Raw genomic sequence first — 115,343 nt, 5'->3', positions numbered from 1 at the left:
CGAGGCCTCCCACGACGAACATGGCGGCGAGCATGGGACGGGCAACGCGACGCACGAGCGACATGCGTCCTCCTCGGGGTCGGGACGGATCGTGGACCTGCTCCTACCGTAGTTGGTGCGCACCCATCCGTGGCTTCGAGGGTCGCCCCTCGTGCGGCTGTCCCCGCCCATGTCGTTGCCCCTGCGTAGATTGGCCGCATGTGCGGGCGGTATGCGGCCACGGCCAACCCTGATGAGCTGACCCTCGAGTTCGAGGTCGACGACGACCGTGTGGCCGAGCCCTCCCGCAGCGTGCTCGTCAACCCGCAGTCACCCCCTCCGGGCACCCCGGACCACAACATGGCCCCGACCAAGCAGGCCCCGGTGGTGCTCACGAGGTCACCACGGGGCGAGTCCGACGCCCCTGCGACCCGGCAGCTCCGACTGCTCACGTGGGGCCTGGTCCCGAGCTGGTCCAAGGACCCCAGGTCTGGGGTCCGGATGATCAACGCGCGCGCAGAGTCCGTGCTGGAGAAGCCGGCCTACGCCAAGGCGGCCGCGCGCCGACGCTGCCTCGTGCCCGCCCGCGGCTGGTACGAGTGGCAGGCCTCACCGACCGCGACCGACGCCAAGGGCAAACCACTCAAGCAGCCCTTCTTCACCTGTCGAGGCGACGGCGCAAGCTGCGCGTTCGCCGGGCTCTACGAGTTCTGGCGCGACCCCGCGGTCAGCGACGGGGACGACCCCTCCGCGTGGTTGACGACGTTCACGATCATCACGACCGAGGCCGAGCCCGGACTCGACCGCATCCACGACCGTCAGCCACTGGTCCTCGAGCCGGCGCAGTTCGATGACTGGCTCGACCCGGACCTCAGCGACCTCGGGCACGTGGCCGACCTGCTCCAGACCCACGCCGCCGGACGCTTCACGGCATACCCCGTCTCCCGGGCCGTGAGCAGCAACCGCTCCAACGGACCGCAGCTGCTGGACCCGGTCCCCGAGTCCGAGCTGCACGGGGTCGTCGATCCGACGACCGGTGAGATCATCGGGTCGCCGACATGACCACGCGACTCGTGGAGGTGCAGACCCCGCTGGGCCCTGCCCACGCCCACGTCTCGAGGCCACCCCGGGCGTGCGGAACCGTCGTCCTCACCCACGGTGCGAGCGGTCGGCTGGGTGGTGCCGAGCTCGTCGCGGTCCGGGACGGACTCGTCGAGCGGGGCTGGGCGGTCGCGTTCGTGCAGCAGGCATGGGGCGTGGCCGGACGCCGTATGCCGCCGCGTCCCGTCCCGCAGGACGAGGCCTGGCTCCCCGTGGTGCAGACCCTGCGTAGTGGCCGGGCGCGCCTGCCCGGACCGCTCGTCCTCTCGGGCAAGAGCAACGGCGCCCGCGTCGCCTGCCGCACCGCAGCAGACCTCGAGGCCGACGCCGTGCTGTGCCTGTCGTTCCCGCTGCATCCGCCGGGCCGGCCAGAGGTCTCGCGCGCCGACGAGCTGAGGCTGCCGCTGGCGGCCGGGATCCCGCTGCACGTCGTACAGGGGGAGCGGGACCCGTTCGGCACCCCGGGTGAAGTGCGTGCGGAGCTCGACGACCCGGCATACGTCACTGCGGTCAGGGGCGAGCACACGATCAGGGCGACGGGGCCGCTGGTCGCCGCCGCGCTGGCCTTCCTCGAGCAGGTCGCCTAGCGGCGGCGCCTCAGAGCAGGCCGCCGGCGACGTCCGGTGCCGAGGAGTCGTCGGGCTCGACCTGCGGCTCGCGCGCGAGGTGCTCCTCGACCTGGAACCAGTCGTCGTCGGCACGCTCGGTGATCGTGAGCAGGGTCTTCATCGACGACACCTCCTCGACCTGTTCCTTGAGGAACCACAGCATGAACTGCTCGCTGAGGACATCACCCTCGGCGCGGGCCGCCCGGAAGAGGGCCTCGCACTGCTCGGTCACGGTCTTCTCCTGCTCGAAGGCCAGGGCGATGGGCTCCGCCGGCCGGTCGAAGGAGTTGCGCACGGGGTCGACCCCGGGGATCTCGACGTCCCAGTCCCGGTCGAGCATGTAGCGGACCATCATCATCGCGTGGTTGCGCTCCTCCACGCTCTGCGCATAGAAGCGCTCGGCGAGCCGGGGGAGGTCCAGGTCGTCGAACCACACCGCGATTGCGATGTACTGCTGGCTCGCGGTGAACTCGTGGCGAACCTGCTCGCGAAGGAGAGTGACGAACGAGGTCGTGGGCGAGGTGAACATGCGCAAACGCTACACGCGGGGAATGGCGCCTCCTTCCCACCTGTTGAACCCCCTGTTCCCGCACCGAGAAGTCGTCGGCGCACCGCGTCACCGAGAGGTCTGCCCGTGCTCGTACTGCACACGACGTCACCCGCCGAGACGGGTCTAGGCTGGACCGCGATGACCACACCACAGACGACCAGCGACGAGACCGGCGTGGATCTCGCGACCGAGACCCCGGCGCAGAAGCAGGCGCGGTTTGAGGCGGAGGCGCTGCCCCTCCTCGACCAGCTGTATGCCGCGGCGATGCGCACGACGCGCAACCCGGCCGATGCCGAGGACCTGCTGCAGGAGACCTACGCCAAGGCGTTCGCGGCCTTCCACCAGTACAAGCCGGGGACCAACCTGCGCGCGTGGATGTACCGCATCCTCACCAACACCTACATCAACACCTATCGCAAGAAGCAGCGCGAACCGCTCCAGTCCGATGCGTCCGACGTCGAGGACTACCAGCTGGCGCGAGCCGAGTCGCACACGAGCTCGGGTCTGAAGTCGGCCGAGGCGCAGGCACTCGACCACCTTCCCGACTCCGAGATCAAGCGGGCCCTCCAGGACCTGCCCGAGGACTTCCGGATGGCGGTCTACCTCGCCGACGTCGAGGGGTTCGCCTACAAGGAGATCGCCGAGATCATGGGAACCCCCATCGGCACCGTGATGTCCCGTCTCCACCGCGGTCGTCGTCAGCTCCGCGAGATGCTGACGGAGTATGCCGCTGAGCGCGGCTTCGGCAAGGAGGTCTCGTCGTGAACGAGAACGTGAACAGCGCCCGAGGTACCCACAACCATGGCGTCCGCGACGGCCACGTCGACCACGAGGGCCATGTCGACCCAGGTGGTGGGTCCGCGGGGTCCCACGTCGAGTCCCATGCAGAGTGCTCCGAGGTCCTGCACCGGATCTATGAGTACCTCGACGGCGAGATGCAGCCGGCCGACGTCGCGCGGGTCGCGGAGCATCTCGAGGCCTGCGGACCATGCCTGCACGAACACGACCTGGACCGTGCCGTGAAGGCTGCCGTGCGTCGCTCCGGTGGTGGCGAGCCCTGCCCCGACCAGCTACGCGTCCAGGTCCTCCAACGGATCACCATGGTGCGCATGGAGCTCGATCGCTGACTCGCCTTCGGGTGTGACGAAGGGGCGACCACCGCATGGTGGTGGCCCCTTCGTCGGCTGGTGCACTGTGCTCAGGCGTTGGGCTTGCGGCCGTGGTTGGCCTTGTTGCCCTTGCGCGAGCGGCGCTTGCGGGCGCGCTTGCTCATGGGAACTCCTCGAGGTTCGGGGGTGAGCGGGCGGCAGAGCCCTGACGGTGCCAAGGGCTCCCCAGATCGCTCGTGCGTCATTTTCATTGTCGCACACCTGGGAAGCGTGGGATAATGGGCAACTCAGTCCTGGCTTCCCTGGTCGGGACCAACGAAAGGTCTTATCATGCGCTCCCTCCGTATCGCTGCCGTCGCCGTCGTCCTCGCCGCTCTCTCCACGATCGGTGCGACCTCCGCCCAGGCCGGAGACTCCTCCCCCGCCAAGAACACCTCGGTGAAGGCTGCCGGCTGGCAGTGGTGAACACCTGTCCGATGTGGTGACGCCGGAGACCCCGGCCTCACTCCCCGCGCGATACACGACGCCGACCTACATCGGCGTCGTGGTGCTTGTGGCGCTCGGTCTCGGGTGCTACTCGTACCTACGGTACGGCTGGCCGGCTGACTGGGTCGCCCTGGTGGTCCTGGCGTTCCTTGGCGCGCTGACGTGGTGGCTTCCGTCCACATCGAGTGACGGACGCATCCACTTCACCGCCGACAACGTCGTCGTCCTGGCAGCGATCCCCATCGTCGGGCCGCTGGGGGCCGGAGTGGTGGGTCTGGCCATGGCGGTCCTCACCCGGCGTCGCATCGCCCTTCATCGACGGCTCTTCAACGTGGCCATGGCGTCGGCGTCCGCGATGGTCGGGGGGATCGCCTACGACCTGGCCGGGGGGTCGCTCGCGGTCGACGAGCTCCACGGGGCGCTCCAGCTCGTGCTGCACGTCGGCCTGCCCATCGTCGTCGCCGACGCCGTCAACCTTCTGGCCAACGCCGTCCTCGTGGCCGGCGTGATCCGGCTCACGGCAGGCGTGCCTCTCCAGCTGCAGCTCGTCGACATGCTGACGAGCTCGGGTCTGACCCAGTTCGCCTACGGGATCATCGCCTTCCTGGTCGTGATCATGTGGCTCCCGGGTGAGCTCGGTCCGGTCGCGGTGCTTGTCGCACTGGCACCGCTGGCGGGGGCGCGCTGGGCCCTCCTCCAGTACGGCGAGGAGCGGGACGCCAGGGAACGAGCGCTGGGGGCCCTGGTGACAGCGATCGAGACCCGGGCGCCTGTCCTGGAGGGGCACAGCGGACGCGTCTCCACCATGGCCGCGCTCATGGCCCAGGAGCTCGGTCTGGGCCCCAAGGAGGTCGCCGACGTCCGGACGGCCGGCCTCCTGCACGACCTCGGCCGGGTGGTCGTCGCTCCGGGGCAGGAGGGCGTCGACCAGGCAGGCGGCGCAGCTCTCAGAGGTGCGGCCATGCTGCAGAGCCTTCCGTTCCTCGCGGGGGCCTCGTCCGTGATGGAGGAGGTCGCGAGGGCGGAGGCCTCCGGGGCCGAGCTCTCGCTCGCGGCCGACATCGTGCGAGCGGCGGACGAGTTCGACCTCATCCTCCACGGCGAGGACCGGGTCAGTCCCTCCGCTGCCATCGCCCGGGTGCGCGAGCGCAGACCGGCGACCGCTGAGGCGGACCGGATGCTCGCAGCCCTGGCCAGGGTCGCCCGCCTCCATGATGGTTCCGGTGAGGGCATGGTGACGACGTCATGACTCCTCCGCCGCGGGTCGGGGCGCTCATCGCCACGAGGGCCCGGCCCTCTCGCCGGGTGGAGCCGATCGTGCTCTTGCTCGGCGCCATCACGGTCCTGTCCTCCCTGATCACCGAGTCCGCACGCCTCGACCTGGCGGTGCGCGACCACAGCTCTGTCCTGGCTGCGTTCGCCGTGGCCATCGTCGTGGGCGAGCAGTTCCGCGTGCAGATGCCCTCGGGGCGCGTGGCGGCGCCGGTCTCGACGGCGTCGGCGATCGCCCTGGCGGTGCTGGGCTCGGTCGAGGGGCATCCCGTCTTCGACGTCCCGGCCGGCATCGTCGCCATCGTCGTGGCCGGGTCCTTGTGCGTGGGGACCCTGGTCGGGCGGGTCCTTCATCGCCGGACCCACTGGTACGTCGTCGCCGCCCGGACCGTCGGCGTGGGGGTCACGGCGAGCCTGATGCGTGCAGTCCCCCTGGACGGCGGGGCGGGGGAATGGGCCTGGCAGCTGGACGACGGCCGACCGCCGTGGCTCGTGGCTGTCGTGATGATGGGCGCTGCTGCGGCAGGTCTCTATGTCGAGATCATCCTCACCGGTCTCGTGCGCGCACAGCGGCGCTCCCTGCCGGTCGCGAGCGCACTCTCCGAGGAGCTCGGGGAGGCTCAGGCGCTGACCCTCGGCCTCCTGGCGGCGGGCCCCCTCGTGGCCTTCCTCGCTCCCGTCGTCGGCCTTGCGGCGCTGCCGCTCGGCCTCCTCCCGATGGTGCTGACCTACGTCGCCGTGCGCCGGTACACGACGAACCGCGCGACCTACCGTCAGACGATCGCCACCCTGTCGCAGCTCACCGAGGTGGCTGGCTACACACCGACCGGCCACGCCTCGCGGGTCGCGTCCCGCTCGGTGAGCATCGCGCGCTCCATGGGCATGCATGCCGAGCAGGTCCAGGACCTCGAGTACGCCGCCCTCCTGCATGACCTGGGCCAGGTCGGGCTCAGGTCCCCGATCCCTGACGGCGCCACGGTGCTGGCCGCTCCCGACGACCAGCGGCGGATCGCCTCCGAGGGGGCGCGCATCGTCCGTCGCACCGAGGTCCTGGACCGCGTGGCCGACCTCATGGAGGGGCAGACGACTCCGTTCCGACACGTCCGCGAGTGGAACGAGAAGGTCCCGATCGAGAGTCGGATCATCAAGGTCGCCAACGCGTTCGACGACTTCTCGCACGGCCGCACCGACGCGTCCTCGATCGAGGCCGCCCTGGAGCGGATCCACCTGGGGCTCGGCTACGAGTATGACCCCGAGGTGGTCGAGGCCCTCATCCGCACGGTCCACCAGCCGAGCCACACCTGACCCGACCCTGCAGAGGTCCTCGGACGGCCGCGAGCCCCGACGCGTCGTGCGTCGGGGCTCGCGGTGCGTGACTCGCTGTCGCGGTCAGGCCTTCTTGGTCTCCTTGAAGATCGCGTCGATCTCGTCGATCTTGGCGAGGAGCTCGTCGGCCTTGGCCGCGTCGAGCTCACCCTTGGTGCCGGAGGCGCCGGCGAGCTTGGTCGCCTCGTTGACCAGAGTGTGCAGGTTGGGGAACTTCTCGAAGTGCGGCGGCTTGAAGTAGTCGGTCCAGAGCACCCACAGGTGGTGCTTGACGAGCTCCGAGCGCTGCTCCTTGATGAGGATCGCGCGGGTGCGGAAGTCGGGGTCGTCGTTGTCGGCAACCTTGGCGATGATCGCCTTGATCGACTCCGCCTCGATGCGGGCCTGGGCGGGGTCGTAGACGCCGCAGGGCAGGTCGCAGTGGGCGCTGACATCGGTGATGCTGAACAGAGCGGGGAGGCGCATGAACGTCCCTTTCGTTGGGCTGAGTTGTGGCCGCTTCCCAACCTACAACGACCGCACGCGGAGGGATCAGGGCGTATGCCGCGTGGGCAGCCTTCCGGGTCGCGGCCAGATCCGGGCGACCACGGTCGCGAGAGCGTCCTCAGGGGTGATCGAGCCGACCTCGAACGACGTCAGGCCCTCCCGAGGGTTGTCGGAGTCGAGCCACCAACGGCTTGGGTCACCTGGGTCGGCGCCCGCGATGCGCTTGACCGAGACCGGTCGGGCGGTGCCCCTGCTGTCGGCCGGGAGCCGGACGACAGCGACGCTGCCGGGTCGTGACCGAGCCCCCCAGAGCACCAGCAGGAGGTCGCCCTCGTGCAACGTCGGCTCCATCGACCGGCCGCGCACACGGACGACGCGGGGGCGGGGGAGTGGTCGCGGTAGCACCAGGCGATTGTGGCATTGCGCACGTCACGACCCACGGACGCGCCGACCCGACGCGTGCGAGGATGACAACGCGCGGCACACCTCCCGCCCATCGCCGCCCCGCACCAGGGGCACGGCACGTCGCACCGAATCCTTCGGTCGCGCCACCTGTCTGCACGTTGGGAGCCCCCGTCATGTCTGCGTCACCGGTGTACTCGAGCTTCGACTTCGACGGGCCGGTCTTCCGGGCCCACGAGGGCGGAAAGCTCGGCGTACACGCCACGCAGCCGCTGCGCGACCGCGATGACCTGTCGTTGCTCTACACGCCGGGTGTGGCAGACGTCTGCCGCGCAATAGCCGAGGACCCCAGCCTCTCGGCGCGCTACACCACCCGTCGCAACACCGTTGCCGTCATCACCGACGGGACAGCCGTCCTCGGGCTCGGTGACATCGGACCGCTCGCGGCCATGCCGGTCATGGAGGGCAAGGCCATCCTCTTCAAGCACTTCGGCGGGATCGACGCCGTGCCTGTGTGCATGGAGACCGGCACGGTGGACGAGCTCGTCGAGGCCATCGCCCGGATCGCCCCGTCCTACGGTGGGATCAACCTCGAGGACATCTCGGCCCCGCGCTGCTTCGAGATCGAGAGCCAGCTCAAGGAACGCCTCGACATACCGGTCTTCCACGACGACCAGCACGGCACCGCGATCGTCGTCCTGGCAGGCCTCACCAACGCCGCCAAGGTCGTGGGTCGCCCCCTGCACGGGCTCCGAGTCGTCGTCGCCGGCGCCGGTGCGGCGGGGGTCGCGGTCACCGGGCTGCTCCAGCGGGCCGGGGTCCGGGACGTCGTCGTCTGCGACTCGCGTGGCATCATCTCGCCCTCACGCACGGATCTCACCGGGCACAAGCCCCGCATCGCCGCCTCCACCAACCCCCGCGGGTTGACCGGCCTGATCGGCGCCGCGCTCGTCGACGCCGACGTCTACATCGGAGTCTCCGGCGGCACCGTGCCCGAGGCGGAGATCTCGAGGATGGCGCCGGACGCCATCATCTTCGCGCTCGCGAACCCCGACCCCGAGGTGCACCCGGACGTGGCCCACCGCCACGCAGCCGTCGTCGCCACGGGTCGCTCGGACTTCCCGAACCAGATCAACAACGTCCTGGCATTCCCCGGGATCTTCCGGGGAGCGCTGGACTCCGGCGCGAGCCAGGTCACGGAGGCGATGAAGCTCGCTGCTGCCGAGGCCATCGCCACCATGGTGGCTGAACCGAGCGCCGCGGAGATCGTGCCGAGTGTCTTCGCGCCGGGGGTCGCCGACGCCGTGGCGGCCGCCGTGGCCCAGCTCGCCTGAACGCCGGACCCGACAGACGCGGCGCCCTGCCGGGTCAGGCGCGCACGGCCTCCGCGACCTCGCGGATGCCGTCCGCGCCGATCCCGCAGCACCCACCGATGAAGCGGGCTCCGAGGTGGGCCCAGTGCTGCACCGAGGTCGGCGCGAAGTGGGTTGAGCCGTCCTGGGTCCAGGTCTTGCTGTCAGGGTCGTAGGTCGCGCCCGCATTGGGATAGATGACGTAGGGCACGCTGGGACGGCCGGCGGCGAGGAGCTCGTCGAGGTGCCGGGGTGCGGTGCAGTTCACGCCGACGGCGATGCCCGCTCCGCCCACGACGTCGACGGCCTCCCCGAACGGTGCGCCCCCGGTGAGCCGCGCGCCCTCCCTCGCGGAGAAGGAGACCCAGTAGGGCAGGTCGGGGGCGATCTCGGCCAGCAGTGAGACGACCACCTCGGCCTCCGTGACCTCGGGAATGGTCTCGACCGCCACGAGGTCGGGGTTCGCCGCGACGAGGCGCTCCAGCCTGCGGGCGTGGAACTCCCGCAACGTCGCTCGGCTCACCTGTGGGTAGCCGGTGTACTCGGAGCCATCGGCCAGGTGAGCGCCGTAGGGGCCGACCGAGGCAGCGACCAGGGCACGGCCATCGGCGGCCTGACGCGCCAGGCCGATGGAGGCGTCGAGGTCGGCGTCACACTCCTCCTCGGTCAGACCGGCAGCGACGTATCCCAGATAGCTCGCCTGGTAGGACGCGCTGATGACGATCTCGGCGCCCGCGTCGACGAAGGTCCGGTGCGCCGCCACGACCTCCGACGGGGCCTGGCGCAGGAGTCGGGCCGACCAGAGGCTTCCGGACAGGTCGTGGCCACGTGCCTCCAACGCCGTCGAGAAGCCGCCGTCCAGGACGACCGGACCGGGCCGGAGGAGCACGTCGAGGGTCATCGCCACATCGTCGCACTGCCGGCCCGGAGCCATGGGTAGGGTCGAAGCCATGCTCGCCGCCTCCGCCGTCTCCCAGTCCGCTGCCGACCCGCTGTCGGGTCTCGAGGTGGGGGAGCGCCCCGACCCACAGGCGCGTGAGGGCTGGGTCGTCGTGGACCTCAGGACGTGTGCCCTCAACCACCACGACGTGTGGTCCCTGCGCGGCGTCGGGCTGGCTCCCGACCGGTTGCCGATGGTTCTCGGCTGCGATGCGGCCGGAGTCGACCCCGAGGGCAACGAGGTGATCGTCCACGCTGTCGTGCCGTCCGATGGATGGCAGGGTGACGAGACCCTTGATCCTCGCCGCACCCTGCTCTCCGAGCTGCACGACGGCACCCTGGCCACCAAGGTCGCCGTCCCCCGCGCCAACCTCGTCCCCAAGCCGGCGGAGCTCAGCTGGGAGCAGGCGGCATGTCTCCCGACGGCCTGGCTCACGGCATACCGGATGCTCTTCACGAACTCGCAGGTGCAGCCCGGAGGCACTGTCCTCGTGCAGGGGGCGGCCGGCGGCGTTGCCACCGCGCTCGTCCAGCTCGGCGCGTCGGCCGGGATCAGGGTGTGGGTGACGAGCCGCGACGAGGCCAAGGGTGAGCAGGCCGTGGCGCTCGGGGCGGATCGCGCCTTCGCATCGGGGGAGCGGCTGCCCGAGCGGGTGGACGCGGTCATGGAGACCGTCGGTGCCGCGACGTGGTCGCACTCGGTCAACGCCCTGCGGCCCGGTGGGACGATCGTCATCTCCGGTGCGACTTCGGGCGATGCACCGGCCAAGGCCGAGCTCACCAAGATCTTCTTCAAGCAGCTCCGGGTCATCGGTTCGACGATGGGCACCCGTGAAGAGCTGGAGAGGCTCGCGAACTTCGTTGTCGCACAGGGCATCGAGCCACTCATCGACTCCGTCATCCCACTCGCCGACGCTCGCGACGGCTTCGCCAGGATGGTCGATGGTCAGGTCACCGGCAAGGTCGTGTTCACAACCTGACCGAGCGCGTCAGATCTGGAGCCACTCGTTCCAGCCGTTGTGCAGGACGAGCCAGGCGATGAGGCCGTAGCCGGCCTGGCCGGGGTGTTGCCCGTCGCGGCTGGCTCTCAGCTCGGAGCGCCACTGGTCGTGCCCGACCAGCGGGCGGTAGCAGTCGACGAACGGCACCGACCGGCGCGAGCAGACGTCGGCCTGGGCCTCGACGAGCACGGCCAGCTTGTCGTTGAACGCGTCGTCGCTCGTCGGCGGACTGCTCACCACGAACGCCGAGACGCCGTTGCTCGCGGCCTCGTCGAGGATGTTGGCGAGGTTGAGGCGGTGCCGTGCCAGCGTCACGCCCGCGGCGATGTCGTTGGCGCCGAAGGAGATGACGAGCCGCCGTTCGCTGCGCGACTTCCACCGGGGCGGGCACTCCTGGTGCCACTGGGCGAGGACGTCACCGCTCGTCTGACCACGGATGCCGAGGTTGTATGCCGTGAACTCGACCTCCGGATGGGAGGTGCGCCCTATGACCCGGGTCACCCATCCCTGCCCCTTGGGGTCGCCGACGCCGGTCACCAGGGAGTCGCCCATGAAGACGATGGCCACGTCTCGCGGACCGTCTCCGGGCACGCTGAAGTCGGCGCTCGGCCGGAACTCGATGTCGCCGGAGGGTTCGCCGCCGGACTGCTCGGGGCGGTGGATCTGGTCGGTCATGGTTCAGTCGTCCTCGTCGTCGAGCCGAGCCAGCCAGGTGGCGAGCCGCTCGACGGGTGTCTCGAAATCGGGGTTGAGGTCCACGAAGGTGCGCAGCTGCTCGGCGAGCCAGGCGAAGGTGATGTCCTCGTCGCCCCTGCGGGCCTCGAGCTCCTCGATCCCTCGGTCGGTGAAGTACACGATCGAACCCTAACGTGCACAGCCTGCGGGGCTGAGGACCCACGCCTTGGGGGCCTCACTCCCTTCAGGTGTGGGTCAGCGGGTGAAGGCGGCCGCGATGAGCTCGGCCTGCTCCTCCTGGTGCTTCTTGTTCGACCCGGTGGCCGGTGAGGCCGACGCCTTGCGCGACAGGACCCGCAGGGGGCGCTGGACGTCGTGCTCGGCGAGGGCGGCCGGCAGGTTGAGCGCGAGGAAGGGCCACGCACCCTGGTTCTGCGGCTCGTCCTGGACGACGACGACCTCGGCCTCGGGGTACTTCGCCAGCTCCTCGGCGAGCTCCCTGCCCGGGAGCGGGTAGTACTGCTCCATGTGCAGGATCGCGGTGCTCGTGTCACCACGCTTGGCCCGCTCGGCCTCGAGCTCGTGCACTGCCTTGCCCGCTGCGAGGAGCACCCGGTCGACGGTGCCGCTCGTCGCACCCTGCCGGTCCGGGAGGATCGGCCGGAACGTGCCCGTCGTGAAGTCGTCGGGCATGCTCGATGCTGCCTTGAGGCGGAGCATCGACTTGGGGGTGAAGACGATGAGCGGCCGACGCGGTCGGGCATAGGCCTGACGGCGCAGCAGGTGGAAGTAGCTGGCCGGGGTCGACGGGTAGGCCACCGTCATGTTGTCCTCGGCGCACATCTGGAGGAACCGCTCGATGCGTGCGGAGGAGTGGTCCGGACCCTGGCCCTCGTAGCCGTGCGGCAGCAGGAGCACGACGGAGGAGCGCTGGCCCCACTTCTGCTCCGAGCTGCTGATGAACTCGTCGATGATGGTCTGCGCCCCGTTGAGGAAGTCACCGAACTGGGCCTCCCACAGGACGAGCGCGTCGGGGCGCTCGACCGAGTAGCCGTACTCGAACCCCAGAGCGGCGAACTCGGAGAGCAGGGAGTCATAGACCCAGAACCGGCCCTGGCCCTCACCGAGATAGAGCAGCGGCGTCCACTCGAGTGCCGTCTCCTTGTCGATGAGGACGGCGTGCCGCTGCACGAAGGTGCCACGGCGGCTGTCCTGCCCGGCGAGGCGGACGGGCGTGCCCTCCTTGAGCAGCGAGCCGAAGGCGAGGAGCTCGCCGGTGGCCCAGTCGATGCCACCCTGGCTGACGCTGCCGACACGCTTGTCGAGCATCTGCTGGAGCTTGGGGTGGACGCTGAAGCCGTGCGGCGGGTTCGCGAAGACCTCGCCGATCGCCTTGAGCTCCTCCTGCGAGATCGCCGTCTCGGTCGCGGACCGGGTCGTCGCGTCGGCCGTCTGGGCCATGGGCGGCTCGAGACCGGTGTGGCCCTCGACGTCGGTGCCCGTGTAGCTGTCGTCGGCGGCCCTGGCGGCAGCAGCCTCGTTCTCCTTGAGTGCCGCCTTGGTCTCGACGAACACCCGCTCCAGCTGCTGCTGGTAGTCGCGAAGCGCGGCCTCGGCGTCCTCGACGGTGATGTCACCGCGACCGATGAGCGACTCGGTGTAGAGCTTGCGGACACTGCGCTTGGCCTCGATGAGGCTGTACATGAGCGGTTGCGTCATCGACGGGTCGTCGCCCTCGTTGTGGCCGCGACGTCGGTAGCAGACCATGTCCACGACGACGTCCTTGGAGAACTCCTTGCGGAACTCGTAGGCGAGCTCGGCGACTCGCACGCACGCCTCCGGGTCGTCACCGTTGACGTGGAAGATCGGCGCCTGGATCATCCGGGCGACGTCGGTGGAGTAGGTCGAGGAACGAGACGAGCTCGGTGACGTCGTGAAGCCGACCTGGTTGTTGACGACGACGTGGACCGTGCCACCGGTGCGGTAGCCGCGCAGCTGCGACAGGTTGAGCGTCTCCGCGACGACACCCTGCCCGGCGAAGGCCGCGTCACCGTGCATGAGGACCGGCAGGACGGTGAAGTCCTCGCCGGCGAGGTCGAGGCGGTCCTGCTTGGCGCGGACGATGCCTTCGAGGACCGGGTTGACGGCCTCGAGGTGGGACGGGTTGGCCGCGAGGTAGACCTTGGTCGTCGCGCCCCCCTCGGCGGTGAAGGTCCCCTCGGTGCCGAGGTGGTACTTGACGTCGCCCGAGCCCTGGACCGACTTGGGGTCCTGCTTGCCCTCGAACTCGCGGAAGATCTGGCTGTAGGACTTGCCCGCGATGTTGGCGAGGACGTTGAGGCGGCCGCGGTGCGGCATACCGATGCAGACCTCCTCGAGCTCGTCCTCGGCCGCGAGGGACAGGACGCGGTCGAGGAGGGCGATGACGGACTCGCCACCCTCGAGGGAGAAGCGCTTCTGGCCGACGAACTTGGTCTGCAGGAATGTCTCGAAGGCCTCGGCGGCGTTGAGCTTGCGCAGGATCCGCAGCTGCTCCTCGCGGGTCGTCTTGGCGTAGCCGACCTCGATCTTGGACTGGATCCACTCGCGCTGCTCGGGGTCCTGGATGTGCATGTACTCGACGCCGATGCTGCGGCAGTAGCTGTCTCGCAGGATGCCGAGGATCTTGCGGAGCTTGAGGAACGGCTGGCCGCCGAAGCCGCCGGTCGCGAAGAAGCGGTCGAGGTCCCAGAGGGAGAGGCCGTGGCTCGTGACGTCGAGGTCCTGGTGGCGCCGCTGCTTGTACTCGAGCGGGTCGGTGTCGGCCATGAGGTGGCCCCGCACTCGGTAGGCGTGGATCAGCTCCTGGACCCTCGAGACCTTGTTGATGTCGTCGTCGTGGGACGCCGAGATGTCCTGGACCCAGCGCACCGGCTCGTAGGGGATGCGCAGGCTCTCGAAGATCTCGTCGTAGAAGCCGTTCTCACCGAGGAGCAGCTGGTGGATCACGCGCAGGAACTCACCGGACTGGGCACCTTGGATGATGCGGTGGTCGTAGGTGCTCGTGAGCGTGAGGATCTTGGAGACGGCGTTGCGGTTGAGCGTCTCGTCGCTCGCACCCTGCCACTCGGCGGGGTAGTCCATGGCGCCGACGCCGACGATCGCCCCCTGGCCGGCCATGAGGCGCGGGACGGAGTGCACCGTGCCGATGCCGCCCGGGTTGGTGAGCGAGATGGAGGTGCCCTGGAAGTCCTCGACGGTGAGCTTGCCACCGCGCGCCTTCCTGACCATCTCCTCGTATGCCGTCCAGAAGTGGGCGAAGTCCATCGTCTCGGCGGCCTTGATCGAGGGCACGAGGAGCTGACGCGTGCCGTCGGGCTTCTCAAGGTCGATGGCGAGACCGAAGTTGACGTGGGCCGGGGTCACGAGGACCGGCTTGCCCTTGTCGTCGGTGGCGTAGCCGTTGTTCATGGCCGGCATCGCGCCGAGCGCCTTGACGACGGCGAAGCCGATGAGGTGGGTGAAGCTCACCTTGCCGCCGCGGGAGCGGGCGAGGTGGTTGTTGATGACGATGCGGTTGTCGACGAGCAGCTTGGCGGGGACGGCGCGCACGCTCGTCGCGGTGGGGACGGCCAGGGACGCCTCCATGTTGGTGACCACACGGGCGCTGGCCCCGCGGATCGGCGCCAGCTCCGGGGCGTTGACCGCGCCATCGGTCTTCGGCGCACCCGCTTCGCGGGGCTTCGGCGCGTCCGCGGGGGAGTCGCTCCTGGTGGCCTCCGGCTTGGGCGCCTCCGTCTTCGGTTCAGCCTTGGGCGTTGCGACCTTGGCCGCCTCTGCCTTGGGTTCGGCCCTGGGCGCCTCCGTCTTGGGTTCGGCCTTGGGCGTTGCCGCCTTGGCCGTCTGTGCCTTGGGTTCGGCCTTGGGCGCCTCGGTCTTCGGTGCCGCGACCTCGGGCTGCTTCGGGGAGGGAGCAGGGCGAGCCGCCGCTGCGTCAGCAGCCTGGGCTGCCGGCGCGGCGCTCTGGGGCCCGCCGTTGCCGGCACCACCGTTGGGGCTCGTGGGGTCGTAGTCGGCGAAGAAGTCCCACCACGCCTTGTCGACCGAGTTCTTGTCCTTCTGGTACTGCTCGTAGAGCTCGTCCACCAGCCACTCGTTGGGTCCGAATGCGGTCAGGGGGTCGTGCGGAGCGGACTGGTCGGGCACGGCAGTTACGCCTCTTTCTGCGTGTTGACGTCAGATTCACGTGTCTGACCAGCCTATCCCTCCGGACGTGGGTGCCGAGGGTGGGTCCGACACGTCCGCACGCACGCTTTCCGAACGAAACGGGCCGGTATGCCGGGTGGCTCGCACCCGGCATACCGGCTCGTTCCTTCCCCACCCACCGCGCGAGCAGGCCGGCCCCCGAGCCCGGCCCGCAACGTGCGCGGTGCGGGAGTTCTAGGAGATGTCCTGGCGCACGGTCCGCCAGGTGCCGACGGCACTGAGGACGGCGGCGTAGGTGGCGAGCACGAGAGCGGCCGCCCACCAGGTGAGGGGCTGCACCGCGTTGTCCCCGCCCTGCGTGACCCCGCTGACCATCGCGCTCGTCGCCTGGCCCGGCATGAACTTGGCCACGTGCTCCTGACCGAAGTCCCAGAACGTCAGCGCGAAGCTGGCGAGGGGTTCGACGATCTGGGCGACGCCGATCGCGATGAGCAGGGCCGCGACCTGGTTGGGGATGAGGATGCCGACCCCCAGGCCGATGAGCGCCCAGAGACCAAGCACCAGGAGGCTGAGGGCCAGGGCCCGGAGGACCTGCGTGCCCGGGAAGGGGTCGAACCCCCGCGACTGCAGGACGATGGCACCGGCGACGACGGACCCCACGAGCGAGATCAAGCCGTAGATGGCGCCGATGCCGAGCAGCGCGACGACCTTGGCCAGCATGACCCGGATGCGTCGGGGGGTGCTGAGGAACGTGCTGGTCACGGTCTTGTGGCGGTACTCCGAGCCGATCTGCATGATGCCGATGACCAGGGTGAGGGTGTAGCCGATGGTCAGGCCGGAGGTGTAGACGCTGTTGGCGATCTGGAGCGGGCTGCCGGTGGGCTGGCCCGACGCGATCGACTCCGGAGTCGGTGGGATGGTGAGCAGGAAGCCGAAGAGCACGGCGAAGAGCGCGGCCGCGACGAACATGGCGATCGCCAGTCCCCACCACATGCGGGTGGTGAAGAACTTCAGGAACTCGGACTTGATGACGGCGCCCATCATTCGTTCGCCCCTTCCCGGCCGGTGACGGCATCTCGTTCGGTCGGTGGGCCGGGGATGCCGTCGCCCAGGTTGCGGTTGGTGCCCTCGGTGAGCTCGAAGAAGAGTGCCTCGAGGTCGGCCCGGCGGTCGCGGAGCTCCCAGATCGGTAGTCCGGCTCGCAGGGCCACGTCACCGACGAGGCGCTTGTCGGTGGTCTCGACGATGAGCTCGCCGTCGGTTCCGGGGGTGGCCAGGACGTCTGCGACCCGCAGCGCGCCGGCGAGCTGGTCGACGTCGGACGTGCGCACCACCGTCGACGGGGCGCCACGCAGCTCGGACATGGCGCCTTCGCGCACGAGTCGCCCGTTGGCGATGATGACGACGTCGTCGACCGTGGCCTCGACCTCCTGCAGGAGGTGGCTCGAGACGAGGATGGTCTTGCCCTCGCTGCTGAGGTGCCGCAGGAAGCCGCGCAGCCAGCGGATGCCCTCGGGGTCGAGGCCGTTCGACGGCTCGTCGAGGATGAGGACTCGCGGGTCGCCGAGGAGCGCCGCGGCCAGGCCGAGGCGCTGGCGCATGCCCATGGAGTACTCACCGGCGCGCTTGCGGGCAGCAGCCGGTATGCCGGTCAGCTCGAGCAGCTCGTCGACGCGGCTGTCGGGAAGGCCGCCTGCGGCGGCGAGGACGCGCAGGTGGTCGCGCCCCGAGCGACCAGGGTGGAAGTTCGTCGCCTCGAGGGCCGAGCCCACGACCGACTGCGGGTGGTCGAGGTCGTGGTAGTTCTGACCGTCGATGGTCGCCGTGCCCGACGTCGGGTGGATGAGCCCGAGGAGCATCCGGAGGCTGGTCGTCTTGCCTGCGCCGTTGGGGCCGAGGAAGCCGGTGATCCGACCGGGCTCGACCTCGAAGGAGAGCTGGTCGACGGCGGTGAAGGAACCGAAGGTCTTGGTGAGGTCGCGTACCTCGATGCGTGCGCCGGTGGTCGTCGAAGCGGCGGTCATCAGGCGTCCCCCCTTGCGTGCTGAAGTCTCTGCATGGCGGCAATTCTGGCAGGGTCACGCCGCGTCAGGGTCAACCGCACGGTGGAGTGGGGGTCCGTCCGAGGTATGACGTCGACCGCTCGCCGAGCGGCCCCATGCCGGGTCGCCCGGCCTCGTCCCTAGGATGGTCGCACTATGACCGAGTGGTTACTCGTCCTCGCCGGCGTCGCGCTGACGCTGGGGACCGCCCTGTTCGTCGCCGCCGAGTTCGCCCTGGTCGCACTCGACCGGCCCAGTGTCGAGAAGGCCGTCGAGCGCGGGGACGTCCGCGCCCGGTCGGTCCTCACGTCCCTGCGCGCGCTGTCGACGCAGCTCTCCGCGTCGCAGGTCGGGATCACCCTGACGACCCTCGTGCTCGGCTTCCTCGCCAACCCGTCCATCGGCAAGCTCCTGCTCGGACCGCTGCAGTCGCTCGGGCTCGGCGAGTCGCTCGCGGAGCGCGTCGCATCCGTGCTCGCGATGGTCCTCGCCACGATCTTCTCGATGATCATCGGCGAGATGGTCCCCAAGACCCTCGCCATCTCGACGCCCTTGGCCACGGCGAAGTGGGTCGCCGCACCGGTGCGATGGTTCGCGTTGGCGTTCAAACCCTTCATCCACGTCCTCAACGGCACGGCGAACTCGGCGCTGCGCGCCATGGGGGTCGAGCCCCAGGAGGAGCTCTCGGCCGCGCGAAGTCCCGCCGAGCTCGCGTCACTCGTGCGCACGTCGGCCGAGGCCGGCACGCTCGACCTCGGGACCGCCCGCCTCGTGACCGCGTCCCTCACCTTCGGCGCCCAGACGGCCGCCGACGTCATGACCCCCCGCTCGCGGGCCACGGCCATCGACCGGTCCGCCTCGGCTCGCGAGTGCGTCGAGCTCGCGCGCCAGACGGGCCACTCGCGCTTCCCGGTCATCGACGACGACTGGGACGACGTCGACGGGGTGGTCCACGTCAAGAAGGCCATCGCCGTCCCGCACGAGCGACGCGACGACGTCCCGGTCTCCGCCCTGATGACCCCGCCCCTCGTCGTGCCGGAGACGATCCGCCTCGACCCGCTCCTCATCCACCTGCGTGACAGCGGTCAGCAGTTCGCCATCGTCGTGGACGAGTACGGCGGCACGTCGGGTGTCGTCACGCTCGAGGACCTCGTCGAGGAGATCGTGGGCGAGGTGTCCGACGAGCACGACCGCAGCCAGACCACCGGTCGCCAGATGACCGACGGGTCATGGACCGTGCCCGGCCTGTGGCGGCCGGACGAGGTGCTGCGCCGCACAGGTATCGAGATCCCCGAAGGACCGGCATACGAGACGGTCGCCGGCTTCGTCATGTCGGAGCTGGGCCGGGTGCCTGTCGTCGGTGAGGTCGTCGAGCTGCCGGGATGGCGGATCACGGTCATCGACATGGAGGCGCGTCGTGTCGACCGACTGCGCTTCACGCCCGTGGCGGCCGAGGGTGAGACCCCGACGGGTCCTGACTCCGACGAGTCAGAGGGGGCGCCGGCATGAGTCTCGGAACCATCCTCATCACTGTCGTCCTCCTGCTCGCCAACGCGTTCTTCGTCGGCGCCGAGTTCGCTGCCATGTCCGCCCGCCGCAGCCAGCTCGAACCCCTGGCCCAGGAGGGAAGCCGTCGGGCGCAGACCGCGCTCGAAGCGATGTCCCGCACCGGGATCCTGCTCGCGACCGCGCAGCTCGGCATCACCGTCTGCTCCGTGCTGCTCGGCGCCGTGTCGGAGTCCGCGCTGCACCACGCGCTCGTCGGACCGGTCGAGGCGCTCGGTGCACCCGAGGCCGTCGCCGACGTCCTGGCTCTCGTCCTCGCGCTGCTCGTCGTCGTCTTCCTGCACGTCGTCGTGGGCGAGATGATCCCCAAGAACCTCTCGATCGCGACGCCGGAGCGGGCGGCCATCGCGCTCGTCCCGGCCCTCGTCATGGTCTCCAAGGTCGTCAAGCCGGTGATCAGCGTCATGGACTGGGTCTCCAAGGTGCTGGTCCGGGCGCTGGGGGTGGACCCCAAGGACGAGCTCGCCTCCGCCTTCACCGCCGAGGAGGTCGCACAGATCCTCTCCGAGTCGCACAAGGAGGGCCTCGTCGAGGCGGAGCAGTACGGCCTCCTCGGCGCGGCCCTCGAGTTCAGTGACAAGGACGCTCGCGACGTCGGTGTCCCGAACGACCGACTCGTCACCGTGGGCGTCGACGCCACGCCTGACGCCATCGAGCGGCTCGTCGCGCGGCACGGGTTCTCACGCTTCCCGGTCGTCGACTCGGGAGGGACGCTCTCGGGCTACCTCCACCTCAAGGACGTGCTCTTCGCCGACGAGCAGGAGCGCCTCGAGCCGGTTCCGGCCAAGCGCATCCGCCGGATGGCGAACGTCCGCCCGGGCGACGAGGTGGAGTCCGTGCTCGCCACGATGCAGCGCACCGGCTCGCACCTGGCCCGGGTCGTCGCCGACGACGGCGACGTGATCGGCGTCGTCTTCCTCGAGGACGTGATCGAGGAGCTCGTCGGCGAGGTCACGGACGCGAGCCAGCGCTAATTTGCTGCGGGTGAGTTCCTCCGCTGCCGCCGCTTCTCGTCGCCGCTGAACCTCTTCAGGCGGCGGGCCTTCGGCCCTGAACCCGCCCCCTCCTTCGTCGGGGCTTTCTTGTGGTGCCCCCGCCGGCGCTCTCACTCCGTTCGAGGGCCTGTTGCTTCTGCCGGGGGCACGCGAAAGGCCGGTGAATCGACACTCCGTGTCATTCACCGGCCTTCTTCGCGTGCCCCCGGCAGGATTCGAACCTGCGCTCCCGCCTCCGGAGGGCGGTGCTCTATCCCCTGAGCTACGGGGGCTCGAATAATCCGTATAGTGGCCATTCGCGCCATTCTGGGATGCCCACGGAGGGTATCAGCCTAGAGTTCGGACCATGGAATCCGGTCCAGAGGTCGTGGCAGTCACGCCTCGGCCGCTGGTCATGGTCTGCGACGACATCGACTCCATCCGGGCCATCATCCGCATCAATCTCGAGCTCGAGGGCTTCGACGTCCTCGAGGCGGCAGACGGGCACGAGGCCATGAGCCATCTCATCGACCCCTCGGCCCCCGTCCCGGACGTGATCATCCTCGATGCCCAGACCCCGCGTCGTGACGGATGGTGGGCCATCGCCGCCATTCGCAGCCATCCTCGCCTCGTGGCAGTCCCCACGGTCCTGGTCACCGCGTCCACCACCGCCCACGACCGCAGCGAAGCGGCACTCGCGGGCTTCGACGCCTTCATCGCCAAGCCCTTCGACCCGGCCGACCTCGTCGAGGTCATCTCACGCCTCGCCGCCCACGGACGACCCGAGAATCCGGCCCAATAGACTTCGCGGGTGACTCCCGAAGAACTTTCCTCCGCGATCCGGGCTGCCCTGCTCGAAGCCACTGCCGCCGGCGACTTCACCGCCGAGGTCCCCGGCGAGGTGCGCGTGGAGCGACCCAGGAACCGCGACCACGGCGACTGGTCCACCAACATCGCCCTGCAGCTTGCCAAGCCGGCCGGTATGCCGCCGCGGGACCTCGCCACCGCGCTCGCCTCCCGTCTGAGCGCGATCGAGGGCATCTCGCAGGTCGACGTCGCCGGCCCGGGCTTCCTCAACATCAGCCTCGACGCGTCGAGCGCAGGAGAGCTCGCGCGAAGCATCGTCGAGAGCGGCGCGGCATACGGCAAGAACGACTCCGAAGCCGGTCACACCATCAACCTCGAGTTCATCTCGGCCAACCCGACGGGTCCGCTGCACATCGGGCACACCCGGTGGGCAGCCCTCGGGGACTCGATGCGCCGCCTCCTCTCCGCCTCGGGAGCGGACGTGACGGCGGAGTACTACATCAACGACGCCGGTGCGCAGATGGACAAGTTCGCCCAGAGCGTCCTGGCCAGTGCCAAGGGCAAGCCCACTCCCGAGGGCGGCTACCCGGGCGCCTACATCGGTGACCTCGCCAAGATCGTCGTCGAGCAGCGACCCGACGTCCTCGACCTGCCCGACGACGAGGCCATCGCGGTCGCCCGGCCGCTCGCCTACAGGGCGCAGCTCGCCGAGATCCGCCAGACGCTGGAGCGTTTCGGGGTGTTCTTCGACGTGTGGTTCTCCGAGCAGGAGCTGCACGACGGGGGAGCCGTCGAGCAGGCCGTCGAGCGGCTGCGCGAGCAGGGTCACGTCGACGACCGGGACGGCGCGGTCTGGCTGCGCACGACCGACTTCACCGACGACAAGGACCGCGTCCTCATCCGGGCCGACGGCGTGCCGACCTACTTCGCCGCCGATGCCGCCTACTACCTGAGCAAGAAGGACCGCGGCTTCACCGAGAAGATCTACCTGCTCGGAGCCGACCACCACGGCTACATCGGTCGGCTCAAGGCCATCGCGGCGTGCGCCGGTGACGACGCCGACGTCAACATCGACGTGCGCATCGGGCAGCTCGTCAACCTCAACGGCGCCAAGCTGTCCAAGCGGGCCGGCAACATCATCGAGCTGAACGACCTCATCGACTGGATCGGCTCGGACGCGGTCCGCTACAACCTCGCCCGCTACCCCGCGGACAGCCCGCTGAGCCTCGACGGCGAGGAGCTGCGCAAGCAGACCAACGACAACCCCGTCTACTACGTCCAGTACGCCCACGCCCGCACCGCCAACGTGTCACGGCTCGCCGGGGAGGACGGAGTGCGTCGTGAGGACGGCTTCGACCCGGCGCTGCTCACCGATGCCACGGAGGCCACCCTCCTCGCCACCCTGGGCGACTTCCCGCGGGTCGTCGCCCAGGCGGCTCACCTGCGCGAGCCGCACCGGGTGGCGCGCTACCTCGAGGACCTCGCCGGTCGCTACCACAAGTGGTACGACACCTGCCGGGTGCGGCCCATGAACGCCGACGAGGAGGTCACCGACCTTCATCGCACCCGGCTGTGGCTCAACGACGCCACCCGCCAGGTGCTCGCCAACGGCCTCGACCTGCTCGGCGTCAGCGCGCCCGAGCGCATGTGAGGGACTGACCGATGCGTGTCCACGAGGCCGGTGCTCTCCACGCCGAAGGTTATGGCGGACCGCCGCTCTACCTGCCCTTCCCCACCGACGTCAACGCGCTGCTGCCGCAGCTCTGGGCGGACTCGGTATGCCGTGATGCCGACGGCCGTCTGACCGTCGCCGGTCTCGACGTGGAGGCCATCGCGCGTGAGTTCGGCACGCCGGCATACGTCATCGACGAAGGTGACTTCCGCGCGCGGGCACGGGCGTTCCGCGACGACTTCGCGGCGCCGTTCGACACGGTCTGCGGCGGCGCCGACGTCTACTACGCGGGCAAGGCCTTCCTGTGCACCGCCGTGGCGAAATGGGTTGCGGAGGAGGGCCTGTCGCTCGACGTGTGCAGCGGGGGAGAGCTCGCCGTGGCACGCCGTGCAGGCTTCCCCGCAGAACGGATCGGCTTCCACGGCAACAACAAGTCGCTGAGCGAGATCCGCGACGCCCTGGACTACGGCGTGGGGCGGATCGTCGTCGACTCCTTCGTCGAGATCGACCGTGTCGCGGCGATCGCGGCCGAGCTGGGTCTGGTTGCTCCCGTGATGATCCGCGTGACCGTCGGCGTCGAGGCGCACACCCACGAGTTCATCGCCACCGGGCACGAGGACCAGAAGTTCGGGTTCAGCCTCTCCGGCGGTCAGGCGCTCGACGCGGCCAGGGCCGTGCTGGCGCACGAGACCCTGGACCTGCGTGGGCTGCACTCGCACATCGGCAGCCAGATCTTCGACACGGGCGGCTTCGAGATGAGCGCGCGCCGCCTCGTCGGCCTGCACGCGCAGATCGCGAACGAGCTCGGCCACCACAGCCCCGAGATCGACCTCGGAGGTGGCTTCGGCATGGCCTACACGTCCCAGCACACGCCGCTCCAGCCCGGCGAGATCGGTGAGCAGCTGGCCGACATCGTCGGTCGTGAGTTCAAGGCCATCGGCGACGGCGACCTCGAGAAGGTGCCCGTCCCAAGGGTGTCGATCGAACCAGGCCGCGCCATCGTCGGTCCCTCGACCTTCACCCTCTACGAGGTGGGCACGGTCAAGCCGGTCGAGCTCGGCGACCACCACTCGCGCGTCTACGTCTCGGTCGACGGGGGCATGAGCGACAACGTGCGGCCCGCTCTCTACGAGGCCGACTACTCGTGCACCCTCGCCAACCGCACCTCCGATGCCGAGCCGGTGCTCGCCCGGGTCGTCGGCAAGCACTGCGAGAGTGGTGACATCGTCGTCCAGGACGAGTGGCTGCCCGCGGACACCCAGCCTGGTGATCTCATCGCCGTCCCCGGCACCGGCGCCTACTGCCGGGCGCTCTCGAGCCAGTACAACCACACCCCCCGGCCGCCGGTGCTCGCGGTCCGAGACGGCAGGGCACAGGTCATCGTGCGTCGTGAGACGATCGACGACCTGCTCGCTCTGGACGTCGGGAGCAGCTGATGTCGCAGCCCTGGGATGTCGAGCCCGTGACTGAGGAGAGCCCAGCCGAGATGGCATCCACCACCACTGACCTGCCCACGCTCAAGGTCGCCCTGCTCGGGTGCGGGGTGGTCGGTTCCTCCGTCGCGACGATGCTCATCCGCAACGCCGATGACCTGGCTGCCCGCGTCGGTGCGCGCCTCGACCTCATCGGCATCGCCGTGCGCAGGCCCGACCGGGCTCGTCCGGACGTCCCCGTCGACCCCTCGCTCTTCACCGCCGACGCCGACACCCTCGTGCGCGGTGCCGACATCGTCATCGAGGTCATCGGAGGCATCGACCCGGCACGCGAGCTGATCCTCACCGCCATGAAGCACGGCGCCTCCGTCGTCACCGCCAACAAGGCGTTGCTCGCCGAGGACGGACCGACCCTGTATGCCGCGGCCGGCGAGCACGGTGTCGACCTCTACTACGAGGCGGCCGTCGCCGGCGCGATCCCGATCGTCCGCCCCATGCGAGAGTCCCTCGTGGGTGACGACGTGCAGCGGGTCCTCGGCATCGTCAACGGCACCACCAACTTCGTCCTCGACAAGATGGACACCACCGGCGCCGGCTTCGCCGAGACCGTCGAGCAGGCCCAGGCCCTGGGCTACGCCGAGGCCGACCCGACCGCTGACGTCGAGGGCTTCGACGCCGCGGCGAAGGCAGCCATCCTCGCGTCCCTGGCGTTCCACACCCGGGTCTCGAGCGACGACGTGCACCGCGAGGGCATCACCGAGGTCACTGCGGCCGACATCCAGGCGGCACGTGACATGGATGCCGTCGTCAAGCTCCTCGCGATCTGCGAGCTCGTCCGCGACGAGTCCGGCGCCCCGAGCGGGGTGAGCGTCCGCGTGCACCCGGCGATGATCGCGCGGACCCACCCCCTGGCCTCGGTGCGAGACGCCTACAACGCAGTCTTCGTCGAGGCCTCGGCCGCGGGTGAGCTCATGTTCTACGGCAAGGGTGCCGGCGGCGACCCGACCTCCTCGGCCGTCCTCGGTGACGTCGTCGCGGTGGCCCGCCACCGCCTCGCCGGCGGACACGGCCCGACCGAGTCCGCCTACGCCGACCTGCCCGTCGTCGAGATGGGTCAGGCGACGACGAGGTACCACATCAGCCTTGCCGTGGCCGACCGCCCCGGCGTGCTCGCGCAGGTGGCGTCGGCGTTCGCCGCTCACGACGTCTCGATCGAGACGGTGCGGCAGCGCGTGCTCGGCGAGGGCGAGGAGTCGCGCGCGTCCCTCGTCATCGTCACCCACCGTGCCACCGACTCGGCTCTGGCCGCGACGGTCGATGCACTGACCGGCCTCGACACCGTCGATGCGGTCGTCTCCTGGATGCGTGTGGAAGGAACCTGAGTGGCACACCAGTGGCGCGGAGTGATCCGTGAGTATGCCGACCGCCTGCCGATGCTCGCCGGCTCACCTGTCGTGACCCTGCACGAGGGCGGCACGCCACTCATCCCGGCCGAGCACCTGTCCGAGCTGGTCGGGGCCAACGTCCTCGTCAAGTACGAAGGCCTCAACCCCACCGGGTCGTTCAAGGACCGGGGGATGACGACGGCGATCTCCCACGCCAAGGGTCGCGGAGCCAAGGCCGTCATCTGCGCGAGCACCGGCAACACGAGCGCCTCGGCAGCCGCCTATGCGACCAAGGCGGGGATGACCTGCGCCGTGCTCGTCCCCGAGGGCAAGATCGCCATGGGCAAGCTCAGCCAGGCCATCGCCCACGGCGCCACGCTCATCCAGGTCGACGGCAACTTCGACGTCTGCCTCACGGTCGCCCGCAAGCTCGCCGAGGTGCACCCCGTCGAGCTCGTGAACTCGGTCAACCCGGCGCGGATCGAGGGCCAGAAGACGGCGGCCTTCGAGATCGTCGACGCGCTCGGAGACGCCCCGGACATCCACGTCCTGCCCGTCGGCAATGCCGGCAACATCACGGCCTACTGGCGTGGCTACACGGAGTACGCCACGGACAGCGAGGGTCTGCCGGCCGTGGCGACGCGGACACCCCAGATGTGGGGCTTCCAGGCCGCTGGCGCCGCGCCGATCGTGCTCGGTCACCCGGTCGATCATCCGGAGACGATCGCGACCGCCATCCGGATCGGCAACCCTGCCTCGTGGCGACAGGCCGAGGAGGCCCGCGACCAGTCGGGTGGTCGGATCGAGTCGGTGACCGACGAGCAGATCCTCGCCGCGCACCGGCTCCTCTCCTCGACGGAGGGCATCTTCGTCGAGCCGGGCTCAGCGGCGAGCATCGCCGGCCTGGTGCAGGCGAGCGAGCGCGGCGAGGTTCCCCCGGACGCGACGATCGTGTGCACCGTGACCGGACACGGGCTCAAGGATCCGCAGTGGGCGTTGCGCACGGCCGACGGCTCGGAGATAGAGCCGGTCAAGGTCTCGGCCGAGGCGCAGGCCGTCGCCGAGGTCCTGGGCTTCGAGAGCTGATCGTGGGGGAGTGGCGGCCGGGGCTGGTCACGGCCGTGCGCGTGCCGGCCAGCAGCGCCAACCTCGGCCCGGGTTTCGACTCGGTCGGGATGGCTCTCGGCGTCTGGGACGGTTGTCGCGCAACGGTTCTCGCCCGTTCCGGGCTGGAGATCGACGTCTCGGGCGAGGGCGCCGGAACCGTCCCGACGGATTCCTCCCACTTGGTCCTCCGGAGCCTCGTCCATGCGTTCGAGACGTGGGGCGAGACGGCACCTGAGGGCTTGCGACTCGAGTGCCGCAACGCCGTGCCACACGGTCGCGGCATGGGCTCGTCGGCCACCGCGATCGTCACCGGCGTCGCCCTCGCCCACGCTCTGCGCGCCGCCCGCGACGGGAGCCCCGCCGACGATCTCGACCTGGGCGCCGTCAACGACCTCGCCGCGCGGCTCGAAGGGCACCCGGACAACTCCTCCGCCAGTGTCTTCGGTGGGGTCACCCTGTCGTGGTCCGACGACACCGAACGAGGGACGACGACGCTGCGACTCGCCGCGCATCGCGACGTCGTGCCGGTCGTCTTCAGCCCCGACACCCAGCTCTCCACTGCCACCGCACGCGCGGTGCTGCCCGCCCAGGTGCGGCTCGCTGACGCCGCCGCGAACTCCGCGCGGGCCGCCCTTCTCGTGCACGCCCTGACCGAGGCGCCGGAGCACCTTCTCGACGGCACCCGGGAGTGGCTGCACCAGGAGCCGCGCCGACCGTCGTACCCGGCGTCGATGGCCCTGGTCGACCTGCTCCGCGCCGAGGGTCACGCGGCGGTCATCTCCGGGGCAGGGCCATCGGTCCTCGTCCTCGCCACCTCGCGCACGGCGGCGACGGTGAGTGACACGGCAGGTGAGGGATGGCACGTGCTGCTCCCCGGCATACCCCGTCATGGTGTGGAAGTGCTCGCGGACTGATGGCTTGACGGGCCCACGTCCGGAGACCGTCGCGTCGGTCCAGGGTGTTAGTGTGGCAGCGCGCTCGTGGTTGATGCCGGGGAAGCGTCCTGCTCTTCCGATGACTACCGCGAGTCGCACCCTCCACTGTCGGACTGGTCGTGCTGAGTCACGCGCCGTTTGTCGGCAAGTCCCGTGGATCAATCCGCCAGATCTCTGGCACCCACTTTCGGCCCCGCCCTCTGCGGGCTAGGGGCCCACTGACGAGGGGAAGGATCCTTCGTGACAGACACCACCACCCTCGAGGCATCCGCGGCGTCCGGGCAGAGCCCGCGCCGATCGGGCTCGCTGACGGCCATGCGCCTTGCCGAGCTCCAGGGCCTTGCTTCGAGCATGGGCATCTCCGGCACCGCCAAGATGCGCAAGGGCGACCTCGTCGCCGCCATCAAGTCACGGCAGAACGGCGAGAGCGGCCCCGCCGCCGCGCCGGCCGCCGGGGATGAGACCTCCACGCCGGCCCCGGCACGGGGTCGAGCACGTCGGGCCTCCTCGTCCGGCCAGGGGGCTCCGAAGTCCGACGCCGGCGCTCCGACCGAGACGTCCGCACCGCGCGACGACCGCGCCGAGCGCGAGACGCGCGCCGACGGTGCGGACAGTGCCGACCGCACCGGGCACGAGGCCCGCACGGACCGCGCGGACCAGGCCGACCGGGCGGAGCGTTCAGAGCGCAGGGACCGTGCCGAGCGCACCGAGACGGCTGACGCTTCGAGCGAGGACCGCAACGGCCAGAGCCGTGAGGGTCGGGAGCAGCGCGAGGGCAACCGCGAGCCGCGCGAGGCCAACCGGGAGCGCGGGCGCCACCAGGAGCGCCCGGACCGCAGCAACGGCGAGCGCCCCGACCGCAACAACGGCGAGCGCCCCGAGCGCAACGGCAGCGAAGGGGGTGGCTCCGACCGCGATGCCGAGCAGCGCAACAACGAGCGCTCCGACCGCTCTGACCGCAATCAGGGACAGGGCAACAGGCAGCAGTCCCAGGGCGGCCAGGAGCAGGGTGGGCAGAACCAGGACGGGGATGACGACGAGACCGGCCGCAGCGGCCGCCGTCGGCGCAACCGCAACCGCAGCCGCGATCGCGATCGCGACCGCGATCGCGACCGCGACAAGCGTCGCCCCACGTCGGGTGGCGGCGAGGTCCAGGCCGAGAACGAGCTGCAGATCACCGAGGACGACGTCCTCGTCCCCGTGGCCGGCATCCTCGACATCCTCGACAACTACGCCTTCGTGCGGACCTCGGGCTACCTCCCGGGCAACAACGACGTCTACGTCCCGCTCGGGATGGTCAAGCGCCACAACCTGCGCAAGGGTGACGCCGTCGTCGGCGCGACCAAGGCGCCGCGTGACGGCGAGGACCCGCAGCAGCAGACCGTGGGCACTCGCAACAACCGTGCCAAGTACACGCCTCTCGCGCGGCTCGACACCGTCAACGGCCAGAACCCGGACGACGCGCGCACCCGCGCCGAGTTCGGCAAGCTCACGCCGCTCTATCCGCAGGACCGCCTGCGTCTCGAGACCGAGCCGGGCATCCTGACGACGCGCATCATCGACCTCGTCGCGCCCATCGGCAAGGGTCAGCGTGGCCTCATCGTCGCACCGGCCAAGGCCGGGAAGACCATGGTCATGCAGGCCATCGCCAACGCGATCACGACGAACAACCCCGAGGTCCACCTCATGGTCGTCCTCGTGGACGAGCGGCCCGAAGAGGTCACGGACATGCAGCGTGCGGTCAAGGGTGAGGTCATCGCCTCGACCTTCGACCGTCCGGCCGAGGACCACACCACGGTCGCCGAGCTGGCGATCGAGCGCGCCAAGCGCCTCGTCGAGATGGGCCACGACGTCGTCGTGCTCCTCGACTCGATCACCAAGCTGGGTCGCGCCTACAACCTCTCCGCCCCGGCCAGCGGTCGCATCCTCTCCGGTGGTGTCGACTCCGCAGCGCTCTACCCGCCGAAGAAGTTCTTCGGTGCGGCGCGCAACATCGAGGACGGTGGCTCGCTCACCATCCTCGCGACGGCGCTCGTCGAGACCGGGTCGCGCATGGACGAGGTGATCTTCGAGGAGTTCAAGGGCACCGGCAACATGGAGCTCAAGCTCGACCGCGGCCTGTCGAACCGCCGCATCTTCCCGGCGGTCGACATCAACAGCTCGGGCACGCGTCGTGAAGAGATCCTGCTCGCGCCCGAAGAGCTCAAGATCATGTGGAAGCTGCGTCGCGTGCTTGCCGCACTCGACAGCCAGCAGGCGATCGAGCTCCTGCTCGACCGGCTTCGCAAGAGCAAGACGAACTACGAGTTCCTCAAGCAAGTCCAGCAGAACAGCTCGATCAGGCTCGAGGACGAGAACGACGACGCCTGACAGACGTCGTCACCAGCGAAGCGGTCTCCCGGTGGGAGGCCGCTTCGCGGCGTTCTCGGGTATGCCGTCCGCTCACGGAGCGTCGGCCGGTGCCAGACGGCGCATGGTCGGGAAGGCGGCCTCGGTGAAGCCCAAGGAGGCATAGAGTGGCGCGCCCTCGCTCGTCGCCGCGAGGTCGATCCGGTCGGCATCGCCCTCCTCCTCGAGCCAGCGCACCAGCTCGGTCATCACGGCGCGAGCCAAGCCGCGGCCCCGGGCGTGCGGCAGGGTCGCGACGTTGGAGACGAAGCCGAGGCGACCGCGCGGCATACCCGGCGCCGGGATGGCGGGCAGCACCTCGGCCAGTCCGCCGGCAACGACCTGGTCGCCGTCGAGCACGACGAGGATGTGGGTGTTCCCGGCAGCGATCTTCGCCGTGAACCAGTCTCGGGCCGCGGCACGCCATTCAGCTGCCTCGAGCTGGTGCGCCGGTGTGCCCATGGCCTCGAACATGAGGATGCGCAGGCGCATCAGGTCGTCGACGTCGTGGATGCGGGCGGGTCGCAGCTGCTCCATGCGCGCCGACGCTATCGGAGCGGGCGCCCAGCCTTCCTGTCGTTCTGCCATGCGATGCGGGCCACCGGTGTCCCTGGACATTGGTCAGCTGGACCTCGGTCGATTTGGGTCGGGACCGTGGACTGCTCAAACCTCACGTCAGATCGTTCGACAGGGTCGACGAGGGCGCGTTCACCTTGATGAGCGCTGCTAGGACGTCGGGCTCCTCGTGGAGATCGACGGGGGCCCATCACCAGTGGGCTCGCAACCCGGTCGACGACACCCTCCGCCAGAACGAGGCGGTGCTCGACGGCGACATGGTGCAACCAGAGGGCAGGGAATGCGGGGGAGTGGGGCGTCGTTTAGGTCTCTGTGTGCCTGCTCTGGCACACTTGTTCGCTGGACCGGTTCACGGCACCAACGCGTTTCCTGAGCATCACCCTCACGAGTGGATGCAGGCGGGGCGCTACCGGGCTTGCATCTGCCGACGATGGGCCCGCCGACCCGGAGACATCCAGAGCTCTCAAGGAGATCATCGTGAAGAAGGACATCCACCCGAACTACGCCGAGACCACGGTCACCTGCACCTGTGGCGCGTCGTTCACCACCCGCAGCACGGCCGAGAGTGGCGCGATCCTTGCCGAGGTCTGCAGCCAGTGCCACCCGTTCTACACGGGCAAGCAGAAGATCCTCGACACCGGTGGCCGCGTCGCGCGCTTCCAGGCGCGCTACGGCAAGAAGGCCGACGCGTAGCACCCCCGATGCGCCGACCCGTTGATCCTGACAAGGGATCCGGGTCGGCGCATTCGTGTTCACACCCGTTGTCGCGCCCCCTCCGCCCCTGAGCCGTCTTCGTCCCTGAGAGGACACCCTGATGTTCGAGTCCGCCGAGGCCCTCGCCCGGGAGCACGCCACGCTCGAACGCCAGATGGGCGACCCCGTCATCGCCTCCGATCCCGACCAGCTCCGCGAGATCAACAAGAGGTATGCCGCGCTGGGACCCACGGTGGCGGCATACGCCGCCTGGAAGCTGGCCACGGACGACCTCGAGACCGCCCGGGAGCTGGCGACCGAGGATGCCGGCTTCGCGGCCGAGGTCCCCGCACTGGAGGCGCACGCGGACGACGCTGCCGACCGGCTCCGCCGACTGCTCATCCCGCGCGACCCGGACGACGACCGCGACGTCATCGTCGAGGTCAAGGCGGGGGAGGGGGGCGAGGAGTCGGCACTCTTTGCGGGCGACCTGCTGCGGATGTATCTGCGCTACGCCGACCAGCGCGGCTGGCGCACCGAGGTCCTCGGCTCGACCGAGACCGACCTCGGGGGGTTCAAGGACGTCCAGGTGAGCGTCAAGTCGAAGAAGGCGCCGCAGCCGGGCGAGGGACCGTGGGCCCGGCTCAAGTACGAAGGCGGCGTCCACCGCGTCCAGCGCGTCCCGGTGACGGAGACGCAGGGCCGCATCCACACGAGTGCCGCCGGTGTCTGGGTCATGCCGGAAGTTGAGGAGGTCGAGGTCGAGATCCACGCCAACGACCTGCGCATCGACGTCTTCCGCTCGTCCGGGCCGGGCGGGCAGAGCGTCAACACCACCGACTCGGCCGTGCGGCTCACCCACCTGCCCACCGGCACCGTCGTCATCTGCCAGAACGAGAAGTCGCAGCTGCAGAACCGTGAAGCCGCGATGCGCGTGCTGCGGGCGCGGCTGCACCAGATGGCGATGGACGAGGCGAACGCTGCGAGTGCCGACATCCGCGCGAGCCAGGTGCGCACGGTCGACCGCAGCGAGCGCATCCGCACCTACAACTTCGCCGAGAACCGGATCAGCGACCACCGCACCGGCTTCAAGGCCTACAACCTCGACACCGTGCTCGGCGGCGAGCTCGACCCCGTCGTCGAGTCGGCGATGGCGGCGGATGAGGCGGCGAGACTCGCGGCCCTGGGCGAGGGCAGCGCGTGACCGCCCTGCGTGAGGCGGTGCGGGCGGCCATGCAGCAGCTGGCCGATGCGGGAGTCGGATCTCCGGAGCACGACGCCCTCGCGCTCGCGGCCCACGCGCTGCGCGTGGACATCGGAGAGGTGCGCCGGCGGATGATCCTCGGTGGTCCCGAACCGCAGGGGTATGCCGCCCTCGTCGCCGAGCGCGCCAGTCGCGTCCCGCTCCAACACCTCACCGGCCGGGCCTGGTTCCGCGGGCTCGAGCTCGAGGTCGGGCCCGGGGTGTTCGTGCCGCGGCCCGAGACCGAGGTCGTGGCGGGGTGGGCCATCGGCGCGGTCATCGCCTGCGTCGAGGGCGGCGTCGACGAGCCCGTCGTAGTGGACCTGTGCACGGGCTCGGGGGCCATCGCCCTGTCGGTCAAGTCGGAGGTGCCGCAGGCACGAGTCCACGCCGTCGAGGTCAGCGACCTCGCGGTCGCGTGGGCGCAGCGCAACCGCGAGCGCCTGGGACTCGACGTCGAGATCGTCCACGGTGATGCGGTGACGGCGTTCGAGGAGCTCGCGGAGGTCGACGTCGTCGTGTCGAACCCTCCCTACATCCCCACGACGGCGGAGCCGGTCGACCCCGAGGTGCGTGACCACGACCCCCATGTCGCTCTCTACGGCGGCAGCGCCGATGGGCTCGCGATCCCTCGTCTGGTCGCTGCGCGAGCGGCCGGACTGCTGCGCAGCGGAGGAGTCCTCGTGATGGAGCACGCCGACAGCCAGGGGGAGTCGCTCCCTGCGGCGCTGCGCGCGACCGGTTCGTGGTCGCAGGTCGAGGACCGCCTCGACCTCACTGGCAGGCCGCGAGCGACCGTCGCCGTGCGCGCCTGAGGAGGCACGACCGGCAACGCCGACGCCCCACGCACTGCGGCCTCCACCCGGTGTCGGGTGGAGGCCGCAGCGTCGTCGGTCGTGTCAGAGGATGTAGATGAGCAGAGCGATGATCAGCAGAACACCGACGATCGTCCAGATGAGACCGGAACCACGCATTGCCTTGCACCTCCGTTCGGAACAGACAGGGTCGAACGTGACGACACTATGCACTCGGAGCCCCAAATGGTGCGATGGTGCCGAGGTCAGTTCGCAGAGGAGTTTCGTGACGCCGACCGGTCCCCGGGGACAGCCGCGCCGGGCCCGGTCCTAGGCTGGGCCCATGAGCCCCGTCTTCGACTGCACGACCCCCGAGGGGCGCCAGGACGGCATCGCCAAGGCGACCGCCGGAGTGCGCCAGGGCGAGCTCGTCGTCCTCCCCACCGACACCCTCTACGGCATCGGCGCGGACGCCTTCTCGCCCGATGCGGTCCAGCGGCTGCTCGACGCCAAGGGCCGAGGTCGCGAGATGCCACCGCCGGTCCTCGTCCCGGAGATCCGCACGGTCGACGGTCTCGCCACCGACGTGCCGGCCTATGCTCGCGCTCTCATCGAGCGCTACTGGCCCGGTCCGCTGACGCTCGTCTTCAAGGCGCAGCCCTCGCTCATGTGGGACCTCGGTGACACCGGTGGGACGGTCGCCGTGCGCATGCCCGACAACGAGGTCGCCCTCGAGCTCCTCAAGGAGGTCGGACCGATGGCCGTCAGCAGCGCCAACCGCACCGGCCAGCCGGCGTCTCGCAGCATCATCGACGCCGCGACGCAGCTCGGGGCGTCGGTGGAGTTCTACCTCGACGGCGGCCCGGTCACGGGTGGACTGGCGTCGACGATCGTCGACTGCACCCACGCCGAGCCCACGGTCCTGCGTCGTGGTGCCATCGACGCGGACGAGATCCTGGCCCTCGCGGCGCAGCACCTAGAGTTGCCGGCGGACGAGCAGCCGACCGACGAGCAGCAGGCCGACGTGCAGCCGACGGACGAGCAGCCGTCCGACGGGACGACCCCAGACCCTTCACCGACGGACGAGCCGCCGGCGGACGAGCAACCGTCCGACGCGACGACCCCAGACCCTTCACCGACGGACGAGCCGGCACCCGAATCCAAGGAGAGCAGCAACCATGAGTGAGACGTTCTACGGTTCCGACTTCGAGGCGCTGGAGACCTTCGACCCCGAGATCGCAGGAGTGCTGGTGTCCGAGCTGGACCGCCTCCGCGGCGGGCTCCAGCTCATCGCGAGCGAGAACATGTCCTCGCCGGCGGTGCTCACCTCACTCGGCTCGACCCTGTCCAACAAGTACGCCGAGGGCTACCCGGGCCGGCGCTACTACGGAGGCTGCTCCGAGGTCGACAAGGCCGAGTCACTCGCCATCGAGCGGGCCAAGGCTCTCTTCGAGGCCGACCACGCCAATGTCCAGCCGCACTCCGGCGCCAGTGCCAACCAGGCGGTCTACGGCGCGTTCATGAAGCCCGGCGAGACGATCCTCGCGATGAGCCTGCCGCACGGCGGCCACCTCACCCACGGCACCAAGATGTCGTTCTCGGGCAAGTGGTTCAACGCCGTCCACTACGGCGTCGACAAGGACACCGAGGACATCGACTACGCCGAGGTCGAGAGGCTCGCGAAGGAGCACAAGCCCAAGGTCATCCTCGCGGGTGGGTCGGCGATCCCGCGGCTCATCGACTTCGAGTTCTTCCGCCGCATCGCCGACGAGGTCGGAGCGATCTTCTGGGTCGACGCCGCACACTTCATCGGTCTCGTGGCCGGGAAGGCGATCCCGAGCCCCGTGCCGCACGCCGACGTCGTGAGCTTCACGACGCACAAGGTGCTGCGTGGTCCGCGCAGCGGTGCGATCGTCTGCAAGGAGGAGCACAAGGCCGCGATCGACAAGGCGGTCTTCCCGATGATGCAGGGCGGACCGCAGATGCACACCATCGCGGCCAAGGCGACGAACTTCAAGGAGTGCGCCACGCCCGAGTACCAGGCCTACGCGAAGCAGGTCATCGCCAACGCCAGGGTGCTCGCGCAGACCCTCGGCGAGAAGGGCATCCGCCCGACCACGGGTGGGACCGACACCCACCTCTCGCTCCACGACCTCCAGCCGGTGCTCGTCACCGGCGTCGACGCCGAGGCGCGCTGTGACGCGGCAGGCATCACCCTCAACAAGAACGCCATCCCCTTCGACCCGCAGAAGCCCAACATCGCCAGCGGCATCCGCGTGGGCACGCCGTGCGTGACGACGCAGGGCATGGGCGAGGAGGAGATGCGCACCATCGGCGACCTCATCGCGCGCGCGGTCGTGGACGGGGACGCGGACCCGGAGCACGAGGTGTCCAGGCAGGTGCGCGCCGAGGTGACCGATCTCGTGACGCGCTTCCCGGCATACGCACGCTGAGATCCCGCACGCGCGGCGGAGGAAGTCGGTCCGGCGGCCCAGTGGTCAGTCGGAGGAGCGATCCTGGCGCTGGTGCTGGTCCTCGACGGCCTGCTCACGTGCCTCGGCCTCGAGGGCAGCGGCCTCCTCGAGCGATGGGCGGGCGGCCTTGGGCTTGGTGCCCGAGGCCGACACGACCGTCCAGACGCTGCGCGCGAGGACCTCGAGGTCGAGCAGCGGCGACATGTGCTTGAGGTAGTAGAAGTCGTAGGAGAGCTTCTCGATCGTCTCCTCCTCCGACGCGGCGTAGCCGTGCCGCACCTGGGCCCACCCCGTGATGCCCGGGCGGACGAGGTGCCGCTGGTCGTAGAAGGGGATGGCCTCGCGGTACTTCTCGACGAAGGTCACCTGCTCGGGGCGCGGTCCGATGAGGGAGAGCTCACCGCGCAGGATGTTGAAGAACTGGGGCAGCTCGTCGAGCCTGACGCTGCGCAGGACGTGGCCGAGGGGCGTGATGCGGGGGTCGTCGCCGGTGGCCTGGCGGGCACCGTGGTCCTCGGCGTCGGCTCGCATGGTGCGGAACTTGAAGAGCTCGACCATCTCACCTCGCCTGCCGACCCGCACCTGACGGAAGATCACCGGGCTGCCGTCGACGACGCGGACGAGCAGGGCGACGAGGGCGACGACCGGGAGCCAGAGGGGAAGGGTCAGCACGACGAGGACGAGGTCGACGGCGTGCTTGACGGGGAGGAAGGGGAGCTTGCGCAGGAGGGAGGTCTCGATCTCCCAGCCCTCCGAGAGGTGACCCAGGGGGACGCGTCCGGTGTGCCGCTCGTAGACCTCGTTGAGCGGGCGGACCTCGCGTCCGGCGACCGAGGTCGCGGAGACGTAGCGGGTGACCTCACGCGACCACGGGGCGCTGAGGTCGACGGTGAGGATGGTGTCGGGCGGGGGAGCGGACAGTGGACCGGTGGCACTGGGGTCGATGACGCCGACGACGGTGATGTGCGGGGTGTCGTCCAGGGCCTGCACGATGGCGTTCGAGCTGGTCACCACGACGAGCCGCTCGGTCCACGGGCGCAGCCGCAGGAGCGCTCGCAGGAGGACGACGAGGCACAGCCAGATCGCGAGCGAGATGAAGAGGTGGTTGCGGGAGTAGTAGGGGCGGAACAGGACGATCTGCGCCGTGATCACGAAGAAGGCGAACAGCGCTCCGAGCGCTCCTCGGCTGTAGGTGGGTCGAGGAGGGCCCTGCGGCGTGACCGCGGCGACGAGCGCACTGCCGACTGCCGAGCTGATCACGGCAATGGTCATGATGCGCAGCAGCCCCCGGCCCTGCGTCTGGGCGATGACGGCATCGCTGAAGGGCTGGGCGTCGAACACGACGACGGAAGCGGCCACGAGGGCGATGAAGAGGAGTGCGGCGTCTGCGCAGGCCGTGCCGACCAGGAGCCGCTGTCTCATGGCGGGAAGTGTATTGGTCGGGCTCGCCCGGCTCGGGGACGCCCGCGCGAGCCGGACAGTTGGCCCCCCATGGACGCTTGTGATAGTTTTCACAAGCACCCGGAACCACCTCGAGGGAGAGACGCCCAGTGACTGCACACCCCGCGCCACGGACCCCGGTCCGGATGATGCTGCGGGGTGCTCTCGTTCCCGGGATGATCGCCCTTCCGGTGCTGGCGGGTGCCTTCTGGACGTATGCCGGTGAGCGAGGTGCGCTCTCCGCCCTTGCGGGTGCCGCGACCGTCTTCGTCGTCCTCGTCGTCGGGCTCCTCGGCATCACCGCGGTCGTCATGGGTCCGGCCGCCACGTCCATGGCCGGTGCCGGCGTCGTCTACCTCGGCCAGCTCGTCGTCATCATGGCGATCGTGGCGCTCCTGACCCGGGTGGACTGGCTCGATGGCCGTTCCTTCGCCCTGTCGGCCGTGGCCCAGACCATCGTCATGCAGGTCGGGCAGATCTGGGGATACGTGCGAGCGCGCCACGAGATCCACCCGGGCTCGCTGGACCGTGGAGCGACGTCATGACCGACGACCGCACCCCCAGCCGCAAGATCCCCAAGGGGGTCGAGGGCCACGAACCCTTCTCGACGTGGCACGACGACCCCGAGCTCCCCAGCGCCACGGCGCGTGCCGATGCACTCGGCGCGACCGTCATCGCCTACCTGCTCACCGGCCCCGCCGTCTTCGGCGCGATCGGCTGGGGACTCGACCAGCTCCTGGGCACGGGCTTCATCCTCGTGATCGGGATCCTGGCCGGGATGGCTCTGTCGTTGTACGTCATCTGGCTCCGGTACGGTACGTCGTGACGCCCCTGACCATCGGCCGCAAGCGACGCGCGCTCGAGCCGCGACTGCAGGGTGCCGCCACCACCATGAACGAGGAGAACCACCTGTGATCCTGACTGCGCTGGCTGCAGGGACCACGACCGCCGTCCCCACCGCCGAGGGCGGTGACGGGTTCGAGACCCCCACCCCCGACATCTTCTGGCTCCCCACCTTCGGCACGAGCGGCGACTGGGCCATCACCGAGCAGATGGTCTGGGGCGGCGTCTCCGTCCTCCTCCTCAGCGTGGTGATGGTCGCACTCTCCAAGAAGGCGGCGATCGTCCCCTCCAAGGGCCAGTTCTACATGGAGGGCTTCTACAACCTCGCGCGCAACGGCATCGCCCGCGACATGATCGGGACCAAGCACTTCCTCAAGTTCGTGCCACTGCTCTTCAGCCTCTTCTCGCTGATCCTCATCAACAACTGGTTCGGCATCCTCCCCCCGGTCATGAACCCGACCTTCGGTCGCATCGGCTTCCCGATCGCGCTGACCCTCGTCGTCTACGTGGTCTACCACTGGATCGGCATCAAGAAGATGGGCCTCGGTGGCTACTTCCAGCACCTGGTGCCGCCGGGTCTGCCGGGCTGGATCAAGCCCGCGATCTTCGTGCTCGAGTTCATCACCTACTTCATCACCCGCCCACTCACGCTGGCGCTGCGACTCTTCGGCAACATGTTCGCCGGGCACATGCTCATCGTGCTGTTCGTGAGCGCAGGCGCCTACTTCCTCACCCAGGGCGTCGCCTTCAAGCTGCTCTCGGTCCCGACGTTCATCATGGCGGCTGCCATGTTCGTCTTCGAGGCGCTGGTCCAGTTCCTGCAGGCCTATGTCTTCACCCTGCTCGCGGCCAGCTACATCGCCGGAGCGCTCGCCGACGACCACTGAGGCCCTCGGGCACTCGCGAAGTCACGGCTTCTTGATCGCACGACCCACAACTCCATAGCTCGACCACCATCGAAAAATTCTTCCGTCCCGGCACTCGGCCGAGATGGAACCCCCAGAAACACGAAAGAGGAATCATCGTGGAAGGCAACCTCTCGCTCGTCGGTTACGGCCTTGCGACCATCGGCCCGGCCATCGCCGTCGGCCTGATCTTCGCTGCCTACATCAACGGCGTCGCCCGTCAGCCCGAGGCCCGCAACCTCCTCCAGCCGATCGCCATCCTTGGCTTCGCGCTCGCCGAGGCACTTGCGATCTTCGGCCTGGTGCTCTTCTTCATCTGATGCCAGCGGCCCCCCGGGCCACGACTCATCCCCGAACTGGTTCGAAGCACTAGGAGTACCCGTGCAGTTCACCGCCACACCGTCGACGGTTGTCTCTCTGGCGACCGCCGAGGGCGCCAAGATGCCCCTCATCCCGCACATCCCCGAGCTGATCTTCGGTCTCGTGATGATCGGGGTCCTCTACTGGGTGGTGTCGACCAAGGTCGTCCCCAACCTGGAGAAGGCCTACGAGGAGCGTCGTGCTGCCATCGAAGGCGGCATGGAGCAGGCCGAGGAGGCCCAGGCCCAGGCCCAGGCCGCCCTCCAGCAGTACGAAGCCCAGCTGCACGAGGCCCGCACCGAGGCCAACGCCATCCGTGAGGAGGCGCGGGCCGAGGGTGCCTCCATCGTCACCGAGCTGCGTGAGAAGGCGCAGGCGGAGGCGAGCCGGATCACCGAGTCGGCCAAGCGACAGATCGAGGCCGAGCGTCAGCAGGCCGTGGTCTCGCTGCGCTCCGAGGTCGGCACGCTCTCGACGACTCTCGCCAGCCGCATCGTCGGCGAGTCGCTCGAGGACGAGGTGCGCCAGAAGGGCATGATCGACCGCTTCCTTGCCGAGCTCGAGAGCGGCGCCGTCCGCCCCGAGAAGGTGTCCGCAGCCTCAGTTGCGGCTCCGACCGAGGAGCCCGGTCAGGGTGAGCTCGACCTCGGCAACGGCGGCACGGCAGGGCGGGACGCCTGATGCGTGGCTCGTCGCGTGGTGCCGGGCTGGCGGCCGAGAAGGCCCTCGACCTGGCTCTCGACGGCGTCGACCGGGCCGCTCTCGCCGAGGAGCTCTTCTCGATCGCGGGAACGATCGAGGGCGACGCGCCACTGCGACGCGCCTTCGCCGACCCGGCGCGGGACGGTGAGGCCAAGCGTGGCCTGGCCGACCGGATCTTCGGCGGCAAGGTGAGCGAGACGGCCACGTCCCTGACGGGCGAGGTCGTCGCGCAGCGTTGGGCCAGCGAGGGCGACCTCAGCGACACCTTCGAGGCACTCGCCGTTCGCGCGCTGCTCGCCAGCGCCGAGAAGGCAGGTCGCATCGACGCCGTCGAGGACGAGCTCTTCCGCTTCGAGCGGGTCGTCGCCGGCAACACCGCGCTTCGCGACACGCTCTCGAGCCGCAACACCGACGCCAAGGGCAAGGCCGGCATCGTGCGCGGCCTGCTCGAGGGCAAGGCGACGCAGGAGACCGTTCGACTCGCCGAGCAGGCGGTCCTCGTGGCACGTGGTCGCAGACTCGACCGAGTGCTTGAGACCTACCTCAGGCTCGCCGCGACCCGTCGCGACGAGCTCACCGCCGTCGTCTCGGTCGCCATTCCGCTCGACGAGCGGCAGCAGACGCGCCTCGCTTCAGCGTTGCGTGACATCTACGGCAAGAAGGTCACCCTGCAGACGGTGCTCGACCGCGGCGTCGTCGGTGGGATCCGGGTCCAGATCGGCGACGAGGTCGTCGACGGGACGGTCCTGCGGCGCCTCGAAAAGGTGCGACACGACCTCGCAGGCTGACCCCGAGGGACCTTGCAAGGACCGGACGGCATACCGAGCCTTTCGCCTCGACCACATCTGAAGAAGCACCACACCCCACACACTTCGGCTCAATCGGAGCCGGCAGCTGTTACACCAAAGGGAGAAGAGATCACATGACGGAGCTCTCGATCCGTCCGGAGGAGATCCGGGACGCACTGGACACCTACGTCCAGTCCTACGAGCCCGGCGCGGCTTCGCGTGAAGAGGTCGGCCGCGTCACTGACGCCGGTGACGGCATCGCCCACGTCGAGGGCCTGCCCTCGGCCATGACCAACGAGCTCCTCGAGTTCGAGGACGGCACGCTGGGCCTCGCGCTCAACCTCGACGTCCACCAGATCGGTGTGGTCATCCTTGGTGACTTCTCCAAGATCGAGGAGGGCCAGGAGGTCAAGCGCACCGGAGAGGTCCTCTCCGTTCCCGTCGGCGACAGCTTCCTCGGTCGCGTCGTCGACCCGCTGGGCAACCCGATCGACGGCCTGGGCGACATCCAGAGTGACGAGCGCCGTGCGCTCGAGCTCCAGGCGCCCAACGTCGTCCAGCGCAAGTCGGTCCACGAGCCTCTGCAGACCGGCCTCAAGGCCGTCGACGCCATGACGCCGATCGGCCGTGGCCAGCGCCAGCTCATCATCGGTGACCGTCAGACCGGCAAGACCACGGTCGCGGTCGACACGATCATCAACCAGAAGGAGTTCTGGGAGACGGGCGACCCGAACAAGCAGGTCCGTTGCATCTATGTCGGGATCGGCCAGAAGGGCTCGACCATCGCGTCGGTCCGCGGCACCCTCGAGGACGCCGGGGCGATGGAGTACACCACCATCGTCGCGGCCCCCGCTTCTGACAGCGCCGGCTTCAAGTACCTCGCCCCCTACACCGGCTCGGCCATCGGCCAGCACTGGATGTACCAGGGCAAGCACGTCCTCATCGTCTTCGACGACCTGTCCAAGCAGGCCGAGGCCTACCGCGCGGTGTCCCTGCTGCTGCGTCGCCCGCCGGGTCGCGAGGCCTACCCGGGTGACGTCTTCTACCTGCACTCCCGTCTGCTCGAGCGTTGCGCGAAGCTCAGCGACGAGCTCGGTGCGGGCTCCATGACCGGTCTGCCGATCATCGAGACCAAGGCGGGTGACGTCTCGGCCTACATCCCGACCAACGTCATCTCCATCACCGACGGTCAGATCTACCTGCAGGCCGACCTCTTCAACTCCAACGTCCGCCCCGCGGTCGACGTGGGTGTCTCGGTGTCGCGGGTCGGTGGCGCCGCGCAGACCAAGGCCATGAAGGGCGTCTCCGGTCGTCTCAAGCTCGACCTCGCCCAGTTCCGTGCCCTCGAGGCCTTTGCGATGTTCGCCTCCGACCTCGACCCTGCCTCCAAGGCCCAGCTGGCCAAGGGCGCACGTCTCGTCGAGCTGCTCAAGCAGGCGCAGTCGGCGCCGTTCCCGGTCGAGGAGCAGGTCGTCTCCGTGTGGGCCGGCACCACCGGTCAGCTCGACTCCGTCGCGGTCGAGGACATCCGCCGCTTCGAGTCCGAGTTCCTCGGTCACCTCCGCCGCAGCAAGAAGGACCTGCTCGACGCGATTCGTGAGACGGGCAAGTTCGAGAGCTCGACCGAAGAGGCGCTCAAGGCCGAGATCGACTCCTTCAAGAAGGGCTTCGAGCCCTCCAACAAGGAGAACCTCCCGATCGGCGACGAGTCCGAGAGCGGCGACGACGCCCTCGACTCCGAGCAGGAGAAGATCGTCAAGCAGAAGCGCTGACGCTCTCCGGTATGCCGGGTGGTCACCTCGGTGACCACCCGGCACCGGAAGCCAGGCGGAGCTCGGGTGACCCGGTCATCCCGACACACGGCATACCGGCTCGGTTCCACCAGGCTCAGCACCACCTCAGACACAGCACCACCACAGACTTCAGACCAGGAAGGGCGGCAAACTATGGGAGCGCAGATCCGGGTTTACCGGCAGCGCATCCGGTCCGTCAGCGCGACGAAGAAGATCACGCGGGCCATGGAGCTCATGGCCGCGGCTCGCGTCGTCAAGGCCCAGCAGGCCGTGCGTGAGTCGACCCCGTACGCGCGAGCGATCACGCGTGCCGTCTCGGCCGTCGCGACCTTCTCCAACGAGGACCACGTCCTCACGACCGAGAAGGAGAAGGTGACCCGCGCTGCGGTCGTCATCATCACCTCGGACCGCGGCCTGGCCGGCGCCTACAGCTCGTCCGTGCTCAAGGAGTCCGAGCGCCTCATCGCGCGACTGCGTGAAGAGGGCAAGGAAGCCATCCCCTACCTCCTCGGTCGCAAGGCCGTCGGCTACTACAAGTTCCGTGGGCGCGAGTCCGCGGCCGAGTGGACCGGCAACTCCGAGAAGCCGACCTTCGAGACCGCCCGCGAGATCGGTGAGCGGCTCGTCGGCGACTTCCTCCTGGACACCGAGTCCGAGGGTGGTGTCGACGAGGTCCACATCGTCTACTCGCGCTTCGTGTCGATGGTGACGCAGGAGCCCGAGGTCATCCGCCTTCTCCCGCTCGAGATCGTCGAAGGGACCGAGCCGCCCGCAGAGGGCGAGCTGTTCCCGCTCTACGAGTTCGAGCCGAGCGTCGAGGAGGTGCTCGACGCGCTGCTGCCCAAGTACGTCACGTCGCGACTGTTCAACTGCATGCTGCAGGCCGCCGCCTCCGAGCTGGCCGCGCGTCAGCGTGCGATGAAGTCGGCGACGGACAACGCCGAGGAGCTCGTCAAGAAGTACACCCGACTGGCCAACCAGGCCCGTCAGGCCGAGATCACCCAAGAGATCAGCGAAATCGTCGGTGGCGCCAGCGCCCTGGCCGAGAGCAAGTGAGAGAGAACATGACTGCCACTGTCACAGGCACTGACAACCACTCCAGCGACTCCGCGCCCGGCGGCATCGGCCGTGTCTCGCGCATCATCGGCCCGGTCGTCGACATCGAGTTCCCGGCCGACGCCATGCCCGAGCAGTACAACCTGCTCACCACCACGGTCGAGCTCTCGGGTGAGACGAAGAACCTCAACCTCGAGGTCGCCCAGCACATCGGCGACAACATGGTTCGCGCCATCTCGCTGCAGCCGACCGACGGTCTCGTCCGGGGCACCCAGGTGCAGGACACCGGCGGTCCCATCACGGTTCCCGTCGGCGACCAGACCCTCGGCAAGGTCTTCAACACCACCGGTGAGGTCATGAACCTCGCCGAGGGCGAGACCTTTGAGGTCAAGGAGCGCTGGGGCATCCACCGCAAGGCTCCGGCCTTCGACCAGCTCGAGTCCAAGACCGAGATGTTCGAGACCGGCATCAAGATCATCGACCTGATGACCCCCTACGTGCAGGGTGGCAAGATCGGCCTGTTCGGTGGCGCCGGGGTCGGCAAGACCGTCCTCATCCAGGAGATGATCGCCCGAGTCGCGCGCAACCATGGTGGTGTCTCGGTGTTCGCCGGTGTCGGCGAGCGCACCCGTGAGGGCAACGACCTCATGGTCGAGATGGAGGAGGCCGGCGTCCTCGGACAGACGGCGCTCGTCTTCGGCCAGATGGACGAGCCGCCGGGCACGCGACTGCGCGTCGCCCTCTCGGCCCTGACCATGGCCGAGTACTTCCGCGACGTGCAGAACCAGGACGTGCTGCTCTTCATCGACAACATCTTCCGCTTCACCCAGGCCGGTTCGGAGGTGTCGACCCTCCTTGGTCGTATGCCGTCCGCCGTGGGCTACCAGCCGACCCTCGCCGACGAGATGGGCGTCCTCCAGGAGCGCATCACCTCGACCCGAGGCAACTCGATCACCTCGATGCAGGCCATCTACGTGCCCGCCGACGACTACACCGACCCGGCCCCTGCCACGACGTTCGCGCACCTCGACGCGACGACCGAGCTGTCCCGTGAGATCGCCTCGCTGGGCATCTACCCGGCCGTCGACCCCCTCACGTCGACCTCGCGGATCCTCGACCGGCGCTACATCGCGGACGACCACTACGACACCGCGGTGCGCATCCGGTCGATCCTCCAGCGCAACAAGGAGCTGCAGGACATCATCGCGATCCTCGGCATCGACGAGCTCTCCGAGGAGGACAAGATCCTCGTCAACCGGGCCCGTCGCATCCAGCGCTTCCTCGGCCAGAACACCTACGTCGCCAAGCAGTTCACCGGCATCGAGGGTTCGACGGTGCCGCTCGTCGACACCATCGAGGCGTTCACGAAGATCGCCGACGGCGACTTCGACCACTTCCCCGAGCAGGCCTTCTTCATGTGTGGTGGCCTCGACGACGTCGAGCGCCAGGCCGCAGAGATCCAGAAGAACCTCTGAGTCGTTCCGTTGGTCGCAGGGCCGATGCCGCGAGCGGTGTCGGCCCTGCGCCGTACGGCCCCGGGGCTCTCAGGCAGCGCCGGTAGACTTCACTTCCACACCACTTCCCGGAGGAACACGTGAGCCAGCTGCAGGTTGAACTCGTCGCCGCGGACCGCAAGGTCTGGGAGGGCGAGGCGAGCCAGGTGAGCGCCCGCTCCATCGAGGGCGAGCTGGGCATCATGCCCGGCCACACCCCCATCCTCGGCGTCCTCGTCGAGGGCGAGATCAAGATCCACGGCGAGGGCGGTGTGCGCACCGCCACGATCGACGGTGGCTTCCTGTCCGTCGACCACGATCGCGTGACCATCCTCGCCGAGGCCGTCGACGCCTCGGGTCTGACGAACTGACGCAGGGGCAGGTCGCGCCATGACGCCGATCGTCGCCGTCGAGCTGGTGCTCGCGGTGACGGTCGCCCTGCTCGTGGCCGGCGTCGGCTACGTCCTGCTCCGCCGTCGCTACATCTCCGGCGGCAAGCCGCTCATGCTCTGTGCGGTCAGCACCGGTGACCGCCGTTGGCGTCTGGGCCTGGCGCGCATCGCGGGGGATCGACTCGACTGGTTCTCGGTCGTCGGTCCCTCCTTGCGTCCCGGTCACTCCTGGGTCCGTCACGACCTCGACCTCGGAGCACCCCATCGGCTCGCCGAGTCGGTTCCGGGGCTTCCGTCGGACGCGGTGTGCGTGGCCGGAAGGTCGCGGTCGGACGACTACGAGCTCGCCCTCAGCCCAGCGGCATACACGTCCCTGCGTGCCTGGCTCGAGAGCTCCCCGCCCGGTTTCAACGTCAACGTCGCCTGAGCAGGCGGGGCTCAGTCGTCGTCGGTCGTCGCATCGTCCGCCTGCAGGGCCGAGGCACCTTGGGACGGTGCCTCCGCCCGACCGCCACCGGGCTGCCACAGGACGTCGCCGCCGACACCGAGGTTGGCGACCCGGGCGAGGATGAAGAGCAGGTCCGACAAGCGGTTGAGGTATGCCGCGGTCGTCGGGTTCACGCCGCCCTCACCCTTGGCGGTGCCCACCTCCGTGCCGTGGGCCTCGATGGCGGCCCAGGTCGAGCGCTCGGCCCGCCGGACCACGGTCGTCGCCTGGTGCAGGTGCGCCGCGCCGACCGTGCCACCGGGGAGGATGAACGACCGGAGCTTGTCGAGCTTGGCGTTCTGGGTGTCGCAGTCCGCCTCGAGCTCGTCGATCCACTCCGACTGGACCCGCAGGGGCGGATACTCCGGGTTCTCGAGCAGGGGAGTGCACAGGTCGGCGCCGACGTCGAAGAGGTCGTTCTGCACCCGGGTGAGGATGGCTCGCACGTCCTCGGTCAGCTCGCCGGTGGCGAGGACGACTCCGATGACGGCGTTGGCCTCGTTGACGTCGGCGTAGGCCGCGAGCCGCGGGTCGGTCTTGCGCGTGCGGCTGAAGTCCCCAAGCCCGGTCGTGCCGTCGTCGCCGGTACGGGTGTAGATGCGGGTGAGATTGACCATGAGCCGAGCCTGCCAGACGCCTTTGCCCAGTCTTTACCCGGCGCATGCTCAGCCCGTGGGAACCGTCGCGTTCAATGGGATCCGGATGAAGAAGGCGACCGTGGATCAGCGTGGACACACGATCGTGACCCTGAGCGAGCGTCGCGACCCGTCTGGACACCATGTCTCGCTGCGCGGACGCCTCGACTTCCACACCGTGCCGGACCTGCGGATAGTGCTCCATCGCATCGTCGACGACGGCCACGACGACCTCCTCCTGGATCTCGCCGAGTGCGAGATCGGCGACGCCACCGGTTTCGGCCTCATCGTCGAGTGCCTGCGTCGAGCGCGCCGGGGTTCGCGGGCCTTCCGCATCGTCGAGGCCGACGACCGCACGCGTCGCCTGCTGCGTCGCGCCCGGCTGAACCACCTCATCGGCACCGGTTCGGCGGACCTCACCACCGCTGTCGGCTGACCTCTGCCATCCTGTCCGTGTGTCGAACCGCGTGACAGATCGTGTGGGAGAGCCGGTGGGTGACACCTCGTCCGTCCCACGGCGTGTCCTCGGCCTGGATGCCGCGCGCGGCCTCGCCGTGGTGGCCATGGTGATCGCCCACGGTGTCCCGTTTGTCAGCGGTCGCGTGTCCGAGTCCGGCGCTTTCGTGCTGCAACAGGTCAACGACCTGGCCTCACCGCTCTTCGTCCTCGTGATGGGGGTGGCCGCAGGGCTCGCCTTCGGGCGCGGAGTCGCTTCTCGGGGCATCACGCGCGCGGTGGTCAAAGGAGTGGCGTTGATCCTGTTGGGGGTCGGGCTCGAGCAGCTGGACCACTGGGTGGCCGTGATCCTCCACGTCCTCGGACTCCTGCTCATCGTCGGGACGCCCCTGCTCGTCCTGGGTTCGCGATGGTTGGTGGGGATCGCGGCCGTCCTGTTCGTGGTCGGGCCCTGGGTCATCGAGGCAGTGACGCGTGCAGCCGGCGGGGTCGCCGGCGGCGCGGCGACCACTGCGGGCTGGGCGGCCAACCCCCTCGTGCAGTGGCTCGTGACCAACACGCACTACCGCGTGCTCACGCTCCTCCCGCTCTTCCTCGTCGGCGCGGTCCTGGCTCGGCGCGGCCTGACTGACGAGCGCGCGTCGTGGTGGTGCGTCATGGGCGGGCTGGCCCTGCTCTGGGCGAGCTTTGCCGCAGAGCTGTTGGGGCACCCGGTGGTCTTCTCCGGTGACCACCCCGACCAGGTGCAGGAGAACGGACTGGCGCTCGCGGCATACGGGCTCGTCATGGCGACCGAGCTCGCGGGAGAACGACGACCATCGGTGTATGCCGTGCTTCGCCCCCTGGCGCTCGTCGGCCAGGTGGCGCTGTCGCTCTATGTGTTCCACGTGGTCCTGCTCGTTCCCCTGATCCCGGGCTTCGCCGAGGGCGGCTGGCTGCCCTTCGGTTTGCTGCTCGTGGTGGCGCTCGTCGTGGCCTGGGGCTGGGCACGGTTCGTCGGGAGCGGGCCGCTCGAGTGGCTCATCGAGCGACTTGCACCGCCCCGCCGCCCCTCGGCGGCCGCTGCGGCGTGAGGACTCTCACGACCTGAGACCCTGTCTCGGCTCGTGGGCCGCGCGTAGCGTTGCACCATGCCCGAACACCCCTCTGCCGACGCGGTTCCCGCTGCTTCCCCCGCGCGCCCCGACCGTGACCGACCGTGGGTCATGCGCACGTATGCCGGCCACTCCAGCGCCGCTGCGAGCAACGCGCTCTACCGCCGCAACCTCGAGAAGGGCCAGACCGGGCTGTCCGTGGCCTTCGACCTGCCGACCCAGACCGGCTACGACCCGGACCACGTGCTCGCCCGCGGTGAGGTCGGCAAGGTCGGCGTCCCGATCTCGCACATCGGCGACATGCGCGCCCTCTTCGACCAGATCCCCCTGGCTCAGATGAACACGTCCATGACGATCAACGCGACCGCGATGTGGCTGCTCGCGATGTACCAGGTGGCGGCCGAGGAGCAGGCCGCGGCGGCGGGCGCGGACCCGGCCGAGCTGGTCAGGGCGCTGGGTGGCACGACGCAGAACGACATCATCAAGGAGTACCTGTCGCGCGGGACCTACGTCTTCGCGCCCGCGCCATCGCTGCGGCTCATCACCGACATGGTGTCCTACACGGTCTCCGACATCCCCAGGTGGAACCCGATCAACATCTGCAGCTACCACCTGCAGGAGGCGGGCGCGACGCCGGTGCAGGAGATCGCCTACGCGATGTCGACGGCGATCGCCGTGCTCGATGCGGTGCGGGACGCGGGGCAGGTGCCGCCGGAGCGCTTCGGCGAGGTCGTCGCCCGCATCTCGTTCTTCGTCAACGCCGGTGTCCGGTTCGTCGAGGAGATGTGCAAGATGCGCGCCTTCGTCGAGCTCTGGGACGAGCTGACCCGTGACCGCTACGGCGTCACCGACGCCAAGCAGCGCCGCTTCCGCTACGGCGTCCAGGTCAACTCGCTCGGCCTCACCGAGGCCCAGCCCGAGAACAACGTGCAGCGCATCGTCCTCGAGATGCTCGCCGTCACGCTGTCCAAGGGCGCGCGCGCCCGCGCCGTGCAGCTGCCCGCCTGGAACGAGGCGCTCGGCCTGCCCCGGCCGTGGGACCAGCAGTGGTCGCTGCGGATGCAGCAGGTCCTGGCCTACGAGTCCGACCTCCTCGAGTACGACGACCTCTTCGAGGGGTCGGGCGTCGTCGAGGCCAAGGTGGCCGAGCTCGTCGCCGGAGCCAGGGCCGAGATCGACCGCGTCGCCGAGCTCGGTGGAGCCGTGGCTGCCGTCGAGAGCGGCTACATGAAGTCCGCCCTCGTCGCCTCGCACGCGCTGCGGCGCCAGCGGATCGAGGCCGGCGAGGACGTCATCGTCGGCGTCAACAAGTTCGAGACGACCGAGCCGAACCCCCTGACGGCTGATCTCGACACCGCCATCCAGACCGTCGATGCCGGGGTCGAGGCGGCCGCGGCGGCCGCCGTGCGGGAGTGGCGAGAGGCGCGCGATGCGGACCCTGCCAAGCGCGAACGAGCGGCTGCGTCGCTGGCGCGACTCAAGGCAGCCGCGCAGACGGACGAGAACCTCATGGAGGCGTCCATCGAGTGCGCCCGTGCCGAGGTGACGACGGGGGAGTGGGCCCAGGCCCTGCGTGAGGTGTTCGGCGAGTTCCGTGCGCCGACCGGTGTCACCGGCTCGGTCGGGCTGACCGGGGGTGCTGCGGGCGTCGAGCTGTCGGCCGTGCGCCAGCGGGTGGCAGGGCTGCGCGACGAGCTCGGCGAGACCCTGCGCGTCCTCGTGGGCAAGCCCGGGCTCGACGGGCACTCCAACGGTGCCGAGCAGATTGCCGTGCGTGCTCGCGATGCCGGGTTCGAGGTCGTCTACCAGGGCATCCGGCTCACGCCCGAGCAGATCGTCGCCGCTGCCGTCTCGGAGGACGTCCACCTCGTGGGCATCTCGATCCTGTCGGGCTCGCACATGGAGCTCGTCCCCGACATCCTCGAGGGACTGCGTGAGGCGGGGTCCGGTGACATCCCGGTCATCGTCGGCGGCATCATCCCGGAGTCCGACGCGGCCAGGCTGAAGGCGCTCGGCGTCGCCGAGGTGTTCACGCCCAAGGACTTCGGCCTCAACGACATCATGGGTCGCTTCGTCGACGTCATCCGCGACTCCCGCCTCCAGGCCGAGGCACCCACCGGCTGACGCCACGGCGTGTCTGTCCCCACCCGTCCGATGGGGTGAGCTCAGTGCAGACGTGGCCGTCGGGGAGCCCTCGGGTCAGAAGTGGGTGCTGCAGTGGGGTGAGGGGCTCCCGTCGGCGAGGGCGGCGAACCGGCGCAGGGCCTCGTCGCTGCCGCTGATCCGGCCGGCCTGGGCCAGTGGGTCCACGGACACGTCGCCGAGGTAGAGCGTGCCCAGAGTCTCGACGTCGAGGGTGACGTCGGGTTCGTCGGAGGTCGAGGCGATCGTCGCGCGCCCACCGGTGGCGTCGATCCGGACCGTGCCGTCGGCGTGGCCCAGCGAGTCCTCGACCCGGAGGACGAGGGAGTCGTCGGAGAACCACGGTCGCGCCTCCAGGGATACGACGAGGTCGAGGATGCGGACCCACAGGTGGTCCTGGATCGCCGTGACCCGTCGGACGCGGTGGTTGACGAGGGCATGGGTCAGGTGGTCGACGACCGGTGCAGCGGCGGTGACCACCTCGGCGAGGTCGATGTCGGCGAGGAACTGCCAGAGCGCGAGGTGTGCTGCCGGAGTGGCCGAGACCAGGTCGCGGACCGCGACCTCGGTCACATCGCCGGGTCGCTTCATGGCGTAGACCACGAAACCGTCCGGAGCGCCGTCGGCGTCGAGCCGCACCGCGATGCGCTGCTTGCGGTCCTCGCTCATCTCCTCCCAGTCGTAGCCCTTGACCCAGGACTCGTAGTAGCCGGGGCGGCCCACGCTGCCGCGCGTGAGCTCGTGGTGGCGGGCGAACACCTTCTCGACGAAGGGCCATGCCTCGCCGGAAGGGACGATGGCCACCTGCCCGCCGTCGTCCGCCCGCTCGCGCAGGCGGAACCGGGACGAGGTCTCGACGCGCACGCGCGACTCGCGAGTCGCCGGACCGAAGCCGAACCGCTGATAGATCGCACCCTCGGAGGCGGTGAGCACGGCGGCGGGGACGTCCGCGGCGACGGCGGCCTCGAGGTTTTCCGTCATGAGACGGCGCATGAGACCACGCCGCCGATGCGTCGGAGCCACGGTGACGTCGGTGATCATCCACGCAGGCATGGTCTCGGCTCCCGCGTTCATCGTCTTGACGAGGTGGCCGAACGTCGCCACCGGCACCTCGTTGGAGAGCCCGGCGACCGGCGTCGCCCATGCGCCCCGGATGACCGCCCTGTCGGCGCGGGCGGCCGCCAGCCACTCCTCACGGAAGCCCTCGTTGGGCTGGCTCTGGTGAAAGCCGCGCAGGATGGCGTCGAGCCAGCCGTTCACCCGGGCGGTGCGGTCGGGGCTCTCGTCGTCGAGGTCGAGGGTGGCGAAGGTCAGCTCGTCGGTCACCTCGACAGCCAACCAGCCATGACGGGCACTGTCGAACGGATTCGGGGCGGACGGCATACCGGCAAAGGTGTCCGGACCACGTGGGAGGGTGGAGGTGTGAGTGATCTGCAGTGCCCCGCAACCCTGCTCGTGTCGCGTCATGGTGACGCCGACTACCCGCACGCCAAGGTGCTCTCGGACGACGGGGGCTGGCTCACGGACAAGGGGAAGGCGCAGGTCCGCGATCTCGCCGAGTCGCTGCGGTCGCGCAACGTGGCGGCCGTCTGGACGAGCCGGTTGCAGCGCGCTGTCGAGTCGGGAGTCGTCGCTGCAGAGATCCTCGGCGTGCGGGCGACCGCGATCGACGGCCTCGAGGAGTTCTCGGTCGGCGCGCTCGCGGGGCGGGAGCACGACGACGCGGAGCTGAACGGCGTCTTCGAGGCCTGGAAGGCCGGTCACCTCGGGACGTTCATCCCAGGAGGGGAGAGCGGGCGGGCCGTCCTCGACCGCTACCGGGCGGCGCTCGAGGAGATCTCGGACCAGCACCGTGGCGAGACCGTGCTCGTCTTCACGCACGGCGGCGTCATGTCGTTCTGCCTGCCGCGGATGGGGCACAACGTGCGCGATGACCTTGCGGCACAACGCTTCCTGCCCAACTGCGCCGTGGCCGAGATCAGCCTCGACTCCGATGGCGTCACGGTGCACTCCTGGCCGGGCAGGGCCGACCGTTCGGTCGTCTGACGCGGGCGCAGGTCAGAAGAGGCGGTGCTCGCTGTTGTCGATGCCCTTGAGGTCGTCGTAGTCCAGGACGACGCAGCGTATGCCGCGGTCCTCGGCGAGCGTGCGTGCCTGCGGCTTGATCTGTTGTGCGGCGAAGACCCCGGTCACCGGGGCGAGGTGCGTGTCGCGGTTCATGAGCTCGAGGTAGCGGGTGAGCTGCTCGACCCCGTCGATGTCACCCCGGCGCTTGATCTCGACGGCCACGGTCGCTCCGGCAGCGTCCTTGCAGAGGATGTCGACCGGGCCGATGGGGGTCATGAACTCGCGCCGGGTCAGGGTGTAGCCGTCGCCGAGGGTGGTGATGTGCTCGGCGAGCAGGCGCTGGAGGTGCGCCTCGACGCCGTCCTTGACCAGGCCGGGGTCGACCCCGAGGTCGTGGCTGGTGTCGCTGTGGACCTCGTGGAGCCGCACCCGCAGCCGGTCCTCGGACTTGGCGTGCTGCACGACCCACACGGCGGTGACACCGTCCGCCACCTCGCTCTCGTCCGGCTCGACCTCGGCCATGGCGCAGGGCGGTGACATCCAGTTGAGCGGCTTGTAGGAGCCGCCGTCGGAGTGGATGAGCACCGAGCCGTCGGCCTTGACCATGAGCAGCCGGGTCGCGAGGGGGAGGTGGGCCGTCAGCCGACCGTCGTAGTCGACGCTGCACTTCGCAATCACCACTCGCACCGGGCCACCCTAGTCGGCGCCGCCAGCGGGACACGTGCGGGCGCGAACCACCACAGCCGCGAACCCGGCACACGAAATGGGAATGCACCTGCCCGGCGATGTCTTGGACACTGGTGATGCGGGCTCACCGGTGCGCGCCGCGACCATGATCGACCACCCACGTTCCAGGAGTCAGCAGTGCGCGCCCGCCCCGTCCCCCATTCCTCCGAGATCCTCGCCGAGCCGCTCGGTGGCACCTCAGCGCCGGCTGCCACCACCCCCGTCGGGCGCGCCTACCTGCGCATGGTGCTCGTCCTGGGTGCCCTGGTCGCGCTCGGCCCCCTGACCATCGACACCTACCTGCCCGCGCTGCCGACGCTCGCGGAGGACCTCGGCGCCACCGAGCCGCAGGTGCAGTTCACACTGACCGGCATCATGCTCGGCCTCGGTCTCGGCCAGCTCGTGCTGGGCCCGGTCTCGGATGCCGTCGGCCGTCGCCGCGTCATGCTCGGCGGCATCGCCGCCCATGCGGTGATGTCCGTGCTGGCCGGGCTCGCGCCCTCGATCGAGGTGCTCACCGCGGTGCGCATCGGCCAGGGCATCTCCGGTGCAGCGGTCGCGGTCACCGCGATGGCGGTCGTGCGCGACCTCTTCACGGGGCGGCGGGCGGCCGGCCTGCTCAGCCACCTGACCCTGGTCATCGGCGTTGCTCCCATTCTCGCTCCGTCGCTCGGTGGCCTCCTGCTGCAGCTCACGGGCTGGCGCGGGATCTTCGGGGCGCTGGCCGGCATCGCGGTCGTGCTCTTCGTCGTCGCGCTCCGCGGGATGGACGAGACCCTGCCGGTGCACCGCCGTCGGCCGGCGCGCGTGGGCGCCACCCTGCACACGTATGCCGGTCTGTTGCGTGACCGTGCCTTCGTCGGCCTGGTCCTGCTCGCGGGACTGATGTTCAGCGCCCTCTTCGCCTATGTCGCCGGCTCGTCCTTCGTCCTCCAGGAGTTCTATGGCCTGGACGAGCAGCAGTTCGGCATCCTCTTCGGGGTCAACGCCGCTGGGCTCATCGTGGCGACCCAGGTCAACCCGTTCCTGCTCCGCCGGTGGGAGCCGCAGCACATCCTGACCGGCGGAGTGGTCCTGGGCATGGTCGCGACGAGCTCCATGCTCGTGGCCGCAATGGTCGATGCACCACTGGTGCTGGTGCTCGTGCCGCTCTGGTTCGTCATGTTCGCGGTGGGACTGTCCTTCCCCAACACTCCGGCGCTCGCCCTGTCACGTCACGGTGAGGCTGCCGGCTCGGCCGCCGCGCTGCTGGGTGCCATCCAGTTCGGCATGGCGAGCATCATCACCCCGCTGACGGGGCTCCTCAGCACGGGCGATGCGGTCGGCATGGCCGTGGTGATGACCGGGGCCATCTGGCTGGGTGCCGTCGTCCTGGTGGTCCTCGTGCAGCCGTGGAAGATCGCCTCGGAGTCGGAGGCCGACGACACCCTCGACGCCAGCGAGGTCACGAACACTGCAGACGTCTCCGACGTCGCGCTCGCCGCGTCGCGCTGACCCCGCACCGCCCGGCCGGGGTGGGCAGGCTCACGTCGGATCGATGACGACACGGCATACCCACTCTGGGAGACTCGCGGACATGTCACGCGAGTTCACCAGGGTAGGCGTCATCGGGCTGGGCACCATGGGTGCCGGAATCGTGGAGGTGTTCGCGCGCAACGGGATCGACGTCGTCGCCGTCGACGTCACCGAGGAGGCGGTCGAGCGGGGGCGCTCCTTCCTCGCGAAGTCGACCGGGCGCGCGCTCGACCGCGGCAAGATCGACCAGGCCGCCCATGACACCCTCCACGGCCACGTCACCTACGCCACCGACTTCGAGTCGCTCGTGGACTGCCAGCTCGTCGTCGAGGCCGTGCCCGAGCACCTCGACCTCAAGAAGGAGATCTTCGCCAAGCTCGACGCGATCGTCTCCCCGGACGCCATCCTCGCGACGAACACCTCGTCGCTGCCCGTCACCGAGATCGCCGCGTCGACGAGCACGCCCAAGCGCGTCGTCGGCATGCACTTCTTCAACCCGGCGCCGGTCCAGCAGTTCGTCGAGGTCATCCGCACCGTCATCACCGCCGACGACGTCTTCGAGGACGTCAAGGCCCTCGCCGAGCGGATCGACAAGAAGCCGGTCATCGTCGGTGACAAGGCGGGCTTCATCGCCAACGCCCTGCTCTTCGGTTACCTCAACCACGCGGTGTCGATGTTCGAGAGCCGCTACGCCACCCGCGAGGACATCGACGCGGCGATGAAGCTCGGCTGCGGCTACCCGATGGGCCCGCTCGCGCTGCTCGACCTCATCGGTCTCGACACGGCATACGAGATCCTCGACACGATGTACAAGCAGGGGCGCGACCGACTCCACGCACCCAGCCCGATCATCAAGCAGATGGTGTCCGCGGGTCTCAAGGGACGCAAGACCGGGCGCGGTTTCTACACGTATGCCGCAGCCGGCTCCCCGGAGGTCGTCGCCGACGTGCACACGCCTCCCGAAGGCACCGCCGAGGGCGTGCAGCTGCGCGAGATCTCGTCGGTCGGCGTCGTCGGCTCCGGCACGATGGCCATCGGCATCATCGAGGTCTTCGCCAAGGCGGGCAAGAGCGTGACCTTCGTCGCCCGCAGCCAGGACAAGCTCGCCGGTGTCCGGACCGCGATCGAGAGGTCCCAGGCGCGGGCGGTCGAGAAGGGCCGTGCGACGCAGGAGGAGGCCGACGCGCTGCTGGCGCTCCTGCACCCGACGACGGAGCGCGCCGACCTCGCCGCGGTCGACCTCGTCGTCGAGGCGATCGCCGAGGACCTCACGGTCAAGCAGGAGCTCTTCACCGAGCTCGACGCCATCTGCAAGCCCGGCGCCATCCTCGCGACGACGACCTCGTCGCTGCCGATCATCGACTGCGCCCGCGTGACCTCGCGCCCGCAGGACGTCGTCGGCATGCACTTCTTCAACCCCGCGCAGGTCATGAAGCTCGTCGAGGTCGTCCACACCGTCTCGACGGCCGACGACGTCGTCGCGACCGTCCAGGAGCTGTGTCGCGAGATCGGCAAGCACCCGGTGACCTGTGGGGACCGGTCGGGCTTCATCGTCAACGCCCTGCTCTTCCCTTACCTCAACGACGCGATCAAGATGCTGTCGGCCAACTACGCCAGCGTCGACGACATCGACACCGCGATGAAGACCGGCTGTGGCCTGCCGATGGGGCCGTTCGAGCTCCTCGACGTCGTCGGGCTCGACGTGTCCCTGGCGATCGAGCGCGAGCTCTACATCGAGTTCCGCGAGCCGGGCTATGCGCCGGCGCCGTTGCTCGAGCACCTCGTGACGGCGGGCTACCTCGGCCGCAAGACGGGACGCGGTTTCCGCACCTACGCCTGACGGGGCTCGGCGCGGGAGGGGCGCCCGTCGTGAACCCATTCGTCGAGATCGGGTGACACGCGCGGGATCAGGGCGACGTGCCTGCGTGTCCCCCGATCTCGTCCGCGCCTGTGGATGACTCTGCGACCGGATCCAGGATCTCGGCGACAGTGCTGACATGTCTGCCGCCGATCCACTCCTCCCGCCCTCACCGTTCACCCTGGACGACGCCCGGTCCATCGGCCTCACTCCCACGCAGTGGCGCAACCCGGACCTGATCAGAGTCACTCGTGGTGTCAAGGCGACCGCGGAGATCGCCGAGTTCGAGGGTCAGTGCCGTGCCTTCGCGCTTGCCCTGCCCGACGACGTCGCGTTCAGCCACCTCACTGCCGCGCGCCTCTGGGGTCTTCCGCTTCCCTCGTGGGCTGAGGCCGCCCCCGGCTTCGACGTGATGCGCAACTCGGGTAGGGCCGTGATCGAGCGCCACGAATGCCGCGGGCACAGGGGCTTGGAACGCCGTCACTGCCGCACCGTGCGGGGTCTCGACCTGACGAGCATCGCCGACACCTTGGTGGACCTCGCTGAGGTCCGCCGACCGCAGGCCTTGAGCGCGGACGACCTCGTCGTGCTGGCCGATGCCGTGCTCATGCGGCTGGCCGAGCAGATCGAGGTGCGACCCGGCGAGGAGGAGTGGGAGGCGGTCGCCCGGTTCGACATGGAGCGGGGTGACGGTGCCCCGCGGCTCGACCGGCACGATGTGCTCCACCGAGCCCTGGATCGGCGGGTGCGTCCTCGCGGCGCCAAGCGCCTCCGGCTGGCGCTGGGGTTGGCGCGCGTCGGGTCGCGCTCCCCGATGGAGACACGATCGAGGCTCCTGTTCGTGCGGCGAGGGTTCCCCGAGCCGGAGCTGAACGCCACCTTGACCGGTCCCGGTGGCCGTCTGCTCGAGGGCGACTTCGTCTGGCGAGACCAGAAGGTCATCGGCGAGTACCAAGGAGCGCACCACGGGGGACGTCGTCAACGCAGCGTGGATGTCGCCCGTCGCGACCTGGCCGAGGACGACGGGTGGCGCATGGTCGAGTTCTGGGCCAAGGACGTCCACCAGGCGACGCGACGCCGGACCTTCCTCCGAAGACTCGCCGGCAGACTGGGCCTGGACCTCGAATCCCTTGACCTCAGCTGATCGACGCGGATCGAGATCGGGTGACGCGCGGGGGCTCGGATCGACTTGCCTGCGTCTCATCCGATCTCGACCGTCCATCGATCAGCATGCCATTGCCACCACGGGTGGGTAGCCTCCGCGTGTGAGCCCTGCCCCGAACCTTCCCGCCCGTGCCCGGGTCGTCATCATCGGCGGCGGGGTCATCGGGACCTCGATCGCCTACCACCTCGCCCACGAGGGCGTCACCGACGTGGTGCTCGTCGAGCGCGACCGCCTGACGAGTGGCACGACGTGGCACGCGGCCGGGCTGATGACCTGCTTCGGGTCCACGAGCGAGACGCTCACCGGCATACGCCTCTACTCGCGTGACCTCTTCGCGCGGCTCGAGGCCGAGACCGGGCTGTCGACGGGCTTCCGACCGGTGGGTGTCATCGAGGCGGTGGGTGAGACCGACCGGCTCGAGGAGTACCGGCGGGTCGCGGCCTTCCAGCGCCGGCTCGGGCTCGAGGTCGACGAGATCGGCCCGCGCGAGATGGCCGATCTCTTCCCGCTCGCTGACATGGACGGCCTCACGGCGGGCTTCCACGTCCCCGGCGACGGTCGGGTCAACCCGGTCGACCTCACCATGTCGCTCGCCCGCGGCGCCAAGAACCTCGGCGTCCGCATCGTCGAGGGCGTGACTGCGGGCGACGTCATCACCCGTGTCGACGGCGCGCTGCCGCGCATCACCGGACTGCGCACCGATGCCGGGGACATCGAGTGCGAGATCGTCGTCAACTGCACCGGCATGTGGGCGCGCCAGCTGGGGGAGCGGCACGGCGTCGTCATCCCCAACCAGGCGGCCGAGCACTACTACCTCATCACCGACACGATCCCCGGGCTCGACCCCGACGGGCCGGTCTTCGAGGACCCGGCTCGCCACGGCTACTACCGCGAGGAGGGCGGCGGCATGATGGTCGGCCTCTTCGAGCCGGTCGCCGCCGCGTGGAAGCTCGACGGCATTCCCGACGACTTCTCCTTCGGCACCCTGCCGGCCGACTGGGAGCGCATGGCCCCGACCCTCGAGACCGCCATGTCGCGCGTGCCGGTGACCCTGGACGTCGGCGTCCGCACCTTCTTCTGCGGGCCCGAGTCCTTCACCCCCGACCGGCTTCCTGCCGTCGGTGAGGCGCCCGACCTCCAGGGCTACTTCGTCGCGGCGGGCCTCAACTCGGTCGGCATCCTCAGCAGTGGGGGTCTGGGTCGGGTCGTTGCCCACTGGATCGCACAGGGGCGTCCGGACGTCGATGTCACCGCGATCGACGTGGCCCGCTTCCGGCCGCACCAGCTCCACCGCGACTACCGCCGCGACCGGGTCATGGAGGTGCTCGGCAAGACCTACGCCGCACACACGCCCGGCGTCGAGCTCCTCACCGGACGCGGCACCTTCGTCTCACCTGTCCACGACGAGATGGTCGCCGCCGGCGCGAAGCTCAAGGACGTCTCGGGCTGGGAGAGCGCGGACTGGTATGCCGGTGACGGACAGAGCGCGCGCGTCACCCCCTCGTGGGGCCGGCAGCCGTGGTTCGACAGGTGGGAGGCCGAGCACCGGGCCGTGCGCGAGGCCGTGGGCCTCATCGACATGTCCTTCATGGCGACGTTCGAGGTGACCGGGCGCGACGCCGGCGCCATCCTGCAGCGGGTCAGCGCCGGCCACGTCGACGGCGACGTGGACCGGATCACCTACACCCAGTGGCTCGGACCCGACGGCGGCATCGAGGCCGACCTCACCGTGACCAAGCGCGGCGAGAACGACTTCCTCGTCGTCGCCTCCGACACGGCTCATGGCCACACCCTGGCGTGGCTGCGCCGGCAGGTCGGCGACTGGGACGTCACGATCGAGGACGTCACCGAGGCGACCGGCCAGCTCAACGTCCAGGGCCCGGCGTCGCGAGAGCTCCTCACCAGGCTCACCGACGTTGACCTCTCGGACGACGCCTTCCCGTTCCGGACGGCTCGCAGCATCATGGTCGCCGGGGTGGAGGTCCTGTGCGTGCGCATCACCTACGTCGGCGAGCTCGGCTACGAGCTGTACGTTCCACGCGACCGGACCGCAGCGGTCTGGACGGCCCTGCGCACGGAGGGCACGGCATACGGGCTTCTGCCTGTGGGTCTGCGAGCGCTCGGTTCGCTCCGTCTCGAGAAGGCCTACCGCGACTACGGCCACGACATCGACAACACCGACACCGTGGGCATGGCCGGTCTCGGCTTCGCCGTCGACCCGGGGCACGACTTCATCGGGCGCGACGCCGTGCAGACCGAGCGCGAGCAACCTCGCCACGACCGGCTCGTCCAGGTGCTGCTCACCGACCCGGAGCCGTTGATGTTCGGCGCCGAGGTGCTGTTGCGTGACGGGGTGCCGGTGGGTGACGTGCGGTCAGCGTCCTACGGGTGGACGCTCGGTGGCGCAGTGGGCATCGGCTCGGTCGCAGCCGACGGACCCGTGACCAAGGCCTGGCTCGACGAGGGGACCTGGGAGGTCGACGTCGCGGGCACGCTGGTCCCGGCCGTGGTGTCCCTGCGCCCGCTCTACGACCCCACCAGCGCGCGGGTGCGGGCCTGAGTCGGCCGGTATCAGGTGAGGGCGGGCAGCCCCGGACCGTCGAGGTCGGCCAGTGCGGCGTCACGGCCGGACACGGCGAGCAGCAACGACAGGGCCGGTCCGCTCACCTCGGGGCCGTCACCGATGACGACGTCGCTGTCCGTGGCTCGTAGGCGCACCCGGGCAATGCGCTACTTGCCGCCGCCCATGCCGACCGATGTCCTCGCCTGGTAGCGCAGGGCCCGTTCGACGCCCTCCTTGGCATAAGCCCGAGTGATCCCCAGCGGACGCCGGATGTCCTCGCCGTGGACGACCTCCTCGACCAGCCGGCTGTCCAGGCGGGCCGGCGGCCCTGTGCGGCGGTCGACGACGGCCCGCAGGTTCGCAAGGGTGTCGGCCGGGGAGTCGCCCAGGGCGCGGGCCACGCCCGTCGCGTTCTGCCGGTCGAAGTCGAACCGTGCCCTCGACATGGCGACGACGATGCCCAGTCGCGTCGTGAGCGCGTTGTTGACGAGATGGGCCGCCACCTCGCGCACGGTCCAGTCGCCGCACAGTGACTGCTCGTCCCATTGGCTCGCCTCGAGGCCCGAAAGGTCCTCGACCAGCGCCAGCCGCTCCGCTCGCACCATGTCCCACGTGTCAGTCATGGCTGCACCCTCCCAGCCCCCGGTGACAGCGACTCTGCGAGTCTTGACCCATGCCCCGTGCCAACCGCCGACGACCCGAGGACGTGCCCCTCGCGATGGGGCGCCTCGGCCGTGGGGCGACGACCACGGAGACGTATGCCGGCCAGCGCTGGACCGTGCGTCGCCTCACCGGGGAGTCCTCGGAGCGGGCCTACCTCTGCCCCGGATGCGAGCAGGACATCGTGCCCGGAACGCCCCATGTGGTCGCCTGGCCCGAGGAGGGTGTCGGTGGTGTCGGCGACCGTCGACACTGGCACACGCCGTGCTGGTCGGCGCGCGAAAGACGACAACCGCGAGGCGCGTTCCGCTGACCTGCGATGATGCCCGCGAAGCCTTCCGACGAGGAGATCGACGTGAACGTGAGCTGGGGCAGGAACTCGGTGCGCAGCTGGCGCGACTATCGCCAGCGTCAGCGTGCCGCACTGCGGGAGAGCAACCGCATCCGCTACGAGGACGAGCACCTCGAGCGCAGCCTCATGAACGACGTCCTCGGCGCAGAGGCGGACCCCCCCGAGGCAGGGCCGGAGTCCGGCGCCGAGAGCATCCCGGGGGCAGAGGGTGCGGACCAGGCCGCCGGACGCCGCTCGCCTGACACGGCCGGGACGACCCAGTTCGGTGAGATGGGCCGTCCCATGAACCGGCACTCGCCGTTCTACCTCGGCTTCGTCGGAGCCCTCGGAGCCCTGATCGCCATCGGTCTGTGGCACTCGCTCGGGCGGCTGGCCACGACTCTCACGATCCTCGTCGTCGCGCTCTTCCTCACCCTCGCCCTCAACCCGATGGTCGAGTGGCTGGGCCGGCGCGGTCTCAAGCGCTCGCTCTCGGTGGCGATCGTCTTCGTGGGCCTCATCGTCGTCTTCGTCCTGCTCGGTCTGCTCGTCTTCCCCCCTGTGGTGACCCAGGGCAGCGAGCTCGTCCAACAGGCACCGACCTATCTCGACCGGATCCTCGGAACCTCCTGGGTCCAGGAGCTCGACAAGAACTACGACGTGGTCGACAAGATCAACGAGGAGTTCAACAAGCGCCTCACCGACGAGACCTTCATCAGCTCGCTCCTCGGCGGCGTGCTCGGGGCCGGTCGAGCCGTCCTCAACGGCGTCTTCCAGACCTTCACCATCCTCATCCTCACGCTCTACTTCCTGGCGTCCCTGCCCAGGATGAAGAAGATCGCGTACTCGATGGTGCCCGCCAGCCGCCGCAACCGCTTCGCGCAGCTGAGTGAGGAGATCATGCGGCGTACCGGGTCCTACGCCGTCGGACAGGTGGCCATCGCCACGATCAACGCCATCCTCAGCTACGTGATGATGCTGCTCCTCGGGATCCCGTATGCCGCGGTGCTGGCCGTGGTGGTCGGCTTCCTAGGTCTCATCCCGATGGTCGGCGCGACCCTGGGCGCTGCCGTCGTCTGCCTCGTGGCGTTCTTCGACGAGCCCAGGGTCGCGCTCTTCGCCGCGATCTACTACCTCGTTTACCAGCAGATCGAGAACTACGTCATCGCGCCCAAGATCATGCAGCGCACGGTCTCGGTGCCCGGAGCCCTCACGGTGGTCGCCGCCCTCGCCGGAGGCACCCTGCTCGGAGTGCTCGGTGCGCTGCTCGCCATCCCGGTGGCCGCCGCGCTCCTGCTCCTCGTCGACGAGGTCCTCATCCCGCGCCAGCGCCACCAGTAGGTCGTTGGGCGCGGGCGGTCAGGCGTCGCGGAAGCGGTTGATCTCGGCCTCGTAGCGCGCGCGCTTCACGGGGTCGGAGATGCCGAGGCCGGCCTCCGGGGCGAGGGTGAGGACGCCGACCTTGCCCTGGTGCGCGTTCTGGTGGACGTCGAGCGCGGCCTGTCCGACCTCCTCGAGGGGGTAGGTCTTGCTCAGCGTCGGGTGGATGAGGCCGCGGTTGATGAGCTCGTTGGCCTCCCACGCCTCGCGGTAGTTGGCGAAGTGCGAGGAGAGGATCCGCTTGAGGTTCATCCAGAGGTAGCGGTTGTCGTACTCGTGCATGAAGCCCGAGGTCGACGCGCAGGTGATGATCGTGCCGCCCTTGCGCGCCACATAGACGCTGGCGCCGAAGGTCTCGCGGCCAGGGTGCTCGAAGACGATGTCGACGTCGTGCCCGCCCGTGAGCTCACGGATCTTCTTGCCGAGTCGCTGCCACTCCTTGGAGTCCTGAGCGGTGTTCTCGTCGTTCCAGAACCGGTAGCCCTCGGCGCTCCGGTCGATGATCAGCTCGGCGCCCATCGCCCGGCAGATCTCGGCCTTCTCGGGGGAGGACACCACGCAGACCGGAGTCGCACCCGCAGCCAGCGCCATCTGCGTCGCGTAGGACCCGAGCCCACCCGAGGCACCCCAGATGAGCACCCGGTCACCGAGCTTGAGGGCGGCACCGTTCTTGGAGATGAGCTGCCGGTATGCCGTGCTGTTCACCAGTCCGGGTGAGGCCGCCTCCTCCCAGCTGAGGTGGGTGGGCTTGGGCATGAGCTGGTTGGTCTTGACGATCGCCAGCTCGGCCAGGCCGCCGAAGTTGGTCTCGAAGCCCCAGATGCGCTGCTGCGGGTCGAGCATCGTGTCGTTGTGCCCGTCCGCGTCCTCGAGCTCGACGGAGAGGCAGTGCGCGACGACCTCGGTCCCGACCTTCCACTTGCCGACGCCGGGCCCGGTGCGCAGCACGACGCCGGCGAGGTCGGAGCCGACGACGTGGTAGGGCAGGTCGTGGCGCTTCGCGTACTCGGACGTGCGGCCGTAGCGCTCGAGGAAGCCGAAGGTCGAGACCGGCTCGAAGATCGAGGTCCACACGGTGTTGTAGTTGATGGCGCTGGCCATGACGGCGACGAGGGCCTCTCCCGGGGCGAGCTCGGGGACCGGGACGTCGTCGATGTGGAGGGACTTGCGCGGGTCCTTCTCCCTGGCGGTCAGTCCCTGGAACATGTCCACCTCGTCCTTGTGGACGGTCGCGGCCCGGTAGGTCGCAGGGATGGAGAGGTTCGCGTAGGTCTCCTCGGTGCGGTCACCGCTGAGGATGGCGTCGCGGATCTGGTCCATGAGAGGTGGTGCTCCTTGGTCGATGGGCGAGTCGGTGAGGCGGGAGGGTCTCGCAGCGGCGATCACCTGGGGTGCTGCGGCAAGGGTCAGTCAGTGTGGGGAGGCGGGCTCGACGAGCTCGACGAGGATGCCGCCCGCGTCCTTGGGGTGGATGAAGTTCACCCGTGAGTTCGACGTGCCGCGCTTCGGCTCCTCATAGAGCAGGCGCAGTCCGCGGTCGCGCAGGGTCGCGCTTACCCCCTCGATGTCGGTCACGCGGTAGGCCACCTGCTGGACGCCGGGCCCGGACCGGTCGAGGAACTTCGCGATGGTCGACTCGGGGGACAGGGGAGCGAGCAGCTGGATGTGCGAGCCGGAGTCGCCGACCGCCATCATCGCCTCGCGGACCCCCTGCTCCTCGTTGACCTCCTCGTGCGCGAGCGTCATCCCGTAGGTGTCGCGATAGAAGGCGATCGCGAGGTCGAGATCGGCGACGGCGACTCCGACGTGGTCGATCGCCGTGAACAGCGAGGACAGGGGAGAAGGCTCCGGCGGGGACTGGCTCATGGGACCGAAGCCTAGGGAGGTGAGCCAGCGGCATACAGGTTTTCCGGGTGTGGTGATCGACACCTACGGGACGTCCGTCACAACGCCGTTCGGCTCCGGACGAGCGAGTGGCTAGCATCGGGGGGAGCCCCTTGGGCGCCCAGCCCGACCCCGACGTTGGAGGACCGCAGTGAGCACCGCCCCGACCCAGAACACCGACCCCACAGTTCTCGTCGCGGGGGCGAGGACCCCGATGGGCCGCATGAGCGGCAGCCTCAAGGGCTTCAGCGGCTCCGACCTCGGCGGGTTCGCCATCAAGGGCGCCCTGGAGAAGTCGGGCGTCAGCCCCGAGGACGTCGACTACGTGATCATGGGCCAGGTCCTCACCGCCGGCGAGGGCCAGATCCCGGCGCGCCAGGCCGCGGTCAAGGCGGGCATCCCGATGAACATCCCGGCGCTCACCATCAACAAGGTCTGCCTGTCGGGCATCGACGCCATCGCGCTCGCGGACCAGCTCATCCGTGCCGGCGAGTTCGAGGTCGTGGTCGCCGGTGGCCAGGAGTCGATGACCAACGCCCCACACCTGCTGCCCAAGAGCCGCGACGGCTTCAAGTACGGCGACGTGATCCTCAAGGACCACATGGCCCAGGACGGCCTCTGGGACGTCTTCACCGACCAGGCGATGGGGCTGCTCACTGAGGCGGCCAACACCGACGAGGTCGAGTTCAGCCGCGAGGAGCAGGACGCCTTCGCCGCCCGCAGCCACCAGCTCGCGGCCAAGGCGTGGAAGGACGGCCTCTTCGACGACGAGGTCGTCACCGTCTCCATCCCGCAGCGCAAGGGCGACGCACTCGACTTCCGTGACGACGAGGGGATCCGCCCCGACACCACGCCCGAGTCGCTTGCTCGCCTGCGCCCGGCCTTCTCCAAGGACGGCACCATCACGGCCGGGTCCGCGTCGCAGATCTCCGACGGTGCGTGCGCCGTCGTCGTTATGAAGAGGTCCAAGGCACAGGAGCTGGGCCTCACGTGGCTCGCCGAGATCGGTGCCCATGGCGTCGTCGCAGGGCCGGACTCCACGCTGCAGAGCCAGCCGGCCCGCGCCATCGTCAAGGCGTGCGAGCGTCAGGGCATCACCGCGGCCGACCTCGACCTCGTCGAGATCAACGAGGCCTTCGCTGCCGTCGGGCTCGCCTCGACCAAGGAGCTGGGCATCGACGAGGACAAGGTCAACGTCAACGGCGGCGCCATCGCCCTCGGCCACCCCGTGGGCATGTCGGGTGCGCGCATCGCACTCCACCTCGCGCTCGAGCTCAAGCGTCGCGGTGGCGGCACCGGTGCGGCCGCGCTCTGCGGTGGCGGTGGGCAGGGCGACGCCCTCATCCTCACCGTTCCGTCGCAGCAGTGACCGGCTGACCCGCCGACCTCGACCGAGCCGACCGCCATCGCGCAGGCACGCCGCACCGTCGACGTCCCCTCTCTCGTCGCTGGAGCGAGAGAGGGGCGTTCGCGTGCGGTGGCCCGGCTCATCTCGCTCGTCGAGGACGGGCACGCTGCCCTGCCCGAGGTGATGGCCGCCCTGGCTCCCCACGGCGGCAACACCCACGTCATCGGCCTCACCGGGTCACCCGGGGTCGGCAAGTCGACCACGACCGCGGCCCTCATCGCCGCCTTCCGTGCGCAGGACAAGCGCGTCGCCGTCCTGGCGGTCGACCCGTCGTCGCCGTTCTCCGGCGGCGCCCTGCTGGGTGACCGCATCCGGATGGAGCAGCACGCCACGGACCCGGGCGTCTTCATCCGCTCCGTCGCGTCGCGAGGTCACCTCGGTGGTCTGTCCTTCGCGACTCCCCAGGCACTGCGCGTCCTCGACGCCGCCGGGTTCGACGTCGTCCTCCTCGAGACGGTCGGGGTCGGACAGTCCGAGGTCGAGGTGGCGGCCCGCGCGGAAACGACCGTCGTCATCGTCGCCCCGGGCATGGGCGACGGGGTCCAGGCCGCCAAGGCGGGCATCCTCGAGATCGGTGACGTCTTCGTCGTCAACAAGGCCGACCGGGACGGCGCCGACGACACGGTCCGCGACCTGCGGCACATGATCCAGCTCGGCAACCCCGAGCGCTCCGTCGACTGGCGGACCCCGGTGGTGAGGACCGTCGCGAGCCGAGGGGACGGCATACCCGATCTCGTCGAGTCGCTTGTGGCACACCGGGGCTGGCTCACGTCGTCAGGGGCGCTCGCCGATCGCAGGCGACGTCGTGCCCGGGCCGAGATCGAGGCCATCGCCCTGGCAACCCTGCGCCGGCGGCTCGGTGACGGGGGAGGCCTGGTGACCGACGCGGTCGCGAGTGCCGTCGCCTCCGGCGACACGGACGTGTATGCCGCAGCGCGCGAGGTCGTGGACCGGCTCACCGGGGAGCCCGGACGCCAGTAGCGTGAGTCGCGTGACACCTGAAGACACGCGCCCGACCCCTGTCATCCTCGTCCTCGGCGCCGACTACCGCGACGCCATGGTGGACGTCCTCACCCAGCGCTACTCGGTGGACTACGAGATCATCGCGCCGTCGACCATGGAGGAGACCATCGAGGTCCTCACGGACCTCAGGACCGGCAGCCGACCGGTCGCCCTGGCCGCCTGCGAGTTCTTCGCGGAGGGTGAGAAGGCCACCCACCTGCTGGCCAAGTTCCAGAAGTTCATGCCGAGCGCCCGCCGGCTCGTGTACGTCCCGGTGGATCGCTTCCGCGGGTCGGTGGCCCAGCTGCGCGAGAGCCTCGCCGAGGGCAGGCTCGACCTCTATCTCATGCTGCCGCAGGGGGCGCGGGACGAGGAGTTCCACACGGCGATCTCCGAGACGCTGTCGGACTGGGCGCAGTCGGCGAGCTACTCCGAGATCGACGGGACCCGGATCATCGCGGACGGGCCATCACCCGACCTGGCCCGGATCCGTGACTTCCTCGACCGGATGGGCCTGCCCAACACGGTGCACGCCCCCGACAGCCCCGCCGGTGTCGCTGCGCTCGCCGCTGCGGGCCCGGACGCGACCCTGCCCCTGCTCCAGGCACCGCACGACGACTACCTGCTGTCCAACCCGTCGAACGCGGACCTCGGAGCCGTCCTCTACGGGCGGCCGGCAGACATCGGTGAGGAGGCCATCTGCGACCTTGTCATCGTCGGCGCCGGACCCGCCGGGCTCGGAGCCGCTGTCTATGCGGCGTCCGAAGGGCTCGACACGCTCATCATCGACCAGGGCCCGATCGGCGGGCAGGCCGGGACGAGCTCGATGATCCGCAACTACCTCGGCTTCCCGCGAGGCATCTCGGGGATGCGGTTGGCGCAACGGGCGCGGTCGCAGGCCGTGCGGTTCGGCGCCCGGTTCCTCGCCGGGCAGGAAGTGACTGCCCTGAGGGTCGGCGACGGTCCGGACGGGTGCCACGTCGTGGAGCTCGGCGGGTCGAGCGTGCGTGGCCGGACGGTGCTCATCGCGACCGGGGTCGACTACCGACGCCTCGGAGTCGAGCCCCTCGAGGACCTCGTCGGTCGAGGGGTCAACTACGGCGCCGCGGCCAGCACGTCACGAGAGGTCAAGAACAAGGACGTGTTCGTCGTGGGCGGAGGCAACAGCGCCGGTCAGGCCGCCGTGCACCTGTCCCGGTTCGCGCGGCACGTGACGATCCTCGTCCGTCGCGAAGGGCTCGGCGCCACGATGTCGAGCTACCTCATCCGTGAGATCGAGGGCAACCCGCGCATCACCGTCCGACCGCGGACGGTCGTGACCGACGGAGGCGGCGAGGGCCATCTCGAGTGGCTCACCCTGCGCGACGTCGACTCCGGCGCCGAGGAGCGGGTCGACGCTGCGGGGCTCTACCTCCTCATCGGCGCGGAGCCGACCTGCCAGTGGCTCCCGCCGGTGGTGGCGAGGGACGACCTCGGCTTCGTCCTCGCCGGTGCCGACACTCCGTGGCAGTCATGGCAGGGCGGCCGGCCACCGGAGCCCTATGCGACGACCGTGCCCGGGATCTATGTCGCCGGAGACATCCGGTGCGGCTCGATGAAGCGGGTCGCCTCGGCCAGCGGAGAGGGCGCCGGCGTGGTGCCCCTCGTCCACGCGTTCCTCGCGCCGGACGCCGGCTGAGCCGGGACGGAGTGCGCCGAGCGGGAGGTGCGCCGGGCGCGGACCGGGGCGGACGGCATACGGTGTCGTCATGCTCGTTGCCTTCTCCGTGTCCCCGTCCGTCGCCGATGACCAGGGGGGAGTGACCGGTGCCGTCGCCGACGCCGTGCGCATCGTCCGTGAGAGCGGTCTGCCACATCGCACCGACTCGATGTTCACGACGATCGAGGGTGAGTGGGACGAGTGCATGGCCGTCGTCAAGGCCTGTGTCGATGCCCTGGCCGCTCACGGGCCGCGCGTCGGGCTCGTCCTCAAGGCCGACATCAGACCGGGCCGCACCGGGGAGCTCGAGGGCAAGCTCGAACGGCTCGAGGCCGCCCTCCAGGACGACTGAGCGGCTTGCGCGTCAGGAGTCGCTGAAGAGCGCTGCCAGCTCGGGGTGGGCCCGGCGATAGCCCTCGAAGAGGGCCCGGGCCGTCGACACCGAGTCGACGAGCGGATGCAGCGCGAACGCCGTGACCGCCGCCCGCGCGGAGCCGGTCGTGGCCGCCTCGATGACGAGGCGCTCCACGGCCTTGACCTGCTGCATGAGGCCGAGCATGTGGCCCTCCACCGGCGCGAGGGGGCCGGCATGCGGACCCTCGCGGTCGACGACGCACGGGATCTCGACGACGGCGTCGCCCGGCATACCCGGCACGGCTCCGCCTCCGCGGATGTTGAGGATCATCGACGACGACTCGCCACGGCTGATCGCCGCCATGATCGCGAGGGCAACTCCCTCGTAGCCGCCGCCGGCGACGTCGGACTCGTCCCGCTCCTCGTCCGCAGCGCGGGCCTCACGCATGTAGGTCGCGTCGCGCTCCTCCCGGACCCGCGTCCACTCCGCTGCAGCCTCGTCGGGGTCGTCCGCGACGGCGGCGTAGAAGGCGGCCTGCTGGTCACGGAGGAACTCGCCGCGGGTCTGCGGTGCTGCCAGGATCGCGGCCCGGGCCTCGCGGTCGAAGTAGTAGTAGTAGAGGTACTCGTTGGGGATGGCGCCCAGCGCCTGGATCCACTCCGCGCCGAAGAGCCGCCCCTCCTCGAGGGTCTGGAGGGCGGTCGGATCGCCGAGCAGCCGGGGGAGCTGGTCGACGCCGTCGACGCGCAGGCCGCGCAGCCAGCCGAGGTGGTTGAGGCCGACGTAGTCGATGTCCGTGGTCGACGCATCGAGGCCCAGGGCGCCGATGGCCCTGCGCGCCAACGCGATCGGTGAGTCGCAGATGCCGATCACCCGGTCGCCGAGGACGGACTGCATCGCCTCGGTCACGATGCCCGCGGGATTGGTGAAGTTGATGAACCACGCGTCGGGCGCCACCTCCTGCGTGCGGCGTGCGATGTCGACGGCGACCGGGACGGTGCGCAGGGCGTAGGCGAGCCCACCGGGACCGGTGGTCTCCTGTCCGAGGACCCCCAGGTCGAGGGCGACCCGCTCGTCGAGTGTCCGTCCGGCAAGGCCCCCGACGCGGATCGCCGAGAAGACGAAGTCGGCACCCCGCAGGGCGTCGTCGAGGTCGGTCGTGGCGCTCACCCGTGGCGCGTGCGCGCTCGCGGAACCGGCCTGCTCCAGCACTCGCGTCATGGCGGTCAGGCGCCCGGCGTCGAGGTCGTGCAGGACGACCTCGGTGACCCGGCCGGGAGAGTCGTCACGCAACAGGGCGCCGTGGACGAGGGGGACCCGGAACCCGCCACCGCCGAGAATGGTCAGCTTCACGAGAGCACCACCTCCACGCCACGACTGCGGCATTCGTCGAGAATCAGGGGGTCGGCCCCGGCAGTGGTGACGAGGACGTCGACCTGGTCCACCCGGCAGACGCGCAGGCTTCCGGAGCCCGGGATCTTGTGGCCGTCGGCGACGAGCACCACCTCGCGAGCCGCGGCGATGAAGGCCCGCTTCACCGGCACCTCCACGAAGGTCGAGTCCATCACCTGACCGCCGTCGGAGATCCCGCTCGTCCCGATGAAGGCCCGGTCGACACCGATCTGGTGGACGGCGTCCTCGGTGAGGACTCCGACGAGCGAGTGGTAGGACCGGCGCACCATGCCGCCCAGCAGGATCAGCTCGACCGACTCGTCGAAGCGCAGCACGTCGAGGACGGCCAGGCTGTTGGTCACCACGGTGATGTTGCGCCCCCGCAGCTCAGCGGCCAGGAGAGCCGTGGTCGTGCCGATGTCGAGTGCCACGACCTCCCCGTCCCGCACCCGCGCCGCCGCGGCCGCCGCCACGCGCGACTTGTCCCGGGTGTCCGACCGGGCCACGGCCGCGAAGGGGCGCGACCTGTCGGGGTCGGCGGCGGTGACGGCCGCCCCGCCGTGGACGCGGGTCAGCACTCCGGCCCGGTCGAGCTGGAAGAGGTCGCGGCGGATCGTCGAGGCGCTGACGTCGAGGGCGCTCGACAGCTCGCTGACCGACACGGTCCCGCCCTCACGCACCCGGGCCACGATCTCGCTGTGCCGCTGAACCTTCACGACACGCAACGTACCAAGACCGCGCAGTTTCAGCCATGGTCGCGCCCGAACACGGCCGGCCACGCACACATGAGCACGACAAGCGCGCAAAAACACGCAGATTCCCCTTGCGGTCGCGGCGATGTCGGGCAACGATGACGAGGTGCCGGTGGACCACCTCTTCGACCCCCTCGCGTCGCTGCGTCGCGACGACGACCCCGTCGTCGACGTCTTCGTGCAGGGCATGGTCTTCCTCGACATCATCTTCACGGGCCTGGCCGCGATGCCCAAGAGCGGCACCGAGGTCTGGGCCGACGGCATGGGCTCGTGCCCCGGCGGCATCGCCAACCTCGCCGTGGCCGCATCGCGCCTCGGGCTCAACACCTCGCTCGGTGCGGCCTTCGGTGACGACGACTACGGCGAGTTCTGCTGGCGCTCCCTCGAGCAGGAGCAGGTCGACCTGTCCCGCTCGGAGCGCTACCCGCACTGGCACACCCCCGTCACCGTGTCCGTGTCCGTCGGCGGGGACCGTCGGATGATCACGCACGGCCACGACGCCCCCCAGTCGGCCACCGAGATGATCGGGACGGTGCCACGGGCGCGGTCGGTGCTGCTCGACCTCGACGCCGACCGACCGCTCGGGCACGGCCACCCCGAACGCCAGTGGGCCGAGCAGGCGGCTGCCGAGGGCGCACTGCTCTTCGCCGACGTGGGCTGGGACCCCACCGGCAAGTGGTCGCCGGCCGTCCTCGCGCAGCTGCAGCACTGCCACGCCTTCATGCCCAACGCCGTGGAGGCCATGGCCTACACCCGCACCGACTCGGCGCACGACGCGCTCTATGCCCTCGCCGACCTCGTGCCCCTCGCTGTGGTCACCAACGGCCGGGACGGTGCGCTCGCCATCGACTCGGCGAGCGGCGAGGAGGCCTCCGTGCCCGCGCTGCGGGTCAACGCCATCGACCCCACGGGTGCCGGTGACGTGTTCGATGCGGGGATGCTCGTCGGCAGCCTCGCGCAGTGGCCCCTCCTGGACCGGATGAACTTCGCCACCCTCTGCTCGAGCCTGGCCGTGCAGGAGTTCGGTGGCTCGCTCGCCGCCCCGGGCTGGGGAGACCTCACCGACTGGTGGCAGCGGGTCCGTCGGCAACCCACCTCCAACGCCGCGGCCCGCTCGGTGCAGCGGCGGTTCGCCTTCCTCGACGATCTCGTCGCCGAGGTGCCGCCGGGCGCTGTGCGCCGTGCCGCCGCCACGATCGCCAAGCTGTCCGACGCCCAGGCTCCCGACACCCCACCCCCCTCCACACCGCTCATCGAGGAGACACCATGAACCGCACGCGCACCACCCTGGTCGCCCTCACCGTCGGCACCGGGCTCGCCCTGAGCGCCTGCGCCCCCGGTGGCTCCGGCTCTGGATCCGAGGGGTCGGCTGCGCCGGCCCCGGATGCGGTGAAGACCGACGCCGCCGCCCTCGGTGACGTCACCCTCACCGTCTGGGACCAGGAGGTGCGCGGGGGGCAGGCCAAGCAGATCGAGACGCTCAACGCCGATTTCCAGAAGAAGTACCCCAACATCAAGATCAAGCGCGTCTCCCGCTCCTTCGACGACCTCGTCAAGACGCTGCGGCTCGCGCTCACCGGCGCCGACGCACCCGATGTGGTCCAGGCCAACAACACCCGCTCGCAGATGGGTGAGTTCGTCAAGGCCAAGCAGCTCGTCAACCTCGATCCCTATGCCACGGCATACGGCTGGGACAAGCGCTATCCGGAGTCGGTGCGCAACGTCGCGTCGTACTCACCTGACGGCAAGACGTTCGGTTCGGGATCGCTCTTCGGTATGCCGCAGGTCGGCGAGGTCGTCGGCATCTTCTCCAACGAGGCCAAGCTCAAGACCCTCGGCATCAACCCGCCCAAGACCTGGGCCGAGTTCGACGCGGCGCTCGCGACGGCGAAGTCCAAGGGTGAGGTGCCGCTCGTCCTCGGCAACGTCGAGAAGTGGCCCGCCGGGCACGTCTTCGGCGTCGTCCAGGGGCGCTTCACCAAGGCCGAGGACATCCGCAAGCTCGGCTTCGGCCAGACCGGTGGCAACTGGGTGACTCCCGAGAACACCAAGGCCGCCCAGACGCTCGTCGACTACGTCGACAAGGGCTACTTCAGCCCCGGCTTCAACGGCCAGGACTACGACCCGGCATGGCAGGGGTTCACCAAGGGCAAGGGCGTCTTCCTCATCGCCGGGTCGTGGCTGCAGGCCGACCTGTCCGCGGCGATGAAGAGCGACGTCAGGTTCTCGTTGCCCCCGGCACCCGAGGCCGGCGGTGCGCCGGTGACCACCGGTGGCTCCGGACTGCCCTTCGCCATCACCGAGAAGGCCAAGAACAAGGACGCCGCGGCGGCATACATCAACTTCATCACCAGTCCGGAGGCGATGAAGGTGCTGGCCGACAACGGCAACCTCCCCGTCGTCGAGACCACGACCCAGAAGGCGCCCGACGCCCTGGGGACCGACGTCTTCGCCGCCTTCGGTGCGGTCTCGAAGGACAACGGTCTCGTGCCCTACCTCGACTGGGCGACCCCGACGATGGGCGACACCATGGGCGCCACCTTGCAGGACCTCCTGGCCAAGAAGGCCACCCCGGAGGAGGCCCTCGAGGCGCTGCAGAAGGACTACGGCGACTTCACCGCCAAGTGATGGGGTCCCGCACCTCCACGAGGGCGCTGGGACCGCCGGGAGAGCCCCGGCGCATCGGCTACCTCTATGTCCTCCCGGCGTTCCTCGTGTATGCCGCGTTCGCCCTCTACCCGTTGCTCAAGGCCGTCTACCTGTCGCTCTTCGACTGGGACGGGCTGACCGTCGGGACCTGGGCGGGGCTGTCGAACTATCAGGAGGTGCTGACCGACGAGCGCCTGCGGGCCTCCTTCGGCCACGCGCTCGTGCTCATGCTCTTCTTCGCGGTCATCCCGCTGCTGGTCGGTCTGGTGCTGGCCTCGATCCTGCACCGGGCGAGCGTGCGCGGCCTGGGCTTCTTCCGGACCGTCGTCTTCCTGCCGCAGGTCGTCGCCATGGTCGTCATCGCCGTGGCGTGGCGACGGATCTATGCGCCCGACGGGACGATCAACTCGGTCCTCACCGCCGTCGGCCTCGAGTCGTGGACGCGAGGATGGCTGGGGGAGTACGCCTTTGCGCTCCCCGCCGTCGGGCTGATCGGCACGTGGTTCGAGAGCGGGCTCGTCACCGTGCTGCTGCTCGCGGGGATGGCGCGGATCCCTCGCGACCTCTACGAAGCCGCACGGCTCGACGGCGCCGGCGCGGTGCGGGAGTTCTTCGCCGTGACCCTGCCGTCGGTGCGTGGCGAGATCGCGGTCGCCCTGACGCTCACCGTCATCGCGGCGCTCAAGACCTTCGACCTCATCTACATGACCACCTCGGGCGGGCCGGGGCACACGACGACGGTGCCGAGCTACGAGGTCTACCGGCAGGCCTTCGAGCTCGGGCAGGTCGGGCTCGCGTGCACCATCGGGGTCCTGCTCACCGTCATCATCTTCGCGATCAGCTTCGTCATCACTAGGGTCGGCGACAGGGTGGCCGACTGATGCGGGTCTCGACGTCCGAACGGACGATGAACTACGTCATCCTCACGGCCTTCGCCGTGTTCGCGATCTATCCGATCCTCAGCATCGTCATCGCCGGGCTGCAGCCCGATGCAGAGGCGCCGGGGGGACTGGGCAACCTCACCGCGGCGTGGGAGATCGGTCGATTCGGCAGCTACCTGCGCACGAGCCTGCTCGTGTCGGTCTTCGTGGTCACGGTGAGCACGGTGCTGTCGGTCCTTGCCGGGTTCGCCTTCGGGACGATGCGGTTCAGGGGAGCCTCCGCACTCTTCTACCTCATGCTCATCGGCATCATGATGCCGGCGGAGGCCATCGTCGTGCCCCTGTTCTTCGACCTTCGGGCCATTGGGCTCACCGACACCTTCTGGGCCATCGCCCTGCCGCAGGTGGCGCAGTCGGTGGCCTTCGGGACGTTCTGGCTGCGGGCGGCGTTCCGCTCGAGCTCACGCTCGCTCATCGAGGCCGCCCGCCTCGACGGGGCCTCGACACCGCGCATCCTCGGGCAGGTGCTCGTGCCGCTCGCCCGGCCGGCCATCGTCACGCTCGTCGTCCTGACCTTCATGTGGACCTGGAACGAGTTCCTCATCCCGCTCGTGATGATCCCGACCAACGAGGCCCTGCGCACCGCGCCTCTGGGACTCGGGTTCTTCTCGGGGCAGTACACCCAGGGCTACGCGCTGCTCGCGGCCGGAGCGACGATCGTCGCCCTGCCCGTCGTCATCGTCTACCTCTTCCTCCAGCGGCACTTCATCGCCGGGATGCTCGAGGGGGCGGTCAAGGACTGACACCTGCCACCGCCCCCTCAGTGCTCGCGGGGACGACGGCTCACACACCACCAGCGGGCACCCCTCGATGGAGAGATCACATGTCAGGAACTGCAGGCAGAAGCAGGTTCACCGCAGTGGCCACCCTGGTCGCCGCCCTCGCCCTCCCGGGCTCCGCCGTGGCGGCTCCAGGAGCCGGCGTCGAGCGGGGACCACGACCGCCAGATGCCACCACCTCCTCCGGTCCACCCGCAGACCTCGACGCGATGTTCATCGGCGCCCATCCGGACGACGAGGCCGGGACGCTGTCGACCTTCGGGCAGTGGGACAGCGACCACGACGTGCAGACCGGGGTCATCACGATCACGCGCGGAGAGGGCGGCGGCAACGCCGTCGGCCCCGAGGAGGGGCCTGCGCTGGGGCTCATCCGTGAGCGCGAGGAGCGGGCTGCCGTCGCCAAGGGCGGCATCACCGACATCTACAACCTCGACGAGGTCGACTTCTACTACACCGTCTCCGAGCCCCTCACGGCCCAGGTCTGGGACCACGACGAGACCTTGGCCAAGACCGTGCGCATCCTGCGCCAGACCCGCCCCGAGGTCCTCGTGACCATGAACCCGGCGCCGTCTCCCGGGCAGCACGGCAACCACCAGGAGTCGGCGCGGATCGCCGTCGAGGCCTACCGCGCCGCGGGCGACCCGTCCCGCTTCCCCGAGCAGATCACCCGAGAAGGCCTCAAGCCGTTCTCGCCGGACCGCATCCTCCTACGCGCCGCCACCGGCACCAGCGCCAACGGACCGGGCTGCGCCAAGGCGTTCGTGCCGGCCGACCCGAGCCAGACGATCTATGGCGTGTGGTCCGGGACCGCCTCTCCCGACGGACGCACCTGGGCAGCCGTCGAGCGCGACGCCCAGCGTGAGTACGCCTCGCAGGGGTGGGCCGGCTTCCCCGACGTCTCCACCAACCCGGCGCAGCTCGGGTGTGATCACCTCACCCTCGTGGACTCACGAACTCCGGTGCCGCAGTGGGGATCCGACGCGGCATACACCAACCATGCCCCGCTCGACGGCTCCCTCGTCGCGATCCCCGGCGGCCTGCCGCTCGGGAGCGGCATGACGGTCGACACCGACCGGTTCCGCGTCCTTCCCGGTGCGCCGTTCACCGTGACCGTCGGCGCGTCCGCGCCGGAGGGGGCTGCCCTTGGTGCGAGCACCGCGCGGCTCGAGCTCCCGGCGGGCTGGACCGTCACCGGCAACGGCTCGCTCGGCACGATCAGCCCCGGGGCGGGCGCCAGGACCACCTTCACCGTCACCCCCGCTGCCGGTGCAGCCGTCGACACCAGGGTGCGCATCAAGGCGTTCGTCGAGTCCGCAGGTCGTGTCGGCTACCAGGACGAGCCGGTGCTGGTGAGCGCACCCGTCACCGCCACGCAGCAGCTGTTGCCGCAGGTGGAGCAGTTCCGGGAGTGGGCGCACGAGGTGGATGCCGAGGCCTTCGCCGACATCGTGCGACCGGTCCTCACGCTCGCCTCCGGTGGAACCCGGCCGGTCGACGTCGTCGTGATGAACCACAGCGCGACCACCCAGTCCGGCACGGTGACCCCGACGCCGCCCGCAGGGTTCACGATGAGCCCGGCCACAGCGGCATACAGCGGGCTCGCCCCCGGCGCGCGGACCACGGTGCGGTTCACCGCGGTCAACACCGACACCTCGCTCAAGACCTCCGTCGAGGGCGGCGTGGCCGGCGACCACCTCTACTCGATCGCGGCCACCAGCACGACGGCGACGGGCACGACGCAACAGGCATTCGAGCTCGTCCCGACGAGCGTGGTCCCGCAGGCGTCCACCGCACCGACCGTCGATGGTGTCGTGAGTGCCGGAGAGTATGCCGGTCCCGTCCTCGACGTCTCCCGACGCTGGGAGGGCGAGGCCTGCACCTCCGACGCAGACTGCTCGGCCACGGCCCAGGTGACCTGGCGCGACGACACGCTCTTCGTCGCCGTCACGGTCAAGGACGACGTGCGCGGGACGCCGCTCGCGGCGAGCGACTGCAAGCGGCACTGGCGCACCGACTCCGTCGAGATCGCCATCGACCCGCGCGGCACGTCCGAGAACACCTCGACGACCTTCAAGGCGGCGATCCTGCCGTGGACGGCCGAGGGTGGGCCCTGCTACCTGCGCGATGCCGACGCCCACCAGGGCGACGGGCCGGTGACGGCGCCCGGGATGAAGGTCGCGTCGAAGGTGACGCAGCCATACACCGGCTACGTCGTCGAGACCGCGATCCCGATGTCGCTCCTGCCGAGCGCCGTCGACCCGGCCCACATGGGGCTTAACGTCCTGCCCTACGACTCCGACACGCAGGACAAGACCGGACAGACCCGTCTCGGCTGGTCCGTCTGGGGCGGCGTCCAGGGCGACCCCTACCGCTGGGGTGACGTCTCGCTCGAGGGCTACGTCCCGCCGGCCGGTCGTCCCACGACCCCGGCGGACCCGGTCATCCCGACCGAGGCACTGCAGTCGGTCGACTCGCCGCAGTCCATCGAGCAGGCGGTGCGCACCAACGTCGCGCTGGCCGGGCGTCCGTCGTCGACGACCGCCGAGGCCGGATGGGTCGAGAAGGCCAAGCTGCGTGGTGACACCGTCGAGCTGAGACTGCGGGTCAACGACCCGGGCACGGCGCACGTGACCGTTCGCGACGCCGACGGCATCGTCGGGCAGGTCGTGGCCCCCGTCGCCGAGAGCCGCTCGGGGCTGGTCACCGTCTCGGTCCCGCTGACCCGTGACCTCGCCGGCCCGGCGCGGGCACTCGTCGGCTGGGACGACGGAGCCGGTGGCACGTTCTCGTCGCTCGTCGCGGTGAAGTGAGGCGGTGCTGACCCGATCGACGTGCTGAGTCCTGGGAGGGCACGGGCGGCTAGCGTGCTCCTGTGCCCAAGGACCTCAAGCTGCCCTTCGACCCCATCGCGCGTGCCGGCGAGCTCTGGCGCGCGCGATGGGGCGAGCAGAGCCAGGCCACGCCCATGGCCACCGCCACGTCGATCATGCGCGTGCAGCAGCTCCTCATCAGCGAGTTCGACGCCATTGCCGCCAGGCACGAGCTGACCTTCGCGCGCTACGAGGCGCTCGTGCTGCTCGCCTTCAGCCGGGAGGGCAGGTTGTCGATGGGGCGCATCGGGGAGCGGCTCATGGTGCACCCCACGAGTGCCACCAACATCGTGCAGCGACTGGCCGCCCAGGGCTTCGTCGAGCGCGTCGCGAACCCTGCCGACCGGCGAGGCGCCTTCGCTGTGATCACGGACACCGGCCGGGCGGCGATGGAGGCCACGACGGCCGACCTGGAGGCGGCCCAGTTCGGACTCGGGATGCTCGGCGGCGATGAGCAGAAGGCGCTGTTCTCCCTGCTCAGGGACGTGCGGGTGGCTGCCGGTGACTTCGTCGACGACACGGCCCCCGTCGCATCGGACGGGCGGTCCACGCAGGGTTGACGGGCGCGTGGCGTGGCTGAGGTGGCCCATCGCGATTTGGCTCCCGGACACTCCTTTGTCATGGTGGAGAGCAGCCCGTGACCGGATCGAGACATGTCGGCACGCCTCCCACGCTCCAAACCAAAGGACCTTGCATGCCCACGCTCGCCAAGCGGGTCGTCGGCGGTCTCCTCGCCCTCCTCGGCCTGGTGCTCACCGTCGTCGGCCTCTGGTACGCCCTCCACCTCGGTGGCAGTGGTACCGCGACCTTCTCCACGCAGGCCTCCGTCACCACTCCGGTGCTCGTCCCCCAGACGGTCCTCAACCGCGTCGACGGTGCCGTCCGGGTCACCGCGACCCCCAGCAAGGGGGGCACCGTCTGGCTTGCCGCCGCCGCACCCTCCGACGCCGCGGCCGTCCTCGCGAAGGCGGAGCACGCGACCGTGACCGGCGTGAGCACACGACCGTGGCAGCTCAAGAGCACCACCTCCGGAGGCGGCAACGCTCCGGCCCTCTCCGGCACGGACGTGTGGCGCGACACCGACACCGGCGACGCCGACGCCCCCGTGTCGATGACCATCGAGCAGGCCAACGCACCCGAGACCGTCATCGCCCAGGCGACACAGGGTCAGATCGAGCGGATCGACCTCACCTGGGAGCGCAAGTCCTGGTTCGTCCAGTCGGTCATCGCCGCCCTCGTCGGGCTCTTCCTGCTGCTCAGCGGGCTCAGCCTCCTGTGGAGCTCACGCCAACGGTCCGACCACCCGCATCCCGAGGACCGTGAGACCACGCGTCCCCTTCCGGCGACCCACGAGGGGGAGACCGCATGAACCGCCGCACCTTCACCACCCCGCTCGTCGGTCTGGTCCTCGCCGTCGGCCTCACCGGCTGCGGAGTCGGCAGCAGCATCGTCGGTGTCCGCGACGCACCTGCCGAGCGGACGGATGGGGCACCCCTGAACCTCGAAGGCGCCACCAGCGTCGCCGCCCGCGTCCTCGACGACGCAGTGGCTGCTCGTGCGGCCAAGGGCGCAGAGGCCGCCAAGGTCCAGCCGACCGTGCTGGCCGATGCCGCGCTCGCGCAGGCGCAGGCCGCGACCAAGATCGGCGCCGCGACCTCGACCGACCCGCTCCAGAGGGCGAGCGACCCCAAGGTCGTGGCCATCTCGCGCGGCAAGGAGTGGCCGCGGGCCATCCTCGTCGGCACCCTCGACCAAGCCAGCAAGACCCAGACGCTGCACGTCCTCATGTCGAGCGCCGCGGCTCAACCCTTCAAGGTCCACGCCTCCGTCCCCATGCTTCCGGGCACGAGCGTGCCTGCGCTGGGTGACCTCGCAGCGGGCGTCCGCCTCATCGAGCCCACGGACAAGGCGGGCGCACCCCTCGCCCCTGCTGGGGCGCTCACGGCCTACGCCGCCGCGCTGAACTATCCGAAACCAGTCGCGAACAAGGCCGTCGGAACGAGCGACGCCTACGCCACGGCCCTGCGCACCTCGGCCGCCAGCCAGGTCAAGGCGCTCGGTGCACTGGCGTCCTTCACCCAGGCACACGCTCCCGTGCCCAAGAACTCCATCGCGTTCGCCCTGGCGGACGGCGGCACGGTGACCTTCGGCCAGCTCACCCGCCGGGACGTCATCACGGCCAGCGCCGGGGCCAAGGAGCTCGTCATCCCGGCCAGCTACAGCAAGCTCGTCGGCAAGAGCAAGGCCACCAAGAACATCGTCATCAACAGCCTCGAGCAGCTCGTCATGGTCGTCCCCGCCAAGGGTGCTGCCACGGTGGTCGGTGCGGACGAGCAGATCGTCTCGGCCACGGCCCAGTGACCTGCCCCGCCTGACCCCTCGGCCCGCTGCGACCTGGCCCGGGACGACATCGCCTGCCCGCTCCCGTGCCCTCCGGCACGGGACCGGGTCGCCCTTTGAGAGACTGGTCGACATGAGCACCACCCCCACTCCTCCCTCCGGCGCTCGCGGCGCCATCGACCTCTCCGCTCTCGCCTCCGGGCCGAGGACCACGGGCCCCGCAGGCTCGGCAGGCTCCGCAGGTTCACCGGCACCCGGAGCGCCGGCGGCACCGGGAGGATCCGCGGCCTCCGTCCCCGCCGGTGTGCCCGGTGACGCCCCAGCACTGCCAGCCGGCGTCCTCGTCTCAGTCGACGACGCCAGCTTCTCCGAGGTGATGAACCGGACCCTCCAGGTCCCGGCCGTCCTCGTCCTCTGGTCCTCGGCGCACGAGCAGACCGTGGGCCTGGCCGAGCGTGTGGCCGCCGTCGCCGCCAAGCTCGAGGGACGAGTCTTCGTCATCTCGGCCGACGTCCAGACCTCACCCGCCATCCTCCAGGCGTTCCAGCCGGTCATCGTGCAGGCCTTCGGACAGCTGAGCGTGCCGGTGACGTTCGGACTGCTCCAGGGTCAGCCGGTGCCGCTCTTCCCCGGTGTGCCCCAGGACGACGAGATCCGGGTCGTCCTCGACCAGCTCGTCCAGGCCGCCGTCCAGAACGGCATCACCGGCCGGGTCGACCTCGGCCCGATCGCGGATGGCGCTGGGGGCGAGGACGAGCAGCCGGCGCTTCCGCCACTCATCCAGGAGGCCTACGACGCGATCGACGCGGGTGACCTCGAAGGTGCCGTGGCGGCATACGAGAAGGCCCTTGCGGCGAACCCCAAGGACCACGAGGCCGAGCTGGGGCTCGCCCAGGTGAAGCTCATGCTGCGCACCGACGGTCTCGACGTCCAGGCTGCCCGCGCGGCGGCCGCGGAGTCCCCCGAGGACGTCGACGCGCAGATCGCCGTCGCCGACCTCGACATCCTCGGTGGCCACGTCGCCGACGCCTTCACGCGGCTCATCGACACGGTCAAGGCGACCGAGGGCGACGACCGCGACAAGGCCCGGACGCACCTGCTCGAGCTCTTCAACGTCGTCGGGAACCACGACGAGCGCGTGCGCAAGGGCCGCACCGCGCTCATGAACGCCCTCTTCTGAGGTGCCACCCAAACTGCTTGATGACCACGTCCGCTTCCGGTGTGTCCCCGAGGCCGGCGACGTGGTCTCGGTCGTGCTCGACTGCGACCCGGTCATCCCGGGTGATCGCGAGTTCAGTCTCGTCGACGGCGTCTGGGAGCTGGCCCTGCCGCGCCCGGACCTCCAGCGCATCGAGTACCGCTTCACCGTGACCCGAACCGCGACGGACGACGTCGCCGCCGAGACGATCCTCGACCCGGACAACAGCCTTGTTGTCGAGACCGCCTTCGGCTCACGTTCCGTGATGCGGATGCCGGGGTATGCCGTGCCGTCCTGGCTGTCTGCACCCTCCGTGGTCGGTGGCTTCACCCCGATGTCACTCGAGGGTGAGACCACGGACGACGTGCCGGTGACCGTGTGGGCGCCGGAGGGGAGCGAGGAGCTGGCACTGCCGCTCCTCCTTGTCCACGACGGCCCCGAGTACGACCAGCTGGCCTCCATCACGCAGTACTCAGGAGCGATGATCGCGTCCGGGGTGCTGCCGCCGCACCGGGTGGCGCTGGTGCATCCTGTGCTTCGTGACGCGTGGTACTCCGGGTCGCCCAAGTATCTGAGAACCATTGCGGGAGAGGGGATTGCGCGACTCCACGACCAGGCACCGATCGCCGGTCCGGTGGTCGTCATGGGGGCCAGCCTTGGAGGTCTCACGGCCCTGCTCGTCGGGCTGCTCGACGTCGATGACATCGGTGGGGTCTTCTCCCAGTCGGGGTCGTTCTTCCATGCTCGCCTCGATGAACAGGAGAGCTCCTACAAGTACTTCGGGCGGATCTCACGCCGGGTTCAGGAGATTCTCGACACTCGGTCCACGGCCCGGCCATTGCGGATCGGGCTGACCTGCGGTTCTCTCGAGGAGAACGCCGCCAACAACCGGGTGATGGCCGCTGCGCTGCGGCGGGCGGGGCACGACGTCACCCACACCGAGGTCCGCGACCTCCACAACTACACGGCCTGGCGCGACGCGCTCGACCCGCATCTGACCGAGGTGTTGCGGGACGTGTGGGGGAACGCGCAAGGATAGGGCCCATGCACCGCGCCGACGTCCGCCTCCGAGTGCCCGGGCACGAGGCCGACCTCAGGGTGGTGCGTCACGGTCACCACGGCCGACCGTTGCTGGCCTTCCCCAGCGAGGGCGGGAGCGCGGCCGACTTCGAGGACCGCGGCATGCTCCACGCCATCGGCGACCTGGTCGAGGCCGGCCGGGTGAGCGTCTTCGCGGTCGACTCGCTGGACGGTTGGACGTGGTCCGACAACTCCGTGCCGACCGACGAGCGGGCCGCTCGCCACAGCGCCTACCACTCGTGGGTCGAGCAGGCCGTCGTCCCATGGATCCTCGACCAGACGAGCCAGGAGTCCGAGCTCATCACCTGCGGAGTCTCGCTCGGCGCCTATCACGCGGTGCAGTTCGCCCTTCAGCGCGCCGACCTGGCACCACTGGCCATCGGGCTCTCCGGCAACTACGACCCGACGACGTGGAACTCGTGGGGCGACCTCGGTGACGCGACCTACTTCGCCAACCCCACGGCATACCTCCCGGGTCTGGACGGTGACCACCTCGCGTGGCTCCGTGAGCGCCTGTCGATCCTGCTCGTCGTGGGGGAGGGGCCGTTCGAGGTCAGTCCCACGGGGGCGTTGCCGTCGACTCGTGCCTTTGCGGATCTGCTGTCGCAGAGGGGGATTCGCCACGAGCTCGACGTCTGGGGACATGACTCCGCCCACGACTGGCCATGGTGGCACCGGCAGCTCGCTCACCACCTCCCACGATTCGTCTGACCGGCTGGAACATCACGACCATCTGCAACACGGACAACGAAGGGACGCACATGGCTCCGAAGACGGACCACCTGATCGGGCTCCTGCTGGGAGCGGAGGACGACTGGCCGACCGCCTTCGAGGCCATGGCGCGGCGCCTCGGTGTGATCCGCACCGCCGACGGGGCCGACCACCGGGTGACGACGGAGCGGCTCTCGATCGAGCCGTTCAACCTGCGTGACCGCCCGCGCCAGGACCTCGTCATCGACCGCCTCGCGCACTGGTACTACCACCCCCGTGAGTGGCTCAAGAAGGTCTCGCTCATGGACGACGTCTACCTGCTCAACAGCCCGTTCACGTTCCAGTCCATGGAGAAGCACTCGGCCTACTGCGCGCTCATGCGGCTCGGGATGCACGTGCCCGACACCGTGCTCGTGCCCTACAAGAACCCGGTCGACAACGCGCGCTGGGCCTACACGTCGAGCCGCTACAACCAGCAGTTCGACCTTGCCGGGATCGCCGAGGAGATCGGCTACCCGCTCTTCATGAAGCCGTTCGACGGTGGCGCGTGGCGCGGCGTCTCGATGATCAAGGACCGCGAGGCGCTGCACCAGGCCTACGACGAGTCCGGCGAGATGCTCATGCACCTGCAGAAGTCGGTCGACGGGTTCGAGGTGTTTGCCAGGGCGCTCACCATCGGGCCCGAGACGATGGTCATGAACTTCCGACCGGACGAGCCGATGCACAACCGCTACGCCGTCGACCACGGCTTCCTGTCCGAGGACACCGGGCGCGAGGCGATCACCATCGCGCAGACCGTCAACGCGTTCTTCCGGTGGGAGTTCAACTCGTGCGAGATGCTCGTGCGCGACGGGGTCGTCCACCCCATCGACTACGCGAACGCGTGCCCCGACGTCGCGGTCACCTCGCTGCACTACTACTTCCCGTGGGCGATGAAGGCACTGCTGCGGTGGTCGGTCTACTGCACCGTCACGGGTCGCAGGGCCCGCACCCAGGTCGACACCGACCCCTGGTTCGCGATCGCCGACGACGAGGCGCTCGACTACCGGGGCAAGCTCGCCGCATACCAAGGTCTCTCGGACGACTACTTCGAGAGCGAGAAGTACGCCGAGTTCTGCGCGACCTCACTGCCGCACGTCGACGAGATGGTGCACGAGTGGATCGGCTCCGACGAGTTCAGCACCCTGCTCCGCTCGACCATCCACCAGACCTACCCGCCGCACGAGTGGGAGAAGTTCGAGGGACACTTCGGCGGCCTGCTCGGCATGTGGCTCACCGACGAGCAGCACCGCCTGACCTCCCCGACCTCGTCCTGAGGTGAGCCGCCCCGAGCGAGCCGCACCATGGTGAGCCGACCACCCATGGGTGGTCGGCTCACCGACTTCTGACTCGCTCGCTGACGTCAGGTGCCGAGGGCGGCGGAGACGACGTCCTTGGCCTCGGCCTGGACCTGGGCGAGGTGCTCGGGGCCCTTGAAGGACTCGGCGTAGATCTTGTAGACGTCTTCCGTGCCGCTCGGGCGGGCCGCGAACCACGCCGACTCGGTGACGACCTTGAGGCCACCGATGGCCGCGCCGTTGCCGGGCGCCTCGGTGAGCTTGGCCGTGATCGCCTCTCCCGCAAGGGATTCGGCGGTCACGGCGTCGGGGGAGAGGGCGGCCAGCCGGGCCTTCTGCTCGCGATCCGCCGGTGCGTCGATGCGCGCGTATGCCGGCGTGCCGTGTCGCGCAGTCAGCTCGCCATAGTGCTCGCTGGGGCTCTTGCCCGTGGCGGCGAGGATCTCGGAGGCGAGCAGGGCGAGGATGATGCCGTCCTTGTCGGTGGTCCACACGGATCCGTCCATCCGCAGGAACGAGGCACCGGCCGACTCCTCGCCGCCGAAGGGACCCGACCCGTCGAGCAGTCCCGGCACGAACCACTTGAAGCCCACCGGGACCTCGACGAGGCGGCGTCCGAGGTCGGCTGCCACCCGGTCGATCATCGAGCTCGAGACGAGGGTCTTGCCGACATAGCCGTCGTCGCGCCACTGGGGGCGGGCGCCGCCGTAGAGGTACTGGATCGCGACGGCGAGGTAGTGGTTGGGGTTCATCAGCCCGGCGTCGGGCGTGACGATGCCGTGGCGGTCCGCATCAGCGTCGTTGCCCGTGGCGATGTCGTACTCGTCCTTGCGACCGATGAGCGAGGCCATCGCCGACGGTGAGGAGCAGTCCATCCGGATCTTGCCGTCCCAGTCGAGCGTCATGAACCGCCAGGTCGCATCGACGAGGGGGTTGACGACGGTGAGGTCGATGCCGTGCCGGTCGGCGATGGCACCCCAGTAGTCCACGGCTGCACCACCGAGCGGGTCGGCACCGATGCGGACGCCGGCCTCCTTGATGCGTGCCAGGTCCACGACCGACGGGAGGTCAGCGACGTAGGTGCCCATGAAGTCGTACGCCGTGGCGCTGGCTCGCGCGCGTGAGAACGGGATCCGCTTCACGTGCTTGAGGCCACCCCTGATGAGCGCGTTGGCCCTCGCAGCAATGGTCTTCGTGGCTTCGGAGTCGGCTGGGCCGCCGTGCGGCGGGTTGTACTTGAAGCCACCGTCGTAGGGCGGGTTGTGCGACGGGGTGACGACGATGCCGTCCGCGAGACCGGCACCGGACGGCATACCGTCGACCCCGGTGACCTTGCCCCGGTTGGCGACGAGGATGGCGTGCGACACCGCAGGGGTGGGGGTGAAGCGGTCGGCGGAGTCGACGAGCACCGTGACGTCGTTCGCGACGAGGACCTCGAGCGCCGAAGCCCACGCCGGCTCCGACAGCCCGTGGGTGTCCCGGCCGAGGAAGAGCGGCCCGTCGAAGCCCCGGGACGTGCGGTAGTCGACGATCGCCTGCGTCGTCGCGAGGATGTGGTCCTCGTTGAACGCCGTGTCGAGCGACGAACCGCGGTGCCCCGAGGTGCCGAACGCGACCTGCTGGTCGATGTCGTCGGGATCCGGCTTCAGCGAGTAGTAGGCCGTGACGAGGTGCGCCACGTCGACGAGGTCGGACGGCTGGGCGAGCTGTCCTGCACGCGAATCGGTCACGAGACTTCCTCCTTGGTGACGGGCGCCGCCTCGACGGCCGGTGCCGCTGCGTCGGCCGGTTCCGCTGCGACGGCCGGTGCCGCTGCGACGGCCGGTGCCGCCTCGACGGTCGGCGCCGCCTCGACGGTCGGCGCCGGTGCGTCGACCACGGGTGCGAGGTAGAGCGAGGTGAGGCCGGCGAGGCGGACCGTGACGTGGAAGGGCTGGTTGTTCCAGGGCTCCTCGACCGCGTCGAGCTCCAGCCCGGCCTGGCTGGGCGTGCCGTGCTGGTCGTACCCGCTGGTGTCGAGCAGCACCTGCCACCGGCCACCGCGAGGCACGCCGACGCGCAGCCACTCCTTGGAGTCGCCACCGAAGTTGACGACCGCCGCGACGACGTCGCCGCCCTGCCGTGAGGCGTCCTCGAACCGGACGAAGGAGTAGGTGTTGCCCTCGTTGTCGTCGGCGTCGAGCCACTCGAAGCCTGCGGGCTGTGAGTCGAGCGCCCACAGGGCCGGGTGGGCCTGGTAGAGCCGGTTGAGCTCCTTGACGAGGTTGTGGACGCGGTAGTGGCCGGGCTGGTCGAGGAGCCACCAGTCGAGCGACCTGCCGTCGCCCCACTCGCTGGGCTGCGCGAACTCGCACCCCATGAAGAGGAGCTGCTTGCCGGGGTGCGCCCACATGTAGGCGAGGAAGGCCCGCACGGTCGCGAGCTGCTCGGTCCGGTTGCCCGGAGCCTTGTTGACGAGCGAGCCCTTGCCGTGGACGACCTCGTCGTGGCTGATCGGCAGGACGTAGTTCTCGCTGAACGCATACATGAGCGCGAAGGTGAGCAGACCGTGGTGGTGCTGCCGGTCGATCGGCTTCTGGCCGAGGTAGCGCAGCGAGTCGTTCATCCAGCCCATGTTCCACTTCAGCCCGAACCCGAGACCGCCGCCACTCGTCGCCTTGGTGACACCCGGCCACGAGGTGGACTCCTCGGCGATGGTCACGATGCCCGGGACCCGCTTGTATGCCGTGGCGTTGGTCTCCTGGAGCAGGCCGATGGCCTCGAGGTGCTCGCGTCCGCCGTGGACGTTGGGGAGCCACTCGCCGTCGTTGCGGGAGTAGTCGAGGTAGAGCATCGACGCCACCGCATCGACGCGCAGCCCGTCGATGTGGAACTCCTCGAGCCAGTAGAGCGCGTTGGCCACGAGGAAGTTGCGCACCTCGAGCCGGCCGAAGTCGAAGATGTGCGTGCCCCAGTCGGGCTGGTCGCCGCGCCGCGGGTCCGGGTGCTCGTAGAGGGGCAGGCCGTCGAAGCGGGCCAACGCCCACTCGTCACGCGGGAAGTGCCCCGGCACCCAGTCGAGGATGACGCCGATGCCGGCCTGGTGCAGCGTGTCCACGAGGAACTTGAAGTCGTCGGGGGTCCCGAAGCGCGAGGTGGGGGCGTAGTAGCCCGTCACCTGGTAGCCCCAGGACGGGCCGTAGGGGTGCTCCATGACCGGCAGCAGCTCGACGTGGGTGAACCCGAGGTCCACGACGTAGTTGACGAGGTGCTCGGCCAGCTCGCGGTAGGAGAGTCCCTGGCGCCACGAACCCAGGTGCACCTCGTAGACGCTCATCGGTCCGCTGTGCGGGTTGGCCTGCGACCGTGCCGTCATCCACGACGTGTCGGCCCACTCGTGCTCGGCCTCGTCGACGACCGAGCCGGTCAGCGGCGGGACCTCGGTGCGGCGCGCCATGGGGTCGGCCTTGGCGCGCACGATGTCGTCGGCGCCGCGGATCTCGTACTTGTAGATGGAGCCCGCCCCGATCTCGGGGATGAACAGCTCCCAGACACCGCTCGTGCCGATGAGCCGCATCGGGTGGACCCGTCCGTCCCACCCGTTGAAGTCACCGACGACGCGCACCGCCTTGGCGCGCGGTGCCCAAACCGCGAACGACGTCCCGCGCACGGTCCCCAGCGGGCCGGCATACTCATGCACCCTGGCTCCGAGCACGGTCCACAGCTGCTCGTGCCGCCCCTCGCCCACGAGGTGGAGGTCGATCTCGCCCAAGGTGGGGGCAAAGCGGTAGGGGTCGTCCTGGAGGTGCTCGACACCGTCGGCCCACGCGACGAGCAGCCGGTAGTCCATGGTCCGCGTCGTGCCCTCACGGACGGCGGTCCACACGCCCTCGGCCTCGTGCTCGAGAGCGAGCTCCTCGCCGTCCTCGAAGCGCACCCGCACCGAGCTCGCCATCGGGCGCAGGGCGCGGATGCGCAGCCCACCGTCCTCGAGGTGCTGGCCGAGGAGGTCGTGAGGTTGCTGGTGTCGCCCCTGGATGAGGGCGCTAATCGCGCCGCCGACTTCGTGGGCGGGGGTCGGGGTCACGGGGTGTCCTCCTGGTGGGTCGTGGTGGCGGGCCGGCTGGGGTTGAAGCCGGCAGCCAGTCGTTCGATGGCGGCGAGCGGGATGTCGACCCACGACGGTCGGTTGCGGACCTCGTAGACGACTTCGTACATCGCCTTGTCGAGCTCGAAGGCGGCGAGCAGCGCGGGGCGCGCACGAGGGTCCTCACCGGCGGTGGCGGCATAGCCGTCGAGGAAGGCCTGCTGCGACGCCGACACCCACTCGCGCGCCGACGCCCCGGTCGAGTGCTCGACCGACCCGCCCGCGTAGTCGAAGCTGCGGAGCATCCCGGCGATGTCGCGGATGCGCTGGTCGGGCTGGGTGCGCTCCGCGAGAGGGCGCAGCGGCTCTCCCTCGAAGTCGAGGAGGATCCAACCACCGTCAGGGGTGTGCAGCACCTGGCCCAGGTGGTAGTCGCCATGGATCCGTTGCAGCGCAGGCCAGCTGACGTTCACGGCGGCGTCGAAGATCGCGGCGACGGCTTCGTCGTGGTCGTGCAGGGCGCCCACGTCGTCGGCGGCGGCGGCGTAGCGCTCACGCATGCCCTCGACGATCTCGCGGGCGACGTCGGGGCTCGTCTCGGTCGTGCCGAAGGCGTTCGCGAGCATCGCGTGGACCTCAGCCGTGGCGGCGCCGAGAGCCCGCGCCGCAGCGCCGAAGTCCTCGCCCGAGCGCACGGCTTCGAGGGCCACGCGCCAGGCGTCCTCGACACCGGGGAGGAACTCCTGGGCGAAGACGAAGTGCCCGTATGCCGTGCGCTCACCTGCCGTCGTCGTCGCGGTGTCGGCCACCTCGTCGGAGGAGAGCGGCTCGGGCCACTGCCCGGCCACCGAACCGACGACGGCCGGGACGCGCCGGGACCCGTGCTCGACCAGAGCCGACTGAAGGACGACGTCGGGGTTCTCGCCGGCGGACAGCATCCGGAAGATCTTGACGATGACCGGCACGAGCGCGCCGGAGTCGTCGACGCACTGGAGGATGACGGAGGTGTTGGACTGCTCACCGGAGAGCACCTTGGCATCGTGCACGGTGACGTCGCGTGACCAGGCACGGCCGGGAGTCGCGACGACGGTGTCGTCGAACGCATCACTTGCGGCACTGGACTCCGCACGCACCCTGCCCTGGATGAGCTCGAGGAGCTGGGCGGCATACACGGGGTCGTGGGGTGCGTCGTAGACCCAACGGGTGCCGAGGACGGAGTGCTCGGTGACGCCGACGAGCGCCGGCTCGAGCCCGGGCACAGCCACCGGTCGATAGGTGAGCGGCACCTGGTAGGTGATGGGGGAGGGGCCGGAGTCGTCCGCGACGATCAGCACCTCGACGCCGACGTCACCAGCGGGGTCGCCCAGTCTCCACGACGCGAGGCGACGCAGCGACGGAGAGGTGCCCTTGCCGGCATACCAGCGTTGTTGGCCCATCCAGGCCTCGAGGAGCTCGAGCTTGGTCGGCGTGATGCTGGCGCCCTTGTGGATCTCAGCCATGGCCCGGTGACTCCCGATGGCCCAATGACTCCCGAGAGCCCGACGACTCGCGCCGGCTCTCGTCACCGACGCGCAGCCAGAAGAAGTCGCGGCTGCCCATGGTGAAGGTGACCCGACCGTCGGCGGCGATCCACGGGAAGTTGGCGCCGCCGAAGAGGTCGAAGAGCTCGTTCTCGCCCAGGTGCTCGGGCACCTGCACCGTCGCCGCCTGGGGCTTGTCCGACAGGTTGTTGACGCAGAGCAGGGTCTCTCCACGGCTGTCGCGGTTGCCGGCCCACGAGCGGGTGTAGGCGAGGATCGACTCGTTGTCGGTCGGCACGATCTCGAAGTCGCCGAGGCCGAACGCGGGGTGGAGTCGTCGCACGCCCAGCATGCCGCGCAGCCAGTGCAGGAGCGAGTGGCCCGTCGCCATCTGGGCCTCGACGTTGACCCCGTTGTAGTGGTAGACGAGCGAGGAGATCACCGGGAGGTAGAGCTTGCCCGGGTCGGCCTCGGAGAAGCCGGCGTTGCGGTCGGGGGTCCACTGCATCGGCGTCCGCACGGCGTCGCGGTCGGTGAGCCAGATGTTGTCGCCCATCCCGATCTCGTCGCCGTAGTAGAGGCAGGGAGAGCCGGGCAGCGACAGCAGGAGCGCGTGGATGAGCTCGATCTCGGGGCGGGAGTTGTCGAGCAGGGGCGAGAGACGGCGCCGGATGCCCACGTTGGCCCGCATGCGGGGGTCGGGGGCGTACCAGGCGTACATCGTGGCGCGCTGCTCCGGCGTCACCATCTCGAGCGTCAGCTCGTCGTGGTTGCGCAGGAACGTGCCCCACTGCGTCCCGGGCGGGATGTCCGGAGTCGAGGCCAGCACGTCGATGATCGGCTGGGCGAGCTGGTCGCGCATCGCGTAGTAGAGCATCGGCATGACCGGGAAGTGGAAGCACATCTGGCACTCGGGTGCGTCCTCGGTGCCGAAGTAGTCGACGACGTCGGCCGGGGGCTGGTTGGCCTCGGCGAGGAGGATGCGCCCGGGGTACTCCTCGTCGACCATCTTGCGGAGCTTGGCGAGGAACGCGTGGGTCTTGGGGTGGTTCTCGCCGTTGTGGCCCTCCTCCTCGTAGAGGTAGGGGACGGCGTCGAGGCGGAAGCCGTCGATCCCCATGTCCATCCAGAAGCGGACGACCTCGAACATCGCCTCGTGGACGGCGGGGTTCTCGAAGTTGAGGTCCGGCTGGTGGCCGAAGAAGCGGTGCCAGAAGAACTGCCGCCGGATGGGGTCGAAGGTCCAGTTCGACGTCTCGGTGTCGATGAAGATGATCCGGGCGTCGGTGTACTTGTCGTCGGTGTCCGACCAGACGTAGAAGTCGCCGTAGGGGCCGTCCGGTTCGCTGCGCGACGCCTGGAACCACGGGTGCTGGTCGCTCGTGTGGTTCATGACGAAGTCGGTGATGATCCGGATGCCGCGGGCGTGGGCCTCGGTGATGAGCTGCTGGAACTCCGGCAGCGTCCCGAACTCGGGCAGCACCTGGGTGTAGTCGGCGATGTCGTAGCCACCGTCCCGGAGCGGGCTGGCATAGAACGGCGGCAGCCAGAGGCAGTCGACGCCGAGCCACTGGAGGTAGTCGAGCCGGTTGATGACCCCTTGGAAGTCACCGGCCCCGGAGCCGTTGGAGTCGCCGAACGCTCGCACGAGCACCTCGTAGAACACCGCGGTCTTGAACCATTCGGGATCGTGCTTGAGCCCCGGCTGGTGCAGGCCAAGTCCTTGCGTGGTGGTCACTCGTCAGTACCTCTTCAGCTCGATGATGTGGACCGGCTCGTGGTCGGGTCCGAGGTGGACCATGGCCTCCCGCAGGAAGTCCCACCACTGGTCGGTGATGAGGTCGTGGGCGCGGAAGCCCTCGTCGGGGTGCAGGCCGAGGGCCGGCATGTCGAAGACGACCCGGCTCCAGCGGGTGCTGTGCGGGTCGAGGTTGGCGATGACGATGACGACGTCATCGTGCGCCGGGACGCCGGTCGTCTCGTCGGCGGGAACGGCGCGGCGCTTGCTGAACGCCATGATGTTCTCGTCGTCGACGTGGTGGAACGTGACGTTGCGCAGCCAGTGCAGGGCCGGGTGCTCGCGGCGGATCTCGTTGAGGCGACGCAGGTACCAGGCCAGCGACTGGCCCTCGCGCTCGCCGCCCGGCTCGTAGTCCTCCCACCGCCGGTTGCGGTACTGGTACTTCTCGTTGTCGATCTGCTCCTCGGCGCCGGGGCGGGCGACGTGCTCCATGAGCTCGTAGCCGGTGTAGATGCCGTAGGTCGGGACGAGAGTGCCCGCGAGCGCAGCGCGCAGCTTCCACGCGGCCTGCCCGCCGAACTGCATGTAGGGCGTGAGGATGTCGTGCGTCGTCGGCCAGAAGCTCGGCCGCATGTAGTGCGCCGTCTCGGTCGCGAGCTCGGTGACGTACTCCTCGAGGTCCGGCTTGGTGTTGCGCCAGGCGTAGTAGGTGTAGCTCTGCTGGAACCCGGCCTTGGCGAGGGTGCGCATCATGGCCGGCTTCGTGAAGGCCTCGCTGAGCCAGATGATGTCGGGGTGGTCGCGGGCCACGTCCTGGATCAGCCACTGCCAGAACTCGACCGGCTTCGTGTGCGGGTTGTCCACGCGGAAGAGCGTGACCCCGTGGTCGATCCAGACCTGGATCATCCGGCGCATCTCGGCGTAGGCCCCCGCCGGGTCGTTGTCGAAGTTCAGCGGATAGATGTCCTGGTACTTCTTCGGCGGGTTCTCGGCGAACGCGATCGTGCCGTCGGCGCGGGTCGTGAACCACTCGGGGTGCTCGGTGACCCACGGGTGGTCGGGGGAGCACTGCAGCGCGATGTCCATGGCGACCTCGAGACCGAGCCGACGTGCCTCGCCGACGAAGAAGTCGAAGTCGTCGAAGGTGCCGAGGTCGGGGTGGATCGCGTCGTGCCCACCGTCGGCGGAGCCGATCGCGTAGGGGCTGCCGGGGTCCTCGGGACCTGCGTCCAGGGTGTTGTTCGGGCCCTTCTTGGCGGCCTGCCCGATCGGGTGGATCGGGGTGAGGTAGATGACGTCGAAGCCCATGCCGGCGACCGAGTGGAGGCGCTTGGCGGCGGTGCGCAGGGTGCCGCTGCGCCAGGTGTGCGACTCCTCGTCGTAGAGGGCGCCCTCGCTGCGGGGGAAGAACTCGTACCACGCTCCGGTGAGGGCGAGCTGACGCTCGACGAGCAGCGGGTATGCCGTGCTCGGGGTGACGTGGTCCCTCACCGGGGTGCCCGTCAGCTCCTCGTGCACCGGCCCGTGGGTGACCGCCGAGAGACGGACCTGGGGTGGGCGGGTCTCGTCACGCAGGGCGGCTGCACCGGCCGCGAGGGTGGCCCGGCCCGCGGGGGTGCGGTCCTCGGTCTCGGCGGCGCGGTCGAGGAGCACCGCTCCCTCGGCGAGCATGAGGGCGGTGTCGACGTCGGCCTGGATCTTGACCGTGGCGTCGTGCTCCCACGTGCCGAACGGGTCGGACCAGCCCTCGACGCGGAACGTCCACAGGCCGGTCCGGTCGGCCGAGACGACGGCTTCCCAGGTGTTAAGACCGGGGTTGGTGCAGACCATCTGCGTCAGGTGGTCCGTGCCGTCCGGATCGGTGAGGACGACCGACGCGCTGACGGCGTCGTGCCCCTCGCGGATGACCGTCGCCTCGACGAGGAAGGTCTCGCCGACCACGGACTTGGTGGGTCGCGCACCACCGTCGACGATGGGGGAGATGTCGAGGACGGGGATCCGTCCGATCGGGGTCTGGGGCGGAGTGCTGAGGGGGGTCGCGGTCACAGTGCGACGCTATCGTCCCGGGCGCCCTGATCACGAGTCGTCCACGCCTCAACGCGCGTATCGCCGCCGGCGGGACGCCGGTTTCTCGCCGCATCACCGCATGTCAGAGGGCGAAGTGAGTAAACGTTTCCGCGGATCGGCGAAGTGACCCTAGGATGACGCCTCGTGAAGGCCATCCGTCGCTTCAGCGTCCGCCCCGTCCTGCCCACCCGCATCGCCGCGTTGGGCGATCTCGCGATGAACCTGCGCTGGAGCTGGCACCCGCCACTGCGCGACCTCTTCGAGAGCATCGACCCGGGGCGGTGGACCGCGGTCGGCGCCGACCCGGTGGCCATGCTCTCGGCCACGCCGGTCGAGGAGCTCGACCGCCTCGCCGCCGACGACGCGTTCGTCGCCCGGGTCGAGGACGCCAGGCAGGGGCTCGAGCGCTACCTCGGTGAGGACCGCTGGTACCAGCAGTGGGCCGGCGAGCAGGGCGACCAGGGTGCGCCCGCGGCGATCGCCTACTTCAGCCCCGAGTTCGGCATCGCCGCGGCGCTGCCGCAGTACTCCGGGGGCCTCGGCATCCTCGCCGGTGACCACCTCAAGGCGGCCTCCGACATCGGTGTGCCCATCGTCGGCGTCGGACTGTTCTACAAGACCGGCTACTTCCGGCAGAGCTTCAACCGCGACGGCTGGCAGCAGGAGGACTATCCCGTCCTCGACCCCGACGGCCTGCCCCTCTCGCTCCTGCGCGAGGAGGACGGCACCCCGTGCGCGGTCGTCGTCAAGCTGCCGGGTGGCCGTGAGCTGCGGGCCCAGGTGTGGCGGGCCCAGGTCGGTCGCGTCCCGCTGCTGCTCCTCGACTCCGACGTCCCGGGCAACGACGAGGCCGCCCGTGCGGTCACGGAGCGCCTCTACGGCGGTGGCGGTGAGCAGCGGCTCCAGCAGGAGATGCTCCTCGGTGTCGGTGGGGTCCGCGCGCTGCGCCTGTGGTCCCGGCTCTCCGGCGCGCCCACGCCCGACGTCTACCACTCCAACGAGGGCCACGCCGGCTTCCTCGCGATCGAGCGGATCAGCGAGCTCGTGACCGGTGCCGGGCTGAGCTTCGACGAGGCGCTCGAGGCCGTGCGCGGTGCGACGGTCTTCACGACGCACACCCCGGTCCCGGCGGGCATCGACCGCTTCGAGCGCCGCCTCATCGAGATCTACTTCGGTGGTGACCTCGCTCCCGCCGGCGTCCCGGTCGACCGGCTGCTGGCGCTGGGCGCCGAGACCTACGAGGGTGGCGACTCGGCCATGTTCAACATGGCCGTCCTTGGGCTGCGGATCGCGCAGCGCGCCAACGGCGTCTCGAAGCTCCACGGGGTGGTGAGTCGCGACATGTTCGACGGCCTCTTCCCGGGCTTCGACGCCGACGAGGTGCCGATCACGAGCATCACCAACGGTGTCCACGGCCCGACCTGGGTGGACCGCAAGGTCTACGAGCTGGCCGACCGGCATACGGACGACGTCACCGTCGACACGACGGTGCTCGACAGCGAGGCCTCGTGGAAGGCCATGGCCGAGCTGCCGCGCGACGAGGTCTGGGCCACCAAGCGTGAGCTGCGCGAGCAGCTCGTCAAGGAGGCCCGGGCCCGCGTGCGCGCCTCGTGGGTCGAGCGCGGTGCCTCGACGGCCGAGCTCGGCTGGACCGACGAGATCCTGGACCCCGACGTCCTGACGATCGGCTTCGCCCGTCGGGTCCCGACCTACAAGCGGCTCACGCTCATGCTGCGCGACCCGGCCCGCCTCAAGAAGCTGCTGCTCGACCCCGAGCGCCCGATCCAGATCGTCATCGCCGGCAAGTCGCACCCTGCCGATGAGACCGGCAAGCAGCTCATCCAGCAGATGATCAAGTTCACCGACGACCCCGAGGTGCGTCACCGCATCGCCTTCCTCCCGAACTACGACATCGCGATGGCGCAACACCTCTACCCCGGCTGCGACGTGTGGCTCAACAACCCGCTGCGTCCGTTCGAGGCGTCCGGGACGTCGGGCATGAAGGCTGCGCTCAACGGGGCCCTCAACCTCTCGATCCTCGATGGCTGGTGGGACGAGTGGTTCGACGGCAACAACGGCTGGGCGATCCCGACGGCCGACGGTGTCGAGGACCCCGACCGTCGCGACGACATCGAGGCCAACGCGCTCTACGACCTCATCGAGAACCAGGTGGCTCCGCGCTTCTACGACCTCGACGACGACAAGCTCCCGCAGAACTGGCTCGCGATGGTCATGCACACGGTCTCGACCCTCGGCCCCAAGGTCCGGGCGAGCCGCATGGTGCGCGAGTACACCGAGCGCCTCTACGTGCCCGCGGCCCGCGCCGGGTGGGCGCTCAAGGGCGACGACTTCGCGGGCGCTCGCGACCTCGCGGCCTACGCGACGCGGGTCAGGGCGTCCTGGCCCAAGGTGAGCGTGGACCACATCGAGTCATCCGGCCTGGGCGACAGCCCCGAGATCGGTGAGACCCTCCACGTTGGGGCCTACGTCTCACTGGACGGTCTGGACCCCGCCGACGTCGAGGTGCAGGTTGCGCACGGCCGCACGAACCACCGCGGTGACGACCTGCACGACGTCACGACGCTGTCGCTCGAGCACACGGAGAGCTATGAGCACGGCCGCCACCAGTTCTCCGGCGATCTCGTGCTCAAGACGAGTGGGGCGTTCGGCTACACCGTGCGCGTCCTGCCCAAGCACCCCGGGCTCGCCGCTCCCGCCAGCCTCGGGCTCGTCGCCACCGCCTGACGGCCAGCTGCCGCATTATCGGGTCACCCGATAAAGGGGCGCTCGACCCGAGTTGCCAGCTCGGGCGGAGCGCCCCTTTGTCGGGTCGAGCTGGTGAGACCGGCCGGTGGGCTGCCCACGGCTCACCAGAGGAAGCGCGGCACGATCCATAGCACGAAACCCACGACGACAGGCAACGCCAACGCCGCGGACCCGTGCCGCTGGAGCGGCTCGTGCTCGACCCACGAGCCCGTCGCGCGCCGCATCCGACGCGACGCGACCACGAGCCCTCCGCCCAGGCTCAGGCCGAGGAGTCCCAGACCGACGCGCTGGAGCACGCCGTAGGCGCCGAACCACGTCGTGCCCACGCTCCGCCCACCGGCCTCGACGCCCACGACGTCGCCGTCGGGCTGCGAGAGCATCACTGCTTCGGTGGCGTCGCCGAGCTCGTCCGAGGCTCGGCCGGGCAGCGCCACCTCGTGCGTGGGTCCGGACGACGGCGTGAGCGTCCAGTCGTTGCCGGCACTGCGCCAGGAGGAGTTCGGTCCGTCGATCGCGACGTCGTCACGGACCAGGCACATGTCCTCCCGCCCAGCCCCGCAAGCCCGGCCGTCCTCGACGACCCCGCCCCAGCGCCACGCACCGACAGCGCCCAGCCCGGTGAGCAGACCCACCACCAGCAGCACGACCCCCAGGGGGAGCAGCACCACCGGACGGGAGAACACCTTGCCCATGCTCGATCAGCCGAGGTCGTCGAGCGCCTTCTTGGACCCGGGGTGCAGCTCGACGGGGTCGGACTCCTTGGCCGTGGCCGGGTCGAGGTCCTTGGCGGCCGGGTGCACCTTCTCGAGGTCGGCCTTCTTGTCGAAGATGAGCTTGGTCAGCGCGCACGCGTTGGCGTCCGACATGTCCGAGCGCACGAGCAGCACGTTGGGGACGACGACCGTCTTGGCATCAGCCGGGGTGCCATAGGTCGCGGCGGGGATGACGTCCTCGGCATAGACCGGGTTGACGTCCTTGAGCTTCGGCAGCAGCGGCGTGATGTCGACGAACTGCACGTCGTCCTTCATCGCCGTCATGAGGTCGGTGATGCCACCGGTCGGCAGACCGCCGGACCAGACGAGCCCGTCGATGCTGCCGTCCTTCATCGCGTCGACGGTCTTGGTGAGGTCGAGGCGCTGCGCCGAGACGTCCTTGGCCGGGTCGAGACCGGCGGCCTGGATGAGGCGGTTGGCGATGACCTCGGTGCCCGACTTCGGTGACCCGGTGGAGATGCGCTTGCCCTTGAAGTCCTCGACCTTGGTGATGCCGGACTTCTTGGACACGACCACCTGCGTGTAGTTCGAGTAGATCCGGGCGAGCGCCTTGACGTCGGCCGTCTTGCCCTCGAACGCACCCTTGCCGGTGACCGCGTCGGCGGCGGTGTCGGCGAGCGAGAAGGCGATGTCGTACTTCTTGTCGACGAGCTGCTGGATGTTCTGCACCGACGCACCCGTCTCGGCCGCCGTGGCCTTGAGCTCGGTGTTGGCGCTGATGACCTGCGCGAGACCGCCGCCCAGTGCGTAGTAGACCCCGGTGCTGTTGCCCGTCGCGATGGTGATCTGGCCGGCGCTCGCCGTGCAGTCGTTGGCGCCGCCTGACGCCCCGGTCGCGGCCGTGTCGCTCGTGCGGTCCTGCTTGCCCCCGCAGCCCGTCAGGGTGAGCGCGGTGATGGTCGCGGTCGCGAGGACCGCTGTGCGAATTCGATTGCGACTCATGCCTTTTCCTCCAGTGTGGTGGTGGGTCGGTCAACAGGTGGGGTATGCCGTGTGCTCGCCTTCGTCACCCACGCGAGGGCCACCGCGGCGGCGAGGAAAGCCAGCCCGGCGCCGATCGAGAACGGCTGCAGGTAGAGCAGCAGGCCGGCCGCGGGGACGCAGAGCGCGCGCACGACGGGCTTGGCGGGTCCGAAGAGCCACCCGCCGGTGACGACGGCCAACGCGCCCACCGCGAGCATCGAGACGACAGTCGTCCAGAGGATCGAGAGGGCGTCGCCCTGCATGAGCAGGTGCGAGCCGTTGTCGGTGATGACGAACGCCAGGGGAGCGAGGAACGCGGGCAGGGTGTACTTCCAGGCGTGCCACATCGTCCTGATGGCGTCGCCGCCGGTGATGGCGGAGGCGGCCACGGCAGCGAGCGCCGTCGGAGGCGAGACCTCCGAGAGGACGGCGTAGTAGAAGATGAACATCGCCGTCTCGGGCGGGCTGACTCCGAGGGTCTGCAGGGCCGGCCCGATGACGACCCACGCGATGATGAACGACGCCGTGACGGGCACGGCCAGCCCGAGGAGGGCGATGGCCACGGCCGCGAAGACGGCGGTGAGGATGAGCACCCCGGTGGGGTTGCTCGTGATGGCCTCCGCCGCGGAGACGAGCATCGAGGCGAGCGACTGGCCGATGCCGGTCTTGACGATGACCGACGTGATGATGCCCGCTGCCGCACACACGGACGCGACCGGCAGGACCGAACGGACACCGGCGGCCAGACCGCGATAGAGCTGCACGGCATACACCGGCAGTGCACGTCGGGGCGGGAGTCGCTCCGCGTCAGGGTCGAGCGGATCGCGGCCGGAGACAACCCTTTCGACGAGGCCGAAGAGCGCAGCGACGACGGTCGCATAGACCACCGCGCGAAAGGGCGGGATTCCCAGCGCGAGGAACGCGACGATGACGAAGAGCGAGAGGAAGTGGTAGCCGAAGCGCCGCAGCAGCTGCCACGCGCTGCGGGTCGAGATGTGCACCTCGCGGGCGCCGAACTTCCGGGCGTCCATCTCCACGGCGAGGATGATGCCGAGGTAGTAGAGGACGGTCGGGATCGTGGCCCAGAGCAGGACCTCGAGGTAGTTGACCCCGATGTACTCGGCGATGATGAAGGCCGCGGCGCCCAGGGTCGGGGGCGAGAGGATCGCGCCGATGCCCGCCGCGGCGAGCATGCCGCCGGCCGCCTCTCGGGGGTAGCCGGCCTTCTTGAGGATCGGCCACGAGACGGACCCGAGGCTGACCGCCGTCGCCGTGCCGGAGCCGCTCACGGTGCCGAGGAGGAAGCCGCTCAGGGCGACGGTGCGGCCCGGCGCCGACGAGCTCTTGCGGAACGCCGCGAACGAGATGTCGATGAAGAAGCGGCTCGCGCCGGTGGCCTCGAGGACGGCACCGTAGATCGTGAAGAGCACGATGTAGGTCGCGGCGACGTCGAGGGGGATCCCGAAGAAGCCCGACGCGTCGTTGTAGAAGCCGTTGATGATGTCGCCGAAGTTCATGCCCGCGTGGCTGATCGACCACGACACTGGCAGGAACCCGCCGTAGTAGGCGAACGCGAAGAACATGGCGCAGACGATCGGCAGGACGAGGCCGGTCGTGCGGCGGCAGGCCTCGAGGATGAGCAGCATGAGCAACGTGCCCATGGCGACGTCGACGGCGCCGAGGGACCCCTGGCGGTCGAGGAAGGCGTTGAAGCCGCCGCCACCGTCACCGATCGTGACGGGCAGCACCGGATAGAGGCAGACGAAGAGCGCGAGGGCGGCCAGCGCCCAGTCGAGCACGCCCGGGTTGTCATCGCCCTGGCTGCCGTCCGCCTGGGTGGTGCGGACGCGGGCCCCCCGTCGGCGGGTCGCCCGGTAGCAGACGAAGACGAGGGGGAGGACGGCCGCGAGGAAGAGGATGAGGTAGTACTGGCCGCCCTGTCGCAGCGGCGAGAACACCTGGTAGAGCACGAACATCGACACCGCGAAGCAGACTGCGGTCAGGGCCTGGTCGAGCCGGGGCGACAGTCGACGACCGGGTCGCTCCTCGTCGTACTCGCCGATGAGCTCGTCGACCGATGCCGTGCGGTCGACGTCGTCGTCGGATCCGGTGATCTGCGCTGATCGCCCCATGGGCGACAAACCTACGACACACAACCCCTGAGAGGTATGCCGTCAGCGGGCTGCCGTCGTCACGCGCGTTGCGTGCGCCCGGGCGTGACCGCCCTAGTTGAGGATGCGCATCGAGGAGGGCACGCCGCCGCCGCGCTGGACCTCCTCGGCCAGCTCCTGCAGCGCGGTGAGAGCGACATTCTGCGACAGCGGACCGTGCGAGACCCGGGCGACGCCGAGCTCCTGCTGGCGCGCGAGGGACGGCGTCCCGGGGATGGCGATGGTCGTCAGGCGCTGCGGCCCGAAGGCGTCGACGAGGGTGACGATCTCGTCCTCGGTGAGGATCGCCGGCACGAACACGACGGGGGCGCCGGCGTCGAGGTAGGCCTTCCCGCGCTCGACCGCCTCGGCGAGCACGACCGCGCGGTCGCGGTCGCGGCCGAGGTGGAACGCGTCGGTGCGCGCGTTGAGCACGAAGTCCGGGACGCCCTCGGCGGCGGCAGCGGCCATGACGGCCTCCACCTGCGCGGCGGCCTCGGCGAGCGGCTTCATCTGGTCCTCGAGGTTGGCCCCGACGATCCCGACACCGATCGCGCGACGGACGGTGTCGGCGGCGTCGCCGTAGCCGCCCTCGAGGTCGGCGCTCACCGGCAGGTCGGTCGCCTCGACGATGCGGCGGCTCATGTCGAGCATCTCCTCGACGGGGATGACCTCGCCGTCGGGGTAGCCCAGGGTCGCGGCGATGGAGTGGCTCGCGGTCGCCAAGGCCTTGGTGCCGGGCACGTCGGCGACGACCTTGGCCGAGATCGCGTCCCAGACGTTGACGACGGTGAGGAGCTCGGGGGCTCGGTGGAGGGCGAGCAGGTCGGTCGCGCGTGCGGAGGTAGTCATGTCAGGCATCAAAGCGGGCGGGGCGGTTCCTATTCCCGGGGGCGCCCGGTCTCGCCCTGCTCAGACGGCGTCCAGCCCGACGCGTCCCTCCTTGAAGGCCTCGACGAAGAGGGGGTAGTCGGTGTGCACCTGCGCGGCATACGCCATCGCCTGCTCGACCACCCACGTCGTGAACTCCGAGCGCCTTCCCTCGAGCGGACCGGCGATCGCCTCCTCGACCTGGAAGGTCACGAGGTGCTGGTCGCTGTCCTCGTCGGAGGCGCAGTGGATCTTGGCGGTGGCCTGCCCCAGCTGGCGCACCACGACGCCGATCTCGTCCGGCTCGTCGAGGTCCGACCAGGCCAGCCCCACCTCGTAGGGCGAGATCTCGGACAGGACGAACCCCACTCCGTCCATCGTCGTGTGCCCGAGGAGGGAGTCGGTGTGCGCCTGGAGGGCGCGCTGGCTGACCACGGTGCGGTGCGCCTCGTGCTCGAAGGCCGCGTCGATGTCGGCACTGTCGATGAAGCGGCTGAGCGCCGGCACGTTGGCCTGCTTCATCTGCACGACGACGTCGTTCTCGAGAGCCTGGCTGTGGCCCTCGAGCAGCAGGTTGTAGCTCGTGAGGCCGGCGCTTCCGATGCCGTGGGTGACGGTGGAGACGACGTCGCGCACGTCGTAGAAGACGGGGATGCGGCTGCGCTTGTCGTCGGGGATCGTCGACAGGTAGCCCTCGTAGGCTCCCAACACCCGCGCGCGCTCCGCCTTGCCGAGGCGGCGCACCCCGTCCTTGACGATGAAGAGCCGGTGGTGCTCCTCCACCGTGGTCAGCTGGTTGAGCACGTCCACCCGGCGCACCTCGCGGGCCTGCCGCAGGGCAGCAAGCACGGGGCCGCGAGCGTTCTCGAGGCGGATCGCGAAGTCGGTGTCGTCGGGCGTGCTGCGGTAGTGGTTGACCTGGCGCAGGTACGAGCGCAGGTAGGTCTCGATCAGCGCGCGAACCTCCTCGTCAGGGAGCGCCTTCTGCCAGCCGTGCAGTGCCAGCGACGTGCTGAAGCGCAGCAGGTCCCAGGTGAAGTGGCCGACGTAGGCCTCGTCGAAGTCGTTGACGTCGAAGACCAGCCGGCCGGCGGAGTTGAGGTAGGTGCCGAAGTTCTCGACGTGCAGGTCGCCGTGGACCCAGATGCGGGAGGACCGCTCGTCGACGTAGGGGGCGTCCATCCGGGTGACGTCCCGGTAGAACAGACCGGCGGAGCCGCGGTAGAAGGAGTGCGGGTCGTGCGCCATCCGCCGGAACTTGTGCCGGTATGCCGTCGGGTGAGCGGCCATCGCCTCACCGAACGACTCCTGGAGCACGTCGACGATGGTGCGCGTGCGGCTCTCGGACTTGGTCGTCGGCATGAATCGGACCCTACTGCCGGGAGAAGCCCAGAAACGCTCGCGCGGCAAAGCCCTGTCGAGACGCACAACCCTCCAGCCCGGGAGGCACGCGTCGAGGACTGGGCCGTGCGCCGGCCCGGGGCGTTGGAGTCCGAGAGATCGGCGAGGCGTAAGGCATCAGTCGGCAAGGGGACTCCCGGAGCACGGCACCATGGCGGTCGTTCGCTCGACCTCGGACGCCCGATCCGAGATCCCGCTGAGCGCGAGCCGCCTCTTGACCATGGACCGCTTCCAGCGTTCACCGTGACCTGGTGCGCCACCGGGCGCGAAACCTCCTACGGCACAGGCCTGCCCAGCGTGACGAGCAGGGGAGGGTCGTCCGGGTTGCTCCTCGTCGGCTCCCAAGGGCCGCAGTGGCGTCTGCTCGACAGGACGACTCTGCCAACTCTGGTTACCCTGTGGTCAACAGTTCTGTGGGGGCCTGTGGACAACTGCACGGTCGCCTTCGCAAATCTTGCTTGGATGGCGGGGACGAGGACGAGAGATCGTCGACGAGAGATCAACATCGACGCGTGAGCCAGTGCGGTGAGCGCGAGCATTGGGGGGAGGGGTCCCGTTGGACGCCGTGCGTACCGTTGAGGCCGAGGTCCGCGAGCTCATTCGACGCTCCGGACTCGATCCCGCGCGCGACCCCAAGGCCGTGCAGCGGCTCGTTCGCGATGCCGTGGCCGACTACGACCAGCGCTCGGTGCACGGGGGTATGCCGGTGCTCGTCGATGTGGCCCGCGCCGAGAAGTCCGTGTGGGACACCGTCGCCGGGTTCGGACCGCTCCAGCAGTACTTCGACGACCCGACGGTCGAGGAGATCTGGATCAACGACCGGCTGGCGCCCGGATGGGCTTCAGAGCGCTCCCGCGGGTCGTCGGCCGTCGGCTCGGCGCCACCGCCGGACTGTCGATCTATCTCTGTGTTCGGCTGCGCCATGCGCGGGGTGTGGCCTAGTTTGTGGTCATTGGGCCGAAGTGTTGTGCCCCCCGGGTGTTCGGAGTCACGATGCGACGGTTCGCTTTGAGGCGTCCGGTCCGGGCGCTGGTAGCGACTCTGGTCGGTGCTGTCCTGGTGTCGGTCAGCCCGGCTGTGGGGCAGGCGGACACGGCCCGCGGGTCGACCGCGGCCGAGGTAGCGACGTATACCGAGGGCAGTGTCAGTTTTGTGTCGTTGACGCCGGCTCGGGTGTTGGACACGCGGACGGGCAACGGTGCGCCGACAGGTGTGGTCCGTGCCGGGTCCACCACTGCCCTTCGCGTGACCGGTCGCGGTGGTGTCCCGGCGTCGGGTGTCGCCGCGGTCACTCTGAATGTGACGGTGACCAGTCCTAGCGGTGCGGGATATGTGACCGCTTGGCCGAACGGCGTGACCCGGCCCACGGCGTCCAACGTCAACTACGCGGCCGGACAGACGGTCGCCAACCAGGTCGTGATCAAGGTGGGCAGCAGCGGGGTGGTGAACCTCTTCGCCTCGACCTCGGCCCATGTGATCGCTGATGTGGCCGGGTACTACCCGGTGGGGGCGCCGTACAACCCTGTGGTCCCGGCCCGCCTGATCGACACTCGTACGACCTCGAGACCTGCGTCAGGGTCGACAACCAGTATCACTGTCACGGGCAGGGGTGGCGTCCCGACCAGCAACGTGGCCGCCGTCGTGCTGACGGTCACCGCAGTCGCACCGGCCGGTGCCGGGTACCTGACTCAGTACCCCACCGGATCGCAGCAGCCGACAGCGTCAAACGTGAACTATGCGGCAGGGCGGACCGTCGCCGGCCTGGTCTTCGCGAAGGTCGGCACGGGCGGGCAGGTGTCGCTGTACACCTCGATCTCGACCCATCTCCTCGTCGATGTCGCCGGCTGGATCCCGACAGCGTCGGACTATGTGCCGCTGACCCCGTCTCGTCTGGTTGACACCCGGTATGGCACCGGCGCAACGAAAGCGCGCATCCCTGCTGGGGGCGCTCTCACCCTCCAAACCACCGGGGTCGGGGGGGTCGCCGTGGATGGGGTCGCCGCGGTCGAGCTCAACGTCACCGCTGTGAACCCGTCGACGTCGGGGTACCTGACCACTTACCCCGGCGGGGTCACCCGCCCTCTGGCCTCGACCGTGAACTTCGGGGCCGGCGCGACGGCCGCCAACTCGACCACCGTCAAGGTCGGAACCGGCGGCAAGGTCACCGTGTACAGCTCCGCCTCTACCGACCTCGTCGTCGACGTAGCCGGCTACTTCACGATCCCCAGAACCGTCACGCTCACCCACGACTCGAACACGGTCATCGTCCCGGACTCCGTGACAGAGACCGTCACCGGCCCTACCGGGTTGGGGGGCACCGGGACCATCACCAGTAGCGTGGCCACACCGGCCGTGACCGGTCAGTACGTGTACCTCCCGCCCGGAGGAAGCAACGGCGACGGACTCATCGGCAAGGTCACTGCGGTCAACGGAACCACCACCACCGTCCAGAGCGTCCCGATGCAGGAAGCCTTCCCCAGCGGGCACATCGAAGGCGTCACCACCAACAACAGTCCCCTCCTCACCTCCACCGCTGCCGGTGACAGCGCCCGAACCCAAGGTGCAGCCGAAACCTCCGCAGGCATCCCCCTCGACTGCACCAACGGACTGACCACCGGTGTGTCTGTGTCCGCGACCGCCGACATGCGCGTAGCCGTCCTCGCCGACTGGGGGCCCGGCAAACGAGCGCACCTACGCGCCACAACAACCACCTCCCTGACCTACCAAGGATCCGTGGACGTCACGGTCGGCAGCACGTGCACCTGGTCATCACCCACTGCCAAGCTCGGCATGATCGGGCCCTTCACCGTGGACGCGGGCTGGAAGATCGAGCTCGGCATCAGCGCGGGCATCACCACCGCGGTCCACCACGCAACCACAACGACCGACGGCTTCGACTGGTGGGACGGCCAGTCCCCGACTCGCGTCCACGCGAACAGCAAAACCACCGGCTACACCCCCCCCAACGCCGCCACCGGGACCGTCACCTTCGGATCCGGACCAGCCGTCAGCCTCAAACTCGCTGGCCTCGCGGGACCCCAAATCAGCGCCCTCGCCTACATCGACGTCACCGCCAACACCAACGCCAACCCCTGGTGGACCATCAAATTCGGCGTCAAGGCACAAGCGTCCCTCACCCTCGACATCCTCTTCCTCGTCCAGGCCGAATACACCCTCGCCGAAGCAGTCGTCTATTCTGGAGAGCTTGGTCGCGCACCCGGCGGGTATACCGGATCGAAACCCATCATCACGACGACTACCCTGCCAAACGGCCTAGTGGGTGAATCCTATTCGGCCATCCTGACCGGCAGCGGTGGTACCGCCCCCTACCGATGGACCGTCACCGGACTCCCCTCGGGCCTGGCACTCGATGCCATAACGGGGACTATCACCGGAACCCCTATCGCGAACGCCTTGGCCAACCCCACCTTTACCATCACCGACTCAAAAGCCTTGAAAACCAGCAAGACCCTACCCCTAAGATTCGTTAGCGCCGGGGACGTATTGGAGGTCGCCGTGTCAGACGACTCCTCATGTGCGCTCTTGGCGACTGGCGCAGTGAAGTGCTGGGGAGCAGGTTCTTCCATTGGCAGTGGTGGCTTCGACCCACCCTCCACGACGACACCGGTCCAAGTAGCCGGTTTGCGTGCTGGGGTTCGACACATCACTTCCAGAGGTAACGGCACATGTGCCGTCCTTGTAGCGGGAGCAGTAAAGTGCTGGGGCAGCTACAACAACATATTCTTCGCGGCGACGCCGACGCAGATCCCTGGGCTCGAGGCGGACGTCGACCGATATTCCGGTGACGGCGTCAGTGGCTGCGCTTTGATGCTCAATAAGACGGTCAAGTGTTGGGGCTGGAATCCTAATGGGCAGCTTGGTGACGGAACCACCCAGGATCGGTCGAACGCCGCTACCGTATCAGGGCTGAACGATGTCCAGCAGGTGGTTGTCGGCGCAGGTACGAGCAGTGGTAGCGGTACCGCATGTGCCGTGAAGGGCGACGGCTCCCTCTGGTGCTGGGGGCCACACATTTATCCCGACGGGGGAAGAAACTTGGTTCCTGTCCGTGTCGCGAAGGTGGATCGCGCAGTCGCAAGCGTTGCAGTGGCAGATAACCTTGCCTGCGTCACTCTGGCAGATGATCGATCCGTGCACTGCTGGGGAATGAATGGAAACGGTTCAGTGGGAAACGGGACGCGAACGCCGACGAGCACGCCAGTTCGAGTGACGGGAATCTCTGATCCAGTCGTTTCGGTCGTATCAGGATCGGCGCACGTCTGTGCCGTGACAGCAATGGGTGGGCTTTACTGCTGGGGCACCAACGAATCTGGAGAAATCGGCACCGGGACAGTTTCCGCTGACGTCATCAATCCCACGCGCGTAACTGGGATGCTGGGGGCAACGCGGCAGGTCGACGTGGGGGGACTCGCCGGCTTCGCCGATAATTCCGTCTTCAGTGGCGGAATCACCTGTGCGGTGTCGGGGGTGCGTGCCTACTGCTGGGGAAGCAACTTGTTTGGGACTCTGGGAAACGGGACAACGACCGACTCGGCACGGCCCGTTGAAGTGACGGGGTTGTGACGCCAGACGCCTCAGTCGACCTCGCGACGCGGGCGTTTTAGACCCGATGGTCCAGCCCAGCGAGAACCTCCGGACACGGAGACACAGCGCCGTTCGCGCGGGTCGAGCCGTGCCGCAGGCGTTCGCCCGCCAAATGAGGACCTTGGCGAAGGCTCTACGCCGCTGAACTACTGCTCCGTGATTGTGATCTGCGGGTCTCCACGTGCCACTTGTCTCCCGGGTTCATCACAAAGCCCTCGATAAAGACAGTTCCCCGCCCTACCCGATTGGCTTCGACTATGGACTGGATCGCTCTTGCTAGCGCACGCGCGTCCACCGCGGACCCTTCGAACGTAACTGCGATACGCCTCGTGGTCATGCCACGATCTTGAGCTAAGACGGGGTTGCGTATGGCCAACCCGGGGGCTCTGAGGCTGCGAACGCAGGATCGCTGAACTGGATCAACGGTCGGCTGCACCAGGCGTCCAATTTCAGCCGACGTTGACCGGGTACGGCCCCGGCAGCAGACCTCGACGCCTCATGTTGAGACGTCTGGTTGTCCTGACGCTATCGAGCAGTCGAGTGCCCACATCAGCGGCAAGCATGTGCGGCAGCCCTGAGCTCCTCGCGACGCTGGGTCAGCTGAATCGACGACCGCGGGCCTTTCCCAATGCCAGTCTGGGAGTCCAGGCGGGGACAAGTACCCAAGGAGGATTTGCTTGGGTTGCTGGGCTGGCGGTCCTGCGGAGCGACGTCGTCGACCTCCGACATTGGACGCGGGAGGCTTACCCCATCAAGTCTCAGAAGACGACAGCACACACGGGAAGCGCCGGGCCGCAGACCGGTGACAGGCCCTTGGCCAGCCACCACACAAGGGCTCCTGCCCCCATCGTCGCTCCGACAGCAGCCGCTCCCGTGGCCGCGTCGGACGATGACGAGCCGGAGTTCGTCGAACTGGGGGCAGGCTTGTAGATTACGACCGGCTGCGGAGTCGGGGGTGGCCCACCACACTTGTCGGAGTAGTTCTTTTCCGCCGCGCGGAGATCAGATTTGTACTTCTCTATGGAAACGGCGTGGCCGCCTCGAGTTGACCACAGGGGAAGGATACTGCCATTGGGATGGCATTGCGGAAGTGCTCCTCCGCCCCCGATGCCTTCGTTCGCTTCCCACTCCTGAGATTTTTCCATGACCTGCTTGCGAAGATTGTTGATGGTTTGCTCAAGGCGGTTGCATCCATTGAACCAGTTGCTGAAGCTCTCGCCTAGGCCGGAGGGATCCGTTGCATCGACGGGATGGTTTCCCACATAGGCGTAGAGATTCGCGTCACCCCCATTGAAGCCCGAAGGGTCTTCGCTGACGAAACGCTGCTGATCAGGGCTGTAGAAGCGGTGCCGGTTGTACTGAAGTCCCGGAGGCATACCCGGACCTGTGGGTTTGCCTGTGTACCGCAGTGGGTTTGGATCTGACGGCACCGTGCTTGTTGCGCGCCCGAAGGGCTCGTAGGAGTACTGGGCGCCGAGCTCAGGACTCGCCGGCTCGGTCAGTGCCAACACGGTGCCCTGTACGTCTGTGAGCATCGTCTGGGTCCCACCACTGCTCGTTCGTGTGATGGCCTGATCAAGGCCCGGTGCGTTCATATAGGAGGCGACTAGTTGCGACAACGCGGCCGGGCCTTCTAGTTCGCCTATCATGCTTGTCCCGTCATACCGGAAGCCGTGACGCAATCCGCCCACCGTCGTGCTGTCGAGCCGGCCGACACCGTCGTAGGCCAATGTTGTCGTTTGTCCCTCGAGTGTGGTGGCCACCAGCTCGCCACGTGCGTTCCACTGATAACTGCTGCTTGCCGAGGTCAGCAGGTTTCCGTCGGCGTCGAAGCCGAAGCTCGACCCATCGCGGGAAGTGAGCCGGTTCATCGCATCGTACGTGGCAGATCCAACGGCCGAGGGCAAATTGGTGCCTGCAGATGACCCGCCATCCCCGTAACGCCGTCCAAGTTCGTCGTAATGGTACTCGAGCGCGAGGAGTGGTGTGCTCCTGCCGGTGGCGGCGTACTCCAATTGTGTGAGCCGCGAAGCATCGTCAAAGGTTCGGGTCACGGTCACGCCCCCTGGAAGAGTCCCGCTGGTGGCCCGCCCCATGTTGTCGTATGTGTGGGTCGCCGTATTCGCGCCTTGTTTAACAGCGGTCAAGCGGCCGCTCGCGTCATAGACATACTCGACGGGGCTGAAGCCACTGGCCGTCGTCCGAATTCGGTGGTCGGCGGCGTTTAGGACATATGCCACACTCTGGCCCGCCCGCGACTCGCCCGTTGCCCGTCCGAGGGCGTCGTAGCTATAACTGATCGTCCCACTCCCGGACGCCGAGTCGGCGACGGTCAGGAGCTCGTCAGATGCGTTGTATGACAACGCGAGCGTGGACTGATAGGCATACGGCGGCGTCGCGCCAGTTCGGCCGTACCCCAGACGTTGCAGGCGGGAAAGCCCGTCATAGGCGTACTCGGTCACCAGTCCCCGGCGGTCTGTCGAGGCCGTGGGACGACCCGCCGGGTCGTAGTTGGTCTCTTCAACCGCTCCTAGTGCGTCGGTACGAGTCACCGGCCGGTCCATGCTGTCGTAGGCGAAGGCGGTTGAGTGGCCCAACGCGTCCGTGACTCGAATGAGATTTCCGGAGGCGTCGTAGGCAGCCTTCAGAGTTGAGCCGAGTGGGCTGGTGCTTGTGAGGGGGCGGTTCAAACGGTCGAATGTGAGTCGGTGGGCGGCACCAGCCGCGTCAGTCACCGCAATGCCTCGGCCGGCACTGTCATACGTGGTCCGCGTGACGTGCCCCAAGGGGTCGGTGACGGAGAGTGGCATGCCTGAGGCCCAAATGTATCTCCTGGGAGCGAGGGTGCCGTCCTGCACTGTCTCCTGAGTGCCGTCGCGGGTATAGGTCGCGTTCCACACGCGCCCCATCGGGTCGGTCAAGCGAGTGAGATTGCCATGATCGTCGTACGTGTATCGCGTCACGTGGCCGAGGCCGTCCACCGTCGTGTCTTGCCTTCCGGGCAATGGACTTCCAACGAATGTCGCGCGCGTGGTCACCGCCGCACTGGTGCCCGAAGCGCGGGTGACCGCCGTGATATTGCCATCAGCGTCATAGGTAATGCTTCCCGCCCGACCGAGTGGATCGGTGATACGTGTGACGGCATGGGTCATCGGATCACGAAGCATTGTCATCGTGCGAGCGAACGGTGTCCCAAGGGCGTCGGTTACCGAGGTGAGGAACCCATAGCCATCGAATCCATGCCGGTGCACAACACCAGCCGAGTCTGTCACCAGTGTGGCAGCCATGGCGCCCGCTGCTGTGAGGTTGTAGTTGAACGTGTACTGACCCCCGTCGGCGTAAACCTGACGGGTCACGCGCCCTGAAGAGTCGTAAGTGTTCGTCACCCGTATGAAACCGCGCTTGTCCTTGATGGTGGATATGCGACCCTGTGCGCTGTAGCCGTAGACAGTTGATTGCCCCATCGGATCGGTCACAGTCGTCAGGTGTCCAGACGCATCGTAGGAATACGTGGTCGAGCGCCCGCTGCTGTCCATCGCCGCTACAACATGCTTACCGGTGGCGTCATAGTCGTAATGGACCCACCTGCCGTTGGGTGAACGCACGTCCACGACATTTCCGACACCACGCCCACTATCTGCCGTGAATTCCCGCGCGATGGTCACAACGTTGCCGTGAATGTCCCGGATCTGTTGGAGCGGCATGTGGTCCCCATGCACAGAGACGATCCCCTCGTTGGTGGTGACGTCAAATCCGTCACCGTTCCAGGCCAGAACGGCTCGGTTCATCGCGCTTGGGGTCGAGACGGCTTGGAAAATCGCATCGTCGAACGACGTTCCCGGCGACACTCGTGCAAACCGAACCTGACGACCGTCGTTGAAGTTTACTTCGGCGTCAGCGTATCGACTGTCGGACGTGAGTTCATCAGTGTCCGAGGAGATGAACGCGCTGTAGATGTCGTTCCCGCCGATCCCGAACGCCCGGTCGTGGGTGTCAGCTGAGTTGTACCCGCGAGCCACGGTGAGCGGCAGAATGTCTGGAAGGGCCAGGTCAGTCTCGTGCAAAGTGAATAGGCCGGTGGCCGGGTCGACCGGGTCACCGCAACTGCCATCTTGACAAGGTGGGGGCGCGTCGTCCGCTGGCGGCTGATCAGGGATATTGATCATTGCACCGTCGAAGTCTCGGATTCGCGCGGCGTAGTCAGGACGGATCTGTGTGCCGTTGGCATCGACCGTTCCGTGCCCGTACGTCTGCCAGCCGTCCAAGTCATCCGGCGCGGCGTCGTTGTGCCAGAAGTTGACGCGGGCGCCGGGGGGAAGGTGTTGCAGGTTAGGGTAGACGACGCGCGCGGGCGGTCCATCGATGCTGCCGCCTGCCGGTTGAATGGTCCAGAAGATGGGCACGGCCACGCCGCGAGGTAGGGGAATCGGGGTGCGGTTGAGCGGCACCCTTGTGATTCCGAGCTTGGATACTGGCCGACCGTCGGCGTCGAGCACCATGCTGCCCTTGCTGAGGCGGACTTCGAGGCCTGGGATGTCGGGATTCATGATGACTACGTCCCTCTGCAAGGGCATGACCACCGGCACCTCGTGCGCGGTGTCTAGGGGCCCGAGGTACGAGGTGAACCCCAAGCGATTCCGCTGATGCGGCTGCAGGTGGACGGGTGTCCGGAAGACACCGTAGTGAAGTGGGCCGGCAACCGTGCGCCCATCGATGACGAGGCTTCGCGTGCCAGCTGGCAGTCGACGCAGCTCAAAGTTGCCGGACGCGTTCGTTATCGCGGTGTTGGCCTCGATGCGAAGAGTCACGCCGGGTAGTGGGCGGCCGCTTTGGTCGCGAACCGTTCCGGTCAGTGCGGTTCCTGGGCTCGCATCCGATTCACGGCCCGCTTCGGTCGCTGAGTCGTCAGGTGGAGCAAACTGCAACGTGGCTGGGGCAGGTGTGAGCGAAAGCGCAACCCGCACGGAACCCGTGTCGCCACCATACGGGTCAACGACAACGGTGTAGAGCCCGGCTGCGTCCAGCACCACGTCCCACGGGTTACCCATGCTCAGAGTGCCAGCGTCGATGCTTGCCCCTGTGGGGTCCAGCAACTCGGCTGTCGGCCCTTGCGAGTAGGTCGTCGCCTGGGTCGTGACGCGAATCCGCTGCGCTGCCGCGCCCGTGAACGTGAGTCGTGCGCCCTGGCCGGGCTTGGTCGTCGACAGAGTGACGGCTGGGCCCGCGACCGACCCGGCAGCGGTGGAGTCCGCTGGCACGGAAGTCAGGGTTACGGTGCTGGCACCGGTGGCCGCGCCAGCCGGATCGATGAGCACGCGGTAGGTACCTGGGGTGGCTAGAGACGTTGTGTCAATAAAACCGTCGGCAGTGAAGCACCCAGCTGACGCCAGAGAACGTCCTGCGGTGTCGACGAGGTCGTACGTCGTGCATCCGTTTGACGCATAGGTGTCGTGCAGAGTGATAAACACCCGTGGAACGCTGGTCGTGAAGGACACGACTGCGGTCTGGGCCAGGCCGGTCACGACGCTCACGCTGCCGAGATCGACGGTGGCGGCCGCAGTGGCCTCCGTTGAGTGGAAGATCCTCACGGCCGTGCTGCCTGCGGAGTCCGCGGCGGGGTTCAGGGCAAGCGTGTACGTGCCCGCATCGCTTGCTACGAGCTCCTGGAATCCCAAGTTTGCACCGCACGCTGATCGCCCAACCTCGGTGCCTGAGGGGTCGAGCAGCCTACCCTCCATGGGGCAGTCGCCAGCCCAGGTGGGGGTGGCCGTCAGTGCGACGTGGTCACCCGCTGCGAGCACGAAGGTCACCCGTGCGCCTTGGCCTGCGACGGTCGTCACGGTCCTGGACGTTCCGTCGGCCGCGCTTGCAAGGACCACGTCGGCCGGAACTAGCAGCGCCCTAGCGCTCACTTGTCCGTGGCCGAGGTCCTTCGGGTCCACCACGAGCTCATAGTCGCCCGGGCGAGCGAGGAGCACCGTGTCGAGCCAAGAGGTGCAGTTCCCGGTTTCCGAGATGATGTCTTCTGCTGACGAGGCGACCGGGATCTGGTCCGGACCGCGCAATGTGACGTCGGGGCACCGCGAACCAAACTGTGATGTCACGTGGATGAAGACCCGCGACCCTGCAGTGCCGCCGAAGGTGAACGTGGCTCGTTGCCCGCTGTTTGTTGTGATTACGGAGCTGACCGGTCCGTCGAGGGTGAGTGGCGTTTTCGCGTCGACCGGCACGGTTCTCACTGCGGCGTTTGCGGTGCCGGCACCCTCGCCATCCGCATCCACGATGATGCGATATGTGCCACGCGTCGGAAGAGTGGCCGTGGGTAGTCGTTGTTCCCCACCACCGCCACAAGGGAGGGCGTACAACGGAGCACCAGTCGGCGAGACCAGACGCACGTCGGTGCACCCGGTCCATGACCAGTCGATGGCTGCGGCGACGCGTTGCTGCGCAACGCCGGCAAACGTGAAGACGGCGCGCTGGCCCGCAGTCACAGTCAATGGCGATGCGGCCGCATTCATCGTCAAGGATCGCGTAGCGTCCGCGGTCACCGACTTCGGAGCGAGCGACAGGCTCCCGGCGGAACCGTGGGGGTCGACGAGCACCACGAATGTGCCATCGGTCGTCGGTGTAAGCGTGGGCGATGAATCGCCGGCCGCCGCGCAACTCGAGCGCCATGCGGGCTGTCCACCTGGTGCGAGCACCCGCACATCGACGCAGCCTGTGAACGTATTCGCGGCGATAGTCAGGCGCGTGCGCTGACTGCCAGTCATCTCAAGGGTCGCGACGGCGATCTTCGTGGCAGGCACCACGACAGCCGTCGTTGCCCCGGCTGTGAGCCGCCCCGTCCAGCCGACATCCGCGGCGATGTACGGGGCGGGCGCCTGGGTTAGGACGGTTGGCGAGACCGCGAGACCTGCTTGGGTGCGCAAGGTGATCCGTCCAGATGCCCGGAACGGAGGCACCTGCACCTTGAGTGACGTTGCGCTGGCTTCAGTGACGACTGCCTGGGTACCGCCGACGTACACGACGTCCTCCGCGGCCGCGGTCGCGAATCCTGTGCCGGTCAAAGTGAACGATCCACCGGGATTGACGATGCTTGGTGTCACGGTGGTTATCACTGGGGCAGGGGTCGTATCTACTCGGAAGTTTCCGCCAGGAACAGATACCGCACTATTGCTGATGGTGAGTGGCCCCGTCGTCGCCGTCGAGGGCACTTTGACCACGATCCGGTTCGCCGTGGCGGAGGTCGGCGCAGCCACGACGCCATTGAAGGCGACCGTTGTCGATGCGTCGAAGCCGGTACCGAACAACGTGACTGGCGCGCCCCTTCGTGCAGATTGAACGGACACCTCTGACAGAGCCATCTGATCAGCCGGCAACCGCTGTACCGACGTCATGTTCCCAGCCCTGTCGTACACGTATCGCGCACCGGCTCCACTGCTGTCGAATACTCCAGTTAGTTGACCGTCCGCATCGTGCGCATAGGTCACTCGCTGGGCGTCGGCCGCTGGTCCTGCCGCGTACCACCCCGCGACATCCATCAACACGTGGGTCGTGCCACCGGAGTTGAATACCGCCACCTTGCCATCGGCACCCAACCTGACCACCACTAG

Annotated in this window: 96 protein-coding genes and 1 tRNA gene (1 of these 97 cut by a window edge); 63 read left to right on the top strand and 34 right to left on the bottom strand. The window is 69.2% G+C overall.

The window, feature by feature from the left end; genetic code table 11:
* Window positions 1-64, bottom strand: partial view of a DoxX family protein gene (locus ACFQW8_RS02785; RefSeq protein ID WP_380085455.1) — the 5' portion only. It extends 476 nt beyond the left edge of the window; 64 of the gene's 540 nt are visible here — the first part of the coding sequence; the start codon lies at window positions 62-64; its stop codon lies off the left edge, out of view.
* Between the two features lie 134 nt (window positions 65-198).
* Here ACFQW8_RS02785 and ACFQW8_RS02780 point away from each other — a divergent pair, with 134 nt between their 5' ends.
* Complete coding sequence (locus ACFQW8_RS02780) at window positions 199-1,041, top strand: SOS response-associated peptidase (RefSeq protein ID WP_380085454.1); 843 nt, start codon at window positions 199-201, stop codon at window positions 1,039-1,041.
* Window positions 1,038-1,667, top strand: a complete 630-nt coding sequence (locus ACFQW8_RS02775; RefSeq protein ID WP_380085453.1) for an alpha/beta hydrolase family protein — start codon at window positions 1,038-1,040, stop codon at window positions 1,665-1,667. Before ACFQW8_RS02780 ends, ACFQW8_RS02775 begins: the two co-directional genes overlap by 4 nt.
* 10 nt (window positions 1,668-1,677) lie before the next feature.
* On the opposite strand, the gene ACFQW8_RS02770 is transcribed toward ACFQW8_RS02775, so the two are convergent.
* Window positions 1,678-2,217 carry a ferritin gene (locus ACFQW8_RS02770; protein ID WP_380085452.1) on the bottom strand — a complete coding sequence of 180 codons (540 nt, stop codon included), beginning with the start codon at window positions 2,215-2,217 and terminating at the stop codon, window positions 1,678-1,680.
* A 159-nt stretch (window positions 2,218-2,376) separates the two neighbouring features.
* Here ACFQW8_RS02770 and ACFQW8_RS02765 point away from each other — a divergent pair, with 159 nt between their 5' ends.
* Together ACFQW8_RS02765 and rsrA are read left to right on the top strand one after the other, a co-directional pair.
* On the top strand, window positions 2,377-3,003 hold the full coding sequence (locus ACFQW8_RS02765; protein ID WP_380085451.1) for a sigma-70 family RNA polymerase sigma factor: 627 nt from the start codon (window positions 2,377-2,379) through the stop codon (window positions 3,001-3,003).
* Complete coding sequence (gene rsrA / locus ACFQW8_RS02760) at window positions 3,000-3,365, top strand: mycothiol system anti-sigma-R factor (protein ID WP_380085450.1); 366 nt, start codon at window positions 3,000-3,002, stop codon at window positions 3,363-3,365. The genes ACFQW8_RS02765 and rsrA overlap by 4 nt, the downstream gene beginning before the upstream one ends.
* A 71-nt stretch (window positions 3,366-3,436) precedes the next feature.
* Here rsrA and ACFQW8_RS02755 read toward each other — a convergent pair whose 3' ends face one another.
* A complete protein-coding gene (locus ACFQW8_RS02755) occupies window positions 3,437-3,511 on the bottom strand; it encodes a 50S ribosomal protein bL37 (protein WP_009775747.1) in 75 nt (24 codons plus the stop codon).
* 166 nt (window positions 3,512-3,677) lie between these two features.
* Between ACFQW8_RS02755 and ACFQW8_RS02750 the strand changes: the two genes are divergently transcribed.
* From ACFQW8_RS02750 to ACFQW8_RS02740, 3 genes are read left to right on the top strand one after another with little or no spacing between them, the layout of a single operon-like run.
* Complete coding sequence (locus ACFQW8_RS02750; protein ID WP_380085449.1) at window positions 3,678-3,812, top strand: hypothetical protein; 135 nt, start codon at window positions 3,678-3,680, stop codon at window positions 3,810-3,812.
* Between the two features lie 16 nt (window positions 3,813-3,828).
* On the top strand, window positions 3,829-5,082 hold the full coding sequence (locus tag ACFQW8_RS02745; protein ID WP_380085448.1) for an HD domain-containing protein: 1,254 nt from the start codon (window positions 3,829-3,831) through the stop codon (window positions 5,080-5,082).
* A complete protein-coding gene (locus ACFQW8_RS02740; protein ID WP_380085447.1) occupies window positions 5,079-6,410 on the top strand; it encodes an HD-GYP domain-containing protein in 1,332 nt (443 codons plus the stop codon). The genes ACFQW8_RS02745 and ACFQW8_RS02740 overlap by 4 nt, the downstream gene beginning before the upstream one ends.
* Window positions 6,411-6,494: 84 nt before the next feature.
* Here the strand turns inward: ACFQW8_RS02740 and sodN are convergent, their stop codons facing one another.
* Complete coding sequence (gene sodN / locus ACFQW8_RS02735; RefSeq protein WP_380085446.1) at window positions 6,495-6,896, bottom strand: superoxide dismutase, Ni; 402 nt, start codon at window positions 6,894-6,896, stop codon at window positions 6,495-6,497.
* Window positions 6,897-6,962: 66 nt separating this feature from the next.
* Window positions 6,963-7,322 carry a S24/S26 family peptidase gene (locus ACFQW8_RS02730; RefSeq protein WP_380085445.1) on the bottom strand — a complete coding sequence of 120 codons (360 nt, stop codon included), beginning with the start codon at window positions 7,320-7,322 and terminating at the stop codon, window positions 6,963-6,965.
* 173 nt (window positions 7,323-7,495) lie between these two features.
* Between ACFQW8_RS02730 and ACFQW8_RS02725 the strand changes: the two genes are divergently transcribed.
* Window positions 7,496-8,653, top strand: coding sequence for an NAD(P)-dependent malic enzyme (locus ACFQW8_RS02725; RefSeq protein ID WP_380085444.1), 1,158 nt, complete (start codon window positions 7,496-7,498; stop codon window positions 8,651-8,653).
* A 34-nt stretch (window positions 8,654-8,687) separates the two neighbouring features.
* On the opposite strand, the gene mmuM is transcribed toward ACFQW8_RS02725, so the two are convergent.
* Window positions 8,688-9,572 (bottom strand): homocysteine S-methyltransferase, encoded by an 885-nt coding sequence (mmuM, locus tag ACFQW8_RS02720; protein WP_380085443.1) that lies wholly within the window; start codon window positions 9,570-9,572, stop codon window positions 8,688-8,690.
* A gap of 49 nt (window positions 9,573-9,621) precedes the next feature.
* On the opposite strand from mmuM, the gene ACFQW8_RS02715 reads away from it, so the two are divergent.
* Complete coding sequence (locus ACFQW8_RS02715; RefSeq protein WP_380085442.1) at window positions 9,622-10,590, top strand: zinc-binding dehydrogenase; 969 nt, start codon at window positions 9,622-9,624, stop codon at window positions 10,588-10,590.
* A gap of 9 nt (window positions 10,591-10,599) precedes the next feature.
* On the opposite strand, the gene ACFQW8_RS02710 is transcribed toward ACFQW8_RS02715, so the two are convergent.
* The 5 genes from ACFQW8_RS02710 to ACFQW8_RS02690 all read right to left on the bottom strand — a co-directional run bounded on the left by ACFQW8_RS02710 (window position 10,600) and on the right by ACFQW8_RS02690 (window position 17,495).
* Entirely contained in the window at window positions 10,600-11,286 is a 687-nt protein-coding gene (locus ACFQW8_RS02710; protein WP_380085441.1) for a GDSL-type esterase/lipase family protein, read from the bottom strand.
* 3 nt (window positions 11,287-11,289) lie between these two features.
* Window positions 11,290-11,466, bottom strand: a complete 177-nt coding sequence (locus ACFQW8_RS02705) for a DUF6104 family protein (protein WP_380085440.1) — start codon at window positions 11,464-11,466, stop codon at window positions 11,290-11,292.
* 75 nt (window positions 11,467-11,541) lie between these two features.
* Window positions 11,542-15,471 carry a multifunctional oxoglutarate decarboxylase/oxoglutarate dehydrogenase thiamine pyrophosphate-binding subunit/dihydrolipoyllysine-residue succinyltransferase subunit gene (locus ACFQW8_RS02700; RefSeq protein ID WP_380085439.1) on the bottom strand — a complete coding sequence of 1,310 codons (3,930 nt, stop codon included), beginning with the start codon at window positions 15,469-15,471 and terminating at the stop codon, window positions 11,542-11,544.
* Between the two features lie 234 nt (window positions 15,472-15,705).
* Entirely contained in the window at window positions 15,706-16,515 is an 810-nt protein-coding gene (locus ACFQW8_RS02695; protein ID WP_380085438.1) for an ABC transporter permease, read from the bottom strand.
* Entirely contained in the window at window positions 16,512-17,495 is a 984-nt protein-coding gene (locus ACFQW8_RS02690) for an ABC transporter ATP-binding protein (protein ID WP_380085437.1), read from the bottom strand. The genes ACFQW8_RS02695 and ACFQW8_RS02690 overlap by 4 nt, the downstream gene beginning before the upstream one ends.
* Window positions 17,496-17,669: 174 nt before the next feature.
* Here ACFQW8_RS02690 and ACFQW8_RS02685 point away from each other — a divergent pair, with 174 nt between their 5' ends.
* Both ACFQW8_RS02685 and ACFQW8_RS02680 read left to right on the top strand, forming a co-directional pair.
* On the top strand, window positions 17,670-19,022 hold the full coding sequence (locus tag ACFQW8_RS02685) for a hemolysin family protein (protein ID WP_380085436.1): 1,353 nt from the start codon (window positions 17,670-17,672) through the stop codon (window positions 19,020-19,022).
* Entirely contained in the window at window positions 19,019-20,053 is a 1,035-nt protein-coding gene (locus ACFQW8_RS02680; protein ID WP_380085435.1) for a hemolysin family protein, read from the top strand. Before ACFQW8_RS02685 ends, ACFQW8_RS02680 begins: the two co-directional genes overlap by 4 nt.
* A gap of 221 nt (window positions 20,054-20,274) precedes the next feature.
* On the opposite strand, the gene ACFQW8_RS02675 is transcribed toward ACFQW8_RS02680, so the two are convergent.
* Window positions 20,275-20,346 (bottom strand) — tRNA-Arg (locus ACFQW8_RS02675).
* Window positions 20,347-20,420: 74 nt separating this feature from the next.
* Between ACFQW8_RS02675 and ACFQW8_RS02670 the strand changes: the two genes are divergently transcribed.
* The 7 genes from ACFQW8_RS02670 to rho all read left to right on the top strand — a co-directional run bounded on the left by ACFQW8_RS02670 (window position 20,421) and on the right by rho (window position 29,762).
* On the top strand, window positions 20,421-20,855 hold the full coding sequence (locus tag ACFQW8_RS02670) for a response regulator (protein WP_380085434.1): 435 nt from the start codon (window positions 20,421-20,423) through the stop codon (window positions 20,853-20,855).
* A gap of 9 nt (window positions 20,856-20,864) precedes the next feature.
* The gene (gene argS, locus ACFQW8_RS02665) at window positions 20,865-22,511 is read left to right on the top strand and encodes an arginine--tRNA ligase (RefSeq protein WP_380085433.1); all 1,647 of its coding nucleotides are present in this window, start codon (window positions 20,865-20,867) and stop codon (window positions 22,509-22,511) included.
* A gap of 11 nt (window positions 22,512-22,522) precedes the next feature.
* Window positions 22,523-23,968 carry a diaminopimelate decarboxylase gene (gene lysA / locus ACFQW8_RS02660; RefSeq protein WP_380085432.1) on the top strand — a complete coding sequence of 482 codons (1,446 nt, stop codon included), beginning with the start codon at window positions 22,523-22,525 and terminating at the stop codon, window positions 23,966-23,968.
* A gap of 50 nt (window positions 23,969-24,018) precedes the next feature.
* Entirely contained in the window at window positions 24,019-25,347 is a 1,329-nt protein-coding gene (locus ACFQW8_RS02655) for a homoserine dehydrogenase (protein WP_380085431.1), read from the top strand.
* Window positions 25,348-26,436, top strand: coding sequence for a threonine synthase (thrC, locus tag ACFQW8_RS02650; RefSeq protein ID WP_380085430.1), 1,089 nt, complete (start codon window positions 25,348-25,350; stop codon window positions 26,434-26,436).
* 41 nt (window positions 26,437-26,477) lie between these two features.
* Entirely contained in the window at window positions 26,478-27,371 is an 894-nt protein-coding gene (gene thrB / locus ACFQW8_RS02645; RefSeq protein WP_380085429.1) for a homoserine kinase, read from the top strand.
* 261 nt (window positions 27,372-27,632) lie between these two features.
* Window positions 27,633-29,762 (top strand): transcription termination factor Rho, encoded by a 2,130-nt coding sequence (gene rho, locus ACFQW8_RS02640; protein WP_380085428.1) that lies wholly within the window; start codon window positions 27,633-27,635, stop codon window positions 29,760-29,762.
* A gap of 72 nt (window positions 29,763-29,834) precedes the next feature.
* On the opposite strand, the gene ACFQW8_RS02635 is transcribed toward rho, so the two are convergent.
* Window positions 29,835-30,317, bottom strand: coding sequence for a GNAT family N-acetyltransferase (locus ACFQW8_RS02635; RefSeq protein ID WP_380085427.1), 483 nt, complete (start codon window positions 30,315-30,317; stop codon window positions 29,835-29,837).
* A gap of 516 nt (window positions 30,318-30,833) precedes the next feature.
* On the opposite strand from ACFQW8_RS02635, the gene rpmE reads away from it, so the two are divergent.
* The 5 genes from rpmE to ACFQW8_RS02610 all read left to right on the top strand — a co-directional run bounded on the left by rpmE (window position 30,834) and on the right by ACFQW8_RS02610 (window position 35,539).
* The gene (gene rpmE, locus ACFQW8_RS02630; RefSeq protein ID WP_380085426.1) at window positions 30,834-31,049 is read left to right on the top strand and encodes a 50S ribosomal protein L31; all 216 of its coding nucleotides are present in this window, start codon (window positions 30,834-30,836) and stop codon (window positions 31,047-31,049) included.
* A 121-nt stretch (window positions 31,050-31,170) separates the two neighbouring features.
* Window positions 31,171-32,253 (top strand): peptide chain release factor 1, encoded by a 1,083-nt coding sequence (gene prfA / locus ACFQW8_RS02625; protein ID WP_380085425.1) that lies wholly within the window; start codon window positions 31,171-31,173, stop codon window positions 32,251-32,253.
* Window positions 32,250-33,107 carry a peptide chain release factor N(5)-glutamine methyltransferase gene (prmC, locus tag ACFQW8_RS02620; protein ID WP_380085424.1) on the top strand — a complete coding sequence of 286 codons (858 nt, stop codon included), beginning with the start codon at window positions 32,250-32,252 and terminating at the stop codon, window positions 33,105-33,107. The genes prfA and prmC overlap by 4 nt, the downstream gene beginning before the upstream one ends.
* Window positions 33,108-33,429: 322 nt before the next feature.
* On the top strand, window positions 33,430-34,272 hold the full coding sequence (locus tag ACFQW8_RS02615; protein ID WP_380085423.1) for an L-threonylcarbamoyladenylate synthase: 843 nt from the start codon (window positions 33,430-33,432) through the stop codon (window positions 34,270-34,272).
* A complete protein-coding gene (locus tag ACFQW8_RS02610; RefSeq protein ID WP_380085422.1) occupies window positions 34,265-35,539 on the top strand; it encodes a serine hydroxymethyltransferase in 1,275 nt (424 codons plus the stop codon). Before ACFQW8_RS02615 ends, ACFQW8_RS02610 begins: the two co-directional genes overlap by 8 nt.
* A 45-nt stretch (window positions 35,540-35,584) precedes the next feature.
* On the opposite strand, the gene ACFQW8_RS02605 is transcribed toward ACFQW8_RS02610, so the two are convergent.
* Complete coding sequence (locus ACFQW8_RS02605; protein WP_380085421.1) at window positions 35,585-36,982, bottom strand: sugar transferase; 1,398 nt, start codon at window positions 36,980-36,982, stop codon at window positions 35,585-35,587.
* A 128-nt stretch (window positions 36,983-37,110) separates the two neighbouring features.
* On the opposite strand from ACFQW8_RS02605, the gene ACFQW8_RS02600 reads away from it, so the two are divergent.
* From ACFQW8_RS02600 to ACFQW8_RS02550, 11 genes are all read left to right on the top strand, one after another.
* Complete coding sequence (locus ACFQW8_RS02600) at window positions 37,111-37,545, top strand: hypothetical protein (RefSeq protein WP_380085420.1); 435 nt, start codon at window positions 37,111-37,113, stop codon at window positions 37,543-37,545.
* Window positions 37,542-37,826: a hypothetical protein gene (locus ACFQW8_RS02595; RefSeq protein ID WP_380085419.1), complete on the top strand. Its 285-nt coding sequence runs from the start codon at window positions 37,542-37,544 to the stop codon at window positions 37,824-37,826. Before ACFQW8_RS02600 ends, ACFQW8_RS02595 begins: the two co-directional genes overlap by 4 nt.
* 85 nt (window positions 37,827-37,911) lie before the next feature.
* Entirely contained in the window at window positions 37,912-38,730 is an 819-nt protein-coding gene (gene atpB, locus ACFQW8_RS02590) for a F0F1 ATP synthase subunit A (protein ID WP_380085418.1), read from the top strand.
* Between the two features lie 131 nt (window positions 38,731-38,861).
* Window positions 38,862-39,068: an ATP synthase F0 subunit C gene (locus tag ACFQW8_RS02585; protein ID WP_211254743.1), complete on the top strand. Its 207-nt coding sequence runs from the start codon at window positions 38,862-38,864 to the stop codon at window positions 39,066-39,068.
* A gap of 61 nt (window positions 39,069-39,129) precedes the next feature.
* Window positions 39,130-39,789 carry a F0F1 ATP synthase subunit B gene (locus tag ACFQW8_RS02580; RefSeq protein ID WP_380085417.1) on the top strand — a complete coding sequence of 220 codons (660 nt, stop codon included), beginning with the start codon at window positions 39,130-39,132 and terminating at the stop codon, window positions 39,787-39,789.
* The gene (locus ACFQW8_RS02575; protein WP_380085416.1) at window positions 39,789-40,598 is read left to right on the top strand and encodes a F0F1 ATP synthase subunit delta; all 810 of its coding nucleotides are present in this window, start codon (window positions 39,789-39,791) and stop codon (window positions 40,596-40,598) included. The genes ACFQW8_RS02580 and ACFQW8_RS02575 overlap by 1 nt, the downstream gene beginning before the upstream one ends.
* Window positions 40,599-40,732: 134 nt before the next feature.
* On the top strand, window positions 40,733-42,370 hold the full coding sequence (gene atpA / locus ACFQW8_RS02570; protein WP_380085415.1) for a F0F1 ATP synthase subunit alpha: 1,638 nt from the start codon (window positions 40,733-40,735) through the stop codon (window positions 42,368-42,370).
* Between the two features lie 174 nt (window positions 42,371-42,544).
* Window positions 42,545-43,447, top strand: a complete 903-nt coding sequence (locus ACFQW8_RS02565; RefSeq protein ID WP_380085414.1) for a F0F1 ATP synthase subunit gamma — start codon at window positions 42,545-42,547, stop codon at window positions 43,445-43,447.
* 8 nt (window positions 43,448-43,455) lie between these two features.
* Window positions 43,456-44,922: a F0F1 ATP synthase subunit beta gene (atpD, locus tag ACFQW8_RS02560; protein WP_380085413.1), complete on the top strand. Its 1,467-nt coding sequence runs from the start codon at window positions 43,456-43,458 to the stop codon at window positions 44,920-44,922.
* 119 nt (window positions 44,923-45,041) lie between these two features.
* Window positions 45,042-45,311 carry a F0F1 ATP synthase subunit epsilon gene (locus ACFQW8_RS02555; protein ID WP_380085412.1) on the top strand — a complete coding sequence of 90 codons (270 nt, stop codon included), beginning with the start codon at window positions 45,042-45,044 and terminating at the stop codon, window positions 45,309-45,311.
* A gap of 19 nt (window positions 45,312-45,330) precedes the next feature.
* Complete coding sequence (locus ACFQW8_RS02550; RefSeq protein ID WP_380085411.1) at window positions 45,331-45,759, top strand: DUF2550 family protein; 429 nt, start codon at window positions 45,331-45,333, stop codon at window positions 45,757-45,759.
* An 11-nt stretch (window positions 45,760-45,770) separates the two neighbouring features.
* On the opposite strand, the gene ACFQW8_RS02545 is transcribed toward ACFQW8_RS02550, so the two are convergent.
* A complete protein-coding gene (locus ACFQW8_RS02545) occupies window positions 45,771-46,436 on the bottom strand; it encodes a cob(I)yrinic acid a,c-diamide adenosyltransferase (protein WP_380085410.1) in 666 nt (221 codons plus the stop codon).
* A 55-nt stretch (window positions 46,437-46,491) separates the two neighbouring features.
* Here ACFQW8_RS02545 and ACFQW8_RS02540 point away from each other — a divergent pair, with 55 nt between their 5' ends.
* The 3 genes from ACFQW8_RS02540 (at window position 46,492) to ACFQW8_RS02530 (ending at window position 50,128) form a co-directional block, all read left to right on the top strand.
* Entirely contained in the window at window positions 46,492-46,890 is a 399-nt protein-coding gene (locus tag ACFQW8_RS02540) for an STAS domain-containing protein (RefSeq protein ID WP_380085409.1), read from the top strand.
* A gap of 55 nt (window positions 46,891-46,945) precedes the next feature.
* The gene (locus tag ACFQW8_RS02535; RefSeq protein WP_380085408.1) at window positions 46,946-47,983 is read left to right on the top strand and encodes an acyltransferase family protein; all 1,038 of its coding nucleotides are present in this window, start codon (window positions 46,946-46,948) and stop codon (window positions 47,981-47,983) included.
* 132 nt (window positions 47,984-48,115) lie between these two features.
* A complete protein-coding gene (locus ACFQW8_RS02530) occupies window positions 48,116-50,128 on the top strand; it encodes a protein meaA (protein ID WP_380088570.1) in 2,013 nt (670 codons plus the stop codon).
* Window positions 50,129-50,203: 75 nt separating this feature from the next.
* Here ACFQW8_RS02530 and ACFQW8_RS02525 read toward each other — a convergent pair whose 3' ends face one another.
* Entirely contained in the window at window positions 50,204-51,529 is a 1,326-nt protein-coding gene (locus ACFQW8_RS02525; RefSeq protein WP_380085407.1) for a GNAT family N-acetyltransferase, read from the bottom strand.
* 39 nt (window positions 51,530-51,568) lie between these two features.
* Between ACFQW8_RS02525 and ACFQW8_RS02520 the strand changes: the two genes are divergently transcribed.
* Window positions 51,569-52,192, top strand: coding sequence for a histidine phosphatase family protein (locus tag ACFQW8_RS02520; RefSeq protein WP_380085406.1), 624 nt, complete (start codon window positions 51,569-51,571; stop codon window positions 52,190-52,192).
* Window positions 52,193-52,204: 12 nt separating this feature from the next.
* On the opposite strand, the gene nucS is transcribed toward ACFQW8_RS02520, so the two are convergent.
* Window positions 52,205-52,900 carry an endonuclease NucS gene (gene nucS / locus ACFQW8_RS02515; RefSeq protein WP_380085405.1) on the bottom strand — a complete coding sequence of 232 codons (696 nt, stop codon included), beginning with the start codon at window positions 52,898-52,900 and terminating at the stop codon, window positions 52,205-52,207.
* A gap of 177 nt (window positions 52,901-53,077) precedes the next feature.
* On the opposite strand from nucS, the gene ACFQW8_RS02510 reads away from it, so the two are divergent.
* The 4 genes from ACFQW8_RS02510 to ACFQW8_RS02495 all read left to right on the top strand — a co-directional run bounded on the left by ACFQW8_RS02510 (window position 53,078) and on the right by ACFQW8_RS02495 (window position 60,037).
* On the top strand, window positions 53,078-54,433 hold the full coding sequence (locus ACFQW8_RS02510) for a multidrug effflux MFS transporter (RefSeq protein ID WP_380085404.1): 1,356 nt from the start codon (window positions 53,078-53,080) through the stop codon (window positions 54,431-54,433).
* Between the two features lie 82 nt (window positions 54,434-54,515).
* Window positions 54,516-56,294: a 3-hydroxyacyl-CoA dehydrogenase family protein gene (locus tag ACFQW8_RS02505; protein ID WP_380085403.1), complete on the top strand. Its 1,779-nt coding sequence runs from the start codon at window positions 54,516-54,518 to the stop codon at window positions 56,292-56,294.
* A gap of 157 nt (window positions 56,295-56,451) precedes the next feature.
* Complete coding sequence (locus ACFQW8_RS02500) at window positions 56,452-57,456, top strand: hypothetical protein (protein WP_380085402.1); 1,005 nt, start codon at window positions 56,452-56,454, stop codon at window positions 57,454-57,456.
* Window positions 57,457-57,577: 121 nt separating this feature from the next.
* The gene (locus ACFQW8_RS02495) at window positions 57,578-60,037 is read left to right on the top strand and encodes a GcvT family protein (protein WP_380085401.1); all 2,460 of its coding nucleotides are present in this window, start codon (window positions 57,578-57,580) and stop codon (window positions 60,035-60,037) included.
* Window positions 60,038-60,048: 11 nt separating this feature from the next.
* On the opposite strand, the gene ACFQW8_RS02490 is transcribed toward ACFQW8_RS02495, so the two are convergent.
* Entirely contained in the window at window positions 60,049-60,195 is a 147-nt protein-coding gene (locus ACFQW8_RS02490) for a hypothetical protein (protein ID WP_380085400.1), read from the bottom strand.
* 12 nt (window positions 60,196-60,207) lie between these two features.
* Complete coding sequence (locus ACFQW8_RS02485) at window positions 60,208-60,663, bottom strand: maleylpyruvate isomerase family mycothiol-dependent enzyme (protein WP_380085399.1); 456 nt, start codon at window positions 60,661-60,663, stop codon at window positions 60,208-60,210.
* 50 nt (window positions 60,664-60,713) lie between these two features.
* Here ACFQW8_RS02485 and ACFQW8_RS02480 point away from each other — a divergent pair, with 50 nt between their 5' ends.
* Together ACFQW8_RS02480 and ACFQW8_RS02475 are read left to right on the top strand one after the other, a co-directional pair.
* Entirely contained in the window at window positions 60,714-61,013 is a 300-nt protein-coding gene (locus tag ACFQW8_RS02480; protein WP_380085398.1) for a hypothetical protein, read from the top strand.
* Between the two features lie 9 nt (window positions 61,014-61,022).
* A complete protein-coding gene (locus ACFQW8_RS02475; RefSeq protein WP_380085397.1) occupies window positions 61,023-62,372 on the top strand; it encodes an AI-2E family transporter in 1,350 nt (449 codons plus the stop codon).
* An 18-nt stretch (window positions 62,373-62,390) separates the two neighbouring features.
* Here the strand turns inward: ACFQW8_RS02475 and ccrA are convergent, their stop codons facing one another.
* Both ccrA and mce read right to left on the bottom strand, forming a co-directional pair.
* Window positions 62,391-63,731 (bottom strand): crotonyl-CoA carboxylase/reductase, encoded by a 1,341-nt coding sequence (gene ccrA / locus ACFQW8_RS02470; protein ID WP_380085396.1) that lies wholly within the window; start codon window positions 63,729-63,731, stop codon window positions 62,391-62,393.
* A gap of 90 nt (window positions 63,732-63,821) precedes the next feature.
* On the bottom strand, window positions 63,822-64,277 hold the full coding sequence (mce, locus tag ACFQW8_RS02465; protein ID WP_380085395.1) for a methylmalonyl-CoA epimerase: 456 nt from the start codon (window positions 64,275-64,277) through the stop codon (window positions 63,822-63,824).
* A 169-nt stretch (window positions 64,278-64,446) separates the two neighbouring features.
* Between mce and ACFQW8_RS02460 the strand changes: the two genes are divergently transcribed.
* From ACFQW8_RS02460 to ACFQW8_RS02445, 4 genes are all read left to right on the top strand, one after another.
* Window positions 64,447-65,664: an acetyl-CoA C-acetyltransferase gene (locus tag ACFQW8_RS02460; protein WP_380085394.1), complete on the top strand. Its 1,218-nt coding sequence runs from the start codon at window positions 64,447-64,449 to the stop codon at window positions 65,662-65,664.
* A gap of 36 nt (window positions 65,665-65,700) precedes the next feature.
* Entirely contained in the window at window positions 65,701-66,684 is a 984-nt protein-coding gene (gene meaB / locus ACFQW8_RS02455; protein ID WP_380088568.1) for a methylmalonyl Co-A mutase-associated GTPase MeaB, read from the top strand.
* Window positions 66,685-66,694: 10 nt separating this feature from the next.
* Window positions 66,695-68,383: an FAD-dependent oxidoreductase gene (locus tag ACFQW8_RS02450; protein WP_380085393.1), complete on the top strand. Its 1,689-nt coding sequence runs from the start codon at window positions 66,695-66,697 to the stop codon at window positions 68,381-68,383.
* 70 nt (window positions 68,384-68,453) lie between these two features.
* Window positions 68,454-68,756, top strand: coding sequence for a thiamine-binding protein (locus ACFQW8_RS02445; protein ID WP_380085392.1), 303 nt, complete (start codon window positions 68,454-68,456; stop codon window positions 68,754-68,756).
* A gap of 12 nt (window positions 68,757-68,768) precedes the next feature.
* Here ACFQW8_RS02445 and ACFQW8_RS02440 read toward each other — a convergent pair whose 3' ends face one another.
* On the bottom strand, window positions 68,769-70,112 hold the full coding sequence (locus ACFQW8_RS02440; protein ID WP_380085391.1) for a 6-phospho-beta-glucosidase: 1,344 nt from the start codon (window positions 70,110-70,112) through the stop codon (window positions 68,769-68,771).
* Complete coding sequence (locus ACFQW8_RS02435; RefSeq protein ID WP_380085390.1) at window positions 70,109-70,867, bottom strand: DeoR/GlpR family DNA-binding transcription regulator; 759 nt, start codon at window positions 70,865-70,867, stop codon at window positions 70,109-70,111. Before ACFQW8_RS02435 ends, ACFQW8_RS02440 begins: the two co-directional genes overlap by 4 nt.
* 121 nt (window positions 70,868-70,988) lie before the next feature.
* Here ACFQW8_RS02435 and ACFQW8_RS02430 point away from each other — a divergent pair, with 121 nt between their 5' ends.
* The 12 genes from ACFQW8_RS02430 to ACFQW8_RS02375 all read left to right on the top strand — a co-directional run bounded on the left by ACFQW8_RS02430 (window position 70,989) and on the right by ACFQW8_RS02375 (window position 84,787).
* A complete protein-coding gene (locus ACFQW8_RS02430) occupies window positions 70,989-72,173 on the top strand; it encodes a carbohydrate kinase family protein (RefSeq protein ID WP_380085389.1) in 1,185 nt (394 codons plus the stop codon).
* On the top strand, window positions 72,170-73,531 hold the full coding sequence (locus ACFQW8_RS02425; protein ID WP_380085388.1) for an extracellular solute-binding protein: 1,362 nt from the start codon (window positions 72,170-72,172) through the stop codon (window positions 73,529-73,531). Before ACFQW8_RS02430 ends, ACFQW8_RS02425 begins: the two co-directional genes overlap by 4 nt.
* Window positions 73,531-74,433, top strand: a complete 903-nt coding sequence (locus tag ACFQW8_RS02420; protein ID WP_380085387.1) for a carbohydrate ABC transporter permease — start codon at window positions 73,531-73,533, stop codon at window positions 74,431-74,433. The genes ACFQW8_RS02425 and ACFQW8_RS02420 overlap by 1 nt, the downstream gene beginning before the upstream one ends.
* Window positions 74,433-75,236: a carbohydrate ABC transporter permease gene (locus ACFQW8_RS02415; RefSeq protein WP_380085386.1), complete on the top strand. Its 804-nt coding sequence runs from the start codon at window positions 74,433-74,435 to the stop codon at window positions 75,234-75,236. Before ACFQW8_RS02420 ends, ACFQW8_RS02415 begins: the two co-directional genes overlap by 1 nt.
* Before the next feature lie 116 nt (window positions 75,237-75,352).
* Complete coding sequence (locus ACFQW8_RS02410) at window positions 75,353-78,082, top strand: sugar-binding protein (RefSeq protein ID WP_380085385.1); 2,730 nt, start codon at window positions 75,353-75,355, stop codon at window positions 78,080-78,082.
* A gap of 62 nt (window positions 78,083-78,144) precedes the next feature.
* Complete coding sequence (locus ACFQW8_RS02405; RefSeq protein ID WP_380085384.1) at window positions 78,145-78,702, top strand: MarR family winged helix-turn-helix transcriptional regulator; 558 nt, start codon at window positions 78,145-78,147, stop codon at window positions 78,700-78,702.
* Between the two features lie 134 nt (window positions 78,703-78,836).
* On the top strand, window positions 78,837-79,511 hold the full coding sequence (locus ACFQW8_RS02400; protein WP_380085383.1) for a hypothetical protein: 675 nt from the start codon (window positions 78,837-78,839) through the stop codon (window positions 79,509-79,511).
* Complete coding sequence (locus tag ACFQW8_RS02395) at window positions 79,508-80,503, top strand: hypothetical protein (protein ID WP_380085382.1); 996 nt, start codon at window positions 79,508-79,510, stop codon at window positions 80,501-80,503. The genes ACFQW8_RS02400 and ACFQW8_RS02395 overlap by 4 nt, the downstream gene beginning before the upstream one ends.
* 112 nt (window positions 80,504-80,615) lie before the next feature.
* A complete protein-coding gene (locus tag ACFQW8_RS02390) occupies window positions 80,616-81,662 on the top strand; it encodes a tetratricopeptide repeat protein (protein ID WP_380085381.1) in 1,047 nt (348 codons plus the stop codon).
* Window position 81,663: 1 nt separating this feature from the next.
* A complete protein-coding gene (locus ACFQW8_RS02385; protein WP_380085380.1) occupies window positions 81,664-82,719 on the top strand; it encodes an alpha/beta hydrolase in 1,056 nt (351 codons plus the stop codon).
* A 5-nt stretch (window positions 82,720-82,724) separates the two neighbouring features.
* Window positions 82,725-83,471, top strand: a complete 747-nt coding sequence (locus ACFQW8_RS02380) for an esterase family protein (RefSeq protein ID WP_380085379.1) — start codon at window positions 82,725-82,727, stop codon at window positions 83,469-83,471.
* Between the two features lie 50 nt (window positions 83,472-83,521).
* Window positions 83,522-84,787: an ATP-grasp domain-containing protein gene (locus ACFQW8_RS02375; protein WP_380085378.1), complete on the top strand. Its 1,266-nt coding sequence runs from the start codon at window positions 83,522-83,524 to the stop codon at window positions 84,785-84,787.
* Window positions 84,788-84,873: 86 nt separating this feature from the next.
* On the opposite strand, the gene pgm is transcribed toward ACFQW8_RS02375, so the two are convergent.
* From pgm to ACFQW8_RS02350, 5 genes are read right to left on the bottom strand one after another with little or no spacing between them, the layout of a single operon-like run.
* On the bottom strand, window positions 84,874-86,538 hold the full coding sequence (pgm, locus tag ACFQW8_RS02370; RefSeq protein WP_380085377.1) for a phosphoglucomutase (alpha-D-glucose-1,6-bisphosphate-dependent): 1,665 nt from the start codon (window positions 86,536-86,538) through the stop codon (window positions 84,874-84,876).
* Window positions 86,535-88,874: a 1,4-alpha-glucan branching protein GlgB gene (gene glgB, locus ACFQW8_RS02365; protein ID WP_380085376.1), complete on the bottom strand. Its 2,340-nt coding sequence runs from the start codon at window positions 88,872-88,874 to the stop codon at window positions 86,535-86,537. Before glgB ends, pgm begins: the two co-directional genes overlap by 4 nt.
* A complete protein-coding gene (locus tag ACFQW8_RS02360) occupies window positions 88,871-90,373 on the bottom strand; it encodes a maltokinase N-terminal cap-like domain-containing protein (RefSeq protein ID WP_380085375.1) in 1,503 nt (500 codons plus the stop codon). Before ACFQW8_RS02360 ends, glgB begins: the two co-directional genes overlap by 4 nt.
* The gene (gene treS, locus ACFQW8_RS02355; RefSeq protein ID WP_380085374.1) at window positions 90,366-92,132 is read right to left on the bottom strand and encodes a maltose alpha-D-glucosyltransferase; all 1,767 of its coding nucleotides are present in this window, start codon (window positions 92,130-92,132) and stop codon (window positions 90,366-90,368) included. The genes ACFQW8_RS02360 and treS overlap by 8 nt, the downstream gene beginning before the upstream one ends.
* Before the next feature lie 3 nt (window positions 92,133-92,135).
* Window positions 92,136-94,181 carry an alpha-1,4-glucan--maltose-1-phosphate maltosyltransferase gene (locus ACFQW8_RS02350; protein WP_380085373.1) on the bottom strand — a complete coding sequence of 682 codons (2,046 nt, stop codon included), beginning with the start codon at window positions 94,179-94,181 and terminating at the stop codon, window positions 92,136-92,138.
* Window positions 94,182-94,346: 165 nt separating this feature from the next.
* On the opposite strand from ACFQW8_RS02350, the gene glgP reads away from it, so the two are divergent.
* On the top strand, window positions 94,347-96,947 hold the full coding sequence (glgP, locus tag ACFQW8_RS02345; RefSeq protein WP_380085372.1) for an alpha-glucan family phosphorylase: 2,601 nt from the start codon (window positions 94,347-94,349) through the stop codon (window positions 96,945-96,947).
* A 122-nt stretch (window positions 96,948-97,069) separates the two neighbouring features.
* Here the strand turns inward: glgP and ACFQW8_RS02340 are convergent, their stop codons facing one another.
* From ACFQW8_RS02340 to ACFQW8_RS02320, 5 genes are all read right to left on the bottom strand, one after another.
* On the bottom strand, window positions 97,070-97,660 hold the full coding sequence (locus ACFQW8_RS02340) for a hypothetical protein (protein WP_380085371.1): 591 nt from the start codon (window positions 97,658-97,660) through the stop codon (window positions 97,070-97,072).
* 6 nt (window positions 97,661-97,666) lie between these two features.
* Window positions 97,667-98,683: a TAXI family TRAP transporter solute-binding subunit gene (locus ACFQW8_RS02335; protein WP_380085370.1), complete on the bottom strand. Its 1,017-nt coding sequence runs from the start codon at window positions 98,681-98,683 to the stop codon at window positions 97,667-97,669.
* Window positions 98,680-100,836, bottom strand: a complete 2,157-nt coding sequence (locus tag ACFQW8_RS02330) for a TRAP transporter permease (protein WP_380085369.1) — start codon at window positions 100,834-100,836, stop codon at window positions 98,680-98,682. The genes ACFQW8_RS02335 and ACFQW8_RS02330 overlap by 4 nt, the downstream gene beginning before the upstream one ends.
* Window positions 100,837-100,929: 93 nt before the next feature.
* Window positions 100,930-101,706, bottom strand: coding sequence for an isocitrate lyase/PEP mutase family protein (locus tag ACFQW8_RS02325; RefSeq protein WP_380085368.1), 777 nt, complete (start codon window positions 101,704-101,706; stop codon window positions 100,930-100,932).
* Window positions 101,707-101,766: 60 nt separating this feature from the next.
* Complete coding sequence (locus ACFQW8_RS02320) at window positions 101,767-103,086, bottom strand: DUF2252 domain-containing protein (RefSeq protein WP_380085367.1); 1,320 nt, start codon at window positions 103,084-103,086, stop codon at window positions 101,767-101,769.
* Between the two features lie 604 nt (window positions 103,087-103,690).
* Here ACFQW8_RS02320 and ACFQW8_RS02315 point away from each other — a divergent pair.
* Together ACFQW8_RS02315 and ACFQW8_RS02310 are read left to right on the top strand one after the other, a co-directional pair.
* Window positions 103,691-104,137 (top strand): hypothetical protein, encoded by a 447-nt coding sequence (locus tag ACFQW8_RS02315; RefSeq protein ID WP_380085366.1) that lies wholly within the window; start codon window positions 103,691-103,693, stop codon window positions 104,135-104,137.
* A gap of 341 nt (window positions 104,138-104,478) precedes the next feature.
* Window positions 104,479-107,709: a putative Ig domain-containing protein gene (locus ACFQW8_RS02310; RefSeq protein WP_380085364.1), complete on the top strand. Its 3,231-nt coding sequence runs from the start codon at window positions 104,479-104,481 to the stop codon at window positions 107,707-107,709.
* A gap of 779 nt (window positions 107,710-108,488) precedes the next feature.
* On the opposite strand, the gene ACFQW8_RS02305 is transcribed toward ACFQW8_RS02310, so the two are convergent.
* Window positions 108,489-115,127, bottom strand: a complete 6,639-nt coding sequence (locus tag ACFQW8_RS02305) for an RHS repeat-associated core domain-containing protein (RefSeq protein ID WP_380088566.1) — start codon at window positions 115,125-115,127, stop codon at window positions 108,489-108,491.
* Window positions 115,128-115,343: the final 216 nt, after the last annotated feature.

Source organism: Knoellia altitudinis (assembly GCF_042666355.1).
Classification (GTDB): Bacteria; Actinomycetota; Actinomycetes; order Actinomycetales; family Dermatophilaceae; genus Knoellia; species Knoellia altitudinis.
This window is presented reverse-complemented; position numbering and strand designations above follow the sequence as displayed.

Coding starts and splice junctions, on each gene's coding strand:
- ACFQW8_RS02545 (WP_380085410.1), bottom strand. CDS start 46,436: ATGGTCAATCTCACCCGCATCTACACCCGTACCGGCGACGACGGCACG.
- lysA (WP_380085432.1), top strand. CDS start 22,523: ATGCGTGTCCACGAGGCCGGTGCTCTCCACGCCGAAGGTTATGGCGGA.
- ACFQW8_RS02480 (WP_380085398.1), top strand. CDS start 60,714: ATGCCCCGTGCCAACCGCCGACGACCCGAGGACGTGCCCCTCGCGATG.
- ACFQW8_RS02430 (WP_380085389.1), top strand. CDS start 70,989: ATGTCGGGCAACGATGACGAGGTGCCGGTGGACCACCTCTTCGACCCC.
- ACFQW8_RS02500 (WP_380085402.1), top strand. CDS start 56,452: ATGTCTGCCGCCGATCCACTCCTCCCGCCCTCACCGTTCACCCTGGAC.
- ACFQW8_RS02305 (WP_380088566.1), bottom strand. CDS start 115,127: ATGACGTCGGTACAGCGGTTGCCGGCTGATCAGATGGCTCTGTCAGAG.
- ACFQW8_RS02605 (WP_380085421.1), bottom strand. CDS start 36,982: ATGAGACAGCGGCTCCTGGTCGGCACGGCCTGCGCAGACGCCGCACTC.
- ACFQW8_RS02445 (WP_380085392.1), top strand. CDS start 68,454: ATGCTCGTTGCCTTCTCCGTGTCCCCGTCCGTCGCCGATGACCAGGGG.
- ACFQW8_RS02725 (WP_380085444.1), top strand. CDS start 7,496: ATGTCTGCGTCACCGGTGTACTCGAGCTTCGACTTCGACGGGCCGGTC.
- prfA (WP_380085425.1), top strand. CDS start 31,171: ATGTTCGAGTCCGCCGAGGCCCTCGCCCGGGAGCACGCCACGCTCGAA.
- ACFQW8_RS02335 (WP_380085370.1), bottom strand. CDS start 98,683: ATGAGTCGCAATCGAATTCGCACAGCGGTCCTCGCGACCGCGACCATC.
- ACFQW8_RS02475 (WP_380085397.1), top strand. CDS start 61,023: ATGCCCGCGAAGCCTTCCGACGAGGAGATCGACGTGAACGTGAGCTGG.
- ACFQW8_RS02530 (WP_380088570.1), top strand. CDS start 48,116: ATGCGCACGTATGCCGGCCACTCCAGCGCCGCTGCGAGCAACGCGCTC.
- ACFQW8_RS02655 (WP_380085431.1), top strand. CDS start 24,019: ATGGCATCCACCACCACTGACCTGCCCACGCTCAAGGTCGCCCTGCTC.
- ACFQW8_RS02390 (WP_380085381.1), top strand. CDS start 80,616: ATGAGCACCACCCCCACTCCTCCCTCCGGCGCTCGCGGCGCCATCGAC.
- ccrA (WP_380085396.1), bottom strand. CDS start 63,731: ATGGACCAGATCCGCGACGCCATCCTCAGCGGTGACCGCACCGAGGAG.
- ACFQW8_RS02740 (WP_380085447.1), top strand. CDS start 5,079: ATGACTCCTCCGCCGCGGGTCGGGGCGCTCATCGCCACGAGGGCCCGG.
- ACFQW8_RS02685 (WP_380085436.1), top strand. CDS start 17,670: ATGACCGAGTGGTTACTCGTCCTCGCCGGCGTCGCGCTGACGCTGGGG.
- ACFQW8_RS02340 (WP_380085371.1), bottom strand. CDS start 97,660: ATGGGCAAGGTGTTCTCCCGTCCGGTGGTGCTGCTCCCCCTGGGGGTC.
- ACFQW8_RS02395 (WP_380085382.1), top strand. CDS start 79,508: ATGAACCGCCGCACCTTCACCACCCCGCTCGTCGGTCTGGTCCTCGCC.
- ACFQW8_RS02680 (WP_380085435.1), top strand. CDS start 19,019: ATGAGTCTCGGAACCATCCTCATCACTGTCGTCCTCCTGCTCGCCAAC.
- ACFQW8_RS02690 (WP_380085437.1), bottom strand. CDS start 17,495: ATGACCGCCGCTTCGACGACCACCGGCGCACGCATCGAGGTACGCGAC.
- ACFQW8_RS02330 (WP_380085369.1), bottom strand. CDS start 100,836: ATGGGGCGATCAGCGCAGATCACCGGATCCGACGACGACGTCGACCGC.
- ACFQW8_RS02425 (WP_380085388.1), top strand. CDS start 72,170: ATGAACCGCACGCGCACCACCCTGGTCGCCCTCACCGTCGGCACCGGG.
- ACFQW8_RS02485 (WP_380085399.1), bottom strand. CDS start 60,663: ATGACTGACACGTGGGACATGGTGCGAGCGGAGCGGCTGGCGCTGGTC.
- mmuM (WP_380085443.1), bottom strand. CDS start 9,572: ATGACCCTCGACGTGCTCCTCCGGCCCGGTCCGGTCGTCCTGGACGGC.
- ACFQW8_RS02615 (WP_380085423.1), top strand. CDS start 33,430: ATGAGCCCCGTCTTCGACTGCACGACCCCCGAGGGGCGCCAGGACGGC.
- ACFQW8_RS02320 (WP_380085367.1), bottom strand. CDS start 103,086: ATGCCGACGACCAAGTCCGAGAGCCGCACGCGCACCATCGTCGACGTG.
- atpD (WP_380085413.1), top strand. CDS start 43,456: ATGACTGCCACTGTCACAGGCACTGACAACCACTCCAGCGACTCCGCG.
- mce (WP_380085395.1), bottom strand. CDS start 64,277: ATGAGCCAGTCCCCGCCGGAGCCTTCTCCCCTGTCCTCGCTGTTCACG.
- ACFQW8_RS02505 (WP_380085403.1), top strand. CDS start 54,516: ATGTCACGCGAGTTCACCAGGGTAGGCGTCATCGGGCTGGGCACCATG.
- ACFQW8_RS02635 (WP_380085427.1), bottom strand. CDS start 30,317: ATGGAGCAGCTGCGACCCGCCCGCATCCACGACGTCGACGACCTGATG.
- ACFQW8_RS02360 (WP_380085375.1), bottom strand. CDS start 90,373: ATGGCTGAGATCCACAAGGGCGCCAGCATCACGCCGACCAAGCTCGAG.
- ACFQW8_RS02550 (WP_380085411.1), top strand. CDS start 45,331: ATGACGCCGATCGTCGCCGTCGAGCTGGTGCTCGCGGTGACGGTCGCC.
- atpA (WP_380085415.1), top strand. CDS start 40,733: ATGACGGAGCTCTCGATCCGTCCGGAGGAGATCCGGGACGCACTGGAC.
- ACFQW8_RS02775 (WP_380085453.1), top strand. CDS start 1,038: ATGACCACGCGACTCGTGGAGGTGCAGACCCCGCTGGGCCCTGCCCAC.
- ACFQW8_RS02380 (WP_380085379.1), top strand. CDS start 82,725: ATGCACCGCGCCGACGTCCGCCTCCGAGTGCCCGGGCACGAGGCCGAC.
- ACFQW8_RS02710 (WP_380085441.1), bottom strand. CDS start 11,286: ATGACCGACCAGATCCACCGCCCCGAGCAGTCCGGCGGCGAACCCTCC.
- ACFQW8_RS02575 (WP_380085416.1), top strand. CDS start 39,789: ATGCGTGGCTCGTCGCGTGGTGCCGGGCTGGCGGCCGAGAAGGCCCTC.
- ACFQW8_RS02670 (WP_380085434.1), top strand. CDS start 20,421: ATGGAATCCGGTCCAGAGGTCGTGGCAGTCACGCCTCGGCCGCTGGTC.
- ACFQW8_RS02780 (WP_380085454.1), top strand. CDS start 199: ATGTGCGGGCGGTATGCGGCCACGGCCAACCCTGATGAGCTGACCCTC.
- ACFQW8_RS02750 (WP_380085449.1), top strand. CDS start 3,678: ATGCGCTCCCTCCGTATCGCTGCCGTCGCCGTCGTCCTCGCCGCTCTC.
- ACFQW8_RS02415 (WP_380085386.1), top strand. CDS start 74,433: ATGCGGGTCTCGACGTCCGAACGGACGATGAACTACGTCATCCTCACG.
- sodN (WP_380085446.1), bottom strand. CDS start 6,896: ATGCGCCTCCCCGCTCTGTTCAGCATCACCGATGTCAGCGCCCACTGC.
- ACFQW8_RS02765 (WP_380085451.1), top strand. CDS start 2,377: ATGACCACACCACAGACGACCAGCGACGAGACCGGCGTGGATCTCGCG.
- ACFQW8_RS02715 (WP_380085442.1), top strand. CDS start 9,622: ATGCTCGCCGCCTCCGCCGTCTCCCAGTCCGCTGCCGACCCGCTGTCG.
- ACFQW8_RS02525 (WP_380085407.1), bottom strand. CDS start 51,529: ATGCCGTCCGCCCCGAATCCGTTCGACAGTGCCCGTCATGGCTGGTTG.
- ACFQW8_RS02420 (WP_380085387.1), top strand. CDS start 73,531: ATGGGGTCCCGCACCTCCACGAGGGCGCTGGGACCGCCGGGAGAGCCC.
- ACFQW8_RS02695 (WP_380085438.1), bottom strand. CDS start 16,515: ATGATGGGCGCCGTCATCAAGTCCGAGTTCCTGAAGTTCTTCACCACC.
- ACFQW8_RS02610 (WP_380085422.1), top strand. CDS start 34,265: ATGAGTGAGACGTTCTACGGTTCCGACTTCGAGGCGCTGGAGACCTTC.
- ACFQW8_RS02595 (WP_380085419.1), top strand. CDS start 37,542: ATGACCGACGACCGCACCCCCAGCCGCAAGATCCCCAAGGGGGTCGAG.
- ACFQW8_RS02400 (WP_380085383.1), top strand. CDS start 78,837: ATGCCCACGCTCGCCAAGCGGGTCGTCGGCGGTCTCCTCGCCCTCCTC.
- ACFQW8_RS02325 (WP_380085368.1), bottom strand. CDS start 101,706: ATGACTACCTCCGCACGCGCGACCGACCTGCTCGCCCTCCACCGAGCC.
- ACFQW8_RS02565 (WP_380085414.1), top strand. CDS start 42,545: ATGGGAGCGCAGATCCGGGTTTACCGGCAGCGCATCCGGTCCGTCAGC.
- ACFQW8_RS02375 (WP_380085378.1), top strand. CDS start 83,522: ATGGCTCCGAAGACGGACCACCTGATCGGGCTCCTGCTGGGAGCGGAG.
- ACFQW8_RS02770 (WP_380085452.1), bottom strand. CDS start 2,217: ATGTTCACCTCGCCCACGACCTCGTTCGTCACTCTCCTTCGCGAGCAG.